Genomic DNA, 114,718 nt, shown 5'->3' with positions numbered 1-114,718 from the left:
ACTTGTGATCGGCTTTCCACTTATTAGGCGTCGCGTTTCTTTTTAACGCTGGCTGATATAAATTTAATGAAACATTGTTTTACTATTAAACCATCTACGCAACTACAGGACACGTCCATGTTTACTTTCCACCAGCAGACCCAGCTCGACGATCTGGGCAACGGCGTTACCCGTCGCATTCTGGCCCATTCGGGCAAAATGATGGCGGTAGAGGTGAACTTTAGCGAAGGCGCGGTTGGCCCGCTGCATAATCACCCTCATGAACAGCTTACCTACGTTTTATCCGGCGAGTTTGAATTTACCATCGGCGATGAAAAACATATCGTTCGCGCCGGGGACACCCTCTATAAAGAGCCAAACATCGTGCACGGCTGCGTCTGCTTAAAAGCAGGCACTCTGCTCGATACCTTTACGCCGGTCCGTGAGGATTTCCTCACAGCATATTAAGTCATTGTAGGCCCGCTAAGCGTAGCGCCACTGGGCGTTACCATGCTGACGCTACAATGCCGGACGGCACTGCGTTTGCCCGGCCTACGGCGAGCGCGGTGCGGTTTGCAGACGATGACCGTATCAATAAATAAAAATGCCCTCCGCCGCGAGGGCGTTTTTATTTCTATCAAATCATTAGCCAGTTAATCATTCATTTATCCAGGCACTTACAGCGCATGCTCATTGGAAATGTCACCTGGCTCACCTTATTGAAACATCGTTTCGACTTTGATCACATTTCCATAATTAATCGAATGACGCAGAAATAAATCGCAATAAGATAAATTAAAACACCGTTTTAAAAAGCAATCATACACCCAGGCAGGTATATATGAATGAAAACAGACTGCTGGGATTGGCCTGGATATCGCCCTATATCATCGGGTTGATCGTCTTTACGGCCTTTCCCTTCGTTTCCTCGTTTTTCCTCAGTTTTACTGAGTATGACTTAATGAGTCCGCCGGTATTTAATGGGATTGAAAACTACCGTTACATGCTGACCGAAGACTCCCTGTTCTGGAAATCGATGGGCGTCACCTTTGCCTACGTATTTTTAACTATCCCGCTGAAGCTCGCCTTCGCGCTGGGGATTGCTTTTGTTCTTAACTTTAAGTTACGCGGCATCGGCTTCTTCCGTACCGCCTACTATATTCCGTCCATTCTGGGCAGCTCCGTTGCCATCGCCGTGCTCTGGCGTGCGCTGTTTGCTATCGACGGCCTGCTGAACAGCTTTATCGGCGTTTTTGGCCTCGATCCGGTGAACTGGCTGGGTGAGCCGTCGCTGGCGCTGATGTCCGTAACCCTGCTGCGCGTCTGGCAGTTCGGTTCCGCGATGGTGATCTTCCTCGCCGCGTTGCAAAACGTACCCCAGTCACAGTATGAAGCGGCAATGATCGACGGCGCATCGAAGTGGCAGATGTTTATGAAAGTGACCGTGCCGCTGATTACGCCAGTGATCTTCTTTAACTTCATTATGCAGACCACCCAGGCGTTCCAGGAGTTTACCGGCCCGTACGTCATTACCGGCGGCGGCCCGACCTACTACACCTATCTCTTCTCGCTCTACATCTACGACACCGCCTTTAAGTATTTCGACATGGGCTACGGTGCGGCGCTGGCGTGGGTCCTGTTCCTGGTGGTGGCTGTCTTCGCCTCCATTGCCTTTAAGTCATCAAAATACTGGGTCTTCTACTCCGCCGATAAGGGAGGCAAAAATGGCTGACGTTCAACAAATTTCCCCGGCAGCGAGCCATGCCGAACGTGAAGTGGCCCGTACGCTGCGTCGCGAGAAGATCAGCGCGTGGATCCGCTACGTCATTTTGCTCTTCGTTGGCCTGCTGATGCTCTACCCGCTGGTGTGGATGTTCTCGGCGGCGTTCAAGCCTAACCACGAGATCTTCACCACCCTGAGCCTGTGGCCAGCACACGCCACCTGGGACGGCTTTATCAACGGCTGGAAAACCGGGACCGAGTATAACTTCGGCCATTACATGCTGAATACCTTCAAGTATGTGATCCCGAAAGTGATCCTGACCATTATCTCCTCCACCATCGTGGCCTACGGCTTCGCCCGCTTCGAGATCCCGTGGAAGAAGTTTTGGTTCGCCACGCTGATCACCACCATGCTGCTGCCAAGCACCGTGCTGCTGATCCCGCAGTACCTGATGTTCCGTGAGATGGGCATGCTGAATAGCTATATGCCGCTCTATCTGCCGCTGGCTTTTGCCACTCAGGGCTTCTTCGTCTTCATGCTGATCCAGTTCCTGCGCGGCGTGCCGCGTGACATGGAAGAGGCGGCGCAGATTGACGGCTGTAACTCCGCCCAGGTGCTCTGGTACGTGGTGGTGCCGATCCTGAAACCGGCAATTATTTCAGTGGCGCTGTTCCAGTTCATGTGGTCAATGAACGACTTTATCGGCCCGCTGATCTACGTCTACAGCGTGGATAAGTATCCGATTGCCCTGGCGCTGAAAATGTCCATCGACGTGACCGAAGGCGCGCCGTGGAATGAAATTCTGGCAATGGCGAGTATCTCCATTCTGCCGTCCATCATTGTCTTCTTCCTGGCTCAACGCTACTTCGTACAGGGCGTGACCAGCAGCGGAATTAAAGGTTAAGAGGGAAATATCATGGCTGAAGTTATTTTCAACAAGCTGGAAAAAGTGTACTCCAACGGCTTTAAAGCGGTACATGGTATCGACCTGAAGATCGCTGACGGGGAGTTTATGGTGATTGTCGGGCCGTCCGGCTGCGCCAAGTCCACGACCCTGCGCATGCTGGCCGGGCTGGAGACCATCAGCGGCGGCGAAGTGCGCATCGGCGAGAAGATCGTCAACAACCTTGCGCCGAAAGAGCGCGGGATTGCGATGGTGTTCCAGAACTACGCCCTCTATCCGCACATGACGGTGCGGGAAAACCTCGCCTTCGGCCTCAAGCTGAGCAAGATGCCGAAGGAGCAGATCGATAAATATGTCGATGAAGCAGCAAAGATCCTTGAGCTGGAGGAGCTGCTGGAGCGTCTGCCGCGCCAGCTCTCCGGCGGCCAGGCCCAGCGCGTGGCGGTAGGCCGGGCGATTGTGAAGAAGCCGGACGTGTTCCTGTTTGATGAACCGCTCTCTAACCTCGATGCCAAGTTGCGCGCCTCCATGCGCATCCGTATTTCGGATCTGCATAAGGAGCTGAAAAAGTCCGGGAAACCGGCCACCACCGTCTACGTGACCCATGACCAGACCGAAGCCATGACGATGGGCGATCGCATCTGCGTGATGAAGCTGGGACATATCATGCAGGTGGATACCCCGGACAATCTCTATCACCACCCAAAAAACATGTTCGTGGCGGGCTTTATCGGCGCACCGGAGATGAACATCAAGCCCGGCAAGCTAGTTGATAAAGCGGGCCGCCTGCATATCACCATTGGCGATGAGAGCCTGCCGCTTAACGCTCGCCAGCAGGAGAAAGTGACCGCGTACCAGAACCAGTCGGTGTTTTACGGCGTGCGCCCGGAGTTCGTCTCCCTCTCTGATGAACCGTTCGCCGAAGGCTGCTGCACCGGCGAGATGGTGCGCACCGAAAACATGGGCCATGAATTCTTTGTCTATCTCAAAGTTGCCGACTATGAGCTGACCGCCCGTATCCCGTCCGATGAAGCTAAACCGATGATTGAAAAGGGCCTTAACCGCAAGGTCTATTTTAAGTTTGACATGGATAAGTGTCATATCTTTGACGCGAAAACTGAACAGAACATCTCTCTCTAACTGGAGTATAAAAATGAAAAAAGTGCTTTTAAGCGCAGCAATCTCCGCCACATTAGGCCTGAGCGCCCTTCCTTCACAGGCGGCGGATAGCGTCGACCTGCGTATGTCCTGGTGGGGCGGCAACGGCCGTCACCAGGTGACGCTGAAGGCGATCGAGGAGTTTCACAAGCAGCATCCGGATATTAACGTCAAATCTGAGTACACCGGCTGGGACGGCCACCTCTCCCGCCTGACCACGCAGATCGCCGGTGGCACCGAGCCTGACGTGATGCAGACCAACTGGAACTGGCTGCCGATCTTCTCTAAAAACGGCGACGGTTTTTACGACCTTAACCAGCTGAAGGACGTGATCGATCTGAGCCAGTTCGATCCGAAAGAGCTGAAGTCGACCACCGTCAACGGCAAGCTGAACGGTATCCCGATCTCCGTGACCGCACGCGTCTTCTACTTCAACGATGAAACCTGGAAAAAAGCGGGCGTTGCATACCCAAAAACCTGGGATGAGCTGAAAGCCGCGGGCAAAACCTTTGAGAGCAAGCTGGGCAAGCAGTACTACCCGGTGGTGCTGGAGCATCAGGACACCCTGGCGCTGCTGAACTCCTACATGATCCAGAAGTACAACATTCCGGCGGTAGACGAGAAGACCAAAAAATTTGCCTACAGCAAAGAGCAGTGGGTGGAGTTTTTCCAGACCTATAAGGATCTCGTCGACAGCCACGTGATGCCGGATACCAAATACTACGCGTCGTTTGGTAAGAGCAACATGTATGAGATGAAGCCGTGGATCGAGGGTGAATGGGGCGGCACCTACATGTGGAACTCCACCATCACCAAGTATTCCGACAACCTGAAGCCACCGGCGAAGCTGGAGCTGGGCAGCTATCCGATGCTGCCGGGCGCAACCGACGCGGGCCTCTTCTTTAAACCGGCGCAGATGCTGTCGATTGGTAAATCGACCAGGCATCCGAAAGAGGCAGCGCAGCTGATTAACTTCCTGCTGAACAGCAAAGAGGGAGCGGAGACGCTGGGCCTCGAGCGCGGCGTACCGCTGAGCAAGGCGGCGGTGGAGACCCTGACCGCAAACGGCACTATCAAAGAGGAGGATCCGTCGGTGGCTGGCCTGCGCCTGGCGCAGTCCCTGCCTGCGAAGCTGACGGTATCGCCCTACTTTGACGACCCGCAGGTGGTGGCCCAGTTTGGTACTTCCCTACAGTACATCGACTACGGTCAGAAAACCGTGGAAGAGACCGCAGCTGACTTCCAGCGCCAGGCTGAACGTATCCTGAAACGCGCGATGCGCTAGGTCTCACAGCTATGCCGGGTGGCGCTCCGCTTACCCGGCCTACAGACCCGTAGGCCCGGCAAGCATCAGCGCCGCCGGGCAAATCCTCATACTCCAATATTACGCAACTTCTCTCCCGCCATCAGCCTGCGTTCAATATGCTCAAGAGTGACGTTTTTCGTCTCAGGGATCAGCCAGAACGTAATACCGACAAACACGATATTCAGCGCGGTATAGAGCCAGAAGGTTCCCGCTGCGCCGATGGCATCAAGCAGGGTCAGAAAGGTCGCGCCGATAATCATGTTCGACACCCAGTTAGTGGTGGTCGAGCAGGTAATGCCGAAGTCGCGGCACTTCAGAGGCTGGATCTCCGAGCAGAGGATCCATACCACCGGCGCGGCGCTCATGGCGTAGCCGGCGATGCAGATCATGGTCATGCCGACAGAGAGCCAGGAGAGGCCGCTGGAGGCGGTGCCGTTATCGAACTGCATCAGGCAGTAGCCCAGCACCAGCGTGCCGAATGCCATCACGCTAAAGCCGATCTTCAGCGCGGGCTTACGTCCGGCCTTATCCACCATAAAGATGGCGATAAAGGTCGCGAACATAAAGGTCAGGCCGACCACCAGGGTGGCGATCATCTGCTGTTCGGTAGTGGTAAACCCGGCCATCTTAAAGATGCGCGGGGCGTAGTACATGATGATGTTCATCCCGGTAAACTGCTGCATCGCCTGCAGCAGCATGCCGAGAAATACCGCCCGGCGCACGTTGCGGTTGGCTTTAAACAGCCCCCACCCGCCCTGCTTGTGCTTCAGGCTTTCGCGGATCTCATTCAGCTCCTCCCGCGCCTTCTCGGAGGTATCGCGCAGCATGCGCAGCACCTCCTCCGCCTCAATATGCCGTCCCTTCTCCGCCAGCCAGCGCGGGCTGTTTGGCAGGAAGATAACCAGCGCGATCAGCACCAGCGCCGGCAGGGCCAGCACACCTAGCATGGCGCGCCAGTTGCCGGAGTAGCTCAGCGCCGTGTCGGAGAGAAAGGCCATCACAATCCCCAGGGTGACCATCAGCTGATACATGCTGATCATCTTGCCGCGCACGTTTTCGCTCGCCATCTCAGAGAGGTAGAGCGGCGCAGTATAAGAGGCGATGCCAACCGCGACGCCGAGGATCACCCTTGAGAAGATCAGCACCTCAACATTGATAGCAAAGGCCGAGCCGAGGGATCCCACCACAAAAAGAATGGCCCCCGCCATCAGGCTGTATTTACGTCCCAGGCGAAACGAGAGCCAGCCGTTGAACAGCGCCCCGATGGCCGCCCCCAGCATCATGCTGCTCACCACCCACTCCTGCAGGCGGCTGCTCAAGGTAAAATGATCGGTAATAAACGGCAGCGCCCCGGCAATCACGCCAATATCCAGACCAAACAGCAGACCGGCCACGGCGGCGGAAATGGAGACAAAAAGATTCATGCGTCGCGTATCCTGCAACGCGCGCGGCACTGACGGTGCGTTATGACTCAATGAACTCATCTTGTGTTGCCTGAAGTAGTAAATCGTCTATTGAAAGTAAGAGAGGGAGGACAAAAGGTGTCAGGGAGTAACGGTCATAGATATGGATAAAACTGCTATGCATATAGTTTATGTGATGGATATTCCACTTTGATAATCACATTTAATATTATCAAATTATTTTAATGTGATGTTTTAGCTAATAAATAATCAAGAAAGCGCCTTTATTTGGCATTTCGATATGGATATTTCGTGATTGCGCATATGGACTTATCTGATTTACGGCGATAAAAAATCCCGCCGCGAGGCAGGATCGTGTAGGTCGGGTAAGCGCAGCGCCACCCGACACTGTTCAATGCCAGGCGTAATTAACGCGCCAGCCAGCCGCCGTCTACCGCCACGGTGTAGCCGTTGATGTAGTCAGAGGCGCTGGAGGCCAGGAACACCACCGGCCCCATCAGATCGCTCGGCAGACCCCAGCGGCCCGCCGGGATGCGGTCGAGGATCTCAGCGCTGCGCTGCTCGTCAGCACGCAGCTGCTGGGTATTGTTGGTTGCCATGTAGCCCGGTGCAATGGCGTTCACGTTGATGTTGTGCTTCGCCCACTCGTTAGCCATCAGGCGGGTAATACCCATCACGCCGCTTTTAGACGCGGTATAGGACGGGACGCGGATGCCACCCTGGAAGGAGAGCATAGAGGCGATGTTGATGATTTTGCCGCCGTTGCCCTGGGCGATAAAGTGCTTCGCCGCGGCCTGGGACATAAAGAACACGCTCTTGATGTTCAGATCCATGACGTCGTCCCAATCTTTTTCGCTGAAGTTGATCGCATCTTCACGACGGATCAGACCCGCGTTGTTCACCAGCACGTCGATATGGCCGAACTCGCTCACCGCACGCTCCAGCAGCGCAGGGATGCCGTCGATCTGACGCAGGTCAGCGGTCAGGCTCAGGAAACGGCGACCCAGGGCGGTAACGCGCTCAATGGTCTCGGTCGGCTCAACGATGTTAATCCCGACGATGTCACAGCCCGCTTCTGCCAGACCCAGCGCCATCCCCTGGCCCAGGCCGGTATCACAGCCAGAGACAACCGCAACTTTACCTTCAAGAGAAAATGCATTCAGAATCATAGTGGTTCCTTAATCTATCTGCGCCTGTTCGCCAGGCATGGTTTGCTTTGCTCTCCGCGACTAGCGCAGATCCTTAACGGCAACATGGTCCATATCATCAAAGACCTGGTTTTCGCCTACCATCCCCCAGATGAAGGTGTAAGCCCGGGTACCCACGCCAGAGTGAATAGACCAGCTGGGTGAGATCACCGCCTGTTCGTTATGCATAATGATGTGGCGCGTCTCTTGCGGCTGTCCCATCATATGGAACACGCAGGCGTCCTCATCCATATTGAAGTAGAAGTAGACCTCCATCCGGCGCTCATGGGTATGGCACGGCATGGTGTTCCACAGGTTGCCTGGCTCGAGCTCGGTCAGGCCCATGCTCAGTTGGCAGGTCTCCAGTACGTCCGGCACGAAGTATTTATTGATGGTGCGGCGGTTGCTGGTGAGCGGATCGCCAAGGGTCACCGGGGCAACGTCTGCCGGGGTCACTTTTTTGGTTGGGTAAGCGGTGTGCGCCGGGGCGCAGTTGTAGTAAAACTTGGCCGGTTTTGCCGGGTCGATGCTGGCAAACACCACCTCTTTGGCCCCTTTACCGACGTAGAGCGCATCGCGATGGCCGATTTCGTAGCACTGGCCGTCAACGGTGATGGTGCCAGGACCGCCGATGTTGATGGTGCCCAGCTCGCGACGCTCAAGGAAGTAGCTCACGCCCAGCTGCTTGCCCACTTCGCCGCCGACGGCAACGGTTTTTGCCACCGGCATAATGCCGCCAACGATAATGCGGTCGATATGGCTGTACACCATCGTGTAAGCGTCGGCCTCGAATACCTGCTCAACTAAAAACTCGTCGCGCAGCCCCTGGGTATCCAGCGTCTTAGCATGTGCGCTGTGGATGCTTTGTCTGACTTCCACATTTACCTCCAGAATCGTTTTTGACCAAACGTCACACAACGGAGCGTCGAAACGCTGTTCCGTTTTGTAGTATGGCGGCCATATTATCCCGGCTAAAACGTGTTTTCAATTGCAAATAAAACAATGTTTCATTTTTTCTGCTATTTCGTTTGAAAATTGCAATTAGGATCACGATTGTTTGGCGTTGACGCCTGCATGCGGAGAGTTCCCATCTTGCACAATTCAGAAAAAGACATTAAATAACAACAACTTATGAAATCTTTGAATTTCTGCTATCTCGTTGATTTTTCTCGTCATAAATCAAAGACGCCTGTTTTTCTCCTACCGACTTCCGCTCTCTACACAACTTTTTTCTTATAAAGTGCGTGACCAATCACACATATTGAAACCATGTTTTGATAATTTAACACCTGGTTTTTAAACTCATAATCCATTCGGGTCATTACGCTAGCCGAAACATCGTGACAGGCCCCCTTAACAAGGAGATTAGTATGGCGAAAGGTATGCGAGTTAAGCTCAACTATGATGTTAGCCGCGATCCGGACACGGGCGCGGAAGTGATCCGCTTAACGCCTCCTGAAGTCACCTGTCATCGTAACTACTTCTATCAGAAATGCTTTTTTAACGATGGCAGCCATCTGATCTTCGCTGGCGAATTTGATGGTCACTGGAACTACTATCTGCTGAACATTGAGCAGGCCGAAGCGGTGCAGCTGACCGAGGGCGCTGGCGATAACACCTTTGGCGGCTTCCTGTCGCCGGACGATAGCGCGCTCTACTACGTTAAAAACGACCGCACCCTGCGGGAAGTGAACCTTAAAACCCTGGCCGAGCGTGAAGTCTACCGCGTGCCGGATGAGTGGGTTGGCTACGGCACCTGGGTAGCAAACAGCGACTGCACTAAACTGGTCGGCATCGAAATTGCCAAAAGCGACTGGACGCCGCTCAACGACTGGAAAATTTTCCATGACTTCTTCCTGAAGGGTCCCCGCTGCCGCCTGCTGCGCGTCGATTTGCAGACCGGCGAAAGCGCCACCATTCACGAAGAGAAACTCTGGCTGGGCCACCCTATCTACCGTCCCTTTGACGACAATACCGTTGCCTTCTGCCACGAGGGCCCGCACGACCTGGTGGATGCCCGCATGTGGCTGGTAAATGAGGACGGCAGCAACATGCGTAAAGTGAAGACCCATGCTGAAGGCGAAAGCTGTACCCATGAGTTCTGGGTGCCGAACGGTTCGGCGCTGGTCTACGTCTCCTACCTGAAGGGAGAGCAGGGCCGCACCGTCTACCGCTTTGATCCGACGACCGGGGTCAACGAAGCGATCATGGCGATGCCCGCCTGCTCGCATCTGATGAGTAACTTTGACGGCACCCTGCTGGTGGGTGACGGTTCAGGCTCGCCGGTCGACGTTAACGATGCAGACGGCTATAGCATCGATAACGATCCCTATATCTACGTATTCGACGTGGCGGAGAAGCGCTACTTCCGCGCGGCGCGTCACGATACCTCCTGGGCCACGGTGGCTAATAGCCGTCAGGTGACCCATCCGCATCCGTCATTTACGCCGGACGACAGCGCGGTTCTGTTTAGCTCCGACAAAGACGGTAAGCCTGCGCTCTATATTGCCCGGCTTCCCGAGCAGCGTGAATGGCTTCAAGCATAATTGAGTGTGTTTAGTAACTGGCCTTGCCCTCCGTATGGAGGGCCTTTTTTTATCTATGTTATTTCACCCACAAATCTATTTCCTTTTCTCTCTATTTATATAAAGAAAAAACCCCGGCCAACTGCTCCGGGGTCTTCTCATGAGGGTTCTTTTAGAAGGTATATGCTACGCCGACACGGAAACGGGTCTGACGCTCGTCGGTATTTTTTACGCCGACGTTACCCACTTCGCCATACGGGGCCCAATTTTTATCCCATTTATAGGCGAGTTTGACGTTATATTCGTTAGAATAGGTTTTGTTATTTTCACGAATAACGTCTTCGGTGCTTTTCGCGTAGACGTAGTTCAGCTCGGTACGCCAGTCACCCATCGCCCAGCCTACCCACGCATCGAATTTATTTACTTTGTTATCAACCACGTCGGAGTCAGGGTTACGGGTATACTCATAGCGGTAGCGACCCGCAATATAGACGCCGCTGTCAAAGCTGTACTGCGCATGCAGATAGGGTTTATAAATAGAGAAGGTGTCTTTACTTTCAATATTAATGCCCGGGTTGAGAGCAAAATTATCTGTCGCTTTCCAGCGCCAGTTCAGGGATTCTTCGTGACCGTTGCCGACCAGCTCGGTTAATGGTTGATCGGCGTTATCGCCGCCGGATTTCCATTTTGCTTCGACGCCAAAGCCCAGGCCGTTATCAAAACGGTGAGAGACCGCGACGCGGTCGGCGTTAGTGCCGTTATCAATATATTCGTGACGCAGATCGACAGTCACAGCCTGCGCAGCAAAAGAGGCACCGATGAGAGACGCAAGGATCAGAGTATTTTTAAACATAGCCACCCTCAAAAATTAAAATGATGTTCCGTTTTTATGGAATTGCATTTTATTTTTTAAATAACTTTATTTTAGTGATCCGGATCGTAATTGGCTGTTTCAAAAAATTAGGAAAGTGAAGACGTGATGAATATCAACAAAGCGGGGATTTTTTGACTATAAATAACGACGAAGATCACAGCAGGAAGATATTAACGAAATAATTACAAATATCTTATGATAATTAAATAATGTTTTTTATCATACACTTAGCAAATTAGGTAACAAATAGTCACATATGTGACTTTATTAAATTCGCATTATACTTTTCTTAAGAATCTGTTTAGGCGCATAAAAAAGCCCGCTCTTAAGCGGGCTTCACTAACGCATCAAACTCAGTTGTTAACTGGGATCACCGCGCCTTTGTACTTGGTACGGATCCAGTCCTGGATCTCTTTCGAGTGCAGCACGTTTACCAGCGCAACGACGTCTTTCTTCTTCTCGTCGCCACGGTGTACGGTGATGATGTTAGCGTACGGGTTGTTCTCGCCGCTCTCTACCGCAATCGGATCTTTCACCGGATCCAGACCGGCGTCGATAGCGTAATTGGCGTTGATTACCACCGCATCGCCTTCGTCGTTGTTATACATCTGCGGCAGCAGGGAGCCCTCTACGTTCGGCAGGAACTCTAGCTTTTTCGGGTTCTCAACGATGTCGCTGATGCGCGCGTTGACTTTATTCACGCCCGGCTTCAGCTTGATCACGCCCTCTTTCTCGAAGATAGAGAGGATACGCCCCTCTTCCGCGACGGCATCACGCATGATGACTTTGCCGCCCTGCGGCAGATCCTTCAGCGACTTGTATTTCTTAGAGTAGATACCGATCGGCTCGATGTGGATCGCACCGGCGCTGACGAAATCATAGGTTTTGTCGCCTTCGTGATCTTTCAGCACGCTGTTCAGGTACGGGATGTGCTGGAAGTAGTTCGCGTCGATGTCGCGGCTGGCCAGGGCGGTGTTCGGCAGGATGTAGTCCTGGAACGGTTTGATCTCAAGGTCGATACCCTGTTTAGCCAGGATAGGTTTAGCCTGCTCGAGGATCTCCGCGTGCGGCACGTTAGACGCGCCAACGGTCAGGGTATCAGCCCAGGAGGCGAAGCTCAGGGCGCTGAGGGTTGCTGCGGCAATCAGTGTCAGTGTCTTTTTCATGATGTTGGTTCCCAAATTGTTGTTGTGTTTAGCGTTTATCTAACAGAGAGGTAATCACGTCGCCGCAGAACTGGATGATGAAGACGATGATCAGAATGGTCACCGTCGCCACCAGCGTGACGTCGTTGTGGTTACGCTGGAATCCTTCCAGATAAGCAAGATTTCCTAAACCGCCCGCGCCGATCACACCAGCCATAGCGCTGTAGCTCACCAGAGCGATCAGCGTAACGGTGATGCCTGACACTAACGCAGGCGACGATTCAGGCAACAGCACCCGAAACACGAGCGTACTGAGGCGCGCACCCATAGAGCGCGTAGCTTCAATGACGCCTTTATCCACTTCTCGCAGCGCAATCTCTACCAGACGGGCATAGAACGGCGCAGCCCCAACGATCAGCGCCGGCAGCGCCGCGTTGGCCCCCAGAATGGTGCCGACAATCGTTTTAGTGAAGGGGATCAGCAGCACGATCAGAATGATGAACGGGATGGAACGGAACACGTTCACCACGATGGAGATCATGCTGTAGAGCGGCTTGTTCTGGAACAGTCCGCCCTTCGCGGTTAAAAACAGCGCCAGCCCGAGCAGGATCCCCAGTACAAAGGTCGCGACGCCGGAGAGCGCCGTCATGTAGAGTGTCTCCTGCGTGGCGGACCAGAGCTGGTCCAGACGCAGATGCGGGAATAGATTCTCAACCATGTTTAATCACCTCGCCGTCAATATCGCTTTTCTGCAGATCTGCGAGGATATTGCCTAGTTGTTCCTGGGTTGCCACCACGTGCACCCAAAGTTGTCCAAAGACGCCATGCGCCGTCTGGGTCATTTTACCGTGCAGGATATTGAACGGCAGACCGTAGCGCAGGGTCAGTTCGCCCACGATCGGCTTATGCGTGCTGTGACCGGTAAAGGTCAGCTTGATCACGCTGCCCGCCAGATCGTTAGCCAGCTCCGGATTAAAGGTCTCCTCTTCCGCATACTGGCTCACCTGGCGCACAAACTGGCGGGTGATCGGCTGCTGCGGACGGGTAAAGACATCCAGTACGTCACCCTCCTCCACGACTTTGCCGTTCTCCATCACCGCTACGCGGTCGCAAATCTTACGTACCACGTGCATCTCATGGGTGATCAGCACGATGGTCAGCTTAAAGCGGCGGTTAATATCCAGCAGCAGATCGAGGATCTGATCGGTGGTCTGCGGGTCGAGCGCCGAGGTCGCTTCGTCACACAGCAGCACGTCCGGGCTATTCGCCAGCGCACGGGCGATGCCGACGCGCTGCTTCTGTCCGCCGCTCAGCTGGGACGGGTAGGCGTGTTCACGCCCGGTCAGGCCAACCAGCTCAACCAGCTCCGCCACCCGGGCGGTAATTTTTGCTTTCGGCACGCCGGCGATCTGCATCGAGAAGGCGATGTTTTCATTTACCGTACGCGACCAGAGCAGGTTAAAGTGCTGGAAGACCATGCTGATCTTCAGCCGCGCCTGACGCAGGCTCTCACCGCGCGCGGCGGAGATATCCTGGCCGTTGATGGTGACGCTACCCTCGGTGGGCTTCTCCAGGCCATTGAGCAGACGGATCAGGGTACTTTTCCCCGCGCCGCTGTAGCCAATGATGCCGTAAATTTGTCCCTGCTCAACCGTCAAGTTCACATTATCCACGGCGGTAATAGGTACCTTTCCGTGGTCAAAAATCTTAGAGATATTCCTCAGGACGATCATTTCGTTGGTGTATCCGTTATGGCGGTTTAGCAGTATGGATGTCTGAATGATGATAAACAGCCGTTATTATCTTTGAAATAACAAAAAATGAATAAGATATAACGTGCAGATCTAAGCGGCTCATACCGTGACCTGGCGTCTATAGGATTAATTCAGCAACCGTTATCGAAAAAGCGCATAAGATTAGCACTGCTTGTTTATCTGCGGTAGCAAAGGTAAAGCCTAACTCGTTGTTTTGTAGGCCGGATAAGCGCAGCGCCATCCGGCATGACAAGTAGACATCTTTCCATCCTGACGGCTAAACAGCACAGATATGCCATTTCGTTCTAGTTAGCAGAGAATCATTCTTTAAAACCTGCTTTTCGCCGCCCTATCCTCCTGCTATCGCATCTCATAACAGGTGACACAACATGTCCGTATTCCACTCTATTACCGACCTTATTGGTCAGACGCCGATCCTGCAGCTACACAAACTGAATACCGGTCCGTGCGAGCTTTTTCTCAAGCTGGAGAACCAGAATCCCGGCGGCTCGATAAAAGATCGCGTGGCGCTGTCGATGATCAACGAGGCCGAGCGCCAGGGCCTGCTCGCGCCCGCCGGCACTATTATTGAAGCCACCGCAGGCAATACCGGTCTCGGGCTGGCGCTGATAGCTGCCCAGAAGGGCTATAAGCTGGTGCTGGTGGTGCCGGATAAGATGAGCCAGGAGAAGATCTATCACCTGCGCGCGCTGGGCGTGGAGGTGCGGCTGACACGCTCCGACGTGACGAAGGGACACCCGGAGTACTATCAGGACTACGCCCGCCGCCTCGCGGAGGAGACGCCGGGTGCTTACTATATCGATCAGTTCTCCAACCCGGCTAACCCGCTGGCGCACGCCACAGGTACCGCCCCGGAATTGTTCGACCAGCTGGCGGGCAGGATTGATGCCGTGGTGGTGGGCGTTGGCTCCGGCGGTACGCTGGGTGGCCTCCGGGCATGGTTTGCCAAACATTCGCCGCACACCGAGTTTGTGCTCGCCGATCCCGTCGGCTCGATTCTGGCGGATCAGGTTGAGACCGGACAGCACGGCGAAGCGGGCTTCTGGCGAGTCGAAGGGATTGGCGAAGACTTTATCCCTCCCCTCGCCCACCTGGAGAACGTCCGTCAGGCCTACCGAGTCACCGATGCGGAGGCCTTTGCCACTGCCCGTCAGCTCTTGCAGACAGAGGGGGTGCTGGCAGGATCCTCCACCGGTACGCTGCTGACCGCCGCCCTGCGCTACTGCCAGGCCCAGACGACGCCGAAGCGGGTGGTGACCTTCGCCTGCGACAGCGGCAACAAGTACCTCTCCCGCATGTTTAACGACGAGTGGCTGCAACAGCAGGGCTTGCAGGATGATGCCCAACCCGCGCCCGCTGCACCTGTTAGTGCCCTGGCGACCCTCAGCGTGCACAGCGGCGCCTTTAACGACCAGCACGGGGCGGTGATGCCGCCTATCTATGCTACCTCCACCTTTGCCCAGCCCGCACCGGGCCAGCACACCGGCTACGAGTACTCCCGCAGCGGCAACCCGACGCGCCATGCTCTGGAGAGCGCCATCGCCGAGCTGGAGAGCGGCACGCGCGGCTACGCCTTTGCTTCCGGCCTGGCGGCGATCTCCACCGTGCTGGAGTTGCTGGATAAAGATAGCCATATCGTCGCCATCGACGACGTCTACGGCGGCACCTACCGGCTGATCGATAACGTGCGCCGCCGTAGCACCGGCCTACAGGTGAGCTGGGTGAAACCGGACGATCTCGCCGGGCTGGAGGCCGCCATCCGTCCGGATACGCGGATGATCTGGGTGGAGACCCCCACCAACCCGCTGCTGAAGCTGGCGGACCTGGCGGCTATCGCCAGGATCGCCCGTCGTCACAACGTGATCAGCGTGGCGGATAACACCTTCGCCTCGCCGCTGATCCACCGTCCGCTGACGCTGGGCTTTGATATCGTGGTGCACTCCGCCACCAAATACCTCAACGGCCACTCCGACGTGGTGGCCGGGCTGGCGGTGGTGGGCGATCGCCCTGAGCTGGCAGAGAAGCTGGGCTACCTGCAAAACGCGGTGGGCGGCGTGCTCGATCCGTTCAGCAGCTTCCTGACCCTGCGCGGGATCCGCACCCTCGCCCTGCGCATCGAGCGCCATAGCAGCAACGCCCTGGCGCTGGCCCGCTGGCTTGAGCAGCAGCCGCAGGTGGAGAAAGTGTGGTTTCCGTGGCTGACGTCCCATCCGCAGTATGCCCTCGCGCGCCAGCAGATGGCCCTGCCCGGGGGCATGATCTCGGTGGTGATTAAAGGCGATGACCAGCGTGCGGCAGAGGTGATTAGCAAACTGAAGCTGTTTACCCTCGCCGAGAGCCTCGGCGGCGTAGAAAGTCTGGTGAGCCAGCCGTTCAGCATGACCCACGCCTCGATCCCGCTGGCGCAGCGCCTGGCGAACGGCATTACGCCACAGCTGATCCGCCTGTCGGTGGGCATTGAGGATGAGCGGGATCTGCTGGCCGATCTGCAGCAGGCTCTGGCCTGATACCGACGCGCGCCGCCAGCGATTGCGACTATGCTTAGAGGCTAAGGGTTTGAGTAAGCCAGTCTGAGTCGCAGGAGCGCGCACCGCTATGCTAGTAAATAGTCTGATCGTCATCTTAAGCGTTATTGCGATGGAGGGCATCGCCGCCTTTACCCACCGCTACATTATGCACGGCTGGGGATGGCGCTGGCATGAGTCACACCATACTCCACGCAAGGGGGTGTTTGAGCTGAACGATCTCTTTGCGGTGGTCTTCGCCGGGGTGGCTATCGCCCTGATCGCCGTGGGCACGGCGGGGGTCTGGCCCCTGCAGTGGATTGGCTGCGGCATGACGATCTACGGTCTGCTCTACTTCCTGGTGCACGACGGTCTGGTGCACCAGCGCTGGCCCTTCCACTGGATCCCACGCCGGGGCTACCTGAAGCGGCTCTACGTTGCCCACCGCCTGCACCATGCGGTGCGCGGCCGGGAGGGCTGCGTCTCCTTCGGCTTTATCTACGCCCGCAAGCCTGCCGACCTGCAGGCGATCCTGCGTAAGCGTCATGGCCGCCCGTCTAAACGGGACGCTGCCAAAGCGCAGCCGGGCGCGGCGCCACCCTCGTCGTCTTCGCACGAATAACCTGCCCCGGCGCCGCCATCAGCATCGCAATCTTTTCACCTTTGCTGGTGTGCTGGCGGCGATCCCAGGCGCTGCCTCCCGCCGCTTTGACTTTGATACCGATCTCCCGGTAGACGCTGCGGGCAGTAGCGATCGCCCAGGCGCAGCGCGGCGGCAGATCGTGCAGCCCGGCCAGCGAGGAGATGTAGTACGGCTCGGCGGCATCAATGAGTCGCTCCGCCACCCGCGCCAGCGCCGCCCGGTTCTCCCGTGCGGCATAGTTTTCCGGGGTCAGGCCGGCATCGCGCAGCCACTCGGCGGGCAGATAGCAGCGGTCAATAGCCGCATCATCAATAATATCCCGGGCGATATTCGTCAGCTGGAACGCCAGCCCCAGATCGCAGGCGCGATCCAGCACCCGCTCATCCCGTACGCCCATGACCCTGGCCATCATCAGGCCCACCACGCCCGCCACGTGATAGCAGTAGCGCAGCGTATCCTCAAAGGTGGCATAGCGGGTCTGCGCCACGTCCATCGCAAAGCCATCGAGATGATCGAGCGCCATGCGGGGCGTAATGCCGTGGGTCAACGCCACCTCCTGAAAAGCGGCAAAGGCGGGATCCTGCATCTCCGCCCCCTCAAACGCTGCCAGGGTCAGCTTGCGCAGCCGGGCCAGACGTTGGGTCGCCTCCTCTTGTGCCGCGGCCTCGCTGGCAAAGCCGTGGGTCTGGTCATCAATAACGTCATCGCAGTGGCGACACCAGGTATAAAGCATCAGCACGCTACGGCGGGTGGCCGGGTCGAAGAGCTTCGCGGCGGTGGCAAAGCTCTTCGAGCCGTTAGCCATCGTCTGCGTGGCATGGTCAAGCAGTGGCGGTTGGCTCATTGCAGATCCTCAATCATCAGGCTCGCGGTCGCTTTCGCCGAGGCCACTACGCCAGGAATGCCCGCCCCGGGATGGGTGCCTGCGCCGACCAGATAGAGGTTGGCAATGTCGCTATCGCGGTTGTGCGGGCGGAACCAGGCGCTCTGGGTTAGCAGCGGCTCGATGGAGAAGGCCGAGCCTAAGTGCGCATCCAGCGTGTCATGGAAGTCCGCCGGGGTAAAGATACGCTGGGTCACCAGCTGGCTGCGCAGGCCAGGCATATAGCGCTCTTCCAGGTAGTCAAAGATGCGGTCGCGCAGCTTAGGTCCCTCCTGCGCCCAGTCCAGCGGCGCGTTGCCGAGATGCGGCACCGGGGCCAGCACGTAGAAGCTGGCGCAGCCGGGAGGGGCGAGCGAGGGATCGGTCACGCAGGGCGAGTGCAGGTAGAGCGAGAAGTCATCCGCCAGCGCGCTGCCGGTAAAGATGTCGTCGATAAGCTCCCGGTAGCGGGGGCCAAAGCAGATAGTATGGTGCGCCAGCTGCGGATGGGGCTGGTTCAGGCCGAAGTAGAGCACAAACAGCGAGTTGCTCATACTCTTACGCGCCAGCGCCGCCGCCCGTTTCTGCCCTACCGGATGGTGGCCGAGCAGCTTTTTATAGGTGTTCACCACGTCAGCGTTCGAGGCCACGGCGTCGGCGTCAAAAGTACGGCCATCTGCCAGACGCACCTGGCTTACGCGGTTATCGGTTACCACCAGCTCTTCGACCCGGGCGTTGAGCACCATCTCCCCGCCCAGATCGGTAAACAGCTTCACCATGCCGTTCACCAGCGCCCCGGTGCCGCCCTCGGGGAACCAGACCCCCCACTCCCGCTCAAGGGCGTGGATCAGGGTGTAGATGGACGAGGTGGTGAAAGGGTTACCGCCCACCAGCAGGGAGTGGAAGGAGAAGGCCTGCCGCAGATGCTCATCTTCAATAAAGCGCGAGACCGACTGGTAGACGCTCTGCCACGCCTGGAGCTTAAGCAGCTGCGGCCCGGCGCGCAGCATGTCGCGAAACGAGAGAAACGGCACGCTGCCGAGGCGCAGATAGCCCTCCTGGAACACCGCCTGGGAGTAAGCGAGGAAGCGCCGGTAGCCCTCGACGTCGCGCGGGTTGAACTGGGTAATCTGCGCCTCAAGCTCGGCGGTGTCATTAGCGTAGTCCAGGGTTTTCCCGCTCTCCCAGCAGAGCCGATAGAAGGGTTTCACCGGTAGCAGCCTGACGTAATCCTCCATCCGCCTACCGGCCAGGGTAAACAGCGCCTCGAGCGCGGTGGGATCGGTGATCACCGTCGGCCCGGCATCAAAGGTAAAGCCCTGGTCATGCCAGACGTAAGCGCGACCGCCGGGCTTGTCCCGCTGCTCCAGCAGCACGGTTGGGATCCCGGCCGCCTGCAGGCGGATCGCCAGCGCCAGGCCACCAAAGCCTGCGCCAATCACAACGGTTTTCTTCATCCTTTTTCTCGCCTGTCAGGAAAATGGTTCAGCGCCGCCCGCCAGGCCTCTCCCAGCGGAACCGGCGGCTTGCCCGTCAAAATGCGGGCCTTATCGATTAGTGAGAGCCGACCGGCGTAAAAGCGCCCCACGGTCGACTCCGGCAGCCCGTAGAAGCGCTGCATTACCCGCCAGCGGTTCTCTTCGCGTCCCGCCAGAAAGAGCATCCGGTTTAGCAGGCGGAAGAACCCCTGCCTGCGCCAGTGGCGTTCGGCAAACTGCCGGGTGAGCTGATAGAGCGGGACGCTGCCCAGACGCGGGCTGTCGGCGATCTCGTCGGCCAGGGCAACCGCCAGCGGCAGCGAGTAGCCGGTGGTGGGGTGAAACAGCCCGGCGCGCATCCCCGCGCGCGGCACGCCTGGCGCATCGGCCCACAGGGCGTGGATATCGCCCGCCAGGGTAATCGGCAGACAGCCGGACTCCTCGCGTTCAAGCTGCGCCAGCGACCACCCCTTGCTGTGAGCATAGTCGGCAATGGTCTGACGCAGGAGATCGCTATCGAGCTGCGGGGCGTTGGCGTAGCGCGTATCCTCAATCAGCAGCGTGTCGGCGGAGAGCGGCAGGGTATAGACAAAGCGGTAGCCCTGCTGCTGCGCCACCGTGGCGTCCATCAGGATCGGTACGGTCAGGCCGTGGGGCTGGCTCAGCCGCCACTGCTGGCCAAGAAAGAGCTGGTAGCCGGTCTGCATCGCCGAACTGGCAGTCACGCCGCGTCCGTCAATCACCGCCCCGGCCAGCAGCGCCTCGCCGCTGGCAAGGCGCACGCTGTTGGGTAACACCTCGCTCACCGGACAGCGGAGCCAGATGTTCTCCCCCAGCGCCTGATGCAGGGCCTCGGCAAAGCTTTCAGAGGTAATGGAGTAGTAGCCGCGCGCAAGCCGACGGCTGAGATGAGGAAACTGCACCTCATAGCCCGGCCAGGCGTGGGCCACCAGCGGCGCCAACCAGGCGTGCTGTTCGGGGGTGAGATCGTCCTCATGGAAGGACCAGGTGTGGTTCCCGCCTGGCTGCTCTCCAGCCTCGATCAGCAGTACGTTGAGCTGCGGGTGGCGCTGGCGCAGACGCCAGGCAATCAAACCGTTGGCCAGCCCGCCGCCAACTAAAATCAGATCCCTCACGATACGCTCTCACTCCCTGTCATGGCCTGTTCAATTAGGGTCGCCGCGCGCGGGGTGCCCCCGGCTTCGTTAAGCTGCTGGCGGGCCATCGCCAGCCGCTGATGCAGGGTCTCGTCCCGCAGCAGCTGGGCAATTTCGTCCGCCAGGGTCTGCTGTCTGGCAAAGCGCGACACCCGGCGACCCAGCCCGTTATAGACCAGCCGGGCAGCCACGGCGGGCTGGTCGAATGAGAGCGGCACGGCCAGCACCGGCGTGGCGGCAGCCAGCGCGTCCAGCACGGTGTTAAGGCCGCCGTGGGTAATAACCAGATCCGCCTCGGCAACGTAGCGCGGCTGGTCGACAAAGTTTGTTACCTCGGTAGCGCCACAGGCGTAGAGCGAGTCGGCCTGAGCGGGCGTCAGACCATCGCAGTGGGCAATGGTCACCTCCGCCCCCACGCTGGCACAGGCCCGGGCGATCTTCCGGAACAGGCGTAGACGGTGTCCTTGCAGGGTGCCCAGCGAGGCAAAGATCCGCGGCGTGCTGCGCGGCGAGCGTTCTATCTGTGGCGGCGGCGGGTAGCGCAGCGCCCCGACGTAGTGAAAACAGTCCGGCAGCGCCCGGCGTGGAAAGTCGAGGGCCGGAACGGACTGGCTGATCTGCGCCAGCGGCGAGAGACACTCGTCGAGGCGCCTGCGCTCCGGCAAACCAAAGCGCTGGGCGTGGCGCAGGATCGTCTGCCCGAGCGGGTACATCAGCGCGTCATAGATGCGTTCGCTGACCTGGAAACGTCGCAGGGCTCTCTTATCCTCGGCGTAGTGAAACGGCATCACCGGCAGCGGCAGGCCTGGCTCGCGGTTGACCGGTAGCGCGCAGGCAACAGAGATAAACGGCAGCCCCAGCGCCTCGGCGACCAGGCTTCCGGCAGGCTCCATCTCATCGACAATCAGCGCGTCCACCGCCAGCTGCTGCAAAATAGCGGGTAGCTGCTGGCAGAGCGTATCGGTCAGGGATGACATGGCCGCAATCAGCCGCAGCAGGTTGCCGTTGCTCTGCTGCTGGACGTTGCGCTGGGCCTGCTGCACGCTGGCGGGAAGCGGATAGAACGCCACCCGCTCCGTTTCCTGCTCTGCCAGCGAGGCGACGTTGCCAGTAAGAAAGGTCATCCGGTGACCGCGCTGGGCCAGCTCCAGCGCCAGGGCATGCAGCGCCACCGCGTGACTGTAGAGCGGCGGTGCCACGATGGCAAAATGGCTCATGGCGTATCCTGCAAATAGCGGATATCCGCCTGCTTTAGATCGTACAGGCTGCTGCTGCCGGTGCAGAAGCAGGCGACCCGTAGCTGCTCAATAATGACGTTGAAGTGATCGACCACCTTCTCCGTAGAGACGCCCGCGCTGCCAAGCACGGCGGCGGCCTGCCCCACCATACAGGCCCCGAGCCGCAGCGCTTTCGCCGCGTCGACGCCGTTTTTAATCCCGCCCGAGGCAATGAGGGGGATCTGCGGCCAGGTCTCGGCGATCGCAACCAGCGCTTCAGCGGTGGGGATCCCCCAGTCGGCAAAGACGTTGGCCACCCTGCGCTGCTGCTCGGTCGCCGCCCGCTCGCCTTCAACGGCGGCCCAGCTGGTGCCGCCCGCGCCTGCGACGTCAATCACGCCAACGCCGACATCCACCAGCTGTCCGGCCACGGCGCGGGAGATCCCTGCTCCCACCTCTTTAACCACCAGCGGAACGGGCAGCTCACGGATCAGGGTTTCAATAGCCGCCAGCCGTCCGCGCCAGTCGCGATCGCCGCCGGGCTGCAAGGCCTCCTGCAGCGGGTTGAGGTGCACAATCAGCGCGTCGGCCTCGATCATCTCCACGGCCCGTCGGGCGTAGTCGATACCTTTTCTGCCGGTCAGCTGCGCCGCGCCCAGGTTCGCCAGCAGCGGCACGTCCGGGGCCAGCTGTCGCAGGGTTTTATCCAGCCCTAAACCCGCGTCGCTCTCAATGGCGACGCGCTGGGAACCCACCCCCATCGCAATCTTCAGCGTCTGCGCCGCCTCGGCGAGGTGACGGTTGATATGGCGCGAGCGCTCAACGCCGCCGGTCATCGAGCTGATCAGCAGCGGGGCCTGCAGTTGACGGTTTAGAAAGGTGGTTTCCAGCGTGATATCGCTAAAATTCAGCTCCGGCAGCGCGCAGTGGGTAAAGCGCCAGTGCTCAAAGCCAGCGCTGGCCTGGGTTACGGCGCGCCGGGGGTCGAGGACGATATCCAGATGATCGTTTTTACGCTGAACAAGGCGCTCGTCCTTCATTCATCACTACTCCTGTAATGTGGTTCCATAATGGGGTGCTGCTTGAACCGAAGGGCGGTATCAGGCGATTTTCATGACCGGTGACCAGTCGGCAAGGTGATGGCCAAACCACAAATGCATAAACTGTCGGATGGCCCCGCCCTGCGGACAGGCAAAGGTGAGGTGTCTATCGGCGGAATCAATGTGCTCACGCAGCTTTTGCCGGGCCGCGTCCGCGCCCAGTCGGTTCACCAGCGTCGATTTCCCCGCGTCCTTGTTGCGATCCTTGCCGGTCGCCGGGTGATCGTCACGCAGATCGTCCAGCAGCTGAAAGGCCTGGCCGAAGTCGAGCGCGAAGGCGTGCAGCGTCTGCCGCGTGCTCTCTGGCGACGCAGCGGCGATGGCGATAATTTGCAGCATCGCGCTGAACAAAATACCGGTTTTTAGGTGATTGGTGCTGAGAATGGCATCAGGCGTGCGGTCCAGAGCCGTATCATTGAGATCGCGAAACTGTCCCAGCACCAGGCCCTGCACGCCCACGGCGGTAGAGAGCTCGTTGACCGCCTGGGCACGCCTCTCCCCCGGCAGATCGCCGGTGGCGGCAATCAGGCCAAAGGCTTTAGAGAGCAGGCCAACGGAGGCAAGAATCGCTACGCTTTCACCAAATTTTTTGTGGGTAGTGGGCTGACCGCGGCGCAGCTCGGCGTTGTCCATGCAGGGCATATCGTCGAGCATGAGTGATGCGGTATGGGTCAGTTCAACGGCGCAGGCGAGGTCGAGCAGCGTCGACATGCTACCCTGATAGCGGAGATCGCGGGCGGCCAGCAGCATCAGCAGCGGACGGATCCGTTTGCCTGGTGCCATTGCCCCTTCGCGCATTGCAATGCTGACGATATCCTGGCTGTCGGTTTCAGGTAACAGGCCAGCCAGGTGCTCATCAATGGATTGTCTCATGACTTCTATTTCGCGATGGGGCGAAACGATCGCTTTACTGCCACTCACCATTGCAAGGTTACCCGCTATATTGTCTTGTAGTGTCACTTAACCGTAGACCGCGCGGGTAGCTCTCGCCAGGTTCTGAAGTAGTTTTACATTAAGCGGAGTATGAGACGCTCAGCCTTTAGATCTGAGCCATACCGCCGTCAACAAACAGCTCTGCACCATTGATAAAGCTGGCCGCGTCGGAGCCGAGAAACGCCACGACTTTGCCTATCTCCTCCGGCTCACCCAGGCGGCCCAGCGGTACCTGCGCGGCAAGCGCGTCAAACAGCCCCTGACGATGCTCATCCGGCACCAGATCGCCGAGGCCTGGCGTACGAACCGGGCCGGGGCTGACCACGTTGACGCGGATACCGCGATCTTTCAGATCCAGCGCCCACGAGCGGGCAAAGTTGCGCACCGCGGCCTTGCTGGCGCTGTAGACGCTGAAGCTGGCAGTGCCCTTAACGGAGGTGGTCGATCCGGTTAAAATCACCGATGCGCCATCCACCAGCAGCGGCAGCGCCTTCTGCACCGTGAACACTACGCCGCGCACGTTGGTACCGAAGATACGGTCAAAATGCTCTTCGCTGATGGCGCCCAGCGGCTGCATATCGCCACCCCCGGCGTTGGCAAACAGAATGTCCAGCCGCCCGGCCTGTTTCGCAATCTGGGCATAGACCGCGTCCAGCTCTGCCAGCTTAGAGGCATCGGCGCGAATGCCGGTCGCCGCCGCGCCGATGGCATCTACCGCTGCGTCAAGCTCAGCCTGGCGACGTCCGGTAATAAATACCTGCGCGCCCTGAGCCGCCAGCACCTGCGCGGTAGCCAGACCAATGCCGCTTGTACCTCCGGTGACCAGCGCAATTTTACCGTCGAGTTGTTTGCTCATCTTCATGTTCCTTCCTGTTTAATAGTGAGTATCGGGATTGCCCGTCACCGCATCGTCAGGGCATGGATGAACTCTACTGCGCATTGGATTGGTGAAAAATAGTGAAAAATAGAAAGGACTATTTATGGTTGTGGATAATCACCGTTGAGGAGCGACGCGTAATCCTGCCGTGAAACGTCGCTAAAGCCACTGATGAACAGTGCCGCACACAGGGTGCGATACGCCGGGTCGCTCACCAGCTGGCGCAGCGCATCGCGCAGTAGGGCTATGCGCGACGGCGGCGTGTTTCTGGCGGTAATCAACGGCAGCCCCGGCGCGGCAGGGCTTGCACCGATAACGGCAAGGTCAGAGATTAAGTGTGGCGCATGTCGCTGGAGCAGAGCGAAGGTGACGCAGTCGATAGCTGCAATATCCGCCCTGCCCTCGCCGATCGCAACCAGCGACTGGCGGTGGCTGCCGCTGAAGATAACGTCCCTAAAGAACGTCCCGTGCGGTGCCAGCGGCGCGACCATCTGCATAAATACGTTGTAGCCAGACTGGGAGTCGGGTGCATTGCAGACCGCGCGGCTGCCGCGAAAATCCGCCAGCGTTTTATCCCTGTCGCGCTGGTGCACCACCAGCAGGCTGCGGTAGCGAATGCCTTCGCAGCCGGGAGCCGAATAGTGAAAGCAGCCCACCGTCTGCACCTCCGGCAGTCGCGTGACCAGCGGATAGCCGCAAGCCTGGCTGAGCAGGAGATCGTCGCTCTGCCAGTGGGTCAGCAGATCCTCCTCCGGCCAGACCGGCGTGACGGCAACGCCCCTTGCCACCAGCAGCGCCTGTACAGCCTGGATCAGCGCCTCGCTATCCGGGCGGTAGAGGTTATACATCGGAAACGCAATCTTACTGCTCATTACCGTTCGTCCTGGTAAAGCCGGGATGGGCATTAACATTCACCGAGCGCCATAGAAAGTGCCGCAGCCACTCGCCGTAGCCGCGTACAAGAAAGCCGCCGTTGCGCTGCTGATAGCTCGCCCGATCGCGCAGATAGACATTGCGTAATGCGTACCAGGGTACGCCCGGCAGATCGTGATGAACAGAATGGTAGTTCAGATTAAGGAACAGCACCCGCCACGGCAGCGAGGCCTCGTTGATCACCGAGCGGGCAAGCGGATCGTCGTCCGCCCGATGCTCCAGAAACGATCGCACCTTCGTCAGCGCCAGCGCCGGATAGCTGACCGCCAGCACAAAGTAGAGGATCGAGAATTCGCAGCGCACCAGCCAGGCAAAGGTTAACGCCAGCAGAACACCGTGCACGATCCACATCGCTATCGCCCGACGATCCAGCTGGCGAAATGAGGTCAGCATCCCGCCCACTAGCTGGATGATATCCAGCGCCGGGGCCAGCAGCAGGCGACCGGGGAAGGTGTTGCGCAGGGCAATCAGCTTGCGCTGCCAGGGCGCATAGCGCCGCCAGCGCCACTCGGGAATGTAGTAGGACTCGGGATCGTCCTCCGGCTGGGTGAGCAGATGAGTACGGTGGTGCGCCAGATGTGCATCCCGATAGAGACCGTAGGGGTACCAGACCGCCAGCGGCATCAGCCCCAGCAGCTGGTTTACCCGTGGGTAGCGTGTAGGGTGACCGTGGATCAGCTCATGCTGGAGCGACATGTACCAGGTGGTGAACCAGATCAGCAGCAGCGTGGCGGGCAGCAGCCCCAGCGTCTGCCAGAACGCCAGCGTCGCAAACCAGCCGCCGTAGATCGCAACAATCAACATCCAGGTCGGCAGCTCGCTGCGCCACAGCCAGGAGCGGGCGCGCTGCCGGACCCAGTCGCGCTGCTGCTCATGCAGCCAGCCAGCGGTACTTTTCGCCATCGTATCCCCTACTCCCCTTGCTCATCAGATAGAGCAAACGATGTGAGAAAACGGCGGTAATGACAAAGAATTTAAATGGCTTAGCTTTTGCGAGGCGCGGCAATAATATAGCGCCCGGTGGTCAACACCGGGCAGAGGAGAAGCGTTATGCGCCTGCGTTGTCCAGGGCGAGGATATCTTCAGGGGTCAGCTGAAGATTGATAGCCTCAACAAAGCCGTCCACGTGCTCAATTTTAGTGGCGCTGGCGATAGGTGCGGTCACGCCGGGGCGGCTAATCAGCCAGGCAAGTGCCACCTGTGCAGGCTTCACGCCGTGCCGCTCAGCAACGCTGTCCAGCGCCTCCAGAATGGCATAGCCGCGCGGGTTAAGATATTTACCGACGCCCTCGCCGCGCTGGCTCTGGCCCAGATCTTTCTCGCTGCGATACTTCCCGGAGAGGAAGCCGGAGGCCAGGCTGTAGTAGGTCACCACGCCAATATTCTCCCGCACTACCAGCTCCTGCAGTTCGCCTTCAAAGCTGTCGCGATCGTAGAGGTTGTACTCCGGCTGTAGCACCTGGTAACGCGGCAGGCCGTTAGCATCGGCGGCCTTAAGTGACGCCTCTAGCTGCGCCGCATTGAGATTGGACGCGCCAATGGCGCGGATCTTGCCGGCTTTCAGCAGCTTCTCATACGCGCCGAGGGTCTCTTCATAGGGCGTGCTGTCATCTGGCCAGTGGGAGAAGTAGAGATCGATATAGTCCGTTTGCAGACGCTTGAGGGAGGCATCTACCGCCTGCTCGATCCAGCGGGCGGAGAGCCCTTTTTTCCCCGGCTCGCCAAGGTCGGAGCCGACTTTGGTAAACAGGGTGATCTTTTCCCGTGCGCCAGGGTGAGCTGCGAACCATTTACCAAGAATCGTTTCCGATTCGCCGCCTTTGTTGCCCGGCGCCCAGGCAGAGTAGACGTCGGCGGTGTCGATAGCGGTCAGGCCGCGCTCCAGCAGCGCATCCAGCAGAGTGAAGCTCTGCTGCTCGTCAACGGTCCAGCCAAAGACGTTACCGCCAAAGACCAGCGGTGGAATGTGCAATCCCGTCGTGCCTAATGAACGTAAAGCCATGCGCAATACTCCTTTTTTGAGTTACGGTATAGGCAATCGTAGACAAAACACGGCGATGCATAAGCAATCTTTCGCGTATGGTTATCAAATGCTGACAATAGCGCACTGAATGCAAACTCAGTAGCGCCGGATGTGAAAACCCTCCTCCGCTTTCGGCTCCACGAAATAGCGGGTAATCAGCTCAAACTGCTCGTCGCTGGCGGCGAAGTTGTGCTCTCCTGCTGCGTTGCGCAGCCGCAGCCGGGCCTTGCAGACTTCATCGCTGACCGGCAGATAATGCAGCAGATGCTGAGCACCTGATTCGTTAACTATCGACATCATCCACTGTCGGCTGGCGAGAGTATTAGCCGGGAAATCAAGCACGACGCTAACGCCCGCGTTAAGCAGCGCGATAGTGTGGGGTTTTATGGCCGACCTGAGTTTTTCAGCGTAGTGGACGTAATCCTGAACGCTGTGCATGGTCTCTTTAAAAAGGTGCCCCAGCCACATATCCTCGCTGAGCACCACGGTGCCAGGATTTTTCGCCAGCTCGCTGGCCAGGGTCGATTTCCCGGAGGCGATTTTGCCGCACAGGATATGCAGGGTAGGGGCTACCGGTAGCGTACTCACTGACGACGTGTTCATGACCGTTCGCCTTGCACGTTGATAGTTGGTTTTCTGCACCATACTCTAATTCTAAGCTGCGGGTACACTACCCTTTTTCAGGGCCGAAAGAGATGCTAAGTTATCAGCTAGCTCTAACACCCGGACCTGCCAATGTAACGACATCTCAATTCTGACAGCTTTCACGATCGTGCGGCATCTGCTGCATGGAGACGCCTGTTTGATTGAGTATGTTAACAATGAATAACCTTTTGATGCGTGGCGGTGGCAGGCGCTGAGCGCCGCGTTTACATCGCTGGCGCTGGTGATGACGATTCTGGTTCGCTATCGTCGCTAAAAAAGGAAAAGGCTACGGGTCGGCTGACCCGTAGCAGAGAGGAAAAAATTACTTCAGGCGGTAGGCAACAACGGCGTCGCCGCCTTTGGTGCCCAGCGAGCCGTGACCGCCAGCGGCAATAACCACGTACTGCTTGTTATCGCTGCCCAGGTAGGTCGCCGGGGTTGCCTGGCCACCTGCTGGCAGCTCGGTCTGCCACAGCAGCTTGCCGGTGTTGATATCGTAGGCGCGGAAGAAGTTATCTGCCGTTGCGCCGTGGAACACTACGTCACCCGCCGTCACCAGCGGACCGCCGTGGGCAACCATCCCCATCGGGAAGCCGATTGGGAAACGCCCCGGCAGGAAGGTAGTGTTGAGGTTTTTGGTGGTACCCACGCGACGCATCCACTCCGTTTTACCGGTGGTCAGATCGACGCCTACCATCCGGCCCCACGGTGGAGCAATACACGGAATACCCAGATCGGAAGAGAGCTGCTGAATGTGGATCGCGTAGGTGCCCTGGAAGTTTTCGTTCCAGTACGGCGAGTTCTCCTTGGTAAACAGGCGCTCTTCTTCTGTCTGCGGGGTACGTTTGATCAGGTTGTATTTATAGGCCAGACGTACCGGCGAGGCGATCAGGATCTGACGCTCCGGATCGATAGCCACCGATCCCCAGTTAAACACGCCGATGTTACCCGGGAAGACAATGGAACCGCCTTCGGTAGCTGGCGTCCACGGGTTACCGTCGTAGCGCAGCGATTTAAAATCGATACGGCAGGCCATCTGATCGAACGGCGTAATCCCCCACATCGCCTTTTCGCTCAGCGGATCGGGAATAAAGTTCAGCGCGGAGACCGGCTGGGTCGGCGAGAAGCGCTCCCCGGTGATGCCGCCTTCGGTCGAGACCTTCTGCTGGTTGATCGGGTAGACAGGCTCCCCGGTCAGACGGTTAAGCACAAACAGGTTGCCAGTTTTGGTCGGCAGGATAACAACCGGCTGCTTTTTGCCCTGGTAGTCGATATCCAGCAGCGACGGCTGGGACGGGTTATCGCGGTCCCACAGGTCGTGCGTCGAGGACTGGAAGCGCCATTTGAACGCGCCGGTGTTGAGATCCAGCGCCACCAGCGTGTCGCGGAACTTCTCGGTGTTGCTCTGCGGATCGCGCTGGGTACCCACTTCATCCGGCGAGGCGTTGCCAAACGGCACGTAGACCAGGCCGTTTTTCAGATCGGCGCTGAGGGTGGCCCAGGCTACAGGGGTATCCTGCGGGAAGGTCTGCCCGGCGGCAATCGGTTGGGTATTTTCAGGATTTGCCGGATCGAAGTTCCAGACCAGACGACCGGTCACGGCGTCAAAGGCGCGGATCACGCCCGACGGGTTACCGGTGTTATAGCCGTTATCCATTACGGAGCCGCCGAGGATCACCAGCTTACCGGCCACCAGCGGAGCGGCGGTCTGCATCAACGCGTGCGGACGAACGGTACCCATGTTGTCATGCAGATCGACAATACCGTTAGTCCCGAAATCGGCGCACGGTTTACCGGTATCGGCATCCAGCGCGATCAGTTTTGCATCGGTAGTGGCGTTGTAGATGCGGCGAGTACAGGCTGCCGGTGCAGCGGTAGTGGCTGCCGGCTGGGCCGAGCTGCTGTTCTGCACGGCTGCGCTGCCGTCATAGTAGCTTACGCCACGGCAGGTCTGGTGCTGCTGGAGGTAGGAGCGATCCTTTTCAGGAACGTATTTCCACTTAAGCGCCCCGGTCTGCGGATCGAGAGCGTGCACTTCGTTGTGCGGCGTACAGAAGTAGAGCGCGTTATTGACCTTCAGCGGCGTCGCCTCGAAGGTGTATTCGGTCGCGTCTTTGCTGTCGCGCAGGTCGCCGGTGTGGTAGGTCCAGGCTACTTCCAGATCGCTGGCGTTATCTTTATTGATCTGGTTGAGCTTAGAGAAACGTAGACCGTTGGTGGTGCCACCGTAAGCGGTCCAGTTATTTTCCGCGACGTCAGCGCTGGAGGCGTTACGTGCAGTAGTAATGGTGCCCTCCTGCGGGTACGGATCGTAGAAGCAGAGGCCGATCACCAGGGCGATCATCACCGCTACGGTACCGCCGAGGAAAGGATGGAAGCGACGCTCCCCTGCGCCATTGGCGCGGAATAGCGGACGAACCACCCACGGCATCGCCAGCCAGAGGCCAATGACGCCAATCAGATCGCCGCGCGGGATCCACTGCCACTTATCAAAGCCGACCTCGTAGATGATCCAGGCCAGAACAATCCACATCAGCACCGCGTAAAGGCTAAGCGCAATGCGTTTGTTCAGGTAGAGCGTTACGGCGGTGGCAATGAGCCCCACGGCCATTACGGCGTAGAATGGCGAGCCGCCGACCAGCAGCAGCTTCGCCCCCATATAGAGCATCGCGAGCCCAATGAGCGCGATGACAATACTTGTTATTTTGTTAAGCATGATTCCCCTGACATAGACAAATGTACAATTGAAACGGCGTTTTACAACAATTTCGAAACAATGTTACAACGATCACAAAAAAAATATAGAGTTAGCATCGTTGCAAATTTGTCGTTTTGTGCGGGGAAAGGGTCAGGTCAGGGGTAAATAGTGGGAGGCATAGCGCCCTCAGGCGTTGCGCGTCAGGCCAAACAGCCAGTCGTTATGCAGTTGGTTCCGCAGCCGATAGCTTTCGTGCAGCTCCTGCTCCAGGGTGAAGCCCACTTTTTCCAGCAGGCTGCGGGAGGCGAGATTACCTGCGGTGACGGTGGCAATAAGACGGTTGATACCGCCTTCGCGGAAGGCGTAGTCGCAGACGGCCCGCAAAGATTCTGTTCCATAGCCCCGCCCCTGTGCGTCGGGGGCAAACAGAAAGCCGACCTCGGCGCAGTCAGTGTCACGATGGATATAACCTGTAACGCCCAGCTTTTTACCCGTGGTCTTTTCAGAAACGACAAGACAGAGCCAATGGGGGCTTTGGGGAGACCAGAGTGGCAGCCTCGATGTGAAAGCGGTGTGTATCTCTTCGTCTGACGGCATATCCGCCACGTAATACATCACCTGCGGGTCCGTCTGTAGCGCGTGGAAAAAAGCCCAATCGCTCTCCTCTATCTGCGTACAGGTCAGTCTGGCGGTATAAATAGTCACCATTTATTATCCGTCTCTTTTATTTAAGTGTAGAAACTTATTAATAAAAACATATCATTAATTTATTTAATAAAAAATACCGTTGGGTGATTATATTACGAAAGTAAAATCGTTTGCTGGTGCAATCGTGCAACACAATTCCCGACCAGGGTGCATAACTATAAGGTTATTTTATTTCGCTTTAAAAAACCGCCGCCTACGATAAGTCATTTCTATTTTATAGCCCGGATCACGGCTATTTTCAGCAAATTCAGAACTGGTATGCATCTTGCCTGTTAAACGGTGACCTTCTATTTAACAGGGAACCTGTGATGCTGAATACCTTACTTTTGCGTAAATGCCGTATCGCCGTTGCCGTTTCTGGGGCGCTGGCGCTGTTCTCCTCTTTTCAGGCCAATGCCACTACGCTGCGGATCGCCATGACCGCCGCAGATATTCCCTTAACCCTCGGACAGCCGGATCAGGGCTTTGAGGGCAACCGTTTTACCGGCATTCCGCTGTATGATGCGCTGGTAGAGTGGGATCTCTCGCAGGGCGAAAAGCCCAGCGGTATCGTCCCGGGCCTGGCCACCGAGTGGCATGTCGACCAGCAGAACCAGAGCCGCTGGATCTTTACTCTGCGTCCAGGCGTGACGTTCCATGACGGCACCGAGGTCAACGCCGACGCCATCGTCTGGAACGTCGACAAGGTGCTGAATAAGAGCGCGCCGCAGTATGCGCCAGGGCAGATCGGCAATACCCTCTCCCGTATGCCAACCCTCGCAGGCGTCGAAAAGATCGATGACCATACCGTCGCTCTCACCACCTCCGAGCCAGATGCGCTGCTGCCTTACAACATCACTAACCTGTTCATCGTCTCGCCGACGGCGTGGCAAAAACTCTATGATGCGGTGCCTGCGGCCACTGGCGATACCGCCGCCCGCAGCAAGCAGGCCTGGGCAGAGTTTGCCGCTCACGCCGTGGGCAGCGGTCCCTTTAAGCTGGAAAAACTGGTGCCGCGCCAGCAGCTAATCCTCGATAAAAACCCCGACTACTGGAATAAAGATCGCATTCCGCGCGTCGACAAAGTGGTGCTGATCCCGCTTCCAGAGGCCAATGCCCGTACCGCGGCCCTGCTTTCGAAGCAGGTCGACTGGATCGAGGCCCCGGCTCCCGACGCGGTGGATCAGATCAAAGCTCAGGGCTTTAAGATCTACGCCAATACCCAACCGCATCTCTGGCCGTGGCAGTTCTCCTTTGCGGAGGGATCGCCGTGGAAAGATATCCGCGTGCGTAAAGCTGCCAACCTCTGTCTCAACCGCGCCGAGCTAAAGAGCTACCTTGGCGGCTACATGACAGAGGCGACCGGCGTGTATGAGGCCGATAGCCCGTGGCGCGGCAAGCCCACTTTCCAGATCAAGTACGATCCTGATACCGCCCGCAAGCTGATGACCGAGGCCGGGTTTAGCGAAAGCAAGCCGCTACACGTCACCGTTGCGACCTCCGCCTCCGGATCCGGACAGATGCAGCCTCTGCCGATGAACGAATACATCCAGCAGAGCCTGAAAAGCTGCTTCTTTAACGTCGATCTTAAAGTCAACGAGTGGAACACCCTGTTTACCAACTGGCGTCTCGGGGCAAAAGATCAGTCCGGCAAAGGGATCGATGCGATTAACGTCAGTGCCGCGGTCAACGATCCCTATTTTGGCATGATCCGTTTCGCCACGGCCAAAGCCTTCCCACCGCTGGCGGTGAACTGGGGCTACTTCTCCACGCCGGAAACAGAGAAGCTGGCAACGGCGGTGAAGCATGCCTTTACTCCGGCCGAGATGGATAAGGCCGCCGGGGAGCTGCACGCTGCGCTGGTGGATCAGGTGCCGTTCCTGTTTGTTGCCCATGACGTCGGACCGCGAGCGATCTCGCCTGCGGTCACCGGCGTTGTACAGCCGCAAAGCTGGTTTATCGACCTTAGTCTGGTAAGCAAAAAAGAGTAATCGTAACGGGGGCAAAAGATGATCAATACGCTGCTATACCGCATCCTGCTGGCCGTACCCACCATGCTGGGGGTGGCGGTGATCTGTTTTATGCTGGTGCAGATTGCGCCGGGGGATCCGCTGGTCTCAGTCATGCCGCCGGATGCTTCAGAAGCCCTGCGCCAGACGCTGCTTCAGGCCTACGGCTTCGATAAGCCGCTGCCGCTGCAGTTCGTGCACTGGCTGTGGCGGGCGCTGCAGGGCGATCTCGGCATGTCGGTGGCTACCGGACGGCCGGTGATTGACGAGGTCATGACGGCAGTCGCTTACTCCCTGCGCCTGGCGCTGCTGGCCACCATTATCGGCTTTGTGCTGGGCAGCCTGTTCGGCTTCGTCGCCGGGTACTTTCGCAACAGCATTATCGATCGCCTGGCGTCGGTGCTGTCGGTCTTCGGCGTCAGCGTTCCCCACTACTGGCTGGGGATGCTGCTGGTCATCGCCTTCAGCGTCAAGCTTGCCCTGCTGCCCGCCACCGGCGGCGGACCAATTGGCGAGGTGGGCTGGCAGTGGGACTGGGCGCATCTGCAATTTATGCTGCTGCCGGCCATTACCCTGTCGGTGATCCCGACCGGCATCATCGCCCGTACCGTGCGTTCACAGGTGGCCGATATTCTCAGCCAGGAGTTTATCGTGGGCCTGCGCGCACGCGGGCTTAACGAGTCGCGCATCTTTCTCCACGTCATGAAAAACGCTGCGCCTACCGCACTGGCGGTGATGGGATTGCAGGTGGGCTACCTGATGGGCGGCTCGATCCTGGTGGAGACGGTCTTCTCCTGGCCCGGCACCGGCCTGCTGCTCAATACCGCCATCTTCCAGCGCGATCTGCCTCTGCTGCAGGGCACCATCTGGGTGCTGGCGCTGTTCTTCGTCCTGCTCAATCTGCTGGTGGATATTCTGCAAACCACCCTCGACCCGCGCATTAAGAGGAGCTGATCATGGTGGATACCGCAACCACGAAAGCTGTACCCGCGTCCCAGGTACTGCCCGTCCGGCAGGGCTACTGGCACGGCGTCTTCCGCCGCCTGCTGCGCGATCCCGGTGGCGTGATTGTCGGAACAATCATTCTGCTGCTGTTGGCCCTGGCGCTGTTTGGCCCCTGGCTGATCGTGAAAGATCCCTACCAGACCTCCATGTTCCTGCGCCTGAAGCCCATCGGCACCGATGGCTTTCCTCTCGGCTCCGACGAGCTAGGGCGGGATATGCTCTCGCGCCTGATCCTCGGCACCCGATTATCGCTGTTTATGGGGATTGTTCCCGTGGTGTTCGCCTTTTTTATCGGCGGTGCGATCGGCATTATCGCTGGCTACGCGGGTGGCAAAACTAACACCCTCATCATGCGTACCGTGGACGTCTTCTACGCTTTTCCGTCGGTGCTGCTGGCGATAGCCCTGTCGGGGGCGATGGGCGCAGGGATCGGTAACGCCCTGCTGTCCCTCACCCTGGTCTTCGTCCCACAGGTGGCGCGTATCGCTGAGAGCGTGACCGCCCAGGTGCGACATATGGACTATGTCGATGCCGCCCGCGCCACCGGAGCCAGCGCCTTCACCATTATCCGGGTGCAGGTGCTGGGCAACGTGCTGGGACCGATCTTTGTCTTCTCCACCGGACTGATCTCGGTCTGCATGATCCTCGCCTCCGGGCTGTCGTTTCTTGGTCTGGGCGTACGCCCGCCGGAGCCGGAGTGGGGGCTGATGCTCAACACGCTGCGCACGGCAATCTACACCCAGCCGTGGGTAGCGGCTCTTCCTGGCCTGATGATCTTTATCACCTCCATTTCGTTCAACATCCTCGCGGACCGCCTGCGTGCGGCAATGGCGATTAAGGAGTAAGCGATGCAACCTTTTGTGAATATCGACGTGGGTGGACCGGCGCAGCCGCTGCTGACGGTCAACAACCTGTTGAAATACTTTCGTTCCGGCGGAGGTAAAAAGCACGACGTGGTGCAGGCGGTAGATAACGTCAGCTTTACGGTGGTCAAAGGCGAAACCCTTGGCGTGGTAGGCGAGTCGGGCTGCGGGAAATCAACCACGGCGCGGCTGCTGATGCAGCTCCTCCAGCAGGACAGCGGAGAGCTGATCTTTGATGGCCTCGCGGTGGGATCGACGCATCTACCGATGAAGGCCTATCGCCGCCAGGTGCAGATGGTATTTCAGGATAGCTATGCCTCTCTCAACCCGCGCATGACGATGGAGGAGAGCATCGCCTTCGGTCAGCGCGTGCACGGTATCAGTGCCAAAGAGGCCAGCGAGTACGCCCGCTATCTGCTCGCTCACGTCGGCCTGGAGCCGGGGCGTTTCGCCCATCGCTATCCGCACGAGCTTTCCGGCGGTCAGCGCCAGCGGGTAAATATCGCCCGCGCTCTGGCGATGAAGCCGCGGCTGGTGATCCTCGATGAGGCGGTATCGGCGCTGGATAAATCGGTTGAGGCTCAGGTTTTGCAGCTGTTACAGGAGCTTAAGCGCACCCTGGAGCTGACCTATGTCTTTATCAGCCACGATCTGCACGTGGTGCGCTGGCTGTCGGATCGCATTCTGGTGATGTATCTCGGCGAGGTGGTCGAGATCGGCCCTGCGGAGCAGCTCTTTACCGCCTCTGCGCACCCCTACACCCGCGCCCTGCTGAGTTCGATGCCGTCGATGGATCCGCATAACCGCACCCTGACGTCACCCTTGAGCGGCGATCCGCCCAGCCCGATCGCCCCTCCGTCCGGCTGCCGGTTCCATACCCGCTGTCCACATGCCAAAGCGGTATGCGCGCAGGTGACACCCACGCTGGCGAGCGTGGGCGACGGCCATCAGAGCGCCTGCCTGATGGCACAACCGGGTTCGCCGTGGCACCAGGCTATCGCCGTTCGGGAGGTGAGCTATGTCGCATGATGCTTATGTCCATATCCGCGATCTGCGGGTCGAGTTTCGCCGCGAGGGGCAGACGATCAATGCGGTTAACGGCGTCTCGTTCGACGTTCTTAAAGGTGAAGTGATGGCGCTGATCGGCGAGTCGGGATCCGGCAAAAGCGTCACCCTGCGCGCGCTGATGCGCCTGCATCCGCCTAAAAATAGCCTGCTCTCTGGCACGATGCGGGTCGGGGATGAAGAGGTGCTGGCTATGAGCCCCTCCCAACTGCGGCGCTATCGCGGCGCACAGTGCGCGATGATCTTCCAGGAGCCGCTGCTGGCCTTCGATCCGGTCTATACCGTCGGGCAGCAGATCGTTGAAGGTCTGCGCCGTCATGAGGGGCTCTCCCGCCAGGCGGCACGAGAGCGAGCGCTGGAGGCGCTACGCCAGGTGCGGATCCCCAGCCCGGAGCGGCGGCTGGATGCCTACCCCCATGAGATGTCCGGTGGCATGCGCCAGCGGGCAATGATCGCTCTCGCCCTGTCGTGCAATCCGCAGCTGCTGCTGGCGGATGAGCCGACCACCGCGCTCGACGCCACGGTGCAGATCCAGATCCTGATCCTGCTGCGCGAACAGCAGAAGCAGCGCGATCTGTCGATCATCTTTGTGACCCACGACATTGGCGCAGCGGTGGAGATCGCCGATCGCGTAGCGGTGATGTACGCCGGACGCATCGTTGAGGAGGCGTCGATGGCAGAGATTCTGCACCATCCGCGCCACCCTTATACCCAGGTTCTGCTCGGCAGCCGCCCAAAAGAGGGGCTGAAAAAAGGCGATGCGCTGCACTGCATTCCTGGCTCTCCGCCGGATCTTGCCCGTCTGCCCGCAGGCTGCGCCTTCGCCGATCGCTGCCCACACGCCCTGCCCAGCTGTGCCCAAAGCCAGCCCGCTACCGAGCAGGTGGCCGAGCGCCATGTGGTGAGCTGCCATCGCTGGCGAGAGCTGTCAGCAAATACCGAAGGCCAGGCGGCTTACGCCTGAACCTGTCAACACCCAGAGGAGCCAACATGCAGGATGATATTCACGCCTTTATGCCCTACCCGGCTTACCCGGTGCCACACGCCACCAGTGGACCGCTGAGCGGTATGACCTTCGCCGTTAAAGATCTGTTTGATGTTGCGGGCTACCCAACCGGGGGCGGCAACCCGCACCTGCTGGCGCTCTCCGGGATCAAGAGCCGCACCGCGCCGGTGGTGCAGCGCCTGCTGAACAGTGGCGCGCGGTTCGTGGGTAAAACCCACACCAGCGAGCTGGCCTACTCCATGAGCGGTCACAACGTCCACTACGGCTGGCCGCGCAACGGGGCCGCGCCGGACCATATCCCCGGCGGATCGTCGTCAGGCTCAGCATCAGCGGTCTCTAACGGCGTGTGCGACTTCGCCCTCGGCACCGATACCGGTGGCTCGGTGCGCACCCCGGCAAGCTACTGCGGCCTGTTCGGCCTGCGCCCAACCCACGGACGCCTCTCCCTTGACGGGTGCCAGCCGCTCTGCGCCACGATGGATACCTGCGGTTTCTTTGCCCGCACCCCGGCGGTCTTTCAGGCTGTGGCGGAGTGCCTGCTGGGCAGCGACAGCCTGGCTATACCCTATGTGAAACTGGCCTGCCACGAGGGATTGTTTTCTCGCCTGCCGCCGCTCAGCCAGCAGGCGCTGCTTCCCGTGCGCCAGCGGCTGGCCCGCCATTTTGGCGACGTCACAAATTTGAATGCGCCGCTGCCGGAAATTGAGGCGACCTATCTCGCCTTCCGTCAGATCCAGGGTTACGAGGCCTGGCAGTCGCAGGGAGAGACCATTGAGCGCTACGGCCTGCAATTAGGGCCGGACGTGCGGGAGCGTTTCTTCTGGGGGAAAGCGGTGACCACGGCGCAGTTTGAAGCCGCCTGCCAGCTGCGGGAGCGCTTTACCGCCTGGTGGGATGAACAGCTTGGCGATGCGGTACTGGTTCTGCCCACCGTGCCGGACGGTGCGCCGCTGCTCACCGCCCAGGCGGATGAGATTGAGGCGGTACGTCGGCTCTCGCACGATATTTTACTGATTTCGGTCATGACCCGGCGTCCGCAGGTCACGCTGCCGGTCACGCAGGTTGGCGGTCTGCCGCTGGGTATTTCTCTTCTCGGGCCACGCGGCAGCGATCGTCTGCTGGTCGATCTGGCCGCTTCATTTATGCAAGGAGACAACCATGAGCAGTGATGTCCTGTTTACTCCGGTGGCAGATACAGCGGCCTGCCGCATTAACGGCGATCGGCTATGGGATTCATTAATGAGCCTGGCGGAGATTGGCGCCACGCCCAAGGGCGGCTGCCGTCGACTGACCTTAACCGATCTCGATCGCCAGGGGCGGGATCTCGTTATCAGCTGGGCGCGCGACGCCGGCTTGAGCGTCACCGTGGATATGATTGGCAACGTCTTTATGCGCCGGGAGGGCCGTAATCCGATGCTGCCTCCGGTGGTTGCCGGAAGTCACATCGACACCCAGCCCACCGGCGGCAAGTTTGATGGTAACTACGGCGTGCTGGCCGCGCTGGAGGTGGTGCGCACCCTCAACGATCTGGAGATAATCACGGAGGCGCCGATTGAGGTAGTGTTCTGGACCAATGAGGAGGGATCGCGCTTCGTACCGGTGATGATGGGATCCGGCGTCTTTGCCGGCGTCTTCCCGCTGGAGGAGATCTACGCCGTACAGGATGCCGAGGGTAAAACCGTAGGTGATGAGCTGGCACGCATCGGCTATATCGGCAGCCAGACGCCGGGGGATCATCCGGTTGGGGCCTACTTTGAGGCGCATATTGAGCAGGGTCCGATCCTGGAAGCGGAAGAGAAGGTGATTGGCGTGGTGCAGGGCGTGCTCGGCATTCGCTGGTACGACTGCGTGGTCACCGGTCAGGAGTCCCACGCCGGACCAACGCCGATGAATCTGCGTCAGGATGCCTTGCAGGTCGCTACCCGCATTATGCAGGAGGTGGTCGCTATTGCCGGGCGCAGCGAGGAGGGACGCGGCACCGTCGGGATGGTGCAGGTCTACCCCAACAGCCGCAACGTGGTGCCGGGAGAAGTGACCTTTTCCGTTGATATGCGTAATCTCAGCGACGCGGCGGTAGACGAGATGGATCGCCAGCTGCGCGACTTTATCGCCCAGGTTCAGCAGGAGAGCGGGATGGCAATCGCGTTGAAAGAGGTGAGCCACTATCCGGCCGCCCCGTTCCACCCTGCCTGCCAGGCCGCCATCGCCGAGGCGGCAGAGCGGCTGGGCTATCCCGCCCGCGAGATCGTCTCTGGCGCCGGACACGATGCGGTCTATATGAGCTACCTTGCCCCTACCGGGATGATCTTCATTCCCTGTAGGGACGGGATCAGCCATAACGAGATCGAGTATGCCTCACCGGAGCACGTCACCGCCGGAGCGAACGTGCTGCTGCAGGTTATGCTGCAGTACGCCCGGGCGGTGTAAGTAAACAGAAGGGGTACAAGGGGCGAAGCGCCCCTTTCATTATGCCGTTGGGCGTTCGTTCCATGAGTCTGTATATTGAACGTTGCCATCCTTATAAAGCCAGGTGATCTTAGCATAACGAAGCTGGACATTTTCCATATGACCAGTACCAGGGCAATCCCTTGTATCATGCATCACTGGCGTGATTGATATTGCTTTGACACCTTCCATCAAGACGTTGAAGTACTCTACCTCTTGTCCGGCATCGTTGATATGGTAGAACTTCAGTTCAGCGCTTCGCAGCGTCTGCCCAGTGGCAACAGCGTTGTAGAGGTAAGGTGAAGAGGAATCAATAGTTTTAGTAAAACTGAATGCGGAATGCTGGCGCGTTCCTGTTAATTTGCCTGTAGCACCATCGGTGGGGATGCTGAGGTTATGAATTAAATCTCTAAGCTCTATGCTCCCCTCACGATTTTTCACATCGGAACCGCCGCGAATCATAGCCCCGCCATCGTCTTTCAAAAATAGGTGAACTGGTTCAGCCATGCTAAAACTCCTTGGTGTTAATCTCTTATACCATTAGCGCTTATATTAATAACGGGCATAACTGCGATCCCGTCTGCATAAAACAAATCCGAGTTAGTGAAGTTGTAAATCTTACCGGTCATTTTTACGTTTACTGTGTTGCCGTAAGCAGTAGCCGTTACGGCATTTGTGTTGGTTTCAAGGAAAGGAGAACGCTCTTTCAGCGCATTTATGATGCCTTTATTTTCCAGGTCTTTATCCAGATAGAAACGATAAATGTCCGCAACAGTAGCGTTTCCCTCATCGTATTTCGTGACGTATAACCAGACGCTGTCTGACAATTTTTGTTTACTAATAAAGACGTCTTGCGGTGGTGTGTTAAAAAAACCGTGATAAGCGGTATAACCGCCAACGAGTAATAACAAGGACGTTGTAAGCATATAATGCAGATTTTTAATAACCGATCTTGCGTGCATACTCTATCCCTTGTCTAATCCAATACTGATCGTGTGGATCGTCACCATACGGTGGCTTTTGATACCAATGCCCCCATCTTTTCCTGGTCGTTTTCGCCATTTCTTGTGCAAATCCAGCGCCCATAAGCAAGATTTCCGCTGGTATACCTGCAGCATAGCCGATTGCTCCATAATGAAAATTACCGAAATTTTCTAACTCTGGGTGGTGCTGCTTATAATCCCAGGGTCCACGGTTTCTGACATGCATATAAAACCATGCATAAGTTAAAGGCGTTGCCATGTCGCGAGACATACCATGAGCACAAGCTATGCGCATGTGAGCTAATATCAATGATATTCCTTGCCGAGGAAGTAAAGGTATAACCGCCATGTTAACCCTTCAATTTATGAGTGTTTAACAATCCTAATCCTGCTAATCAAAAAGAGTAAAGGTTGTTTCCAGAAAATCCCTGATTTTCGGACACTAAAGTCCTTCAGCTTGTTGGTGGTAACACTACGTGGGGAGCGTAATAGCTGCATCGTTGACAGGTCATCACTCAGTAGCGCAGCGAGCCGTTTTCGCTTGATACGAAACTGCGAGTAGGCTTCGCCGGACTAGCGGGCAAACTTCCGCGATCCGGCCACGCACAAAATCACACCCAGCGTGCTGACCAGCATCAGCGGATCGACGGTTTCGTGCAGCAGCGCGGCGGATAAGCCAAGCCCAAAAAACGGCTGTAGCAGTTGCAGCTGTCCTACAGTCGCAATGCCGCCCGTTGCCAGCCCCTTGTACCAGAAGATAAACCCGACAAGCATACTAAACAGCGATACGTAGCCCAGCGCAATCCAGGCTGAGAGAGAGAACGCGCTAAACGATTGTGGCCGTGTGATAAACGAAGCGATCAGCATAAAGGGCAGCGCAACGAGCAGCGCCCAGCTGATGACCTGCCAGCCCCCTAGCTCCCGCGTCAGCTTTGCCCCTTCGGCATAGCCCAGTCCGCAGACAATAATCGCCGCCAACATCAGGAGATCTCCCGTCAACGAAGCAGAGGCATGTTGCGACAGGGCAAAGCCGACCACCAGCAGGCTGCCCAGCACAGAGAAGATCCAGAACGCAGGACGCGGACGCTCGCCGCCGCGCAGCACGCCGAAAATCGCCGTAGTCAGCGGCAGCAGGCCCAGAAAGACAATGGAGTGCGCGGAGGTAACGTGCTGCAACGCCAGCGCCGTCAGCAGCGGAAAGCCAACCACCACGCCCAGCGCAACGATAACCAGCGGCACAAGCTGCGACCGATATGGGCGCTTTTCACGAAAGGTAGCGATCAGCCCGGCAGCCAGAAGACCGGCAATCGAAGCACGCAGGAACGTCAGAAAAAAGGGATCCATAGCGAGGACGGCAACCCGGGTAGCGGGCAGCGAGCCGCTGAAGATAATCACCCCAAGCAGACCGTTGATCCACCCGGAGAGCGATCCCGGTCCCGCCTTATGCACAACTGTATTAACCACCGTTAACCACCCTCTGTCAGCTTGAGTCATGAATAGCGGGATGGTAGTGTGCTTAATCCAGTACAATCAAAAAATTGTCATAGATACATGTCATGAAGGCGCGCTATAAATCGATCGTAGATAATTTTGCTGAGGCTATACGCTCCGGCAAACTTTCAGCCGGAAGCCGCTTGCCGACGCATCGCCAGCTTGCCTTAACTGAACATATCTCGCTGGCAACGGCGACCCGGGTCTATAGCGAGCTCGAAGCGATGGGGCTGGTCAGCGGTGAAACCGGACGCGGCACCTTTGTCAGAGATATCACTCTGCCGCCTGGACACGGCGTGGATCAGCTCGCCGTGGCGCGGGACGTTCTGGATCTGAACTTCAACTACCCCTCCCTACCGGGACAGGGAGAACTCTTGCGCGACGCGCTCAGGCTGATAGCGACGAGTGGCGATATCGAGTCCCACCTTCGCTACCAGCCCCATGCGGGGCGACTGGCGGAGCGAGAGAGTATTGCCCGCCACCTGACCCGCAGCGGTTTTCACCCTGATGCGGAGAACCTGCTTATCGTTAACGGTGCGCAACACGGGTTGGCCGTCACGGCAATGGCTTTGCTTAAACCTGGCGACGTAGTAGCTGTGGATGCGCTGACCTATCCGGGTTTTAAAGCTTTGGCGGCGCTCTGCCATCTTGAGCTGGCTGCCATTCCCTGCACTCGCGAGGGGCCAGATCTTGAGGCGCTGCGCCAGCTCTGTACCCGGCGCCAGGTGCGGGCAATTTACACCATGCCGACACTGCATAATCCCCTTGGCTGGGTGCTGGATCGTCGGCTACGAAAAGCAATTGCCGACATCGCCCGGCAGCATGATCTGCTTATCATTGAAGATGCCGCCTACGCGTATTTGATTCGCTGTCCTCCTCCGCCCCTCGCTTTCTTTGCGCCAGAAAGAACGGTCTATATCACCGGTTTTTCCAAAAACGTCGCCACCGGACTGCGCGTAGGCGTTGCGATCTGCCCTGCTCACTATCGATCTGCGCTGGAACGGGCAATAAGGGCCACGGCCTGGAACACGCCTTCGCTGATGACCACTCTGATATGCAACTGGATCGAGGACGGGACGGTTTCACGGTTCGAGACGCTTAAGAGGCGCGATGCCCGACTGCGCCAGTCTGTAGCAAGAGAGAGCCTGGGTCATCTCCCCTCTATTACGCATCCCGATTCTTATTTTCTCTGGCTGCCGCTGGCGGAAGAGGCCAGAGCCGACCGCGTGGTGAAGGCATTAATGGAAAACCATATTTCAGTATCGACCGCCGAGCCATTCTCGGTTTCAGCGAGCGTGCCGCAGGCCATCCGCATCGCACTGGGCTCGGTGTCTATTGATAACCTGCGCAGCGCGTTGGTAAAGGTGCGGGAGGTGATTGAGTTTGAGCAGTATGGGTTAAGGAAATGATGAAACAACAGCATGAAATTATTTATAGATGGCCAGGACAAAAATAGCATTGAAAAACGCGTGCAGCATCATAGGAAACAGTAGTCCTTTTGTTATTGCCCTTACCCGAATAGCTACGATGGAAAGGATAAACACAGATATATACTGATAGAGAGAAAAGAACTGTGTATGCATCACGCTAAAAAAAAGAGAAGTTATAAGTGCTGGCGCTACCCTGCCCTGTCCTGCGCCAATAGAATCACATAGCGAACATACCACATCAAATAAACATCCTCTGTAAAATATCTCTTCAAAAAATGGTGTCATTATTACAATAAAAACAATACCCGGGATGTCATGATATGAAAATAATAATGTTGGTTCAAAGCTGCGATCTAGAGCTAAAGGCAACATCTGTATAAATAAAAAAATCAAGACAAAAGGTAACGCTTTTTTAAAATTGATTATGCAAAGCTGATTCTTTTGTGGGTAGAAAGCATTGTATGTATACAGGCTAATAAACAATTCTAAAACCATCATAATAATGAACGCCAAATTAGCGCCTATAATTGGAACGGTAATAAATGGCGATAGGGAAATGGCAAGCGCGACTAAAAATAAGATGAATAATGTCAATTGATGTTTTTTATTAGAGGGGCGGAGATCCACTGCTTCGCTGTATGCGGACATACTCTGGCCTTGTGCAAAAAGTGCTTTTGCTATTACTCACACAAAGTGAAGGGAAATGCAAGGGTTTGTAAAGACCTATACGTGCAATTTTAGTGATAACGGTAGTCTGTTTTCCTCCTTCTGACACAACCTGTCAATGGGTCATCCTATCTTTCTGGGCGGGTATACTACTAAAAATAGTAGCCATAAAGACTTTAGTTTCCGGGTTTTTAGCCGTTAACTATTACTGGCAGTCAACTTAAAATACGTTGCACAGCCATGAACTTGTCATTCTAGTGATCCGAAAGATGCGTTTGATAAAGCGATGGGAAAGCGCATCACGCCACGGTTTTAGACTTATAAGAGAAAGAAATGACTACCACAGAAGATTTTAACCGCCTCTATGCGGATGTTGCACGTAACATCCAACAAACACTAACGGATATCGGCGGACTTCATGTTGAAAATAGAGATGGCAAACAGCATCTAAACGCTATGACAGCACAACTGCAAAACCTGCAGGATAGTTTCAATAAGAAATTATTGTATTTAGAAAAATATGCAGAATGGGATAAGTTTACTCTGGCCTTCTTTGGCGAAACAAATGCCGGGAAAAGTACAATTATCGAATCCCTACGCATTTTGTTTGATGAAGAGTCCCGCAGACAAATGCTGCAGAAAAACCAGAACGATCAGGAGGAAGCTGAACAGGAACTGCGCGAAAATTTAGAGCAACTACGCTGCAATTTAGGACATATCTACTCCGATATAGTAGATAAAATTACCGATATCAGCTTCTCTGCAATGCGCCTAACGCAGATTATCGACAATGAAAGCGCCTTGCGCCTGAAAATGGAAGGCGAAGAGAGTAAGGCACGTCTACAACTTGAACATAATGAAAGCCAGTCGCGCCTGCAAATTCTGCAAAAACAAACCCGTAGTAAAACCCGTTTAACGCTCACTATTACAGTTATCGCTAGCCTTGCCATAGGCGCTGGCTCGATGGCCTTGTTCGATATGTTAGCGAGGTAGTAAAAATGAGCGACACACTGTATTTGCAGGATGATCGTGCTGAAAATCGTGCCACCTCCGGGCAAGCTAAACGGGGATCGACCGTCAATATTCAGGAATTGCTGAAAACATGCCTGCCGCGTCTTACACAATCGATTATTAAAACCGAGAGATTAAAAAATACGGCGAAACGGGTAGATGGGCTAATTATTGGTACTGGCGAAGAGGATTTTACCAAAGGAAATACCCGCTATACCTTACATATTGACGATAAAACCTTTCAGCTGGTAGACGTGCCAGGTATTGAGGGGAACGAGTCACACTATGTGCACATGGTAAAGGAAGCCATCGCTGAAGCGCATATGGTAGTTTACGTCAACGGAACCAACAAAAAGCCGGAAACGGCCACTGCCGAGAAAATAAAGTCTTACCTTGAATACGGCACGCAGGTTTATCCGCTGGTAAACGTGCGCGGCTTTGCCGATTCTTATGAGTTCGAAGAAGATCGGCAGGATCTTGCGCAACATAGCGGAGCCAGAGAAGCGTTGAAGCAGACCGTTGGCGTACTTACGCCAGTGCTAGGATCAGACGTACTGCTGCCCGGTGACTGCGTACAGGGATTACTGGCTTTTGCAGCGCTAGCATATGATGACACCACACAAAGTACTACCATTCATCCCTCCCGAGCTCATAATCTCGCAACGTTCCAGAAGAATTACTTTAAGCATTTTGCTACTCGTCAGGAAATGCTTGAGTTCAGCCAGGTTAACGCAATTGCGCGCCTTATTAAAAGTAAGGTTGCCACCTTTCGCGAAGACATTGTCGAAAGTAATAAAGGTAAGGTGCGCGAGTCGCTAAATCACTATTTACTGGTTCTGGAGGAGCAATTAGCCAGCCATCAAACATTCCTGAAAAAGACGGAGCCGGAATTTGAAAAATGTCGTGTGGCATTCAAAAACGCGATTGACGCTTTTGAGCGCCGTATTGTGAACAATCGGCGTAACCGCTGGAACACCTTTTTCAACGAGCTGATGGATAAAAGCGATGATATTGTCGAAGATGATTTTGGCGATAGTGATGCCATCGCCCGGCGTATTAATCTGGAATTTAAATCGCGCCGTGCTCACGTTGAACAGCTGATGCTAGAGGATACCGAGGAGGGCGTTAAGGTATTACAGGAGCAGATGCTTCAGGCTGTTGCCCGCCTGCTGGAAGATATTAAGCACGTTGAATTCCAGCAGCGTGTCAGTTTTGAGCGCAGCGGCAGGCTGAATTTTGACAGCGATATTAAACTTGGCTATGACCTTGGACTAGGCGATTTCAGTTCAATGGCCTTTAAAATCGGCAGCTATGCGATGACTGGAGGCACGATCGGCAGCGCATTTCCGGTAATTGGCACGGCTATAGGTGCTATTGCAGGTGCTTTGGTTGGCGTAGTGATGACCGTCGTCGGATTGTTCACCAGTAAATCCTCAAAGATTCGTAAAGCCAAAGGGAAAGTCCGCGACAGGCTAGAAGACGCAAGGGATAAAACACTCGAGGGGATCGCTGATGAAGCCTGCAGGCTGGTTGCCGCCATCAAAAATGAGCTTCAGGACAGCCTACTTCTTAAAGTAAATGATATGCACATGGCGTTGCAGCGGCCTGTTCCAATTTTTGAAGAACAAATTACGCGAATCACAAAACTAAAAAATCAATTAGAGAAGATGCCTTATGGAACAATTCAAACAGTTCAGTATTGAGAAACAAGCTGCAGTTGACTCACTGCATAAATTGCGAGCCGTACTGGAAGCCCTGGGCGGGATGGAAATTGACGTTGGCGACGATTTGCACAAAATTTCGTCTGCGATTGCTGCTGTCGAGTCTGATGTACTGCGTATCGCTCTGCTGGGAGCATTTTCTGACGGCAAAACCAGTGTAATCGCTGCTTGGCTCGGCAATATCATGGAAGACATGAATATCTCGATGGACGAATCTTCTGATCGACTTAGCATTTACAAGCCGGAAGGGTTACCAGGCCAGTGTGAGATCGTGGATACACCGGGACTGTTTGGTGACAAAGAGCGTGAAATTGATGGTAAACAGGTGATGTATGAAGACCTCACCAAACGCTATATTTCCGAAGCGCACCTGATTTTTTATGTTGTCGATGCCACCAATCCGCTTAAAGAGAGCCATAATGCCATCGCGAAATGGGTACTGCGCGATCTCAATAAACTCTCATCGACTATTTTCATTATTAACAAAATGGATGAAGTCACCGATTTGACCGATCAGGCTCTGTTTGATGATCAAGCGGCAATAAAAAAAGAGAATCTCAAAGGCAAGCTGCAGCGTGCAGCCAACCTTAATGCAGCGGAACTGGAGCAACTCAATATCGTCTGTATTGCTTCTAATCCGAATGGTCGCGGCTTGCCTTTCTGGTTTAATAAACCAGAACACTACGAGAGCCGTTCACGTATTAACGATCTTAAAAACGCAGCTGCTGATATCCTTAAAACCAACGTACCAGAAGTTCTGCTGGCGAAAACCGGCATGGACGTAGTGAAAGATATCGTCAACCAGCGAGTGACACAGGCGCAACAGCAGCTCAGTGAATTGAACACCTTCGTCGAGAAAAATGATGAAGATGCGTTACGTTTCAGAGCGGATATCAACCAGAGCCGTGCAGAAGTGAAGCGACTGGCAGGCGAGTTGTTTGAAGAACTCCGGCTGATGGAAAATCAGCTAATGGGTAAGTTACGTCCCCTGGAACTGGAAGATATTCGTCCCTTTATGGATGATGAACTGGGTTATACCGAAGATGGCGTCGGTTATAAGCTGCATTTACGTATCAAAATGGTTGTCGATCGCTTTTTTGACCAGTCCACTGCCGTTACGCAACGTCTCTCGGACGATATCACCCGCCAGCTGAACTCCAGCGAGAGTTTTTTAAGTAACCTCAGTGAAGGCGCGTTCAAATCTCTCGGCGGAGCCTTTAAGGGCATTTCCAAAATTAGCCCGGCGACGATCAAGACGACCATTTTTGCCGCGCGTGACACTATTGGGCAACTAACGGGTTATGTCTATACCTTTAAACCCTGGCAAGCAACTAAACTGGCTGGCGGTATCGCCAAATGGGCTGGCCCTGCAGGCGCTGCTTTTACCATCGGCTCCGATCTTTGGGATGCTTATAAAGCGCGTGAGCGTGAGCGTGAAATCGAAGAAGCAAAAAACTCGCTTGGTAAGATGATCAAAGATCCCTTTAAAGATATTTATGACGTCCTGAGCTCGGACGAGAAAATGTTTGCGTTCTTTGCCCCACAAATTCAAAACATGGAGAAGGTCATCTCTGATCTAGCAGAGAAAAGTGAAACCATTCGACAGAATCAGCAAAAGCTTGGCTTACTTCAGGAGCAGCTTGCGCTATTGAGCCTGCCTGTTCCGAAACAGTAGCCAGCCTGATTAGGGCACCGCGATATCACCATTTAAAGATGTTACGGTATCGCGGAGTAAAGCAGAAATATCATACTTATAGGGTTTATCAAGGGGGGTTTGAATTAGGTTGAATTCAGGAGAGGTAAAGCTGGAGCGGGCGAAGGGAATCGAACCCTCGTATAGAGCTTGGGAAGCTCTCGTTCTACCATTGAACTACGCCCGCTTTGAGGTGCGTAAGGCATTATAAACCTTACGCACCGTCTGGCAAGGCGGAAGCACGCTAACCGATGATTAATTAATCAGTTAGCACTTCGGCGGGGAGCCCTGCGGCGGCAGATAGCGGATCGGATCGATGGCGGTGGCGCGGTAGCGCAGCTGGAAGTGCAGCTTCACCGAGTCGGTATCAGAGCTGCCCATCGTGGCAATCTTCTGCCCTATTTTTACGCTCTGGCCGTTGTTCACCAGCAGCGTGTCGTTGTGGGCATAGGCGGTGATGTAATCCTCACTGTGCTTAATCATGATGAGGTTGCCGTAGCCGCGCAGCTGGTTGCCGACGTAAACCACCTTCCCTGACCCGGCGGCGTAAATGGGTTGACCGCGTGAGCCTGAAATGTCGATGCCTTTGTTACCGCCGTCGGCGGAGGAGTACGGCAGCACCACGGTGCCGCTTGTCGGCCAACGCCAGCAGCGTTGCCCTACCGGAGGCCAGGAGGCTGGCGGCACGGTGACGACGCGTGAGGAGGCACTGCCGCTGCTCTTACCGGAGGATTTTTTACCGGAACCATTCACTCGAAGCCGCTGGCCGATCTCAATGGTATAGGGCGGTGAGATACCGTTAAGGCGCGCCAGATCCCTGACGCTGGTGCCGGTCAGGCGCGAAATACGCGACAGCGTATCGCCACGTTTAACGACGTAGACATCTTCATCCGACAGCTTGTTCGATGAACAGGCGGCCAGCAGCATGCCCAGCATCAGACAGATAATAAGGCGAAACGGTTTTCTCATCGGGCATCCTGCGCTCAAAACGGATCCTCAGGTAATTGTTATGGGGTTGTTTATGATAGCAGTCATCCGGCAGAGGCCAAATTTCTTCACCGCGATTTACATTTCACCAGGATTGATGCCCGGTGGCGCTACGCTTACCGGGCCTACGATCTGTGCAGTTTTGTAGGCCGGATAAGCGCAGCGCCATCCGGCTTTTTTGCAGGAGTTACTTAACCGGACGCATCGCCGGGAAGAGGATCACGTCGCGGATGGTGTGGCTGTTGGTGAACAGCATCACCATACGGTCGATACCAATCCCCAGCCCCGCCGTCGGCGGCAGGCCGTGCTCCAGCGCGGTCACGTAGTCTTCGTCAAAGAACATTGCTTCGTCGTCACCGGCCGCTTTCGCATCCACCTGGTCCTGGAAACGCTGAGCCTGATCTTCCGCGTCGTTCAGCTCGCTGAAGCCGTTGCCGATCTCACGTCCGCCGATAAAGAACTCAAAGCGGTCGGTGATCTCCGGGTTCTCGTCATTACGGCGCGCCAGCGGCGACACTTCTGCCGGGTATTCGGTGATGAAGGTCGGCTGGATCAGATGCGCTTCTGCCGTCTCTTCGAAGATCTCGGTCACGATACGACCCAGGCCCCAGCTCTTCTCAACCTTGAGGCCAAGGCTTTCAGCAATGGCTTTCGCCGCGTCGAAGTTGTCCAGATCCGCCATGTTGGTCTCCGGACGGTACTTCTTGATCGCCTCGCGCATGGTCAGCTTCTCAAACGGCTTGCCGAAGTCGAAGGTCTCCTCGCCGTAAGGCACCAGAGTGGTGCCCAGAATGTCCTGCGCCAGGGTGCGGAACAGGGACTCGGTCAGCTCGATCAGGTCTTTATAGTCCGCGTACGCCATGTAGAGTTCCATCATGGTGAACTCAGGGTTATGGCGCACGGAGATGCCTTCGTTACGGAAGTTACGGTTGATCTCGAACACGCGGTCAAAACCACCCACCACCAGACGCTTGAGGTACAGCTCCGGCGCAATACGCAGGTACATGTCCAGGTCCAGGGCATTGTGATGGGTGATGAACGGACGCGCGGAGGCACCGCCAGGGATCACCTGCATCATCGGAGTTTCCACTTCCATAAAGTCGCGGCTGACCATGAACTGGCGAATACCGGCCATGATCTGCGAGCGGATCTTGAAGGTCTTGCGGGACTCATCGTTGGAGATGAGATCCAGGTAGCGCTGGCGGTAGCGGGCTTCCTGATCCTGCAGGCCGTGGAACTTGTCCGGCAGCGGGCGCAGGGCTTTGGTCAGCAGGCGCAGCTCGGTGCAGTGGATGGAGAGCTCGCCGGTCTTGGTTTTGAACAGCCTGCCTTTCGCGCCGAGGATATCGCCCAGGTCCCACTTCTTGAACTGCTCGTTGTAGATGCCTTCCGGCAGGTCGTCGCGGGAGACGTAGAGCTGAATCCGGCCGCCGACGTCCTGCAGGGTGACGAACGACGCCTTGCCCATGATACGGCGGGTCATCATCCGGCCGGCCACGCTCACTTCCACGTTCAGCGCTTCCAGCTCGTCGTTCTCTTTGCCATCAAACTCGGCGTGCAGCGCATCGGAGGTGCGGTCGCGACGGAAGTCGTTCGGGAAGGCAACGCCCTGCTCACGCAGCTGCGCCAGCTTCTCGCGGCGGGTTTTTAGTTCGTTATTAAGATCGACCGCCGCGTCAGCGCCCTGTGCTTGTTGTTCAGACATGTTGGTTCCTCATAGCCCTGCTTTCAAACTTGCTTCAATAAACTGGTCAAGACTGCCGTCCAGCACCGCCTGCGTGTTACGGGTTTCAACCCCGGTGCGCAGATCTTTGATACGAGAGTCGTCCAGTACGTAAGAACGGATCTGGCTGCCCCAGCCGATATCGGATTTGTTATCTTCCATCGCCTGCTTCTCAGCATTTTTCTTCTGCATCTCCAGCTCATAAAGCTTCGCTTTCATCTGCTTCATGGCCTGGTCTTTGTTCTTATGCTGGGAACGGTCGTTCTGGCACTGGGTCACTAACCCGGTCGGAATGTGGGTAATACGCACCGCCGATTCCGTACGGTTAACGTGCTGACCGCCCGCGCCGGAGGCACGGTAAACGTCGATACGCAGATCCGCCGGGTTGATTTCGATATCGATATCGTCTTCTACTTCCGGATAGACAAACGCCGAGCTGAAGGAGGTGTGACGACGGCCGCCAGAGTCGAACGGACTCTTACGCACCAGGCGGTGTACGCCGGTTTCGGTACGCAGCCAGCCGTAGGCGTAATCGCCAATGATTTTGATGGTTACCGATTTCAGGCCAGCAACTTCACCTTCGGACTCTTCGATAATCTCGGTTTTAAAGCCGCGTGCTTCGGCCCAGCGCAGATACATACGTGTCAGCATGCTGGCCCAGTCCTGCGCTTCCGTCCCGCCGGAGCCCGCCTGGATATCCAGGTAGCAGTCAGCGCTGTCGTATTCGCCAGAGAACATGCGGCGGAACTCAAGCTGCGACAGCTTCTCTTCCAGCCCGTCAAGCTCGGCGACGGCCTCGTTAAAGGTCTCTTCGTCGTCCGCTTCCACGGCCAGCTCCAGCAGCCCAGAGACATCTTCCAGGCCCTGGCGCATCTGATCCAGCGTGTCGACGATGGCTTCCAGAGAGGAGCGCTCTTTGCCCAGCGCCTGGGCGCGTTCGGGCTCGTTCCAGACGTCCGGCTGTTCCAGCTCGGCGTTTACTTCTTCAAGACGCTCTTTCTTGGCATCGTAGTCAAAGATACCCCCTAAGAACGTCTGAGCGCTCTGTGAGGTCCTGAATGCGGTTTTTTACAGGATTGATTTCAAACATGGCTGTATTCTTTTCTGCGCTTGTCAAAATGCGGTTATAAGGGCGGGATCTTAGCGGATTCGCGCCCTTTTTTACAGTGAAAGTGATGCTAAATCGGCCAGATATCATCGATGATCAGCTGCACGCTGCGATTACCTCGGAACTCGTTAACATCAAGTTTATAGGCAAGGCTCACTTCACGCACGCCGTTGTCAGGCCAGATAGTGGTATCGACGTTAAACGCAATGCCGTCCAGCAGCGGGCCACCGCCAACCGGTTCAACCATGACCTTTAGATGACGCTCGCCGACAATACGCTGCTGCAACAGGCGAAAACGCCCATCAAACAGCGGCTCCGGGAACATCTGCCCCCACGGCCCGGCGTCGCGCAGCATCTCTGCCACCTCCAGCGTCATTTCGACGGGAGAAAGCGGACCGTCGGAGACCACCTCGCCCTGTAACAGGGCGGGATCCAGCCACTCGGTAACCAGGTCGCCAAAGCGCTGCTGGAACTCCTCAAAGCGCGCCGCCTCCAGCGACAGCCCCGCGGCCATCGCGTGGCCACCGAACTTCAGCATCATGCCTGGATAGAGCGTGTCGAGACGCTCAAGGGCATCGCGCATATGCAGGCCTTGAATCGAGCGGCCGGAGCCTTTCAGCAGGCCATCCCCCGCGGGCGCAAAGGCTATCACCGGGCGGTGGAAGCGCTCTTTAATGCGCGAGGCGAGAATACCCACTACGCCCTGATGCCACTCAGGATGATACATCGCCAGCCCGCCGGGCAGCGTCTCGCTGCTGCGCTCCAGCTTCTCGCACAGCGCCAGTGCTTCGGCCTGCATCCCCTGCTCTATCTCTTTACGCGTCTGGTTGAGCGCGTCCAGCTCGCTGGCCAACACGCGAGCTTCGCCAACGTTGTCGCAGAGCAGCAGTGCCACGCCAACCGACATATCGTCGAGCCGTCCGGCGGCGTTAAGCCGGGGGCCGAGGGCAAAACCAAGATCGCTGGCCGCCAGCTTCTGTGCATCGCGGTTGGCGATCTCCAGCAGCGCCTTAATGCCTGGACGGCACTTGCCCGCCCGAATGCGGCTCAGACCCTGCCAGGTCAAAATGCGATTGTTGGCATCTAGCGGCACTACGTCGGCCACCGTGCCAAGGGCAACGAGATCCAGCAGCTCAGCCAGGTTAGGCTCGGCCAGGCCACGAGCTGCAAACCAGCCCTGGTCGCGCAGATGGGCGCGCAGGGCCAGCATCAGGTAGAACGCGACCCCTACCCCCGCCAGCGACTTCGACGGGAAGGTGCAGTCGCGCAGGTTCGGGTTCACGATCGCCTCGGCGGCTGGCAGCGTCTCGCCCGGCAGGTGGTGATCGGTCACCAACACCGGGATCCCCAGCTCATGGGCACGATCGACGCCAGCATGGGAGGAGATACCGTTATCCACGGTCAGGATCATCTGCGCGCCGCGGGCATGGGCCTGATCGACCACTTCCGGGCTTAGCCCGTAGCCGTCGTCAAAACGGTTCGGTACAAGACAGGTCACGTTTCCGCAACCCAGCGCACGCAGGGCCAGCACGCTCAGGGCGGTGCTGGTGGCGCCGTCGGCATCAAAGTCGCCGACCACGACAATGCGCAGCTCCTCCTGCAGGGCGCGATAGAGCAGCGCTACGGCTTTATCAATGCCGCTGAGCTGCTGCCATGAGAGCATCCCTTTGACGCTGCGCTCCAGCTCCCCGGCCGAACGCACACCGCGGCTGGCATATAAGCGCCGCAGCAGCGGGGGCAGGTTCGCTGGCAGATCCGCCGCCTCATCCACTGTTCGGCGGCGAAGTTGTCTCTGATGTTTCACGAAAATTATTTACCGCTCATAGATTTCTGCTGGTCGAGGAATGCCTTCAGCTCCTGCGGGCCCTGGTAGCCCGGCACGACGTAGCCGTTGCTCAGGACGATCGCCGGGGTGCCGCTGACGCCGAACTGCACGCCCAGCGCATAGTGGTTAGCAATGTCGATATCGCAGCTGGCTGGCTGCACGCCTTTGCCGTTCATCGCGTTGTCGAAGGCCTTATTGCGATCTTTCGCGCACCAGACCGACTTCATATCTTTTGCCGCATCGCTCTGGATACCCTGACGCGGGAAGGCCAGGTAGCGCACGGTGATGCCCAGCGCGTTGTAGTCCGCCATCTCTTCATGCAGTTTATGACAGTAGCCACAGGTGATATCGGTAAACACGGTAATGACGTGCTTCTCCTGCGCGGCTTTGTAGACGATCATCTCTTTTTCCAGCGCGTTGAGATGGGTCATCAGCAGCTGGTTAGTGACGTTGACCGGCTGCGCGCCGCTGACGTCATACATCGGCCCCTGAATAATATGCTTACCGTCGTCGGTGACGTACAGCACGCCGCTGTTGGTCAGCACGGTTTTCATACCGCTCACCGGCGCAGGCTGGATCTCGGTGCTCTGCACGCCCAGCTTCGCCAGCGACTGTTTGATTGCTGCGTCATCAGCGTGGGCCATCCCGGAGAGCGTTGCCGCCAGCAGGGTAAACATCATTAAACTCTTTTTCATAACCATCCTTAACTGTTCAGCATCATGCCCGGGGGTGATGCTGTTGATGAAGTTGTCGCAGGCGTTCCGTAGCCACATGGGTGTAGATCTGCGTCGTGGAGAGATCGCTGTGTCCAAGCAGCATCTGCACCACACGCAGGTCAGCGCCGTGGTTTAGCAGATGCGTGGCAAAGGCGTGGCGCAATACGTGCGGCGAAAGCTTTTCACTGTCGATGCCCGCCAGCAGAGCATAATGCTTAATCCGGTGCCAGAAGGTCTGCCGGGTCATCTGCTGAGCACGCTGGCTGGGAAAGAGCGTATCGATTGAGGTTCCGTTCAGCAACCACGGCCGCCCATGCTCAAGATAGTTCTCCAGCCAGTAGACCGCCTCTTCCCCCAACGGTACCAGACGCTCTTTGTTACCTTTACCGATGACCCGCACCACGCCCTGACGCAGGCTGATGTCGCTCATGGTCAGCCCCACCAGCTCCGAGACGCGCAGGCCGGTGGCATAGAGTACCTCCAGCATCGCTTTATCGCGCAGCTCCAGGGGCTGATCCACCAGCGGAGCCTGCAGCAGGCGTTCAACCTGGGCCTCGCTGAGATCTTTTGGCAGCCGCTGCGGCAGCTTAGGCGACGCCAGCAGCGCGCTGGGATCGTCCGGACGCAGCTTCTCCCGGTACAGATGCTGAAAGAGTCGCCGTATGGCGCTCAGCAGGCGCGCGGAGCTGGTGGCTTTATACCCGCCTTCAATACGCTCCGCCAGCAGCGCCTGGAGATCGTCGCTTTGCGCGCTCTGTAACGAGAGGCCGCGATGGTGCAGCCACTCAACCATCATGCTGAGGTCACGGCGGTAGGCGCTCAGCGTATTCTCCGCCAGATTACGCTCCAGCCAGAGCGCATCAAGAAACTGTTCTATGCGTGCGAGATCCTGATCCATTTGAGCCTCTTGTGGTCTGCGGCGCTCCATTATGCCTGATTGCTCATCGATTCTGGTACACTGTACGCAAAGCCCCATCAGGAATTGAGACGTTTACGCTATGAACATTGGTCTTTTCTATGGTTCCAGTACCTGCTATACCGAAATGGCGGCGGAGAAAATCCGCGACGTTATCGGCCCGGAACTGGTCACGCTGCACAACCTGAAAGACGACGCTGTCTCCTTAATGGAGCAGTACGATGTCCTGATCCTCGGCATTCCCACCTGGGATTTTGGCGAGCTTCAGGAGGACTGGGAAGCCGTTTGGGACCAGCTCGATGGCCTGAATCTCGACGGTAAAATCATTGCGCTGTACGGCATGGGCGATCAGCTTGGCTACGGCGAGTGGTTCCTTGACGCGCTCGGCATGCTGCATGACAAGCTGGCCGCCAAAGCCGTCACCTTTGTTGGCTACTGGCCGACGGAAGGCTATGAGTTTACCAGCCCTAAGCCGGTGATTGCCGACGGTCAGCTCTTCGTTGGTCTGGCGCTGGATGAAACCAACCAGTACGATCAGAGCGAAGAGCGCATCCAGAGCTGGTGCGAACAGATCCTCAGCGAAATGGCCGAGCAGTTCGCCTAAGCTTTGTCAGCGCTCCCCTGTTGCCGGCTGCTGTAGCAGCATCCGGCGCAGGTCGCGCCACTCGCGCTCATCCATACTGTCCGCCGCCAGCCAAAGGTGATGAACGCGTCCGCCCTGCCCTTTACGCAGGCGCAGCATCATGCCGCTGGTTAGCATCCAGGGCGTGCCGATAATATCCCAATCCACCCCTTGCCAACGCAGCCGGGAATCCATCAGCAGCTTGATTTCACCGTGGCAGGCGTTGATGCGCCGCTGGCTGCGTACGCAGTCAAAAACCACCAGCGACAGCAGCATGAGCCACAGCGGCGTATAGCGTAGCGGCCAGGGAGCCAGCAGGATCAGCGCCGCCACCAGGCCGTGAAGCAGAAGAGAGAGCCACTGGGCGCGCCACGAGACGCGTAGATCAGATTGCCACAGGACCACGTTCCCGATTCCGTGTCTGAATTAACTGCACCATTCTCTGCAACTCCGTGTCGGCAGGTTCACCGTGATTCATTAACCAGTTAAACAGATCTGGATCGTCACTTTCCAGCAGGCGAACAAAGAGACGTTTATCGTCATCGCTCAGCGTATCGTACTCGTGTTCAAAAAAAGGCATGATGGAGATATCCAGCTCGCGCATTCCCCGGCGGCATGCCCAATGGATGCGGGCTCTATTATTTATATCCATGTCTTCTCCCTGCATTACGATATAGAAGTATCGATAGTGCAGACAGTGTATCGTGTTTTTTGTTCATCCTTTACTGGAAAGTTGATAATTAGGAAGGGTGCTTCCAACATAAAAGGTCCCGGACGTGCGTTTTGCATTTTATTGCGTAGCGCTACGCATCCTGACGAAATGAGCACAAATCGTATGCTTTTACCGCTTGCATTGGTCGGCGGCTCTTTTACCATTAAGCATCTAACAGCGTTAAGCAAACCAGGACACTATTATGGCCTTTACTCCTTTTCCTCCGCGCCAGCCTTCCGCCTCTGCGCGTCTGCCGCTGACGCTTATGACACTTGATGACTGGGCGCTGGCAACCCTGACCGGCGCAGATAGCGAAAAGTATCTGCAGGGCCAGGTCACCGCTGACGTCGCCGCCCTGACCGAGCACCAGCATCTGCTGGCGGCACACTGCGATGCCAAAGGCAAAATGTGGAGCAACCTGCGGCTGTTTCGCCGCGACGGCGGCTTTGCCTTAATCGAGCGCCGCAGCATTCGCGATGCTCAGCTGACCGAGTTAAAAAAATATGCGGTCTTCTCTAAGGTCACCATCGCCCCGGATGACGAGCACGTGCTGCTGGGCGTGGCCGGTTTTCAGGCCCGCGCCGCGCTGGCGAATCTGTTTACCACGCTGCCCGACGCTGACAAGCAGGTCGTACAGGAGGGAGCAACCTCTATTCTGTGGTTCGAGCACCCGGCAGAGCGTTTCCTGCTGGTCACCGACGTGGCTACGGCGGAGCGGATTAGCGAGAAGCTACGCGGCGAAGCGCAGCTGAACAACAGCCAGCAGTGGCTGGCGCTGAACATTGAAGCGGGCCTGCCGGTGATCGACGCCGCCAACAGCGCCCAGTTCATTCCTCAGGCGACCAACCTGCAGGCGCTCGGTGGCATCAGCTTTAAAAAAGGGTGCTACACCGGCCAGGAGATGGTCGCCCGAGCGAAGTTCCGCGGTGCCAACAAGCGCGCCCTGTGGTATCTGGCGGGTAAAGCGAGCCGCCTGCCGGAGCCGGGGGAAGATCTTGAGCTGAAGATGGGTGAAAACTGGCGCCGCACCGGCACTATTCTCGCTGCGGTCCAGCTTGAAGATGGCCGCCTGCTGGTACAGGCAGTGATGAACAATGATATGGAGCCGGACAGCGTCTTCCGTGTGCGTGACGATGCTAATACGCTCAGCATTGAGCCGCTGCCCTATTCGCTTGAGGAAGCTTAAGGGCTGATTGCCCGGCGGCGCAAGCTGGCCGGGCCTACAAGGCCGTAGGCCGGGTCAGGCGAAGCCGCCACCCGGCGTGACAGTTAAGCCTATCCAACATAGAAGTAGATGGCGAGGAAGTGGCACAGGCTGCCCCCCAGCACAAAGCCGTGCCAGATCGCGTGGTTGTAGGGAATGCGCCTGCAAACGTAGAAGATCACTCCCAGCGAGTAGACGATGCCCCCCGCGGCCAGCAATATGAGCCCGCCCGCAGATAGCCTGACGGCCAGCTCATAGATGACCACCAGCGACAGCCAGCCCATCGCCAGGTAGGTCACCAGCGAGAGCACCTTAAAACGGTGGGCAATGGTCAATTTGAACAGGATCCCAAGCAGCGCCAGCCCCCAGATGACAATCATCAGGCCACGCGCCAGCGGCGAATCCAGCCCCACCAGTAAAAAAGGCGTATAGGTACCCGCTATCAGCAAATAGATAGCACAGTGGTCAAATTTCTTCAGCCACGGCTTTGCGCGCGGATGGGGAATAGCGTGATAGAGCGTGGAGGCCAGAAACAGCAGGATCATGCTGCCGCCGTAAAGGCTGTAGCTGGTAATGGCCAGTGGGCTGGCATGATTATCCATCGCCTGCATCAGTAAGAGCACCAGTCCTACCACACCGAATATCAGCCCAATACCGTGACTAATGCTGTTGGCTATCTCCTCAGCCAGTGAATATCCCTGTTTTTTTAATGGTTTATCAACCATAGCTTACTCCAGAAAACAGAGGCTTGCGCCGGGTCACTCAGTAGCCGATAGCTGCCTGAATGATAACCACCCTAGAGTAACTGAGAATGATTCCAGTGCACACCTGTTAGCTAAAATAAATAATCCCGTCCAGAAGTGTAGCTAATTCACGCTTCGTTCGGGCTACAGATGTTTCTCTTTTTTGGTAACAACCCGCTGCGCCGCCGTTTCCCGTTTCGGGCAAAATGTGGCAGCATAGAGAGGTGCCGCACCGTGTAGATAACCGTCTGAAAAAGGAAGCCTCGTGACCCTGTTTAACCACTCCGCTGTTGCCAGCCTCAACAACCTTGAGATGATGGTCTACAACGTGGTCATTAAAAATCGTGACAAGGTCATGTACATGACCATTCGCGAGCTGGCCGATGCGGCAGGCGTCTCCACCACTACCGTTCTTCGCTTCTGCCGTAAGCTGGAGTGCGAAGGCTACTCAGAGTTCCGCGTGCGCTTTAAATTATATTTAGCACAGAGCGAACCGCAGCCCGCTAATTTTGGCGCCAGCGAAATTATTAGCTTTTTTAAAAGTGTTAATAATGATGAATTCGATCGCCTGCTGGATCAGGCAACCGATATTATTTTAGCTTCCGAGCGTATTATATTTGTCGGCGTCGGCACGTCCGGCTCGCTGGCGAAATATGGCGCACGCTTCTTTTCCAACGTGGGTAAATTCAGCAACCACGTTGACGATCCCTATTTTCCTGTTACTAACGACATGGCAAAAAATGCGCTGGCAATTGTCCTCTCCGTCTCCGGCGAGACAGAGGAGATCCTGCGCTTCGCCAGCCAGTTCAGCCTGCATCACTGTAAGGTGATGTCGATAACCAGCCACGAGCACTCGGCGCTGGCTAAGCTGGCAGATTTTAATCTCTCCTGGCATATTCCCCAGACGCGCATTTCAGGGGGCTACGATCTGACGACTCAAATTCCCGTGATCTATATTCTTGAAACTCTGGGCCGCAAGCTGGCGAAAAAATTAGCCTAAAAAAACAGGCTGTTTTTTCTCTGTAACATATTACCGAAGCGGCAACGTGTTATATCGTGACTTTCGATTGGGCTTTGCTAGACTCGGCGTAAACCTATTTTCTGTCGGTTACAGCGGGATAAATAAGCATGAAAAAGATCACCTTACCAAAAGACTTTTTATGGGGCGGCGCGGTTGCTGCGCATCAGGTTGAAGGCGGCTGGAACAAAGGCGGCAAAGGCCCGAGCATCTGCGACGTGCTGACCGGCGGCGCGCACGGCGTACCGCGTGAGATCACCCAGGAAGTTGTGCCCGGCAAATACTATCCGAATCACGAGGCCGTTGAGTTCTACAGCCACTACAAAGAAGACATCAAGCTGTTTGCCGAGATGGGCTTTAAGTGTTTCCGTACCTCTATCGCCTGGACCCGTATCTTCCCCAACGGCGATGAGCAGACGCCGAATGAAGAGGGTCTGAAGTTCTATGACGATATGTTCGATGAGCTGCTGAAATATAACATCGAGCCGGTGATCACCCTCTCCCACTTCGAGATGCCCCTGCATCTGGTGCAGGCCTACGGCGGCTGGACTAACCGTAAAGTAGTGGATTTCTTTGTGCGCTTCGCCGAAGTGGTCTTCGAGCGCTATAAGAGCAAGGTCAAATACTGGATGACCTTCAACGAGATCAACAACCAGCGTAACTGGCGCGCGCCGCTGTTTGGCTACTGCTGCTCCGGCGTGGTCTATACCGAGCATGAAAACCCGGAAGAGACCATGTATCAGGTGCTGCACCACCAGTTCGTTGCCAGCGCGCTGGCGGTGAAGGCTGCGCGGGAGATCAACCCAGAGATGCAGGTTGGCTGCATGCTGGCGATGGTGCCGCTCTATCCCTTCTCCTGTAAGCCGGAAGACGTGATGTATGCCCAGGAATCAATGCGCGAGCGCTGGGTCTTTACCGACGTGCAGCTGCGCGGCTACTACCCTTCCTACGTCCTGAACGAGTGGGAACGCCGCGGCTTCGATATCAAAATGGAAGCCAACGACGAGCAGATCCTGCGTGAGGGCACCTGCGCCTACCTCGGCTTCAGCTACTACATGACCAACGCGGTGAAAGCGGAAGGCGGCAGCGGTGACGCCATCTCTGGCTTCGAAGGCAGCGTGCCGAACCCGCACGTGAAAGCCTCCGACTGGGGCTGGCAGATTGACCCGGTTGGCCTGCGCTATGCCCTGTGCGAGCTGTACGAGCGCTACCAGAAGCCGCTGTTTATCGTGGAAAACGGCTTCGGCGCGTACGATAAAGTGGAAGAGGATGGCAGCATCAATGACGACTACCGCATTGATTACCTGCGCGCCCACGTGGAAGAGATGATCAAAGCCGTGACCTACGACGGCGTCGATCTGATGGGCTACACCCCGTGGGGCTGCATCGACTGCGTATCGTTCACCACTGGCCAGTACAGCAAACGCTATGGCTTCATCTATGTGAACAAGCACGATGACGGCACCGGCGACATGTCTCGCTCCCGTAAGAAGAGCTTTAACTGGTACAAAGAGGTGATCGCCAGCAACGGTGAGAATCTGTAACGCCGTATTGCCGGGCGGCGCTGCGCTTGCACCGGCCTACGAACCCTGTAGGCCCGATAAGCGTAGCGCCACCGGGCGTTATTTGCCGCCCGCCATCTCAATAAAACTCCCCGTCACGTACGACGCCTTCTCGCTCAGCAGCCAGACTATTGCCTGCGCCACCTCTTCCGGCTGACCGCCACGCTGCATCGGCAGCACTGACTTAACGCGATCCACCCGCCCAGGCTCACCGCCGTCGGCATGCATCTCGGTATAGATAAACCCCGGCCGCACGCCGTTGACGCGAATGCCCTGCGCCGCGACCTCCAGCGACAGCCCGGTAGTCAGCGTATCTACCGCACCCTTCGAGGCAGCATAGTCCACGTATTCACCAGGTGCGCCCAGCCGCGCCGCCGCTGAAGAGACGTTGACGATGGCCCCACCCGTGCCGCCGTGCCGGTGCGACATCCGCTTTACCGCCTCGCGACAGCAGAGAAAATAGCCCGTCACGTTGGTCGCCAGCACGCGGTTAATACGTTCGCCGGTGAGGTTTTCCACCGTGCTCTGGGTAAACAGAATGCCCGCGTTATTGACCAACGCGGTCAGCGGCTCGTTCTCCTCATCAAGGCGGGTAAACATCGCCAGCACCTGTGCTTCATCGCTGATATCAGCCTGCACCGCAAACGCTCTGCCGCCCGCAGCAACGATGGTGTTCACCACTTCGGTTGCTGCATCCACATTGTGATGATAGTTAACTGCCACGCTGTAGCCTTCACGTGCCAGCTCCAGCGCCGTGGCCCTGCCAATTCCCCGGCTTGCGCCGGTTACCAGTGCAATTGCCATTCGTCATTCTCCAGATAGAAAAAAGCCGGGCGGCGCTTACGCTTGCCCGGCCTACAATATGGCACAAAATATTACTGATATTCGCTCATCGGCACGCAGGAGCAGAACAGGTTGCGGTCGCCATAGACGTCATCAAGACGCTTCACGGTCGGCCAGTACTTGTTCGCAGATCCCGCCGGGAAGACCGCCAGCTCGCGGCTGTAGCCGTGGCTCCACTCCGCCACCAGCTCGTGCTGGGTATGCGGGGCGTTGACCAGCGGGTTATCCTCCAGCGTCCATTCGCCATCCTGAACACGATCGATCTCCATGCGGATAGCCAGCATCGCGTCAATAAAGCGGTCCAGCTCGGCTTTGCTCTCGGACTCCGTCGGCTCTACCATCAGGGTACCCGCTACCGGGAAGGACATAGTTGGCGCGTGGAAACCGTAGTCAATCAGACGCTTGGCGATATCCAGCTCGCTAATGCCGCTCTGCTCTTTCAGCGGACGAATGTCCAGAATGCACTCGTGCGCCACGCGGCCATCGCGGCCGGTATAGAGCACCGGGAAGGCAGACTGCAGGCGGGTAGCAATGTAGTTGGCGTTGAGAATGGCCACCTGGCTGGCTTTTTTCAGCCCTTCCGCGCCCATCATGCGGATATACATCCAGCTGATCGGCAGAATAGAGGCGCTGCCGAACGGAGCGGCAGAGACCGCGCCCTGACGGGTCAGCATCCCTTCAATCTGTACCACGCTGTGGCCCGGTACGAACGGTGCCAGGTGCGCTTTCACGCCGATAGGCCCCATGCCCGGACCGCCGCCGCCGTGTGGAATGCAGAAGGTTTTATGCAGGTTGAGGTGCGATACATCCGCGCCGATAAAGCCTGGGGAGGTGATCCCCACCTGGGCGTTCATATTCGCGCCGTCGAGGTAGACCTGGCCGCCATACTGGTGCACGATTTCGCACACCTCACGGATCGTCTCTTCATAAACTCCGTGGGTAGACGGGTAGGTCACCATGATACAGGAGAGGCTATCCCCTGCCTGCTCGGCTTTGGCACGCAGATCGGCCAGATCGATGTTACCGTTTTTATCACAGGCGACCACAACCACCTGCATGCCCGCCATCTGCGCCGATGCGGGGTTGGTGCCGTGGGCGGAGCTGGGGATCAGGCAGATATCGCGGTGACCGTCGTTGCGGCTCTCATGATAGTGGCGGATTGCCAGCAGGCCTGCGTACTCACCCTGCGCGCCAGAGTTCGGCTGCATGCAGAGGGCGTCATAGCCGGTCAGCTTCACCAGCCAGTCAGAGAGCTGGTTGATCATCTGATGATACCCTTCCGCCTGGTCTGCCGGGCAGAACGGGTGCAGCTCGGCGAACTCCGGCCAGGTGATGGGGATCATCTCTGCGGCGGCGTTCAGCTTCATGGTGCAGGAGCCGAGCGGGATCATCGCCTGGTTCAGGGCCAGATCCTTACGCTCCAGCGAGTGCATGTAGCGCATCATCTCGGTTTCGCTGTGGTAGCGATTGAATACCGGGTGGCTTAGGATCGCGTCATCACGCAGCATGCCCGGCTGGATCGCGCGGCTGTCATGGGCCACTTCTTTATCCAGGGCGTCGATATTCAGGCCATGACCGTCGCCGATAACCACGTCGAACAGCGTGACTACGTCTTCGCGGGTGGTGGTTTCGTCGAGGGTGATGCCCACGGCATTATGGATGTCGCTACGCAGGTTGATCTCTGCTGCTTCGGCACGCGCCAGCACCGCCGCTTTATCAGCAACTTCCACGCAGAGGGTGTCAAAGAAGTGCGCGTGGCGCAGCTTAAGCCCTTTCTGCTGCAGGCCGGTGGCCAGGATATCGGCCAGGCGATGGATACGGCCTGCAATACGCTTTAGCCCTACCGGGCCGTGGTAGACGGCGTAGAGGCTGGCGATATTCGCCAGCAGCACCTGCGAGGTACAGATGTTGGAGTTCGCTTTCTCGCGGCGGATATGCTGCTCGCGGGTCTGCATCGCCATGCGCAGCGCGGTGTTACCGGCAGCATCTTTCGATACGCCGATAATACGGCCTGGCATGGAGCGTTTGAATTCATCTTTGGCGGCAAAGAAGGCCGCGTGCGGGCCGCCGTAGCCCATCGGCACGCCGAAGCGCTGCGCGGAGCCGAAGACAATATCCGCGCCCTGCTTGCCCGGCGCACTGAGCAGCACCAGCGCCATAAAGTCTGCCGCAACGCTCACCACGACCTTGCGCGCTTTCAGCTCGCCAATCAGCGCGCTGTAGTCATGCACTTCACCGGTGGTGCCCACCTGCTGGAGCAACACGCCGAAGAGATCCTGATGATCCAGCGCCTTGTCGGCATCGTCGACCACGATCTCAAAACCAAAAGTTTCCGCGCGGGTACGCACGACGTCCAGGGTCTGCGGATGCACGTCGGCGGCGACAAAGAAGCGGTTCGCTCCTTTCAGCTTGCTGACGCGTTTCGCCATCGCCATCGCTTCCGCGCCTGCCGTCGCTTCGTCAAGCAGCGATGCGGAGGCGATATCGAGACCGGTCAGATCCAGAGTGACCTGCTGGAAGTTGAGCAGCGCTTCAAGGCGGCCCTGGGAAACTTCCGGCTGGTAAGGGGTATAGGCGGTGTACCAGCCTGGGTTTTCCAGCATATTACGCAGGATCACCGGTGGCAGCTGCACGGCGGTGTAGCCCATGCCGATGTAAGACTTAAAGCGCTTGTTACGCGCGGCGATAGCTTTCAGCTCCGCCAGCGCGGCAAACTCCGTAGTCGCTTCGCCAATCTGCGGCGGCGTTGCCAGCTGAATGTCCTGCGGGACAATCTGACCAATCAGGGCGTTGAGTGAATCTGCGCCAACGGTTTTCAGCATCTCTTGCTGCTGAGCAGCATCCGGCCCGATATGGCGATCGATAAAAGCGTCGCGGTGTTCAAGCTGGCTTAAAGTCTGGGTCATGAGCGATGGTTCCTGAAACGTGCGGTGAATCGTGGTTGTCTTAACCTGAATGCCCGGTTGCGCTGACGCTTACCGGGCCTGGAGGCTTTACTCGTCTTCTAATAGAGATTCATAGGCAGTTGCATCTAATAGCGCTTCAACTTCTGCTTCGTCGCTGGCTTTGATCTTAAAGATCCAGCCGCCGGCATACGGCTCGCTGTTGACCAGCTCCGGGTTGTCGCTGAGCGCATCGTTAACTGCCACAATCTCGCCGCTCACCGGCGCATAGATGTCAGAGGCCGCCTTAACGGATTCTGCAACGGCACAGTCATCGCCCGCGCTGACGGTAGCGCCCACGTCCGGCAGGTCAACAAACACCATATCGCCCAGCAGCTCCTGCGCATGTTCGGTAATGCCAACGGTATAGGAGCCGTCAGCCTCTTTACGCAGCCACTCGTGTTCTTTGCTATATTTCAGGTCGCCAGGTACATTGCTCATTAACATTTCTCCACGATAGATTAGGTTACGCGACGGCTTTGCCAGCGCGTACAAAAACAGGTTTCGTTACCTTCACCGGCATTTCACGGTTGCGGATCTGCACGATAGCCGTGTCGCCAATCCCGGCCGGTACGCGGGCCAGCGCGATGCTGTAGCCCAGCGTCGGTGAGAAGGTGCCGCTGGTGATAATGCCTTCCTGCGAGTTGCCACTGGCGTCGGTGAAACGCACCGGCAGTTCGTTACGCAGGACGCCTTTTTCGGTCATAATCAGACCAACCAGCTGTTCGGTACCTCTTTCACGCTGTACTTCCAGCGCTTCGCGACCAATAAAGTCACGGTCAGCAGGCTCCCAGGCGATGGTCCAGCCCATATTCGCCGCCAGCGGCGAAACGCCTTCGTCCATCTCCTGCCCATAGAGGTTCATACCCGCTTCCAGACGCAGCGTATCGCGCGCGCCCAGGCCGCAGGGCTTTACGCCCGCGCCAATCAGCGCCTGCCAGAAATCCGCCGCCTGCTCACTCGGCAGCGCAATCTCATAGCCCGCCTCGCCGGTGTAGCCGGTGGTAGCGATAAACCAGCCGTCAGACTCCACGCCAAAGAAGGGCTTCATGCCTGCCACGGCCTGACGCTGGGCATCGGTAAACAGACCTGCCGCTTTCGCCTGGGCGTTCGGCCCCTGAATGGCAATCAGCGCCAGATCGTCACGCACGGTAATGTCGATATCAAAGGGAGCCGCGTGCTGGGTGATCCAGGCGAGATCTTTTTCACGAGTGGCAGAGTTCACCACCAGGCGGAAATGATCTTCGGTAAAGAAGTAGACGATCAGGTCATCAATGACGCCGCCGGAGGCGTTGAGCATGCCGCTGTAGAGCGCTTTGCCCGGCTGGGTCAACTTAGCCACGTCGTTGGCCAGCAGATGGCGGAGAAATGCCCGACAGCGACTGCCGCGCAGGTCGACGATGGTCATATGCGAGACGTCAAACATACCGGCATCGGTACGCACCGCGTGGTGCTCATCGATCTGCGAGCCGTAGTGCAGCGGCATCATCCAGCCGTGGAAATCCACCATGCGTGCGCCGCACAGCGTATGTTGTTCGTATAAAGGGGTTTGCTGAGCCATCTTTTCCTCATTGAATAAGCAGGGCCAGGATAAATAAGGCGAAGTCGTAAGCAGGTAGCCTCGTTTCCAGACGGCGACGCAAACGTTACCTTTTGCCTGAACTTATCATCGAACAGCGGGTATAACCATAAGCAAAAATGTTCCATCACATTAGCTTATGACCTAAAAAACCAAAGCGAGCGGCAGGATATTACACTGCTAATATGCCTGGGTTTGCGATAAACATCATAAAACAGACGATGCATGCCCGATAAGACAGGGTATTACACGGCAAAGCGCGCAGATTTCCAGAGCGGAAAAAATAGAGGGATGAGAAAAAGTAATCCGAAATTGGGGGTGAAATTAGAATATTTCAAATGAGGGGGTACATCCCCTCCCCAGGGGTGGGGAGAGAAAGTGTGATCGGGTTAACGTAACCACTCTGGCAGATCGTTCAGGCCCATCGCCTGGCGAATAAGCTGTGGCTTAACCCCCGGCAGCGTGTCGGCCAGCTTCAGGCCAAGATCGCGCAGCAGCTTTTTCGCCGGGTGCGTACCGGAAAACAGCTCGCGAAAACCCTGCATACTCGCCAGCATCACTCCAGCGCTGTGTTTGCGGCTGCGCTCATAGCGACGCAGATAGAGGTGCTGGCCGATATCTTTGCCTGCGCCGTGCAGGCGTTTCAGCTCGTTGACCAGCTCGGCGGCATCCATAAAGCCCAGGTTTACCCCCTGCCCCGCCAGCGGATGGATGGTATGCGCTGCATCGCCCACCAGCGCCAGACGGTGCGCGGCAAACTGGCGTGCGTAGCGGCCCGTCAGCGGAAACACCAGTCGCTCGCTCTCAACGTGGCAAAGGCCGAGGCGGTTGTCGAACGCCATATCCAGCGCCTGGTTGAAGGCCTCCTCTGTCGCCTCCTGCATCCTTGCGGCCTCCAGCGGCGGCAGCGACCAGACAATAGAGCAGAGGTGCGAATCGCTCAGCGGCAGGAAGGCAAGGATACCGTCGCCGTGGAAGACCTGACGCGCCACCGCCTCGTGGGGCTCATCGGTGCGGATAGTAGCGACCAGCGCATGATGACGGTAGTCCCAGGAGGTAAGTGCAATATCGGCTTTGTCGCGCAGCCAGGAGTTAGCTCCGTCCGCGCCCACGACCAGCCGTGCTGTCAGCATGCCGCCATCTTTCAGCGTCAAAAAGGCTTCGTTTTCGCCCCAGGCGACCTGCTGTACGCCAGCGGGTGCCATGAGCGTGACGTCCTGACACTGCTGCGCTTTCTGCCACAGCGCCTGGTGGATCACATCGTTCTCAATAATATGGCCCAGGTGGCTATAGCCCATGCTGCGATCGTCAAAGGCGATGCGTCCAAAGCTGTCTTTGTCCCACACCTCCATACCGTGATAGCAGCTGGCGCGGCTCGCCACGATGGATGACCAGACGCCAAGGCGGGTCAGCAACTTTTCACTGGCGGCGTTGATGGCCGAGACGCGGAGCGCAGGCGGCGCGCTCTCCGCCAGCGGCTGAGGCAGGTTTTGCTCCAGCACCGCTACGCGCAGGCCGCTCCCCTGTAATCCACAGGCTACCGCCAGACCAACCATACCGCCGCCGACAATTGCTACATCTACATTCTGCAAAATTCACTCCCAAAACTACTGCCTGGTAAAGCAGGCCGGCCTATCGGGCGACCCAGCCTAGCGTTCGCTGCGCCAGCACGTCGCGTGCTGGAGTAAAAAGTTCCATTGCCATCAGTCCGGCGTTGCGACCCGCAACCAGCGGCGACCAGCGGTTAGCAAACAGCTGCACCAGTCCGTCGGTAACGCCAATTGTCGCCTCTTTGTCACTCTGGCGGCGCTGCTGATAGCCGTGTAGCACGGACCAGGATCCGATGTCGCTGTTCTCTGCCCGCGCATCAGCCAGCGTCTCGGCCAGGCTCATCACATCGCGCATACCGAGGTTGAACCCCTGCCCGGCGATGGGATGCAGCGTCTGCGCGGCGTTGCCCACCAGCACCACGCGGTGCGATACCGGCGATGAAGCGGTGGTTAACGCCAGCGGATAGACATTGCGGGTGCCCGTGTGGACAATGCGCCCAAGCCGCCAGCCGAACGCGCTTTGCAACTCGTGGCAGAAGCGTTCATCGGACCAGGCCATCACCTCATCGCGCTTCTCCAGTGGATGACACCAGACCAGCGAGTAGCGCCCCTGCGACATAGGCAGCAACGCCAGTGGGCCGTGCTCGGTGAAGCGCTCGAAGGCTCTCCCCTGGCCGGCAACCGAGGTAGTGACGTTGGCGATCGCCGCCACCTGATGATATGGCGTCTGCTGCCAGCCGATGCCGCACTGCGCTGCCAGCGCCGAGCGCGAGCCGTCCGCCGCCACCAGCAGGCTTCCCTGCAGCGTTTTACCGCTCTCCAGGGTCACGCTGACGCCCTCCTCGCTGCGGGTGAAACCGCTGACCCGGTCAGGACAGTGCAGCGTGACGCCAGGCGCGCGGCGTAACAGCGAAAAGAGCCGCTGCCCCACCTCGTGCAGCTCCACGACGTGTCCGAGGGCATCAACGCGGTAGTCCTGCGCCTCCAGCGTCACAAAGCCCGCATGGCCGCGATCGCTCACGTGAACGGTGGTGATGGGGGTGGCGCACGAAGCAATATGCTGCCAGATACCGATCCGCGCCAGATGCTGGCAGGTGCCCTCAGCCAGCGCGATAGCGCGGGCATCAAAACCAGGATGTGTCTGCTCTTCCGGAGCGGTGGCTTCGATAAGATGCACCGGCAGCGTGCCGTGCGTCAGGCGCGAGATAGCCAGCGCAAGCGTAGCGCCGGTCATCCCGCCGCCAACGATAATTACGCTCATGAATGCTTCGCCGCCGCCATCAGCGCCTCGATCTCATCGGCTTTCTTCACTACGCTGGCAGTCAGGTTCTCGTTGCCGTTTTCGGTGATAAGGATGTCATCCTCGATACGAATACCAATGCCACGGTACTGAGGTGGCACGTCGGCATCCGGGGCGATATAGAGACCCGGTTCAACGGTCAGCACCATGCCCGGCTCAAGGGTGCGCGAGCGGTCAGCCCCGTAAACGCCGACGTCGTGAACGTCCAGCCCCAACCAGTGGCTCAGGCCGTGCATAAAGAAAGCGCGGTGGGCATTATCGGTGATCAGCTGGTCAACGTCGCCTTTCAGGATATCGAGCTTCACTAGCCCGGTAACCATGATGCGCACCACTTCGCCGGTCACCTCCTGAATAGAGGTGCCCGGACGGAACAGGGTTAACGCGGCGTCGAGCGAGGCCAGCACGATGTCATAGATCTCGCGCTGCGCCGGGGTAAATTTGCCGTTAATCGGGAAGGTGCGGGTGATATCCCCCGCGTAGCCCTGATACTCGCACCCGGCGTCGATCAGCACCAGCTCACCGTCGCGCAGCTCGCTTTCGTTCTCGGTGTAGTGCAGGATGCAGCCGTTTTCACCGCCGCCGACGATGGTATTGTACGACGCAAAGCGTGCGCCGTGGCGGTTGAACTCGTGGAGGATCTCGCCTTCGAGCTGGTATTCGAACATGCCCGGACGGCAGGTCTGCATCGCCCGGGTATGGGCCAGCGCGCTGATCTCCCCCGCGCGGCGCAGAATATCCATCTCTTCCGGGGATTTAAACAGGCGCATCTCATGGACAATGGGACGCCAGTCGGTAACAGAAGCCGGTGCGGTAAGATTCTGCCGGGATCCTTTACGCAGCTTATCCAGCGCGGTGAAGAGGATCCCATCCGCATAGCGATATTCGCCCTGCGCGTGGTAAACCACGTCGAGACCGTTAAGCAGCTGGTAGAGTTGCTCGTCGATTTCACTGAACGCCAGCGCCCGATCCACGCCTAACTTCTCCGGCGCGGCCTCCTGGCCCAGCCGACGGCCAAACCAGATCTCTGCGGTTTTATCCCGCAGGCGGTTAAACAGTACGCTGTGATTGTGGGTGTCATCGCTCTTGATCAGCACCAGCACCGCCTCAGGCTCGTTAAAGCCGGTGAAGTACCAGAAGTCGCTGTTTTGACGGTAGGGATATTCACTGTCGGCGCTGCGGGTCGCCTCCGGCGCGGAGAAGATCAGCGCCGCGCTGGCCGGGGCCATCTGTGCGAGTAGCGCCTGGCGGCGGCGAAGAAACTCAGACTGGGTCATGACACCTCCTTTTTAGCATTCAGTACGACGCTTAATGTAGCGTTGGCTTACGCACTTCCGGTGCGGTCGGCTGTGGGCGGGTAAACGTATCGTGGCAGAGCAGCGCCGCCACGCGGACGTACTCCACGATCTCTTCGAGCGACATCTCCAGCTCTTCCTGGTCTTCGTCCTCGTCGTACCCCAGCTGCGCGATGTTGCGCAGATCGTCGATGGCTTCGCCGGTATCGCCGGTGACCTTATCGAGCTTTGGCTGCGTGACGCCCAGCCCCAGCAGGAAGTGGTTTACCCAACCCGCCATCGCGTCGGCGCGGTCAAATACGCTGACCTCATCACCGTCCGGCAGGAAGAGCTGGAACTGGAAGCCATCGTCTTCCAGCGCGTCGCTGGTGGCGGCGTGCATCTTGCGCAGCGCCTCGGCCAGCTCGTGGCCAAACGCCAGACCTTCGTTAGTGAGATCGTGCAGCAGCGGTTGCCACGAGCTGTCGTTATTGCCGCCGCAAAGCATCCCGCCGATCAGACCGTGCATCTCGGCGGGCGTTAAGCCAACACCCTGTTGGTTGAGTAACTGGTTCAATTCATTGTAACCAGGCATTTCGTTCTGTATTGACATGCGCATTCGTCGTCGTTGGGAGAAAGATTCATGGTATGCTACCACTTTGGACCCTGGTGATATAGCCGTCAGCTTTCGCCAAACATGCGTTTGCGACCTTTACGTATAGGTTTCTTTTTACGGCTATGTTAAGAGAATAGGCTAAGAGTTCAGGTTATGAGAATCTGCTTGAATCCTCTAACCAGGGTAGCTATAGTGTCGCCCCTTCGCAGCCATGACTCGGTTGCCAAGGTAGAGCGCAGTCAAACAGCAGGAAGGTGTCATGTCTGCACAACCCGTCGATATCCAAATTTTTGGCCGTTCACTGCGCGTGAACTGTCCGCCTGAACAGCGGGACGCTCTTAATCAGGCTGCAGATGATCTCAATCAGCGGTTGCAAGATCTGAAAGTACGCACTAGAGTCACAAATACTGAGCAGCTCGTTTTCATCGCCGCGTTGAACATTAGCTACGAACTGGCTCAGGAAAAGGCAAAAACCCGCGACTACGCATCCAGCATGGAGCAGCGTATTCGACTGTTACAGCAGACCATCGAACAGGCATTGCTTGATCAGGGTCGCATAAACGAAAGACCGGGGCCTAAGTTTGAATAACACTTCAAGGTCGACTATGGTAGAGTGACCGTGAAGAAAAAATTTCTCTGAGATGTTCGCAAGCGGGCCAGTCCCCTGAGCCGATATTTCATACCACAAGAATGTGGCGCTCCATGGTTGGTGAGCATGCTCGGTTCGTCCGAGAAGCCTTAAAACTATGACGACATATTCACCTTGAACCAAGGGTTCAAGGGTTACAGCCTGCGGCGGCATCTCGGAGATTCCCCTTCCTCTACCTGATACCATGACATCACTCGCGCTACCCGTTTCATCCCGACAGCTCATTCGCCAGCAAATCCGCCAGCGTCGCCGTGCGCTAAGCAGCGACGAGCAGCGTAACTACGCCCAGCAGGCCGCTAACCGCATGATGGCATTCCCGCCGATGGTGCTGGCCCATACCGTGGCGCTGTTTCTCTCCTTTGACGGCGAGCTTGATACCCGTCCGCTGATCGAGCAGCTCTGGCGCAGCGGCAAACGCGTCTGTCTGCCGGTTTTGCACCCCTTCAGCCCCGGCAATCTGCTGTTTCTGCACTACCATCCTGAGAGCGAACTGGTGGTGAATCATCTGAAAATTTATGAGCCCAGGCTCGACCTGCGCGACGTCACGCCGCTTGATAAGCTGGATGTGTTAGTCACGCCGCTGGTGGCCTTTGATAATCAGGGGCAACGGCTGGGAATGGGAGGCGGTTTTTACGATCGCACGCTGCAGAAGTGGCAGCAGCACGGCTTTACGCCGGTAGGCTACGCCCATGATTGCCAGCAGGTCGATGCCCTGCCGGTAGAAGAGTGGGATATCCCCTTGCCTGCGGTGGTGACCCCTTCGCAGACGTGGCAGTGGTAGGCCCGGCAGGCACGCCGGGCACAACGGATCAGTAGAGCAGGCGCGCGCGGATGGTACCCGCAATGCCCTTCATGCTCTGCAGCGCTTTCTGCGCCACCTCTTCTTCCGCTTCGATATCGATCACCACGTAGCCCATCTGCGGCGTCGTTTGCAGATACTGGGCAGCAATGTTGACCCCCTGCTCGGCAAAGATCTGGTTGATGGCGGTCAGCACGCCAGGGCGGTTCTCATGAATATGCAGCAGACGACGGCCGCCGTGCAGCGGCAGGGATACTTCCGGGAAGTTCACGGCAGAGAGCGTAGAGCCGTTGTCTGAATATTTCGCCAGCTTGCCCGCCACTTCGAGGCCGATGTTCTCCTGCGCTTCCTGCGTAGAGCCGCCGATGTGCGGGGTCAGAATGACGTTGTCGAACTCACAGAGCGGAGACTCAAACGGATCGCTGTTGGTCGCCGGCTCGGTCGGGAAGACGTCGATAGCCGCGCCCGCCAGGTGCTTGTTACGCAGCGCGTCGCACAGGGCCGGGATATCGACAACCGTGCCGCGTGCGGCGTTGATCAGCAGCGAGCCGGGCTTCATCAGGGCCAGCTCTTCGACGCCGATCATGTTCTTTGTTGAGGCGTTTTCCGGCACGTGCAGGCTCACCACATCGCTCATGTTCAGCAGGTCAGAGAGGTGCTGAACCTGGGTCGCATTGCCCAGCGGCAGCTTGCTTTCGATATCGTAGAAGAAGACGTTCATCCCCAGCGACTCCGCCAGAATGCCCAGCTGGGTGCCGATATGGCCGTAGCCGATAATACCGAGCTTCTTGCCACGCGCTTCATAGGAGCCCGCGGCAAGCTTGTTCCAGACGCCGCGATGCGCCTTGGCGTTCGCTTCCGGAATGCCGCGCATCAGCAGCAGCAGCTCGCCGATCACCAGCTCCGCCACCGAGCGGGTGTTGGAGAACGGGGCGTTGAATACCGGTACGCCGCGTTTGGCGGCCGCGTTGAGGTCAACCTGGTTGGTGCCGATGCAGAAGCAGCCGACGGCGACCAGCTTCTCTGCGGCAGCAAAAATCTCTTCCGTCAGATGGGTACGGGAACGCAGGCCGATGAAATGGGCATCACGGATCGACTCTTTCAGCTGGGCGCTGTCCAGCGCACCCTTGTGATATTCGATATTGGTGTAACCCGCCGCACGAAGGCTATCCAGCGCTTTCTGGTGTACGCCTTCGACCAGCAGAAACTTAATTTTGTCTTTTTCCAGTGATACTTTTGCCATTTCCCCGACCCTGTTATTTTCTAAATCAATGTGTGTTCGCTTTAGCCAACATATCAAAAAAAACTATTGCGGCAATATGAACGTTTGCGTCGGCGGTATGAAGAAAAGTCACGCAGCGAAGTTTGGCAGAGGAAAATGCTGGCAGATTGGCGAAACGGCGGCAGGATCGCCAGCGGCTGGCTGAAAACGTGACACAAGTCACCAAATTCAGCCAGGGAAAATTTTTTTCAACGGCAAGAGCGGCTTGCCGTCAGATCATTTTACGATAGTTTTCACCCCGTCGGCGGTGCCAATCAGCGCCACATCCGCGCCACGGTTGGCGAACAGCCCGACGGTCACTACGCCTGGAATGCCGTTGATCGCATTTTCCAGCGCCACAGGATCGATAATCTCCAGGCCGTGCACGTCGAGAATCACGTTACCGTTGTCGGTCACTACGCCCTGGCGGTATTCCGGACGGCCGCCCAGCTTCACCAGCTGGCGGGCAACGGCGCTGCGGGCCATAGGAATAACTTCTACCGGCAGCGGGAAGTTGCCCAGTATGGCGACCTCTTTTGACGAATCGGCAATACAGATAAACTTATCCGCCACGGAGGCGATGATTTTTTCGCGAGTCAGCGCCGCGCCGCCGCCTTTGATCATCTGCATCTGGCCGTTGATCTCATCCGCACCGTCCACGTAAATTCCAAGACGATCGACTTCGTTGAGATCGAACACGGTGATACCAAGGGATTTCAGCTTCTCGGTGGAGGCGTCAGAGCTGGAGACCGCCCCTTCAATCTGCCCTTTCATCGTGCCCAGCGCATCGATAAAGTGCGCCGCCGTTGAACCGGTGCCAACCCCAACAATGGTGCCTGGCTCAACGTAGTTTAGCGCCGCCCAGCCTACTGCTTTTTTTAGTTCATCCTGCGTCATGATCGTTTGCCTGTGGTGTGGAGACTCAGCGCGCATTATAAGGCATCGATCGTTAAAATGTCCCTGTGATCCATGTCACAACTCTAAGTGAAAACCGCAGGCGTGCATTTCGTCTGTATCGAACGAAAATTTATGTCATAGTGCTGTTAATCACACTTTGGAGCATCTCTTAGCAATGAAACGTCCGGACTACAGAACACTACAGGCGCTTGATGCGGTCATTCGTGAACGCGGGTTCGAGCGTGCCGCGCAAAAACTGTGTATTACCCAGTCCGCCGTCTCACAACGTATCAAACAGCTGGAAAATATGTTCGGCCAGCCGCTGCTGGTTCGCACCGTGCCGCCGCGTCCGACCGAGCAGGGCCAGAAGCTGCTGGCGCTGCTGCGTCAGGTTGAGCTGTTAGAAGATGAGTGGCTGGGGGATGAGCAGACCGGCTCGACGCCGCTGCTGCTCTCCCTGGCGGTCAACGCCGACAGCCTGGCGACCTGGCTGCTGCCCGCGCTGGCGCCGGTGCTGGTCGACTCACCGATCCGCCTGAATCTGCAGGTGGAAGATGAGACCCGGACCCAGGAGCGTCTGCGCCGGGGTGAAGTGGTCGGGGCAGTCAGTATCCAGTCCCAGGCGCTGCCAAGCTGCCTGGTGGATCGGCTCGGCGCCCTCGACTATCTGTTTGTGGGCTCAAAAGCTTTTGCCGAACGCTACTTCCCCAACGGCGTTACCCGCTCGGCGCTGCTGAAGGCGCCGGCGGTGGCGTTTGACCATCTCGACGACATGCATCAGGCCTTTTTGCAGCAGAACTTCGATCTGCCGCCGGGCAGCGTACCGTGCCATATTGTTAACTCGTCCGAAGCCTTTGTGCAGCTGGCGCGTCAGGGGACGACCTGCTGCATGATCCCGCATCTGCAGATCGAGCGTGAGCTGGACAGCGGCGAGCTGATTGACCTGACCCCGGGCCTGTTCCAGCGCCGGATGCTCTTCTGGCACCGCTTCGCGCCGGAGAGCCGCATGATGCGCAACGTCACCGAAGCGCTGCTGGCCCACGGTCGCCGTGTGCTGCGTCAGGATTAACGTCTCCCTCCCCTGCGCGCGTTGCAGGGGCATCTTGTCTTCCTCGCGTTAAAATCTTTGCAACCGCCCGCAAAAATTCACAAATCAGACGATAAAAAATGACGTCCGCCACGCTCTTTTTTGCTGGCGACAGGGAATAAAAAAAAGCTCAGCATATTTGTAAATCATCAGACAACTCAGGGCCTTAACGATGCCCTGCGGTGTTGTTTTGCAAAAATTCTGAGGGCTGTGGAATGGCTAACAGGCTGGATTGGGAGAAGCTGGCAAACAGAGAGTTAAGCCGGCGGGAACAGACGGTTGAGGCGCTGGTGTGCCATACCGCTGAAGGTATTGATGTGAAACCGCTCTATACCGAGGAGGACTTGCAGGGTCTGGAGGTTACTGGCTCGCTCCCCGGCCTGGCGCCCTTCGTGCGCGGTCCTCGCGCCACCATGTATACCGCCCAGCCCTGGACCATCCGCCAGTACGCGGGCTTTTCCACCGCCAGGGAGTCTAATGCCTTCTACCGCCGCAACCTGGCGGCCGGGCAGAAAGGTCTCTCCGTGGCATTTGATCTCGCCACCCATCGCGGCTACGACTCCGATAACCCACGCGTGGCGGGCGACGTGGGGAAAGCCGGTGTGGCCATTGATACCGTGGAAGATATGAAGGTGCTGTTCGACCAGATCCCGCTGGATAAGATGTCGGTCTCGATGACCATGAACGGCGCGGTGCTGCCTGTCATGGCGTTCTATATTGTCGCCGCCGAGGAGCAGGGCGTTAACCCCGCGCAGCTTACCGGCACCATTCAGAACGATATCTTAAAAGAGTACCTCTGCCGCAATACCTATATCTATCCGCCTAAACCCTCCATGCGCATCATCTCCGATATCATCGCCTGGTGCTCGCAGCATATGCCGCGCTTTAACACCATCAGCATCAGCGGCTACCACATGGGAGAGGCGGGCGCGAACTGCGTTCAGCAGGTGGCGTTTACCCTTGCCGACGGGATTGAGTATATCCGCGCGGCGCTGGCCGCCGGGTTGAAAATCGATGAGTTCGCCCCCCGGCTGTCGTTTTTCTTTGGCATTGGCATGGATCTGTTTATGCACGTCGCCATGCTGCGTGCAGCCCGCTACCTGTGGAGTGAAGCGGTGAGCGCCTTTGGCGCCAAAGATGCCAAATCACTGGCGCTGCGCACGCACTGCCAAACATCCGGCTGGAGCCTGACCGAGCAGGATCCCTATAACAACATTATCCGCACCACCATTGAAGCGCTCGGCGCGACCCTCGGCGGCACCCAGTCTCTGCACACCAACGCCTTTGACGAAGCGCTCGGCCTGCCAACGGACTTCTCCGCGCGCATCGCCCGCAATACGCAGATCGTCCTGCAGGAGGAGTCGGGGATATGCCGCACCGTCGATCCGCTGGCAGGCTCCTACTATGTCGAATCCCTGACCGACCGGATCGTCAAGGAGGCCCGGGCGATTATGCAGCAGGTCGACGAGGTAGGCGGGATGGCTCGAGCCATTGAAATCGGCCTGCCGAAACGGATGATTGAAGAGGCCGCTGCGCGGGAGCAGTCACTGATCGATCAGGGGAAACGGGTGATTGTCGGCGTCAATAAATACCGGCTCGATAAAGAGGCGGAAACCCCGGTGCTGGATATCGATAACGTGAAGGTGCGCAACGAGCAGATAGCGCAGCTCAATCAGATCCGCGCCACGCGCGACGGCGCAGCGGTGCAGGCTGCGCTCAACGCTCTGCATCAGGCGGCGCTGCATGACGGCAACCTGCTCGATGCCGCCATTGTGGCCGCCCGGGCGCGGGCTACGCTGGGCGAAATCTCCGACGCGCTGGAGGCCGCTTTTGACCGTTACCTGGTGCCGAGCCAGTGCGTGACCGGCGTTATTGCGCAAAGCTATCACCAGAGCGAAAAAGAGGCCGCCGACTTTGACGCCATCCTCGCGCAAACGGCGCTATTTTACGAAGAGCATGGCCGTCGCCCGCGCATCCTGATTGCCAAAATGGGTCAGGATGGTCATGACCGGGGGGCCAAGGTGATCGCCAGCGCCTACTCGGATCTGGGCTTTGATGTCGATCTTAGTCCCATGTTCTCTACGCCTGATGAGATTGCCCGCCTGGCGGTGGAGAACGACGTCCACGTTATCGGTGCCTCCTCACTGGCGGCAGGCCATAAAACGCTGATCCCAGAGCTGATTGACGCGCTAAAAGCCTTTGGGCGGGAGGATATTTGTGTTGTGGCGGGTGGGGTCATCCCGCCGCAGGATTACGCTTTCCTCTTCGAACGCGGCGTAGCGGCCATCTATGGCCCCGGCACGCCGATGCTGACCAGCGTACGCGACGTGCTCGCTAAAATTGGCCGCCAGCATGATTAACGACGCAACGCTGACAAGCTACGTAGCGCGGATCAGGCTTGGCGATCGCGTGGCGCTGGCGCAGGCGATGACGCTGCTGGAGAGCAGCCATGCGCGTCATCAGGCGCTCAGCGCCAAGCTGCTCGATACCCTCATGCCCGATACGGGCAACGCCCTTCGTCTTGGCATTACCGGTACGCCAGGGGCAGGCAAGAGCACCTTTCTCGACGCTTTCGGCATGCTGCTGGTTGGCGAAGGCCATCGCGTTGCGGTCATTGCCGTCGATCCCAGCAGCCCGGTAAGCGGCGGCAGTATTCTGGGGGATAAAACCCGCATGAGCGCCCTCTCCCGCTCCAGCGACGCTTTTATCCGCCCGGTTCCCTCCGGCGGCTACGCGGGTGGTACCAGCCAGCGCGCCCGCGAACTGATCTTGCTGGCGGAGGCCGCAGGTTACGACGTGGTGATGGTAGAAACCGTCGGCGTCGGCCAGTCCGAAACGGAGGTGGCCAACATGGTGGACTGCTTTATCTCGCTACAGATAGCAGGCGGCGGCGATGAGCTACAGGGGATCAAGAAGGGCATCATGGAGATGGCCGATCTTATCGTTATCAACAAAGATGACGGCGATAACCGGCAAAACGTTGCTGCGACCCGGCAGATGTACCAGAGCGCGCTGCATATTCTCCGGCGGAAGTATCCTCAGTGGCAACCGCAGGTGCTGAGCTGTAGCGCTCAGGAGAAGCGCGGCATTGACGCTGTGTGGCAGAGCATCAACGCCTTTTACGCCACGCTCTCACACAGCGGTGAGCTGGCCGCCCTGCGTCAGAGGCAGGCCATCGCGTGGCTGCATCAGCAAAGTGAAGATGCGCTCCTGCGCCTGGTGTTTACCCAGCCTGACTTCGTCGATGCTTACCAGCAGACAGAGCAGGCCGTTGCGCAAAACCTGCTCTCCCCCCGGGCTGGCATGGCGCGGATCCAGCAGTTTATGCAACGCCGTTTTCATATTTAAGGGAATATAACTATGTCGTATCAGTATGTGAATGTCCTGATCGCCAACCGCGTGGGCATCATTGAATTTAACTATGCACGCAAGCTCAACGCGCTGAGCAAGGTCTTTATCGACGATCTGCTCCAGGCGCTGCACGATCTTAACAATGCCGACATCCGCTGCGTGATCCTGCGCGCGCCCGCAGGATCAAAAGTCTTCTCCGCCGGACATGATATTCATGAGCTGCCTGCCGGGCGACGCGATCCGCTCTCCTACGACGATCCGCTGCGGCAGATCGCCCGTACAATCCAAAAGTATCCCAAACCGGTGATCTCTATGGTCGAGGGCAGCGTGTGGGGCGGTGCGTTTGAGATGATCATGAGCTCCGACATTATTGTCGCCGCCAGCACCTCAACCTTCTCCATGACGCCGGTCAATCTTGGCGTCCCCTACAACCTGGTGGGGATCCATAACCTGACGCGGGATGCCGGTTTCCACATCGTTAAAGAGCTGATCTTCACCGCCTCGCCAATCACTGCCCAGCGTGCGCTGGCGGTGGGCATTCTCAACCATGTGGTCGACGCCGCAGAGCTGGAGGATTTCACCCTGCAGTTGGCGCACACTATCTCCGAGAAGGCTCCGCTGGCTATCGCAGTGATCAAAGAGGAGCTTCGCGTGCTCGGTGAAGCGCACACCATGAACTCAGACGAGTTTGAACGTATCCAGGGCATGCGGCGCGAAGTGTATGACAGCCACGACTACCAGGAGGGGATGAACGCCTTTCTGGAAAAACGTAAACCGGTATTTATTGGCCGTTAAACAGAGCGGGATAAGGAGCGGCATATGCAATCTGCTTTCCCAAGGATGAGCGCTGACGAGGCGGCGGAATTTATTCATCACGATGATATGGTAGCCTTCAGCGGTTTTACCCCTGCCGGCTCACCGAAAGCGCTGCCCATTGCCATTGCCCAGCGAGCCGTCAATTTCCATCAACGGCAGCAGGCATTCCAGATCCGCCTGCTAACCGGGGCATCAATCGGGGCCGATGCCGACGACGCGCTGGCCGACGCCGACGCGGTGGCCTGGCGTGCACCCTACCAGACCGCACCGGCTCTGCGGGAGAAGATCAACCGGGGCCAGGTGAACTTCGTCGATCTGCATTTGAGCGAAGTGGCGCAGATGGTTAACTACGGCTTTTTCGGGCCGATCGATGTGGCGGTGATCGAAGCCAGCCGGGTGGCAGATGACGGCCGCATCTGGCTTACCAGCGGTATTGGTAACGCGCCTACCTGGCTACATAACGCCAGGCGAGTCATTATTGAACTCAATCGCTACCACTCCCCACGTGTGGCAGAGCTGGCGGATATTGTGATGCCGGGTCTGCCGCCACGGCGCAACAGCGTACCGATTTTTCATACGCTGGATCGCATTGGCACGCAGTATGTGCAGATCGACCCGGCAAAGATTGTCGCCATTGTCGAGACCGAACTGCCCGATGCTGGCAACGCGCTGGAAAGGGCGAATCCGGTAAGTCAGCAGATCGCCGATAACGTCGTAGCCTTCCTGTTAAACGAGATGGCGCTTGGCCGCCTGCCGCCGGAGTTTTTACCGCTGCAAAGCGGCGTGGGCAACATCAACAATGCGGTGATGGCACGGTTGGGGGAAAACAGCGATATCCCACCGTTTATGATGTACTCCGAAGTCCTGCAGGAGTCGGTGGTGCATCTGCTGGAGAGCGGAAAGATCGCCGGCGCGAGCGCCTCCAGCCTGACGGTTTCCCGCGCCTCGCTGGAGAAGATTTACGACAATATGGACTTCTTCGCCAGCCGTATTGTGCTGCGCCCGCAGGAGATCTCGAATAATCCGGAGATCATTCGTCGTCTGGGGGTAATCGCACTAAACGTTGGGTTAGAGTTTGATATCTACGGCCACGCTAACTCGACCCACGTTGCTGGCGTCACCTTGATGAACGGTATCGGCGGCAGCGCCGACTTCGAACGTAACGCGTATCTGTCGATCTTTATGGCGCCCTCCACCGCTAAAGCGGGAAAGATCTCCACCATTGTGCCGATGTGTAGCCATGTCGATCACAGCGAACACAGCGTCAAAGTCATTGTGACCGAGCAGGGCGTCGCCGATTTGCGCGGGCTATCACCGCTGCAGCGGGCGCAGGCCATTATTGATAACTGCGCGCACCCGCTCTATCGCGACTGTCTACACCGCTACCTTAGTAATGCACCGGGGGGGCATCTACGTCACGATCTGGAACACGCCTTCGATCTGCATAGAAATTTGATTGCCTGCGGATCGATGCTTGGCGAGAGTTAGCCTCCCTCGCGATCGTCGGCGATGCGCTGGATCATCGTCGACGTTGCGCGATGATGCCTGAGGGAGTAGAGGTACTCGCGCATATACATCGGTTGATGTGGCGCATCGAAATACTTTAGCGTCGCAGGGTTAACCAGCCGCCATGCAAAGTGCGGGATCACCGTCAGAAACTGACCACGCTCTACCGCGCTGATTTTTGCCATAAAACTATATGGCCGATAGATAATGGTGGGATGGATACCGCAGGGGTGCATGTAACCATCCAGCAGGGATTCAAAATTCGCCCGGTTTTGAAAGCGCATTTGCAGCCAGGGCAATTCGCTCAGCAGCTCTGCCGGCTGCCGCTCCTCATACTGTCGCGATACCAGAAAGCCCAGCCGCAGCGGAGCGAGTTCATTGACCGCTAAATTCTCCAGGTTAACCAGGCGCTGGGATACCTGTTGAGGGGAGATAATAAAATCGAGCCGACGATCGAGCAGATCGTCAATCACCGCATTTTCACTGAACTCAAAGGGCTGCACGGTGATGCCGTCGTATTTATCGCTCAGGCTGATAAGTTGGTCAAAGATGATCGTTGGGTAGGTATTGTCGATCCCCAGTACGATATTTCTCTTACTGGCTGCCCGATGGCCGATCTCATTATCGATTGCCGCCAGCCGCTGATAGATTGGAAACAGCTTCTGATAAAGCTCCTGCCCGGCTTTGTTAAGGCTGATGCTGTTATCTTTGCGGTTAAACAGCGCATAGCCTATCTGCGCTTCCAGCGCGGCGATACTTTTACCAAACGGCGAGGCGGTCATGTGGATCTTCGCTGCCGCCTTCACAATGCTGTTGGTCTGCGCCAGTAGTATAAAGTTGCGCATCTTTTTTGAGATAAAAATGTCCATCGCTTCCTCCCTTTAGCCAAGGCTATATTCCCCCGCCAGGCAAAAATAGAGATCGCAACGGTCACAATTTTACAGATGTACACATAAAGCAGAATGTGGCTCCGCTAATGCGGAGCCAAAAGAGAGGTTACTGCGCGGCAGGTGCAGATTGTGCAGGTGCTGGCTGGGCAGGCTGAGAAGCATTGCCCGCCTGCGGTTGCAGTTCAAACACCACGTCAACCTGATCGTCAAACTGGATCGTTGGTTGTTCGTAGGTCTCCTGAGCCGATGCCGTTGCTGCGTCCGCCTTCATCATCCGCACCATTGGGGTCGGCTGATAGTTAGAGACGTGGTAGCGCACGCTGTATACTGGACCCAGCGTGGCTTTAAAGCCCGCTGCAAGCTGCCCGGCCTGACGCACCGCGTCATCGATTGCCGCTTTACGCGCCTTGTCTTTATAGGCTTCCGGTTGCGCAACGCCCAGCGTAACCGCACGGATCTCATTCAGCCCTGCCTTCAGCGCGCCATCCAGCAGCGAGTTAAGCTTATCCAGCTCGCGCAGCGTTACCTCTACCGTACGCACCGCCCGGTAACCTTTCAAAATGCTTTTGCCATTCTGGTAGTCATAGTCCGGTTGGGTACGCAGGTTAGCGGAGTTGATGTCCTTCTTCGCTACGCCGTTCTGCTCAAGGAAGCTCAGGTATTGCGCAACGCGATCGTCGGCCTGCTTCTTCGCCGATGCGGCATCTTTTGCTGCAACATTCACTTCAATCGCCAGAGTGGCGATATCCGGCACGGCATCAACGCTCGCCGTACCTGAGGTGACAATATGCGGGCCGTTTGGCAGCTCATTTGCCTGAACCGACAGCGCACCTAATCCAACTAATGCCGCAAGGGCCATCACTTTGAACTTCACCGTAGCTTCTCCTTGTCTGAATATTCGCCGCGGACGCGGACGTTTGGCTGCAAGCTTAACGTTTCCGGCCCGGTTGTCCATCGGACTTAACCTGATAACGCTGCTCTACAGCACCTGCAAATGATGAATACCTTCCTTCGCCAGCTGAAACGCAATAAACCACATGATCACGCCGACGACAACGTTAATAATACGTTGCGCCTTAGCGGTACGCAGCCGTGGCGCAAGCCAGGCTGCCAACAGCGCCAGGCCAAAAAACCAGATAAACGAGGCGCTGATCGTCCCGAGCGCAAACCAGCGCTTCGGCTCTGCCGCCAGCTGCCCACCCAGACTACCGAGCACCACAAAGGTGTCGAGATAGACATGAGGGTTGAGCCAGGTCACGGCCAGCATGGTCACGATAATTCGCCAGCGTCCCTGTTTTAACACTTCCGCATTAGCCAGCTCAAGCTGCTGGCTAAACGCCGTTTTCAATGCACCAAAGCCGTACCAGAGCAGAAACGCTACGCCGCCCCAGGTGACCAGCGCCATGAGCCACGGCGACTGCATCAGCACCGCGCTGCCTCCAAAAATCCCGGCACAAATCAGAATAAGATCGCTGAGAGCGCACAGCCCGGCTACCATCAGCGGATATTGACGGCGAATGCCTTGATTCATTACAAACGCGTTTTGCGGACCCAGCGGCAAAATCATCGCCGCACCTAAAGCAAGCCCTTGAAAATAATAACTTAACACTGTAACTGCCTCTACCCGATCGTTAATGGTGGAGACTATACCGTGCGCTTATTATAAGCGGAAATTTAAAATTCTAATCAGTAATCAGCAATGCTAATAAGAAGCAGGGCCAGCAATGCTGGCCCTGAGAAGATTACTGCTGCTCGGCTTGAATCGCTTTTTCGCGCTTGAGATGCACGTCCATCTGCGGATAGGGGAAGCCAATACCGTGGGCATCGAAGGTCTTCTTGATGCGCTCCAGCACGTCCCAGTAGACCGCTTGCAGATCGCCGCTGTTGCTCCAGGTACGGATCACAAAGTTGACCGAAGACGCGCCCAACTCGTTCATGCGTACGGTCATCTCGCGATCCTTAAGGATGCGATCGTCAGACTCGATAATCTCGGTCAGCAGCTTTCTTACCAGATCGATATCCGCATCGTAGTCGACGCCGATGATGAACTCGTTACGGCGCACCGGCTCGCGGGAGAAGTTAATGATGTTGCCGGCAATAATCTTGCCGTTAGGGATCACAATGTAGCGGCCATCGGCTGAACGCATGGTAGTAGAGAAGATCTGCACATGCTGAACGGTACCCGCTACGCCACCTAAATCCACATACTCACCGGCACGGAACGGACGGAAGGTGACCAGCAGCACGCCTGCGGCAAGGTTGGAGAGCGAGCCCTGAAGCGCAAGGCCAATGGCCAGACCCGCGGCGCCCAGCACAGCAATGACCGATGCGGTCTGCACCCCTACCCGTCCGAGCGCGGCGATCAGGGTAAAGGCAATAATGCCATAGCGCACCAGCGCAGAGAGAAAATCAGCTACCGTGGCATCAATATGGCGAGCCACCATCAGCCGGTTGATACCGTTAGAAATGACCCGGGCAATGACCATCCCGATAATGAGGATGACAATCGCAGCAACGATGTTGACGGCATAGCTCAGCAGCAGCGCCTGGTTGCGCACCAGCCAGCCGCCGGCGTTATTTATGCTACCCAGCACATTAAGATCTTCCATTCACTGTTCCTTATGCTTACCTAAACGGATTGAAACTCACGTAAAACGTGAAGCGGGTCAGCAAAGCGTAAACAAAAAACGACACCTATGCCAAACCCTAACCGCAACGGTCGCACAAAACACCCGCAATATCGGCAATTTTTCAGACTGTGTTTATCGATACGGGCAAAAAAAATGGCCCCCCGTAGGGAGCCACTCTCTTTTACACGCTTTAAATTACAGAACGTCGATTGCGTTCAGCTCTTTAAATGCCTGCTCCAGACGCGTCACCATGCTGGCCTGTGCGGCACGCAGCCATACGCGCGGATCGTAGTATTTCTTGTTCGGCTGATCTTCACCTTTCGGGTTGCCCAGCTGAGACTGCAGGTAAGCTTCGTTCTCTTTGTAATACTTCAGGATACCTTCCCAGTTAGCCCACTGAGTATCGGTATCGATGTTCATTTTGATTACGCCGTAGCTTACGGAATCTTTGATCTCCTGAGCGGAAGAGCCGGAACCGCCGTGGAACACGAAGTTCAGGCTGTTGTGCGGCAGGTTATGTTTCTTAGAAACATACTCCTGAGAGTCGCGCAGGATGGTCGGGGTCAGCTTAACGTTACCCGGTTTGTACACGCCGTGTACGTTACCGAAGGAAGCGGCGATGGTGAAGCGCGGGCTGATCGCGTTCAGCTTGGTGTACGCGTAGTCAACGTCTTCTGGCTGGGTGTAGAGTGCAGATGCGTCCATATGGCTGTTGTCCACGCCATCTTCTTCACCGCCGGTGCAGCCCAGTTCAATCTCCAGAGTCATGCCCAGCTTGGACATACGCTCCAGGTATTTAGAGCAGATCTCGATGTTCTCTTCCAGTGACTCTTCAGAGAGGTCAATCATGTGGGAGGAGAACAGCGGTTTACCGGTAGCGGCAAAGTGCTTTTCACCTGCATCCAGCAGACCGTCGATCCACGGCAGCAGTTTCTTCGCGCAGTGGTCAGTGTGCAGGATCACCGGCACGCCGTAGTGCTCAGCCATCTGGTGAACGTGATGGGCACCAGAGATAGCACCCAGGATAGCGGCCTGCTGGCCTTCGCCTTTAAAGCCTTTACCGGCGATAAATGCAGCACCACCGTTAGAGAACTGAACGATAACCGGCGCTTTTACCTTCGCTGCGGTTTCCAGAACGGCGTTGATAGAGTCGGTACCCACGCAGTTAACGGCTGGCAGAGCAAAGTTGTTCTCTTTAGCTACCTGGAATACTTTCTGAACGTCATCACCGGTGATCACGCCTGGTTTTACGAAATCAAAAATTTTAGACATGTTGTAAATCCTGTATTTACAGAAAACGGGTCTGAAATCAGGCGGAGCGAGCCGCCTGCTCAGGCATTACTTCTTAGCGCGCTCTTCGAGCATCGCTACGGCTGGCAGCACTTTGCCTTCCACGAATTCAAGGAACGCGCCGCCACCGGTGGAGATGTAGGAAATTTTGTCAGCGATGCCGAACAGGTCGATCGCCGCCAGGGTATCACCGCCACCTGCGATAGAGAACGCTTCGCTGTCAGCGATAGCGTTAGCCACGATCTCAGTACCTTTACGGAAGTTCGGGAACTCAAAAACGCCTACCGGGCCGTTCCACAGAATAGTTTTGGCGTTTTTCAGGATTTCAGCCAGTTTCTCAGCGGAAACATCGCCCAGATCCAGAATCTGCTCTTCATCTTTGATGTCGTTAACAGATTTCAGGGTCGCGGTCGCGGTTTCGGAGAATTCAGTGGCAACGCGGACATCGGTCGGGACCGGAATATCGCAGGTCTGCAGCAGGCGTTTCGCTTCGTCCACCAGGTCGGCTTCGTACAGGGATTTGCCCACGTTGTGGCCCTGAGCGGCAACGAAGGTGTTGGCGATGCCGCCACCGACGATCAGCTGGTCAGCGATTTTTGACAGGGAGTCAAGCACGGTCAGCTTGGTGGAGACTTTAGAGCCGCCAACGATAGCCACCATCGGGCGAGCCGGCTCTTTCAGCGCTTTACCCAGCGCCTCAAGTTCGTCTGCCAGCAGCGGGCCTGCGCACGCAACATCAGCAAACTTGCCCACGCCGTGGGTAGAAGCCTGCGCGCGGTGAGCGGTACCGAATGCATCCATCACGAAGACGTCGCACAGGGCGGCATATTTTTTCGCCAGGGTTTCGTCGTCTTTCTTCTCGCCTTTGTTGAAGCGAACGTTTTCCAGCACGACCAGCTCACCTTCAGCGACTTCCACGCCGTCCAGGTACTCTTTCACCAGACGTACCGGGTTGGAGAGTTTATCTTTCAGGTAGTTAACAACCGGCAGCAGAGAGAATTCTTCGTTGTACTCGCCTTCGGTCGGACGACCCAGGTGAGAGGTGACCATCACTTTTGCACCCTGTTTCAGGGCCAGTTCGATAGTCGGCAGGGAGGCACGAATACGCGCATCGCTAGTTACTTTACCATCTTTAACCGGTACGTTCAGATCCGCACGGATAAAAACGCGTTTACCAGCTAGATCCAGATCGGTCATCTTAATTACAGACATGGTGAATCCTCTCGTTGATTCTTAAAGTTTTGCAGACGCAAGAAACGTCCTACCTAAAACCTTTAGCGGCCATCGCTAACGTCGTGTCGAGCATTCGGTTAGCGAAACCCCATTCGTTATCACACCAGACCAGCGTTTTGATCAGATGTGCACCGCTGACCCGCGTCTGTGTGCCATCAACAATGGCGCTGTGCGGATCGTGGTTAAAATCAGTTGAGACCAACGGTAATTCCGTATAGTCAACTATACCATGAAATGCTTCCTGTGACGCCTTTTGCAGCAAGTGGTTGACTTGGTAGGCATTTACCGGACTGTTTACCGTTACGCTGAGGTCGATTGCCGTCACATTGATTGTCGGTACGCGTACGGCAATGGCTTCAAATTTATCGTTAAATTTAGGAAAGAAGCGCGTAATACCTGCCGCAAGCTTGGTATCCACCGGAATGATTGACTGGCTAGCCGCGCGCGTGCGTCGCAGGTCCGGGTGATAAGCGTCGATCACCTGCTGATCGTGCATCGCCGAGTGGATGGTGGTGACCGTACCCGACTCAATGCCAAAAGCGTCATCAAGCAGCTTGATTACCGGAATGATGCAGTTGGTGGTACAGGAGGCGTTAGAGACAAGGCGGTCGTCCGGACGCAGATCGTCCTGATTGACGCCAAAGACCACGGTGGCATCGAGATCGCTGCTGCCCGGATGGGAAAAGAGGACCTTCTTCGCACCGGCGGCCAGATGCGCCTCGCCGTGCTGACGATTGCCGTAGACGCCGGTGCAGTCCAGCACGACATCGACCGCCAGCTCGCGCCAGGGCAGCGCCTCGATAGTGGGCTCGTGCAGAAGACGGATCGCGTCATGGCCGACAAACAGCTGTCCGCCCTCGTGATGAACACGCTGGCTAAAGCGGCCGTGGCTGGTGTCATACTTCAACAGATGCGCAATGCCTGCGTCGTCCGCCAGCTCGTTGATGGCCACTACGGCGATCTCCGCCCGGCGTCCGGATTCATACAAAGCACGAACCACGTTACGCCCGATGCGACCGAAGCCATTTATCGCAATGCGTAGGGTCATAAGTCTCCTGCAAAGCTATCCCTGAGTCGATGGCTGACAGAGTAATGCAGCGGCATAGTCAGGGAAACCTCGCCTGTCACAAACTGTGACTAAATGGTTAAATGTCGAACAGAATTTCGACTGAAACGCTTCAGCTAGAGTAAGCGAAACGCGGAATAAAGGGAATGTGTCGCCGTGGCGTTAAGCCAGTTATCTGATCTGCATCACACTTTATCGCAAACCTGCGGCAGAATTATTCCATTGCCAGGATCCGTATTCCTTTATACGCAAATCTGCCATCGGCCGCGGCCTTTTCCTGATATACATCATTAAACCCGATCGCTGTCGCTCTTATCATCGTTGCCACTTCGGCGTTAACGAGGCCTATGATCATGACCCCCGGCATTCCTCAATCCGGCGCACGCTTCTATGCTCTGCGTCTGCTCCCCGGCGACGAGCTGCTCGCTGCCCTGCGTGCGTTTACCCAGCGTCACGCCCTGCAGGCCGCCTGGATTGCCGGCTGCACCGGCAGCCTGACGGACGTTGCGCTGCGCTTCGCCGCGCGCGATGAGACGACATATTTAAGTGGCACCTTTGAGGTCATCTCTCTTGGCGGCACGCTGGAGCGGGCAGGTGAGCATCTGCACCTCAGCGTGGCCGATGAGCATGGCGCAATGACCGGCGGGCACGTGATGCCTGGCTGTACCGTACGCACCACGCTTGAAGTGGTGATTGGCGAGCTGACCACGCTTGCTTTTAGCCGCCAGCCCTGCCCCGTTTCCGGCTATGACGAGCTGGTCATTAACCCGCGCTAATTTTCCTAACCCAACGAGGTCGCTATGGCACGTCGCCAACTCGCCAGCCAGACGCTGGCACTGATTGTTATCTCCATCGCCATCAATATGATTGGAGGCCAGCTGATTAGCCTGCTAAAGCTGCCAATTTTCCTCGACTCCATCGGCACGCTGATTAGCGCCGTACTGCTGGGGCCGTTTATCGGTATGCTTACCGGCCTGCTGACCAACCTGCTCTGGGGACTGCTCACCGATCCGATTGCCGCTGCCTTTGCCCCGGTGGCGATGGTGATTGGGCTGGTGGCCGGCTGGCTGGCACGGTTGGGCTGGTTCCGCACTCTGCCGAAGGTGATCGTCAGCGGCGTCATCATTACGCTCGCGGTCACGGTGGTGGCCGTACCGATCCGCACCGCGCTGTTCGGCGGCGTGACCGGCAGCGGAGCCGATCTCTTTGTCGCCTGGATGCACTCGATGGGCCAGGATCTCCTTGAGTCAGTCGCGATTACCGTTCTGGGGGCCAACCTGGTGGATAAGATCCTCACGGCGATCGTGGTCTGGCTCCTGCTGCGCCAGCTGCCCTTACGTACCACGCGCCACTTCCCCACTATGGCCGCCGTACGTTAGATGCACCCCTTTACATCGCTTACGCTGTGGGGCCTCGCCGCATTCTCTACGCTGCTGATACCCGCAGGTACACCGCTCACCGCCTGGAGCGCAGCCGCCTTTGCCAGCCTGCTGATTTTTCGCGCCACCCGCAGGCGGGCGCGCTATGTCGGCTGGCTAATGCTCTCCCTGGGAGCGGGACTCTGGCTGGTGCATGGCGGCTGGCTGGCTGAATGGCTTAGCGGCCAGCCCCGCAACCCTCAGCGCTGGATGCAGGCCATTACGCTATGGCTGCGTATTCTGGCAATCGTCTCGACCGCCCAGCTCTGGATGCACTGTGTGCCGGTACCACAGTTTATTCGTGCCCTGTTTGCCAGCCGCCTGCCGCCGGGCCTCGCCTACCTGCTTTCTGGACCGCTATTGATCGTCGAGCAGCTTAAGCACCGTTTAGGCAGTATTCATGAAGCCCAGCGAGCTCGGGGCGTGCCGCTGGATGGGCGCTGGTATCAGCGGCTGCGGGCGATCCCGGCCCTGGTGCTGCCCCTGACGCAGGGCGCGCTTAACGATCTCGCCGTACGCGGCGCGGCGCTGGATATGCGGGCCTTTCGCCTGCATCGTACCCGCACCACGCTATGGGCACCGAAGGACAGCGCATTTCAACGCGCCGTACGCTACGGCATGGTAGCGCTGATCGTCGCGGAGGCAGGCGTATGGCTATGGTTACGTTAGAGAACTTCGCCTATCAGCCGTTGCACGCCAGCGCGTCCCCGCAGAGGACGTTCAATTTTCATTACCCTTTCCCCGGCGTAGTGGCGATTATCGGCGGCAACGGCAGCGGGAAAAGCACCCTGGCGCAGCTGATGGCGGGCTGGTACCCGGATTTTCTTCCCGGCACCGTTAGCGGCTCCGGCAGCCTGCTTGGGCAGCCCATCGGCACGCTTTCCCTCGCGGCGCAGGCGCAGACCATTCAGCTGGTGCAGCAGTCGCCCTATCTCCAGCTCTCGGGCTGCACCTTCAGCGTGGAGGAGGAGATAGCCTTCGGGCCGGAAAACCTCTGTCTGAACGAGGAGACGATCCTTGCCCGCATTGACGCAGCGTTGACCCTGACCGACTGCCAGCCGCTGCGCCACCGTCACCCGGCGACGCTCTCCGGTGGCGAGACGCAACGCGTGGTGATTGCCTGCGCGCTGGCAATGCAGCCCAAAATTCTGCTGCTGGATGAGGCCTTCAGCCGCCTGACGCCTCAGGCCACGCAGCAGATGCTCGAACGCCTCGCCGCCTGGGCCACGGCGCAGCAGGCGCTAATCGTGCTATTTGAGCGCAGGCTGGAGCCGGTGCGCCATCTCTGCCAGCAGGCCTGGCAGCTCACGACGGAGGGGTTGAAGCCGCTATGCTAAGAGTAGAAAACGTCGATTTTCGCTGGCCGAAGGCGGAACAGCGCTGTCTACACGAACTGTCGCTACACCTGAGGCCAGGCGAGTTTGTGGCGTTGATTGGCGATAACGGCGCGGGGAAATCGACGCTGCTGCGCATTATGGCCGGGCTGCTTGCCCCTGATGCGGGAAGCGTCACTGTGCAGAGCCATGCGCTGTCGCGCCTTAAGGCACAGGAGCGTGCAAAGCTTATCGGCGTGCTGTTTCAGGAGGCGGAAAATCAGATCGTGCAGAGCGAGGTCTTCGCCGAAGTGGCGTATGGCCTGCGGTTGCAGAAGCTGCCCAAGAATGAGATCCAACGAAGAGTCGAAGAGGCGCTAACGCTGTGCCAGCTTGAGGAGGTAGCCGAGGCGCATCCGCTCGATCTCCACGTTGCCCAGCGCCGAATGGTCGCTGTGGCAAGCCTGGAGGCGCTGTCGCCGCCGCTGCTGCTGCTTGATGAACCCAGCCGCGATTTTGACGATCGCTGGCTGGGTATATTTGAAAGCTGGCTGGCACGTTGCCGCCAGCGTGGCACCACGGTGCTCGCCATCAGCCATGACTACGCTTTTATCCGCCGCAACTTTCCGCGGATCGTTCGTCTGGCCGACGGCCGTATTGCCGAAGACAACGTTAGCCTGTTGTAAACCGTAGGCCCGCTAAGCGCAGCGCCAGCGGGCGTTTTGCCGGGCGGCACTGCGTTTGCCCGGCCTGGGTCTGACTTACAGCAGCGCTTTCGCCTTGGCTACCACGTTTTCCACGGTGAAGCCGAACTCTTCGAACAGCTGCTCTGCCGGGGCAGATTCACCGAAGGTGGTCATCCCGACGATAGCGCCGTTCAGGCCGGTGTACTTGAACCAGAAGTCGGCGATACCCGCTTCGATGGCCACGCGTGCCGTGACCGCTTTCGGCAGCACGGACTCGCGGTACGCCGCATCCTGCTTGTCGAACGCATCAGTAGACGGCATAGAAACTACACGCGCCTTCACGCCTTCGGCAGTCAGCTGCTCCCATGCGGCAACAGCCAGCTCTACTTCAGAACCGGTGGCGATGAAAATCAGCTGCGGCTGACCGTCGCTGTCCTTCAGCACATAGCCGCCGCGGGCGATGTCCGCCAGCTGCTGCTCGGTACGCGCCTGCTGAGCCAGGTTCTGGCGAGAGAGGATCAGCGCGGTCGGGCCGTCCTGACGCTCAACGCCATACTTCCACGCTACCGCGGATTCAACCTGGTCACACGGACGCCAGGTGCTCATGTTCGGGGTCAGGCGCAGGGAAGCCACCTGCTCTACCGGCTGGTGGGTCGGGCCATCTTCGCCCAGACCGATAGAGTCATGGGTGTAGACCAGTACCTGACGCTGCTTCATCAGCGCAGCCATACGCACCGCGTTACGGGCATATTCTACAAACATCAGGAAGGTGGAGGTGTACGGCAGGAAACCACCGTGCAGGGCGATGCCGTTGGCGATGGCGGTCATGCCGAACTCGCGCACGCCGTAGTGGATGTAGTTCCCGGCTGCATCTTCGTTGATGGCTTTAGAGCCAGACCAGATGGTCAGGTTAGACGGAGCCAGGTCAGCGGAGCCGCCGAGGAATTCTGGCAGCAGCGGGCCGAAGGCTTCGATAGCATTCTGAGACGCTTTACGGCTGGCGATTTTGGCCGGGTTCGCCTGCAGCTTAGCAATGAACTCATTCGCTTTCGCATCGAAGTCAGCCGGCATCTCACCGCTCATACGGCGGGTGAACTCGGCCGCGTCCTGCGGGAAGGCGTTGGCGTAGGCAGCGAACTTCTCGTTCCAGGCGTTCTCTTTCGCCGTGCCCACTTCTTTCGCATCCCACTGGGCGTAGATGTCAGATGGGATAACAAACGGCTCGTGTTTCCAGCCCAGCTGTTCGCGGGTCAGAACGATTTCCGCGTCGCCCAGCGGCGCGCCGTGAGAGTCATGAGTGCCGGCTTTGTTCGGAGAGCCGAAGCCGATCACGGTTTTGCACATCAGCAGGGACGGTTTGTCGGTAACGGACTGGGCTTCCTCAACCGCGCGCTTAATCGCGTCGGCGTCGTGACCGTCCACGCCGCGCACCACATGCCAGCCGTAGGCTTCGAAGCGGGCTGCGGTATCATCGGTAAACCAGCCTTCAACGTGGCCGTCGATGGAGATACCGTTGTCGTCATAGAACGCCACCAGCTTGCCGAGCTTCAGGGTGCCTGCCAGAGAGCACACTTCGTGAGAGATGCCTTCCATCATGCAGCCGTCGCCCATGAACGCATAGGTGAAGTGATCAACGATATCGTGGCCAGGACGGTTGAACTGTGCGGCCAGGGTCTTCTCGGCAATCGCCATGCCCACGGCGTTGGCAATGCCCTGCCCCAGCGGACCGGTGGTGGTCTCAACGCCGGCGGTGTATCCCACTTCCGGGTGGCCAGGCGTTTTGGAGTGCAGCTGACGGAAGTTTTTCAGCTCTTCGATCGGCAGGTCGTAGCCGGAGAGGTGCAGCAGGCTATAGATCAGCATTGAGCCGTGGCCGTTGGAGAGCACAAAACGGTCGCGGTTGGCCCAGGCCGGGTTGGCCGGGTTGTGGTTCAGGAAATCACGCCACAGGACTTCGGCGATGTCTGCCATACCCATCGGGGCACCCGGGTGACCGGATTTGGCTTTCTGTACCGCGTCCATGCTCAGCGCACGAATAGCATTGGCAAGCTCTTTACGTGAGGACATTTTGACTCCAGATCGGACTGTTAAAGGCCATGCCCGTAGCGACTTGACTACAGCGCAATATGGGCTACGCCGGAAAAAAGTGTCAACAATGTAACCCAAGCGGCTAGCCATGTACATGGACCATCCTTTTGCCACTTCAGAAATCTCTGGAAGCCGCTCGCAGGTTGCGCAAACACTCGCCCACGGCTTGTCATTTTCTTTATACTCAGGGAAGGTTCCCGCCTCCCTGCGCCGGGAAGACCATTAAAATTATCAATATATTGATGCGGAAGATAACCAATGAAAATTCGGCAAGCATTGCTCGCTCTGGGTGTGGCAGCGGCGTTAACCGGCTGTCAGAACATGGATTCAAACGGTTTATTAAGCTCGGGCGCTGAGGCATTCCAGGCCTACTCACTTTCGGATGCTCAGGTAAAAGCGCTAAGCGACGAATCCTGTAAAGAGCTGGACAGCAAAGCCACGCTTGCGCCTGCCAACAGCCCCTATCGCCAGCGACTGGATAAGATCGCCTCTGCGCTGGGCGACAACATCAACGGCCAGCCGGTGAACTACAACGTCTACATCACCAAAGACGTTAACGCCTTTGCAATGGCCAACGGCTGCATCCGCGTCTACAGCGGGCTGATGGATATGATGAATGACAACGAGGTCGAAGCAGTTATCGGTCACGAAATGGGCCACGTTGCGCTCGGCCACGTGAAGCGCGGTATGCAGGTTGCGTTGGGTACCAACGCCGTACGCGTTGCCGCCGCCTCAGCGGGTGGCGTGGTGGGTAGCCTCTCTCAATCGCAGCTCGGCGATCTTGGCGAGAAGCTGGTAAACGCCCAGTTCTCCCAGCGTCAGGAGGCAGAAGCGGATGACTACTCCTACGATCTGCTGCGCAAGCGCGGCATCAATCCGTCAGGCTTAGCCACCAGCTTCGAGAAGCTGGCTCAGCAGGAAGCGGGTCGTCAAAGCTCAATGTTTGACGATCACCCGGCCTCCGAGGCCCGCGCGCAGCATATCCGCGAGCGCATGGAAGCGGACGGGCTTAAGTAACCCTATCACATGGCGCCGGGTGGCGGCTTCGCCTGACCCGGCCTACATGGTTTATGCTTCTTTCTTAGCGGCCTGAATATAGAGCATCTCCAGCGCCAGGGTCGCTGCGGCCAGTGCGGTGATGTCCGACTGGTCGTACGCCGGGGCGACTTCCACCAGATCCATCCCCACGATATTCAGATCTTTCAGGCCGCGCACCAGCTTAATCGCGCGATCGGAGGTCAGACCGCCAATGACTGGCGTACCGGTCCCTGGCGCAAAAGCCGGATCCAGGCAGTCAATATCAAAGGTCAGATAGACCGGCATATCGCCGACGATCTGCTTCACCTGAGCGATGATGTCATCAACGCTACGATCGTTCACCTGGCAGGCGTCCAGCACCGTAAAGCCGTTGTCTTTATCGAACTCGGTACGGATCCCGATCTGCACCGAGTGGTGCGGATCGATCAGGCCTTCCTTCGGCGCGGTATAGAACATGGTGCCGTGATCGAACTCGCAGCCGTTGGAGTAGGTGTCGGTGTGAGCATCGAAGTGCACCAGCGCCATCTTGCCGAAGTGCTTGGCGTGCGCGCGCAGCAGCGGCAGCGTGACAAAGTGGTCCCCGCCAAAGGAGAGCATACGCTTACCGGCCGCCAGCAGACGCTCGGCGTGGGCCTGCAGCTTCTCGCTCATCTCACGGGCGTCGCCAAAGGCGTAGACCAGGTCACCGCAGTCCACCACGTTCAGGCGCTCGCGCATGTCGAAGTTCCACGGGAAGCGGCAGTGCTCCCACGCCAGGTTGGTAGAGATCTGACGGATAGCGCCCGGGCCCTGACGGCTACCGGAGCGTCCGGACGTCGCCATATCAAACGGCACACCGGTAATAACCCAGTCAGCATCGCTGTCGTACGGCTGGAAGTTCAGCGGCAGGCGTAAAAAACCAAATGCGTTAGATACCAGAGAGTTATCGTATTGATGACCTAAGGTGCTCATGGCTATGACCTCTTTTTCGTCGATAAAAAAACCCCTCCGCGTCGTTAGCCCGACGAGGAAGGGTTTGAATGGGGTGACTGCTTGTCTGAAGCGGATTATCGCCGTTAATCTGTACGGGTTCAAGTAAGTCCAAAATAATCTGCCCATTACCCCTGCGTTTACGGCTGTATCGACGATTATAGTCCACGCAGACGGGTAATGAGCGGCCCGGCCTCCTCTATCAGCGTTTGCCTCGACGGTTGGCAGAGGCACTCCAGCGAGACGGCGTGGTCATAGCCAGCGCGTTTTAACGCCCGGTAGATATCATCCACCGGAAGATGTCCATACCCTGGAAACGCGCGGTTGGAGTCGGCGAAGTGGACGTGCCTGAGGCGCGATCCCAGGGTAGCAATCGCCTCAGTAAAGTCGCGATCTTCTATGTTGGCGTGGAAAATGTCCCACAGCACGCCAACGTTTTCCGGCGCATCGCTGAGGGTTAAAAATACCATCATATCCTCTGCGCTGTGCAGGTGGGCCATTTCGTACCGGTTAAGCGCTTCTATTATCAGCGTTACCCCACACCGTCTGGCCTGCTCAACGCAGGGCTGCATCGCCTCGGCCAGCTCATGCATATACTGCGTTTTGCTTAAGGTACGATCCGTCGCCCGCAGCGAGCCAATGGTGACGTGGCTCGACAGCTGGGCGGCAACATCAATATGCTCAGAGAGGCGCTGCCGGGTGCGCTCAACAATCGCCCTGCCGCTGGAGAGCAGCGACAGACCATCAAGCTTGCGGGCCTGGCCGGTCGCGATGGTTGTACAGCCCAGTCCGTAGTGATCCAGACGCTGTTTCAGCCTCGCCACATCTATCTCTTCGTAATCATTAATACAGAGTTCGGCGGCGTCGAAACCGCTCTGCGCCAGCCATGCCAGCCCCTGTTCAAGCTCGTTCGCCGTAAAAGGCGAGAAGAGCGTGTCATACCGGCATGTTAGCGTTGCGCTAAACCTGATCATACGTTCACCCCGATAGCGTGACCGGAACGTGGGGTTCCGGTCCGGTATGTTATTTCACAGCCTTACTTAAAATACGTCCGGCATTGCGCGAGAACTGCGCCGCCGCCTCCTTTACCGTCAGCTTACCGTGGTCAATATTCTCAATGGTGTTACGCCACAGCTCTACAAATTTCGGGTTATCAAAATAGGGCGAGGTGGGAATGGCATGGGGCAGCGCCAGAGACGATTTAATTCCCGCTACGGTGATATTGTCCTCCTGAATAACACCCTCCTCACTCAGCTGCTGATAAGCTTTTTTGCTTAGCGGCGTCCCGCGCTCCAGCCCCATCGCCTTAACGCCTTGCGGATCGTTCATCAGGAAGTCGATCAGCTTCGCAGCCTCCGCCGGGTGCTTCGTCGATTTACCGATGCTGAACATCATCGTCGGTTTAAAAAACAGTCCGGCATCTTTGGCCCCCGGCAGCATAAAGAACGGCCCCAGCTCCAGCTTGTCGTAAGGCGCGGTCAGGTTGTTTTCATACATGACGGCGTTGGTATTCCACATATAGACGCCGCCCCACTTGCCCTGGATCCAGGGCTTCATTTCCCAGGTATTGGTTTTGCCGTACGAGGTCAGCACCCGCATGGAGGGGAAGACGTGGTTATCTACCAGATCCTTATAGATCTGGAAGAAGGCCTCCCACTGCTGCGGGGTGTAGGTGAATTTTCCCGTGCTCTCGTCGATGGCCGGGATGTTGTACTTCTGCACCATCCACGACTGCACCAGCGTCAGCGACTCCATGTAGTCGAGAACCAGCGGATATTTCTCTTTATCTTTTGCCTCGAACGCTTTTCCGGCCGCCATCAGCTCCGTCCAGCTCTGCGGATAGCTGACGCCCATCTCTTCCCATAGCTTTTTGTTGTAGTAGAAGCTGCGGGCGGTCACCGCCACCGGCAGGCCGTTCAGCTTGCCGTCTACCGTGGTGCTGCTGAGCGACTGCGGATCGTACTGCTGAAGATCGAGCACCGCTTTCTGCTTATAAAGATCGTAAAAACCGTTGCCGTCCTTTGAGAAGAGCGGTAGCCAGTTCCAGTTGGTCTGGATCACATCCGGCTCGTTTCCTCCGGCGATCTGCACCGTCAGGCGGGACAGGTAGCCTTCCCAACCGGCGTACTCCGCTTTCACCTTGATATCGGGATACGTCTCTTCAAACAGTTTTATGGCCTCCAGCGTGGCCTGGTGGCGGCTATTACCGCCCCACCATGAGATACGGATCTCCGCGGCCTGGGCAGCCGTCAGACAGGCGCACGCCAGCAAAAACGACGCGGCAACGGGGGCGATAAGCTTATGCATGGGAAGCTCCTTGTTTAAGCGTGGATCTGGCGTAAAACGTCTTCAGGGATTTCCGCCAGGTAGAGCGCTGGCTTGCCGTCTTTATCGGTGCTGAACAGAACCGCTTTCTCGTCGGGGGTAAACGACGGATGCGGATGCGTCACCTGGCGGTCGCCGTCCAATACCTGCCATGACGAGCCGTGGCGGGCAATTTTGTGAGCCTGCTTATTTTTTAAATCAAAGAGCCAGAGCCAGGGATCGCTGGTGTCGCCGTAGCCCGCGTTATCAGCGATATCAATGGGCACCCCGGAGCCGTCCCCGACCGCCAGCGATCCGCTGTCGTTGCTCATGACGTGCGAGCAGGGCGGCATCGCCATCAGGCGCTCATCTTTACCGGTCTCGCCGTCGATGCGGCAGAGATAGCGCACGGGACTGTTTTTGACATAGGTGACATACATCAGGGCTGAGCCATCCGGCACCCAGAACTCATGGGTATAGCTCTCTCCCGGCGCGGGCTCCCGGGCCTTGCGGATGTTGCTGCCATCCTCATTCATCAGCCACATGCGGGCATCGACGCGATCGAGCGGCCCCTCGTGGCAGAAGGCCACGGTGTTATCATCGAACGGCCGGTAGATGGGATGCCCGAGCCACTGGTTCTCCTCCAGCAGCGTCTCTCGCTCCCCGCTGCGCAGATCGATGCGGATCACCCGGCAGCGCGGTGCTTCAGCATAGAACTCCTGAAAGACGGTCCAGTCGCTGATGGGCCGCCAGCTGTCACGATGGATCTCTACCCCAACCAGCTTGTCGCAGGCGGAGTTCGCCACCCAGGTACCGTACCCTACCCACTCATCGGGAACGCGGTATACCGCCTCTTCCTGAAGCGTCTCCAGGGTGACGCGCATTAAATTACGCTCGCCTTTAACGTAATAGAGATAATTTTCATCGGGAGATAAAAAGCCGCCAAAAGTATTATCCCCTGCCCCTTCGGTTATTTGCGTGGCAATGCCAGTAGCCAGGTCGAGTAAATAGTAATTACGATGGGTATCAAATTCACCGGCAAAAATAAGTTTTTTGCCGCCGTCAATAAAACACTTTTGATAAAAGTAGTTGCGGTGGCAAATAACATCCGTTGGCGTAAAACGAGTTACCTTTGCACCGGTGTCTTCATCAATATAGCGCTCGTAGTTCAGTTGCAGCGTTGTACCTTTAGCCATACCTTCCTCTCATTGATACGCAATCAGCCTGGCCGCCTTCGAGCAGGCTCACACTTTCCGTTCTATCCAGGTCATGATGTTTGACCTTTCACCGCGTCGCCTCTAGCATTCCCGCTCAACGTTGGCTGCGGGACAGGCGTAATGACAACAGCGAAGCCTTATCTGTTAATGGAAATTAACTCCCCTGAAATATGGCGCTGGTCCTGTTTAGAGAAAACCGTAGATATGGCGCTACGCTATGGCTTTCAGGGTCTCATTATTCATCAGCAGTCATTATTAGCCCGTCTGGCCGCGCCGTCGCCGCGCTGTCATAGCGCCGAGTTAATTAACCTGACGCTGGCCCAGGAAAACGCCCTTATTTATCTGCAAAAAGTCGGGGAGTATTTGCAGCGGCGCGGTTTACAGTTTTGGTTGCAGGGTGAAGCAACCCCTGACAGCCATGAATTAAAGGCAAAGTTCCCGGAGTTCTTTCTCTCTGAAAATAGCGCCAGCGAGTTTATTGACTATTTCTTTCAGCACAGCATTCCGCAGATCCTTGCCGCGCTGCCTGGCGTACGCGGCCTGCGTCTCTCGCTATCGACTCCCGACGTCAGCAGTGAGCGCTGGAAAACGTCATTAAAAATCTTGTACCAAGGCATCCGCCAGCTGGGGCGTCAGCTGATCCTGCGCGACTATCAGGACAAAAGCTGGCCCCGGCAGATGCTGCGCGTCGCGCTGGAGGCGCTCCCTGATGATGTCCGCGCCTCTATTAAGGCGACCGAACTTGATTACCGCCCGGGCTTTGCCAACAACCCCAACCTGCTTAACATCCATAGCAACCGAAAGTGGCTTGAGCTGGATCTCTGGGGCCCGGAGTATGGCTGGACCCTGTTGCCCTGCTATCTGCTGGAAGAGATCCAGCAGCGCCTCGCCTGGCTGAGCCAGCACGCCGACAGCGCGCCCGAGGCCATTACCGTACGCATTGACTGGGAGTGGCTACCCGATCTGGCGCTATCCGATTCGCTCAATGAGCTTAATCTGTTCGGACTGTCCCGCCTGGTGAATGAGCCGGATCTCTCTCCCCGCCAGATTGTGAGCCACTGGCTGCAGCAGCGTGCTTTGACATCTGTCTCTTCCCACGATCTCAGCGCGATTGGCGATATTATCGCTGCCAGCCATGAGTGGAGCTGTAAGACACCGACTCTGCTAGGTCGCGTCTTGCAGAGCCACAGTCGCCCTCCAACGGATTTTGCCCATGCCCTGCACCTGCTTCATCTCGATACCCGCAGCGCCAACTGGACGCAGTCCTTTCAGCCTCTGATGCCCAGCGACGATCCCGACCTGGGATATCAGCAGCGGCAGCTGATTGAGCTGGAGACACAGCGCAGCCGCTTTCTTGCCGACTACATGTACAGCCGCTCGCTTAAGCTGCTGCCCGACTGCCCGCTGGCGGATGAAACCCGACAGGCGATGAGTGGCAGCGTTGTCCGGGCGCTGAAGTACACTCAAATCTACAGCGCGTTTACCCAGGCGCTCACGCTCAAGCTCTGGCTGCGTAAATATGGTGAGCAGGCAGATATCCGCTCTCAGCTTAATGCCGCTCTGCAAGCGTTCAGCCGGCAGAACCGGGAGCTTGCGGCGTGGTTTGAGCAGCATGGCGCACAGCACCCGCTTGCCTTCGAAACGCTGCTCAACCCGCAGCGCATCGCTACTTTAATTACCAGCCTGCAGCACGATTAAGCGATGGTCTAAGCATGGCGGTACCACAGCGGGAAGTAAATTGTCGGGGCTGGCAGAAAGAGGCCCGTAAGCCGGAGAACGCGAGAAAAAGCGAAGGCGATCACGACCCGGTAAGATTTCAGGTGATACTGCTCACACTCTGATATCAGGGTTTTGTGATCTTAAAGAGAAAAAAAACAGGAGATGCCCGGCAGCGCAATGGCCGCCGGGCGAACACGATTACTCGTCTTCGAGGTAGGTATAGCCGTAAAGCCCGGCTTCGAACTCTTCGAGGAACTGCTGCTGCAGCGCGTCGTCCAGCCCGGTCTGCTTCACCTGATCGCGGAAATGGGTCAGCAGCGTGTTCGGATCCAGCTGCACGTACTCCAGCATATCCGCTACCGTATCCCCTTCGTCGGAGAGCTCCACCTCAACGCTGCCGTCCGGGAAGACAAAGACGTCAACCGCTTCGGTATCGCCAAACAGGTTGTGCATGTTGCCGAGGATCTCCTGGTACGCGCCCACCATAAAGAAGCCCAGCAGCGGCGGGTTGTCAGGATCGTACTCCGGCATCGGCATCGTCGTCGCGATCCCATCGCCGTCCACGTAGTGATCGATGGCGCCGTCGGAGTCGCAGGTGATGTCCAGCAGCACCGCACGACGCTCCGGGATCTGATCCAGCCCTTCCAGCGGCAGCACCGGGAAGAGCTGATCGATACCCCACGCATCCGGCATCGACTGGAACAGCGAGAAGTTGACGTACATTTTGTCCGCCATCCGCTCCTGCAGCTCATCGATAATCGGACGGTGCGCGCGGTTGCTCGGATCCAGCTGCTTCTGCACCTCGTGACACATGTTCAGGTAGAGCTGCTCTGCCCACGCGCGCTCCTGCAGGCTGAACGCGCCGGAGGAGTAGCCGATATGGATATCGTGCAGATCCATCTGGCTGTCGTGCAGCCACTCGCGCAGCGAGCGCCGGGTACCCGGCTCGTGCATCTCCTGCCAGGTCTCCCACATGCTTTGCAGGGCGCGTGGCGCATTCTCAGCAGGCGGCGTCGCTTCGGTATATTCGTTGCGCTCCACGCCGATAATGTTCGATACCAGCACGGTATGGTGCGCGGTCACGGCGCGGCCGGACTCGGTGATCACCGTCGGGTGCGGCAGGCCGTGCTCTTCGCAGGCGTCGCCAATGGCCCAGATGATATTGTTGGCATACTCGTTCAGGCCGTAGTTGACCGAGCAGTCAGACTGAGAGCGTGTGCCCTCGTAGTCCACGCCCAGGCCGCCGCCCACGTCAAAGCACTCGATATTCACGCCCAGCTTGTGCAGCTCAACGTAGAAACGGGCCGATTCACGCACGCCGGTGGCGATATCGCGAATGTTGGCCATCTGCGAACCGAGGTGGAAGTGCAGAAGCTGGATGCTGTCGAGGCGTCCGCGCTCGCGGAGGATCTCCACCAGCTGCAGCACCTGCGTTGCCGCCAGGCCGAATTTTGATTTTTCGCCGCCGGAGGACTGCCACTTGCCGGAGCCCTGGGACGCCAGACGCGCACGCACGCCGAGACGCGGCACGACGTTCAGACGCTCTGCCTCTTCCAGCACGATGGCGACTTCAGACATCTTCTCGATAACCAGATAGACCTTGTGGCCCATCTTTTCACCGATCAGCGCCAGGCGAATATACTCCCGGTCTTTATAGCCGTTACAGACGATGACGCTGCGGGTCATGCCCGCGTGCGCCAGGACCGCCATCAGCTCAGCCTTCGAACCGGCCTCCAGCCCCAGCGGCTCGCCGGAGTGGATCAGGGATTCAATGACGCGGCGGTGCTGGTTAACCTTGATCGGGTAGACCAGAAAGTAGTTGCCGTTATAGCCGTAGGACTCCCGGGCACGCTTGAACGCAGCGTTAATGGAGCGCAGACGGTGCTGCAGGATCTGCGGAAAGCAGAACAGCGCAGGCAGACGTTGCCCCTGGGCCTCGCGGGCCTTTACCAGCTGAGCGAGGTCAACGCGCGCTTCCGGTACGTCAGGATCGGGGCAGACGGTAATGTGGCCCAGTTCGTTGACGTCGTAGTAGTTATTGCCCCACCAGGCAATATTGTATGTGCGCAGCATTTTACTGGCTTCCTGGGAGCTCATCGCTACCTCCTGCATGGAACGTAGTACACCCTGTTCGCCCGCTGACGAAGGCGAAACCGAAGAGATGTCGTCAGACATAGCGAACCTCAAATTGTATTAGTAAGTGTAAAACAGTTGACTACTATCGCGATTAGGAATGGCGATAACAACCCATAAACAGCCCGGTTATCCAGCGTATTATGCTGAAGCGTGGGCCGTGCGACCGGTTTCTGGTTCATATCATTGTAAAACACGTATCCGAACTCTGTATGACAAGGTTCGGCGAAACCACGAGAAAACTCCTGAATTAACAAGAGCGCCCTTGTTCAGTTGTCACCAGGCGTAACCGGCCCTGGAGTCCTGAGAAGCGCCGAAATGGGTATAACATCGGCAGGTTTGCAGAGTAGATTTGCGGGTAGCGGGAAATGCGTGCACGCCAGAACGGCGCGGCAGATTTAGCGGTAAACAACGGTTCATTATTGGGTATCACCTCCACACCAACCAGCTGGTTGGCGACAAGTCCAGGCACAAAGACACTGTTTAACCCGGCTGGAAGTGGCGACACGGTGTTGTTACCGTGCGCTTTTATACCCCTGGCTGTGGCCAGGCATACAAGCCGCGTGCGGCGTTTTATACCGATAACCGGGTTAAAAAGCAAAATAAAAAAGCCCGTTTTGCCGTGCGGGTAGAGAAAGTTACATCCTGAATTTCACTCATAGTGCGATGAATATCAAAAAATGCTGGAAACGGGGTCAAGAAGTGACCTAAAATAGCCGTCCAGATGTTAATCCATCCATACCGATTAACCCTCAGACCTCCTGTGCCCTCTACCTGCACGCCTGGTTAAGGCCTATACAGGCACTGCGTCTGAGCTAACAAAATTTCCCCCAGGGTGAAGAGAACATGGCAAAACACCTTTTTACGTCCGAGTCAGTTTCCGAAGGGCATCCTGACAAAATTGCTGACCAGATCTCCGATGCGGTGCTGGATGCAATCCTTGAGCAGGATCCGAAAGCACGCGTGGCGTGTGAAACCTACGTTAAAACCGGCATGGTTTTAGTCGGCGGTGAGATCACCACCAGCGCATGGGTCGATATCGAAGAGATCACCCGTAACACCGTGCGTGAAATTGGCTATGTCCATTCGGATATGGGCTTTGACGCGAACTCCTGTGCGGTACTCAGCGCTATCGGTAAACAGTCTCCGGATATCAACCAGGGTGTTGACCGTGCCGATCCGCTGGAGCAGGGTGCGGGCGACCAGGGCCTGATGTTTGGCTATGCCACTAACGAAACCGACGTGCTGATGCCGGCGCCGATCACCTACGCCCACCGTCTGGTGCAGCGCCAGGCTGAAGTGCGTAAAAACGGTACCCTGCCGTGGCTGCGCCCGGACGCAAAAAGTCAGGTAACCTTCCAGTACGACGCAGGCAAGATCGTCGGTATCGACGCGGTGGTGCTCTCTACCCAGCACGCTGAAGATATCGACCAGAAATCCCTGCAGGAAGGGGTGATGGAAGAGATCATCAAGCCGATCCTGCCAGCAGAGTGGCTGAACAGCTCGACCAAATTCTTTATCAACCCGACCGGCCGCTTTGTTATCGGTGGCCCAATGGGCGACTGCGGCCTGACCGGCCGTAAAATCATTGTTGATACCTACGGCGGCATGGCCCGTCACGGCGGCGGTGCCTTCTCCGGTAAAGACCCATCCAAGGTTGACCGCTCTGCGGCCTATGCGGCGCGCTACGTAGCGAAAAACATCGTTGCTGCTGGCCTGGCCGACCGCTGTGAAATTCAGGTCTCCTACGCCATCGGCGTGGCCGAGCCGACCTCTATCATGGTGGAAACCTTCGGTACCGAGAAGATCGCGACTGAGCAGCTGACGCTGCTGGTCCGCGAGTTCTTCGACCTGCGTCCGTATGGCCTGATCCAGATGCTGGATCTGCTGCACCCAATCTACAAAGAGACTGCCGCTTACGGTCACTTTGGTCGCGAACACTTCCCGTGGGAAAAGACCGACAAAGCGGATGTACTGCGCGAAGCCGCTGGCCTGAAATAAGCCAGACGCGCCTCCTCTCCTCCAGGCCAGCCTCGCGCTGGCCTTTTTTATACCCCTTTATTGATAACGATTACACGCACTCATCGCGGGTCCATTTAGCCAATTTAGGCAAAATGCTGTTCGCGGCGTGTTTGTTACATAATATTTCGGTATAGTCTGACTCCCTTTACACAAGATTACGCTACTATTCATTAACTCTATGATTTGTCTTGTTACTTTCTGGTGACAATCTCTGAGCCTGGTGTAACCGATTACACTGATGTGATTAGGTTCACATCTTTTTACGCAGCTCTAACCTAACCTTTATACCGTTAAAATTGATAACCCAACTGGAGGGCAGTATGCCTGACAATAAAAAATCGGGGCGCTCGAACAAGGCAATGACGTTCTTTGTCTGTTTTCTCGCCGCGCTGGCCGGACTGCTTTTCGGCCTTGATATCGGCGTTATTGCGGGCGCGCTGCCCTTTATCGCTGACGAATTCCAGATTAGTTCACATACGCAGGAGTGGGTAGTTAGCTCCATGATGTTTGGTGCCGCCGTCGGTGCCGTCGGCAGCGGCTGGCTCTCCTTCAAGCTGGGCCGTAAAAAGAGCCTGATGATTGGCGCGATCCTGTTTGTCATCGGCTCGCTCTTCTCTGCGGCTGCGCCCAACGTTGAAGTGCTGATCCTCTCCCGCGTGCTGCTGGGTCTGGCGGTCGGCGTGGCCTCCTACACCGCACCGCTCTACCTCTCCGAGATTGCGCCGGAGAAGATCCGCGGCAGTATGATTTCGATGTACCAGCTGATGATCACCATCGGTATCCTGGGTGCCTACCTCTCCGATACCGCCTTTAGCTATAGCGGTGCCTGGCGCTGGATGCTCGGCGTGATCATCATTCCGGCGATCCTGCTGCTGATTGGCGTCTTCTTCCTGCCGGACAGCCCACGCTGGTTTGCCGCGAAACGTCGCTTCCACGATGCCGAGCGCGTGCTGCTGCGTCTGCGCGACACCAGCGCCGAAGCCAAGCACGAGCTGGATGAGATCCGTGAAAGCCTGCAGGTGAAGCAGAGCGGCTGGGCGCTGTTTAAAGAGAACAGCAACTTCCGTCGCGCGGTGTTCCTTGGCGTGCTGTTGCAGGTGATGCAGCAGTTCACCGGGATGAACGTCATCATGTACTATGCGCCGAAAATCTTTGAGCTGGCGGGGTACACCAATACCACCGAGCAGATGTGGGGGACGGTTATCGTTGGTCTGACTAACGTGCTGGCGACCTTTATCGCTATCGGACTGGTTGACCGCTGGGGCCGTAAGCCAACGCTGGTGCTGGGCTTCCTGGTCATGGCTGCCGGTATGGGTATTCTGGGCACCATGATGCACATCGGCATTCACTCGCCGTCGGCGCAGTACTTTGCCGTCGCCATGCTGCTGATGTTTATCGTGGGCTTTGCGATGAGCGCCGGTCCGCTGATCTGGGTACTGTGTTCTGAAATCCAGCCGCTGAAGGGGCGCGATTTCGGTATCACCTGCTCTACCGCGACCAACTGGATCGCCAACATGATTGTCGGTGCGACCTTCCTGACCATGCTCAACTCTCTGGGCAACGCCAACACCTTCTGGGTCTATGGTGGGCTGAACGTGCTGTTCATTGTCCTGACCCTGTGGCTGGTGCCAGAAACCAAGCATGTCTCACTGGAGCACATTGAACGTAACTTGATGAAAGGTCGGAAACTGCGCGAGATTGGCGCAAGCAACTAACCTGCTAAGCCTCCTCCCGCCCGGGAGGAGGCTTTTTTACTTAACCTGCCGTTAGCTTCCCCGATACGTTGAGTAGCCATACGGGCTGAGCAGTAAAGGCACGTGATAGTGCTGATCCGGTTTGCTGATGTGGAATTCAACCGGGATCTCCGGGAAAAAACTCTCCTGCTTTTTGCTGTCAAACCAGGGTTTGGTTTTAAACGTCACGCGATAATCACCCGGTTTTGCTTCCTGCTCTGGCCATAGCGCTTTAATGCGGCCATCTTTATCCGTGAAGCCACTGTTTAGCTGCTGCCACCCGCTATTGCTTTTCTGCTCCAGCACTACCTCAACGTTCTCGGCTGGTTTTCCAGTTTGCTGATCGAGAATATGCACGCTCAGAATATTGTTGGCAGCTGCCATTGCGAGCGGGGAGGCGGAAATAATAGCGAGCATCGCTGCGCTCAGGATGTACTTTTTCATCTGTTGCTCCGTGTTCAAGTAGGTACCTGAAATGTATATGACCCGAGCGGCGTTAACCTGACATTAGGATTACATTTTCGTCATCATTGATGATATTTCCCCACCTCACCCACCGCTTATGACATAGTGAATCCATGAAGATCCTACTTATTGAAGATAATCAAAAAACCAGCGACTGGGTCAGTCAGGGACTTACCGAGGCGGGCTATGTTGTGGATACGATGAGCGACGGCAGAGACGGTTTACGTCTTGCCCTGCATGAACCCTACTCCCTGGTTATTTTGGATATTATGCTGCCGGGGCTGGATGGCTGGCAGGTCTTGAAAGCGCTAAGAACGGCGCATCAGACGCCGGTTATCTGCCTCACCGCCCGTGATGCCGTCGAAGACAGAGTGAAAGGGCTGGAACTGGGCGCCAATGATTATCTGGTTAAGCCCTTCTCCTTTGCAGAGCTGCTAGCAAGGGTGCGCGCCCAGCTCAGAAATAACCCCGTTGCCCATACGCACCTGAAATCCAACGGGCTGGAGATGGACTCCGTTAAGCAGAGCGTCTCTCGGGATGGGAAAACAATCGTGTTAACCCGCAAGGAGTTCCTCCTGCTATGGCTGCTGGTTTCACGGGCCGGTGAAATTATTCCCAGAGCGGTCATTGCCAGCGAGGTGTGGGGGATCAATTTTGACAGTGAGACCAACACGGTGGATGTCGCCATTCGTCGCCTGCGGGCAAAGGTTGACGATCCTTTCGAGACGAAATTGATCGGCACCGTCAGAGGCATGGGCTATAGATTCGGGACAGAGGAAAACAGTGAAACCTGAGTTATCAATGACGTTCCGTCTGACGTTATCATTTGTGTTGATAATGGCATTAGCCTGCACCGGCGTCAGCTGGACCCTATACCGGGCGCTAAACCACGAATTAACGTGGCGAGATGATATCACCCTGATTAATCGTGCTGAGCAGATCAGACAGCTGCTAGCGGATGGCGCACAGGCAGGGAATCTCCCGCTCTATTTTAACCGGATGATGGATACGCATCAGGATATTCTGCTCATCCACTCGCCGGACGCACCGACCATTTCCGTCAACCATACGGGAGTAAATCCCTCGCTGCTGGATGCCTTACCCACGTTGAAAAAACCTGCGTTGACGACTATCGCTAAACGCGATATTGCCGGTACCGAGCTGTCTGCGGTACGGATCGCCGCCGTCAGCTATAACCAGCCCGTGACCATTACCGTCGCCAGGCTGGCATCAGAGCGACAATATATGCTTGAACAGTATCGCGATAACAGCATCGTGATTTGCATCATCGCTATTCTGATCTGTTCTGCGCTAAGTCCGCTATTAATCAGGCATGGCCTGAAAGCCATTCATGCCCTGAGCCGATTAACGGCGAATATAGACAGCCGCGGCCTTAGCCAGCCTTTAGATGAGCAAACCCTTCCCGCTGAGCTGAAACCGCTGGGCAGCGCGTTAAATATCATGCGCCAGAAGCTGGCCGAGGATTTTACCCGGCTCAATCAGTTTGCTGACGATCTGGCACATGAATTACGGACGCCGGTTAATATCCTGCTTGGCCATAACCAGGTGGTCCTGAGTAAAGCGCGCGCTATTGATGAATACCAGCAGGCGTTGGCGAACAATATCGAAGAGCTTGAAGGCCTTTCTCGCCTGACGGAAAACATCCTTTTCCTCGCCCGCGCTGAGCATAATAATATTCTGCTCAAGAAAGAGACGGTCATCCTCGCTGATATGCTCGGTAATCTTATTGATTTCCTGGAGTATGAGGCGGATGAAAAAAATATCACCTTTGTTACCGTATGCGAGGGCACGCTTCAGGCCGATCGGATATTACTTCAGCGCGTACTGTTAAACCTGCTCAGTAACGCTGTCAGGTACTCCCCGAAAAGTGCCGTTATCCGGATCAATGCAGAGAGCAAAAACAGCGAACACATCGTTGAAGTGATCAATCCGGGCAGCGAACTGGATGCGCCGGACAAGCTATTTAACCGTTTCTGGCGAGGTGATAATGCCCGCCACTCATCCGGTTACGGTCTGGGGTTATCGATGGTGAAAGCGATTATGGAGTTACATTCCGGCTCGGCAGACTACCGCTTTGCCGACGGAGAACATATTTTCTCCCTGCGTTTTCCTGCCTGAGCGCTGGGTGCTGTTGCAGCCGCTTTTTTTAGCGATTATCCTCTGCCGTTATGAAAACGCCACGAATTCCCATCGCCCTCCAGCAGGCCGTTATGCGCAGCCTGCGGGACAAGCTTGCCCAGGCCAACCGCCACCTTGAATGTCACTATCCAGAGCCCACGCTGGTCTATCAGCAGCGCGGCGCGGCGGCGGGTACGGCCTGGCTTGCCAGCTATGAGATCCGGCTGAATCCGGTGCTGCTGCTGGAGAACCAGCAGGCGTTTATTGACGAGGTTGTCCCGCACGAGCTGGCCCATCTGCTGGTGTGGAAACACTTTGGCCGCGTTGCGCCGCACGGCAAAGAGTGGAAGTGGATGATGGAGAGCGTGCTCGGCGTTCCCGCCCGCCGCACCCACCAGTTTGAGCTGGCCTCGGTACGGCGCAACACCTGGCCCTACCGCTGCGCCTGCCAGCAGCATCAGCTGACCGTGCGTCGCCATAACCGCATCCTGCGCGGCGAAGCGGTCTACCGCTGCGTGCGCTGCGGCGAGCCGCTGGTAGCCGAACCGGCATAAGCTTGAACAATCAAACGCTTTTGTGAACTGACTGATTGCATCTGAGAACCGCATTCGCTAGGGTGCGACGATATTATGCAATGGAGTTTGTCATGTTCCGCCCTCACCTTCTTACCCTTACCCTACTGGCAGCGAGCCTCTCCCACAGCGCGCTGGCCGAGGGCATTCACAGTTTCGCCCAGGCCAAGGCGGCAGGCGTGAAGATCAACGCCGATGCGCCGGGAGACTTCTACTGCGGCTGCACCATTATCTGGCAGGGGAAAAAAGGCGTCGTCGATCTCGCCTCCTGCGGCTATAAGGTGCGTAAAAATGCCAATCGGGCCAGCCGCATCGAGTGGGAGCACGTCGTGCCCGCCTGGCAGTTCGGCCACCAGCGCCAGTGCTGGCAGGACGGCGGACGTAAAAACTGTGCAAAAGATCCCGTCTACCGCCAGATGGAGAGCGACATGCACAACCTGCAGCCCGCCGTTGGCGAGGTCAACGGCGATCGCGGCAACTTCTTGTACAGCCAGTGGAACGGCGGCGAAGGGCAGTACGGCCAGTGCGACATGAAGGTCGACTTCAAAGAGAAGCTAGCCGAACCGCCTGCCCGCGCCCGCGGTGCCATCGCCCGCATCTACTTCTATATGCGCGATCGCTACTCGCTGTCGCTCTCTCGCCAGCAGACGCAGCTGTTCGAGGCGTGGAACAAGATCTATCCCGTCACGCCCTGGGAGTGCGAACGCGACAGGCGTATCACTAAAGTTCAGGGCAACCCCAACCCCTATGTGCAGCGCGCTTGTCAGGGGTGAAAGAGCTACCTACACTAGCGGCATCTTGTTAACCGTGCGGCAGCCTTGCCGCACTCTCTATCCCGGACGATGTTTTCATGCGCAAGCCCCGCATTTATCACCCTGAACTTCTTACCGTTGGCCAGCAGGTTGCGCTAAGCGACGATGCGGCCAACCACGTCGGTCGCGTACTGCGCATGGGCGCAGGCCAGGCCTTGCAGCTCTTTGACGGCAGCAACCAGCTTTTTGAGGCGGAGATCCTGCGCGCCGATAAGAAGAGCGTGGTGGTGAGCCTGATCTCCGGTGAGATCGACGATCGGGAGTCGCCGCTGCATATTCATCTCGGCCAGGTGATGTCCCGGGGCGAAAAGATGGAATTTACCATCCAGAAATCGATCGAACTGGGGGTAAGCCTCATTACGCCACTTTTTTCTGAGCGCTGCGGGGTTAAACTGGATCCTGAACGCCTGAATAAGAAGATCCAGCAGTGGCAGAAGATCGCTATTGCTGCCTGTGAGCAGTGCGGTCGCAACCGGATCCCGGAGATACGTCCGGCAATGGATCTGGAGGCCTGGTGCGCCGAGCCTGATGAGGGGCTGAAGCTGAACCTGCACCCGCGCGCCAGCGCCAGCATCAATACGCTGCCGCTGCCGGTTGAGCGCGTGCGGCTGCTGATTGGCCCGGAAGGCGGCCTGACGGCGAATGAGATCGCCATGACCGCAGAGTACCAGTTTACTGATATTCTGTTAGGACCACGCGTTTTGCGCACTGAAACCACCGCGCTCACCGCCATTACCGCACTCCAGGTGCGTTTCGGTGATTTGGGGTAAGACTGGCTACAGGTTTAAACGGAGAAAGCGAATGATTAAGCTCGGCATTGTGATGGATCCCATCGCAAGCATTAACATCAAAAAAGACTCCAGCTTTGCCATGCTGCTGGAAGCGCAGCGTCGCGGCTATGAGCTGCACTATATGGAGATGGCGGATCTCTATCTGATTAACGGCCAGGCTCGCGCCCGCACGCGCACCCTGAGCGTGGAGCAGAACTACGACCAGTGGTATACGTTCAACGGCGAGCAGGATATTGAGCTGGCCGATCTTGACGTGGTGCTGATGCGTAAGGATCCGCCGTTTGATACTGAATTTGTCTACGCCACCTATATTCTGGAGCGCGCGGAAGAGAAAGGTACGCTGATCGTCAACAAGCCTCAGAGCCTGCGCGACTGCAACGAGAAGCTGTTCACCGCCTGGTTCCCGGAGCTGACGCCGGAGACGCTGGTGACCCGCAACAAGGCGCAGCTTAAGGCGTTCTGGCAGAAGCACAGCGATATCATCCTGAAACCGCTGGACGGCATGGGCGGCGCGTCGATCTTCCGCGTGAAAGAGGGCGATCCGAACCTCGGGGTAATTACCGAAACGCTGACCGAACACGGCAGCCGTTACTGCATGGCGCAGAACTACCTGCCCGCGATCAAAGACGGTGATAAGCGCGTGCTGGTTGTCGATGGCGAACCCGTTCCCTACTGCCTGGCGCGTATTCCGCAGGGTGGCGAAACCCGTGGTAACCTGGCCGCCGGAGGGCGTGGTGAGCCGCGTCCATTAACCGACAGCGACTGGGATATCGCCCGCCGCGTCGCGCCTACCCTGAAGGCCAAAGGGCTGATCTTTGTGGGTCTGGATATCATCGGTGACCGCCTGACCGAGATTAACGTCACCAGCCCGACCTGTATCCGTGAAATCGAAGCGGAGTTCCCGGTCTCCATTACCGGTATGCTGATGGACGCGATTGAAAAGCGTCTCGGCAACTAAATTCAGCACGCCCGTAACGGCCTGTTTGCAGGTGAAGGACCCGGATTTGCGATCCGCAGGGATAGCAAAGCGGGTGCTTTCACCGCATACTGGGTACTTGTCGCTTTTTGACCAGGAACAGAACCTCTGACATTGACTGCTCCCCACCTTAAAGGGCAAGGATTCCCACTTCACGGAGCCGGACCTGAGCCACTTTATGCGGGTCAGGATTTACAGGCTCTCCGTGGGCTAACACTGCCAGCCCGGCAGCTTTGATATTACGGGCCGCATTAACGTCGCGATCATGGTCTGCCCCGCATTCAGGGCAGTGCCATTTACGCACATCAAGAGGCATTTTTTGCATGGTGAAGCCGCAGCAGCTACAGAGTTTTGAGGACGGGAAAAAGGGGTCGATTGTGACTACGCTACGCCCGGCCCATTCGCCTTTGTACTGTAGCTGGCGCACAAATTCGCCCCAGCCTGCGTCTGCTATCGCTTTGGACAG

General features: G+C 57.3%; 105 protein-coding genes, 1 tRNA gene, 1 other RNA gene and 1 pseudogene (1 of these 108 running past the window's edge). 47 read left to right on the top strand and 61 right to left on the bottom strand.

Annotated features, from left to right (window positions below; translation table 11 throughout):
- Window positions 1–117 precede the first annotated feature (117 nt).
- The 5 genes from RTX96_RS13945 to RTX96_RS13925 all read left to right on the top strand — a co-directional run bounded on the left by RTX96_RS13945 (window position 118) and on the right by RTX96_RS13925 (window position 5,049).
- Entirely contained in the window at window positions 118–447 is a 330-nt protein-coding gene (locus RTX96_RS13945; RefSeq protein WP_103818357.1) for a cupin domain-containing protein, read from the top strand.
- Window positions 448–820: 373 nt separating this feature from the next.
- Entirely contained in the window at window positions 821–1,711 is an 891-nt protein-coding gene (locus tag RTX96_RS13940) for a carbohydrate ABC transporter permease (RefSeq protein ID WP_042387955.1), read from the top strand.
- Window positions 1,704–2,606 (top strand): carbohydrate ABC transporter permease, encoded by a 903-nt coding sequence (locus RTX96_RS13935; protein ID WP_103818358.1) that lies wholly within the window; start codon window positions 1,704–1,706, stop codon window positions 2,604–2,606. Before RTX96_RS13940 ends, RTX96_RS13935 begins: the two co-directional genes overlap by 8 nt.
- Before the next feature lie 12 nt (window positions 2,607–2,618).
- A complete protein-coding gene (locus RTX96_RS13930; protein WP_312671395.1) occupies window positions 2,619–3,746 on the top strand; it encodes an ABC transporter ATP-binding protein in 1,128 nt (375 codons plus the stop codon).
- Between the two features lie 13 nt (window positions 3,747–3,759).
- Window positions 3,760–5,049: an ABC transporter substrate-binding protein gene (locus RTX96_RS13925; RefSeq protein WP_312671394.1), complete on the top strand. Its 1,290-nt coding sequence runs from the start codon at window positions 3,760–3,762 to the stop codon at window positions 5,047–5,049.
- Window positions 5,050–5,135: 86 nt separating this feature from the next.
- On the opposite strand, the gene RTX96_RS13920 is transcribed toward RTX96_RS13925, so the two are convergent.
- From RTX96_RS13920 to kduI, 3 genes are all read right to left on the bottom strand, one after another.
- On the bottom strand, window positions 5,136–6,554 hold the full coding sequence (locus RTX96_RS13920; RefSeq protein ID WP_103818361.1) for a sugar porter family MFS transporter: 1,419 nt from the start codon (window positions 6,552–6,554) through the stop codon (window positions 5,136–5,138).
- A gap of 347 nt (window positions 6,555–6,901) precedes the next feature.
- On the bottom strand, window positions 6,902–7,663 hold the full coding sequence (kduD, locus tag RTX96_RS13915; RefSeq protein ID WP_042387961.1) for a 2-dehydro-3-deoxy-D-gluconate 5-dehydrogenase KduD: 762 nt from the start codon (window positions 7,661–7,663) through the stop codon (window positions 6,902–6,904).
- A 60-nt stretch (window positions 7,664–7,723) separates the two neighbouring features.
- Window positions 7,724–8,560, bottom strand: coding sequence for a 5-dehydro-4-deoxy-D-glucuronate isomerase (kduI, locus tag RTX96_RS13910; RefSeq protein ID WP_103818362.1), 837 nt, complete (start codon window positions 8,558–8,560; stop codon window positions 7,724–7,726).
- 491 nt (window positions 8,561–9,051) lie between these two features.
- Between kduI and RTX96_RS13905 the strand changes: the two genes are divergently transcribed.
- Complete coding sequence (locus tag RTX96_RS13905) at window positions 9,052–10,227, top strand: oligogalacturonate lyase family protein (protein WP_103818363.1); 1,176 nt, start codon at window positions 9,052–9,054, stop codon at window positions 10,225–10,227.
- Between the two features lie 151 nt (window positions 10,228–10,378).
- Here RTX96_RS13905 and RTX96_RS13900 read toward each other — a convergent pair whose 3' ends face one another.
- The 4 genes from RTX96_RS13900 to RTX96_RS13885 form a co-directional block, all read right to left on the bottom strand.
- A complete protein-coding gene (locus RTX96_RS13900; RefSeq protein ID WP_103818364.1) occupies window positions 10,379–11,059 on the bottom strand; it encodes an oligogalacturonate-specific porin KdgM family protein in 681 nt (226 codons plus the stop codon).
- A 374-nt stretch (window positions 11,060–11,433) separates the two neighbouring features.
- On the bottom strand, window positions 11,434–12,246 hold the full coding sequence (locus RTX96_RS13895; RefSeq protein ID WP_103818365.1) for a MetQ/NlpA family ABC transporter substrate-binding protein: 813 nt from the start codon (window positions 12,244–12,246) through the stop codon (window positions 11,434–11,436).
- A gap of 28 nt (window positions 12,247–12,274) precedes the next feature.
- Entirely contained in the window at window positions 12,275–12,943 is a 669-nt protein-coding gene (locus RTX96_RS13890; protein ID WP_312671393.1) for a methionine ABC transporter permease, read from the bottom strand.
- Window positions 12,936–13,958 carry a methionine ABC transporter ATP-binding protein gene (locus RTX96_RS13885; RefSeq protein ID WP_103818367.1) on the bottom strand — a complete coding sequence of 341 codons (1,023 nt, stop codon included), beginning with the start codon at window positions 13,956–13,958 and terminating at the stop codon, window positions 12,936–12,938. Before RTX96_RS13885 ends, RTX96_RS13890 begins: the two co-directional genes overlap by 8 nt.
- Before the next feature lie 410 nt (window positions 13,959–14,368).
- On the opposite strand from RTX96_RS13885, the pseudogene RTX96_RS13880 reads away from it, so the two are divergent.
- From RTX96_RS13880 to RTX96_RS13870, 3 genes and pseudogenes are all read left to right on the top strand, one after another.
- Window positions 14,369–15,385: pseudogene (locus tag RTX96_RS13880) on the top strand (PLP-dependent cysteine synthase family protein); the annotation flags it as partial.
- The gene (locus tag RTX96_RS13875; protein ID WP_409418568.1) at window positions 15,374–16,507 is read left to right on the top strand and encodes a trans-sulfuration enzyme family protein; all 1,134 of its coding nucleotides are present in this window, start codon (window positions 15,374–15,376) and stop codon (window positions 16,505–16,507) included. The pseudogene RTX96_RS13880 and the gene RTX96_RS13875, both read left to right, overlap by 12 nt.
- An 88-nt stretch (window positions 16,508–16,595) precedes the next feature.
- On the top strand, window positions 16,596–17,126 hold the full coding sequence (locus RTX96_RS13870; protein ID WP_312671392.1) for a sterol desaturase family protein: 531 nt from the start codon (window positions 16,596–16,598) through the stop codon (window positions 17,124–17,126).
- Here the strand turns inward: RTX96_RS13870 and crtB are convergent.
- The 13 genes from crtB to RTX96_RS13805 all read right to left on the bottom strand — a co-directional run bounded on the left by crtB (window position 17,062) and on the right by RTX96_RS13805 (window position 31,778).
- Entirely contained in the window at window positions 17,062–17,991 is a 930-nt protein-coding gene (crtB, locus tag RTX96_RS13865; RefSeq protein WP_312671391.1) for a 15-cis-phytoene synthase CrtB, read from the bottom strand. The genes RTX96_RS13870 and crtB overlap by 65 nt on opposite strands.
- Complete coding sequence (locus tag RTX96_RS13860) at window positions 17,988–19,466, bottom strand: phytoene desaturase (protein ID WP_312671390.1); 1,479 nt, start codon at window positions 19,464–19,466, stop codon at window positions 17,988–17,990. Before RTX96_RS13860 ends, crtB begins: the two co-directional genes overlap by 4 nt.
- The gene (gene crtY / locus RTX96_RS13855) at window positions 19,463–20,623 is read right to left on the bottom strand and encodes a lycopene beta-cyclase CrtY (RefSeq protein ID WP_409418567.1); all 1,161 of its coding nucleotides are present in this window, start codon (window positions 20,621–20,623) and stop codon (window positions 19,463–19,465) included. Before crtY ends, RTX96_RS13860 begins: the two co-directional genes overlap by 4 nt.
- Window positions 20,620–21,861, bottom strand: a complete 1,242-nt coding sequence (locus RTX96_RS13850; protein ID WP_312671389.1) for a glycosyltransferase — start codon at window positions 21,859–21,861, stop codon at window positions 20,620–20,622. Before RTX96_RS13850 ends, crtY begins: the two co-directional genes overlap by 4 nt.
- Window positions 21,858–22,901 (bottom strand): type 2 isopentenyl-diphosphate Delta-isomerase, encoded by a 1,044-nt coding sequence (fni, locus tag RTX96_RS13845; RefSeq protein WP_312671388.1) that lies wholly within the window; start codon window positions 22,899–22,901, stop codon window positions 21,858–21,860. Before fni ends, RTX96_RS13850 begins: the two co-directional genes overlap by 4 nt.
- Window positions 22,902–22,961: 60 nt before the next feature.
- On the bottom strand, window positions 22,962–23,834 hold the full coding sequence (locus RTX96_RS13840) for a polyprenyl synthetase family protein (RefSeq protein ID WP_286140664.1): 873 nt from the start codon (window positions 23,832–23,834) through the stop codon (window positions 22,962–22,964).
- Between the two features lie 166 nt (window positions 23,835–24,000).
- Window positions 24,001–24,750 (bottom strand): glucose 1-dehydrogenase, encoded by a 750-nt coding sequence (locus RTX96_RS13835; protein WP_103818783.1) that lies wholly within the window; start codon window positions 24,748–24,750, stop codon window positions 24,001–24,003.
- Between the two features lie 122 nt (window positions 24,751–24,872).
- Entirely contained in the window at window positions 24,873–25,643 is a 771-nt protein-coding gene (locus RTX96_RS13830) for a PhnD/SsuA/transferrin family substrate-binding protein (RefSeq protein WP_312671387.1), read from the bottom strand.
- The gene (locus RTX96_RS13825; RefSeq protein ID WP_312671386.1) at window positions 25,633–26,607 is read right to left on the bottom strand and encodes a fatty acid desaturase; all 975 of its coding nucleotides are present in this window, start codon (window positions 26,605–26,607) and stop codon (window positions 25,633–25,635) included. Before RTX96_RS13825 ends, RTX96_RS13830 begins: the two co-directional genes overlap by 11 nt.
- Before the next feature lie 145 nt (window positions 26,608–26,752).
- Complete coding sequence (locus RTX96_RS13820; protein ID WP_312671385.1) at window positions 26,753–27,706, bottom strand: aldo/keto reductase; 954 nt, start codon at window positions 27,704–27,706, stop codon at window positions 26,753–26,755.
- 117 nt (window positions 27,707–27,823) lie between these two features.
- The gene (locus RTX96_RS13815; protein ID WP_312671384.1) at window positions 27,824–28,330 is read right to left on the bottom strand and encodes an ATP-binding protein; all 507 of its coding nucleotides are present in this window, start codon (window positions 28,328–28,330) and stop codon (window positions 27,824–27,826) included.
- Between the two features lie 364 nt (window positions 28,331–28,694).
- A complete protein-coding gene (locus tag RTX96_RS13810; protein ID WP_103818379.1) occupies window positions 28,695–31,088 on the bottom strand; it encodes a membrane-bound PQQ-dependent dehydrogenase, glucose/quinate/shikimate family in 2,394 nt (797 codons plus the stop codon).
- Window positions 31,089–31,256: 168 nt separating this feature from the next.
- Window positions 31,257–31,778: a GNAT family N-acetyltransferase gene (locus RTX96_RS13805; protein ID WP_312671383.1), complete on the bottom strand. Its 522-nt coding sequence runs from the start codon at window positions 31,776–31,778 to the stop codon at window positions 31,257–31,259.
- A 308-nt stretch (window positions 31,779–32,086) separates the two neighbouring features.
- On the opposite strand from RTX96_RS13805, the gene RTX96_RS13800 reads away from it, so the two are divergent.
- The 7 genes from RTX96_RS13800 to RTX96_RS13770 are packed head-to-tail and all read left to right on the top strand — an operon-like array spanning window position 32,087 to window position 40,132.
- Window positions 32,087–33,748, top strand: a complete 1,662-nt coding sequence (locus RTX96_RS13800; protein ID WP_312671382.1) for an ABC transporter substrate-binding protein — start codon at window positions 32,087–32,089, stop codon at window positions 33,746–33,748.
- Between the two features lie 18 nt (window positions 33,749–33,766).
- Window positions 33,767–34,720 carry an ABC transporter permease gene (locus RTX96_RS13795; RefSeq protein WP_103818385.1) on the top strand — a complete coding sequence of 318 codons (954 nt, stop codon included), beginning with the start codon at window positions 33,767–33,769 and terminating at the stop codon, window positions 34,718–34,720.
- A 2-nt stretch (window positions 34,721–34,722) separates the two neighbouring features.
- Window positions 34,723–35,616: an ABC transporter permease gene (locus RTX96_RS13790; RefSeq protein WP_312671381.1), complete on the top strand. Its 894-nt coding sequence runs from the start codon at window positions 34,723–34,725 to the stop codon at window positions 35,614–35,616.
- 3 nt (window positions 35,617–35,619) lie between these two features.
- Window positions 35,620–36,663, top strand: a complete 1,044-nt coding sequence (locus RTX96_RS13785) for an ABC transporter ATP-binding protein (RefSeq protein WP_103818387.1) — start codon at window positions 35,620–35,622, stop codon at window positions 36,661–36,663.
- The gene (locus RTX96_RS13780) at window positions 36,653–37,663 is read left to right on the top strand and encodes an ABC transporter ATP-binding protein (protein WP_312671380.1); all 1,011 of its coding nucleotides are present in this window, start codon (window positions 36,653–36,655) and stop codon (window positions 37,661–37,663) included. Before RTX96_RS13785 ends, RTX96_RS13780 begins: the two co-directional genes overlap by 11 nt.
- Window positions 37,664–37,689: 26 nt before the next feature.
- Window positions 37,690–38,874 carry an amidase gene (locus RTX96_RS13775; RefSeq protein WP_312671379.1) on the top strand — a complete coding sequence of 395 codons (1,185 nt, stop codon included), beginning with the start codon at window positions 37,690–37,692 and terminating at the stop codon, window positions 38,872–38,874.
- Entirely contained in the window at window positions 38,864–40,132 is a 1,269-nt protein-coding gene (locus RTX96_RS13770; RefSeq protein WP_103818390.1) for a Zn-dependent hydrolase, read from the top strand. Before RTX96_RS13775 ends, RTX96_RS13770 begins: the two co-directional genes overlap by 11 nt.
- Before the next feature lie 39 nt (window positions 40,133–40,171).
- Here RTX96_RS13770 and RTX96_RS13765 read toward each other — a convergent pair whose 3' ends face one another.
- From RTX96_RS13765 to RTX96_RS13750, 4 genes are all read right to left on the bottom strand, one after another.
- Window positions 40,172–40,657: a type VI secretion system tube protein TssD gene (locus RTX96_RS13765; RefSeq protein WP_312671378.1), complete on the bottom strand. Its 486-nt coding sequence runs from the start codon at window positions 40,655–40,657 to the stop codon at window positions 40,172–40,174.
- A gap of 17 nt (window positions 40,658–40,674) precedes the next feature.
- Window positions 40,675–41,112, bottom strand: coding sequence for a hypothetical protein (locus tag RTX96_RS13760; RefSeq protein WP_312671377.1), 438 nt, complete (start codon window positions 41,110–41,112; stop codon window positions 40,675–40,677).
- Entirely contained in the window at window positions 41,090–41,392 is a 303-nt protein-coding gene (locus tag RTX96_RS13755; protein WP_312671376.1) for a polymorphic toxin type 44 domain-containing protein, read from the bottom strand. The genes RTX96_RS13760 and RTX96_RS13755 overlap by 23 nt, the downstream gene beginning before the upstream one ends.
- Before the next feature lie 314 nt (window positions 41,393–41,706).
- A complete protein-coding gene (locus tag RTX96_RS13750; RefSeq protein ID WP_409418566.1) occupies window positions 41,707–42,627 on the bottom strand; it encodes a DMT family transporter in 921 nt (306 codons plus the stop codon).
- Between the two features lie 62 nt (window positions 42,628–42,689).
- Here RTX96_RS13750 and RTX96_RS13745 point away from each other — a divergent pair, with 62 nt between their 5' ends.
- Window positions 42,690–44,033, top strand: coding sequence for a PLP-dependent aminotransferase family protein (locus RTX96_RS13745; RefSeq protein WP_312671374.1), 1,344 nt, complete (start codon window positions 42,690–42,692; stop codon window positions 44,031–44,033).
- 18 nt (window positions 44,034–44,051) lie between these two features.
- Here the strand turns inward: RTX96_RS13745 and RTX96_RS13740 are convergent, their stop codons facing one another.
- On the bottom strand, window positions 44,052–44,702 hold the full coding sequence (locus tag RTX96_RS13740) for a CPBP family intramembrane glutamic endopeptidase (RefSeq protein WP_312671373.1): 651 nt from the start codon (window positions 44,700–44,702) through the stop codon (window positions 44,052–44,054).
- Window positions 44,703–45,053: 351 nt separating this feature from the next.
- Here RTX96_RS13740 and RTX96_RS13735 point away from each other — a divergent pair, with 351 nt between their 5' ends.
- The 3 genes from RTX96_RS13735 to RTX96_RS13725 are packed head-to-tail and all read left to right on the top strand — an operon-like array spanning window position 45,054 to window position 49,127.
- Window positions 45,054–45,713, top strand: coding sequence for a hypothetical protein (locus RTX96_RS13735; protein WP_103818394.1), 660 nt, complete (start codon window positions 45,054–45,056; stop codon window positions 45,711–45,713).
- Between the two features lie 5 nt (window positions 45,714–45,718).
- Window positions 45,719–47,434 (top strand): YtxH domain-containing protein, encoded by a 1,716-nt coding sequence (locus RTX96_RS13730; protein ID WP_312671372.1) that lies wholly within the window; start codon window positions 45,719–45,721, stop codon window positions 47,432–47,434.
- On the top strand, window positions 47,406–49,127 hold the full coding sequence (locus RTX96_RS13725) for a LeoA/HP0731 family dynamin-like GTPase (protein WP_103818395.1): 1,722 nt from the start codon (window positions 47,406–47,408) through the stop codon (window positions 49,125–49,127). Before RTX96_RS13730 ends, RTX96_RS13725 begins: the two co-directional genes overlap by 29 nt.
- Window positions 49,128–49,258: 131 nt before the next feature.
- Here RTX96_RS13725 and RTX96_RS13720 read toward each other — a convergent pair.
- The 7 genes from RTX96_RS13720 to xerD all read right to left on the bottom strand — a co-directional run bounded on the left by RTX96_RS13720 (window position 49,259) and on the right by xerD (window position 56,402).
- Window positions 49,259–49,332: transfer RNA gene (locus RTX96_RS13720), tRNA-Gly, on the bottom strand.
- Window positions 49,333–49,412: 80 nt separating this feature from the next.
- The gene (gene actS, locus RTX96_RS13715) at window positions 49,413–50,114 is read right to left on the bottom strand and encodes an amidase activator ActS (protein WP_312671371.1); all 702 of its coding nucleotides are present in this window, start codon (window positions 50,112–50,114) and stop codon (window positions 49,413–49,415) included.
- A 205-nt stretch (window positions 50,115–50,319) separates the two neighbouring features.
- A complete protein-coding gene (lysS, locus tag RTX96_RS13710; RefSeq protein ID WP_312671370.1) occupies window positions 50,320–51,837 on the bottom strand; it encodes a lysine--tRNA ligase in 1,518 nt (505 codons plus the stop codon).
- Window positions 51,838–51,846: 9 nt separating this feature from the next.
- Window positions 51,847–52,945, bottom strand: a protein-coding gene (prfB, locus tag RTX96_RS13705; protein ID WP_103818406.1) for a peptide chain release factor 2 whose coding sequence is annotated in 2 segments (ribosomal slippage) — window positions 51,847–52,869 and window positions 52,871–52,945 — 1,098 coding nt in all. Because the reading frame shifts where the segments join, the coding sequence is not laid out codon by codon here.
- An 88-nt stretch (window positions 52,946–53,033) separates the two neighbouring features.
- Window positions 53,034–54,767: a single-stranded-DNA-specific exonuclease RecJ gene (gene recJ, locus RTX96_RS13700; RefSeq protein ID WP_103818407.1), complete on the bottom strand. Its 1,734-nt coding sequence runs from the start codon at window positions 54,765–54,767 to the stop codon at window positions 53,034–53,036.
- A gap of 5 nt (window positions 54,768–54,772) precedes the next feature.
- Window positions 54,773–55,483 (bottom strand): bifunctional protein-disulfide isomerase/oxidoreductase DsbC, encoded by a 711-nt coding sequence (gene dsbC, locus RTX96_RS13695; protein WP_312671369.1) that lies wholly within the window; start codon window positions 55,481–55,483, stop codon window positions 54,773–54,775.
- Between the two features lie 22 nt (window positions 55,484–55,505).
- Window positions 55,506–56,402: a site-specific tyrosine recombinase XerD gene (gene xerD / locus RTX96_RS13690; protein WP_103818409.1), complete on the bottom strand. Its 897-nt coding sequence runs from the start codon at window positions 56,400–56,402 to the stop codon at window positions 55,506–55,508.
- Between the two features lie 100 nt (window positions 56,403–56,502).
- On the opposite strand from xerD, the gene fldB reads away from it, so the two are divergent.
- Window positions 56,503–57,024 (top strand): flavodoxin FldB, encoded by a 522-nt coding sequence (gene fldB, locus RTX96_RS13685; protein ID WP_042388029.1) that lies wholly within the window; start codon window positions 56,503–56,505, stop codon window positions 57,022–57,024.
- Between the two features lie 6 nt (window positions 57,025–57,030).
- Here the strand turns inward: fldB and RTX96_RS13680 are convergent, their stop codons facing one another.
- Entirely contained in the window at window positions 57,031–57,447 is a 417-nt protein-coding gene (locus RTX96_RS13680) for a protein YgfX (protein ID WP_103818410.1), read from the bottom strand.
- Window positions 57,428–57,694, bottom strand: a complete 267-nt coding sequence (gene sdhE / locus RTX96_RS13675; protein WP_103818411.1) for an FAD assembly factor SdhE — start codon at window positions 57,692–57,694, stop codon at window positions 57,428–57,430. Before sdhE ends, RTX96_RS13680 begins: the two co-directional genes overlap by 20 nt.
- A 262-nt stretch (window positions 57,695–57,956) precedes the next feature.
- Between sdhE and ygfZ the strand changes: the two genes are divergently transcribed.
- Entirely contained in the window at window positions 57,957–58,940 is a 984-nt protein-coding gene (ygfZ, locus tag RTX96_RS13670) for a tRNA-modifying protein YgfZ (protein ID WP_312671368.1), read from the top strand.
- An 89-nt stretch (window positions 58,941–59,029) separates the two neighbouring features.
- Here ygfZ and trhA read toward each other — a convergent pair whose 3' ends face one another.
- Complete coding sequence (gene trhA / locus RTX96_RS13665; RefSeq protein WP_312671367.1) at window positions 59,030–59,683, bottom strand: PAQR family membrane homeostasis protein TrhA; 654 nt, start codon at window positions 59,681–59,683, stop codon at window positions 59,030–59,032.
- Between the two features lie 289 nt (window positions 59,684–59,972).
- Between trhA and RTX96_RS13660 the strand changes: the two genes are divergently transcribed.
- The gene (locus RTX96_RS13660) at window positions 59,973–60,701 is read left to right on the top strand and encodes a MurR/RpiR family transcriptional regulator (RefSeq protein ID WP_042388603.1); all 729 of its coding nucleotides are present in this window, start codon (window positions 59,973–59,975) and stop codon (window positions 60,699–60,701) included.
- A 128-nt stretch (window positions 60,702–60,829) separates the two neighbouring features.
- The gene (locus tag RTX96_RS13655) at window positions 60,830–62,263 is read left to right on the top strand and encodes a 6-phospho-beta-glucosidase (RefSeq protein WP_042388039.1); all 1,434 of its coding nucleotides are present in this window, start codon (window positions 60,830–60,832) and stop codon (window positions 62,261–62,263) included.
- A gap of 78 nt (window positions 62,264–62,341) precedes the next feature.
- On the opposite strand, the gene RTX96_RS13650 is transcribed toward RTX96_RS13655, so the two are convergent.
- The 8 genes from RTX96_RS13650 to RTX96_RS13615 all read right to left on the bottom strand — a co-directional run bounded on the left by RTX96_RS13650 (window position 62,342) and on the right by RTX96_RS13615 (window position 72,379).
- Window positions 62,342–63,085, bottom strand: coding sequence for an SDR family oxidoreductase (locus tag RTX96_RS13650; protein WP_312671366.1), 744 nt, complete (start codon window positions 63,083–63,085; stop codon window positions 62,342–62,344).
- A 71-nt stretch (window positions 63,086–63,156) separates the two neighbouring features.
- Window positions 63,157–66,030, bottom strand: coding sequence for an aminomethyl-transferring glycine dehydrogenase (gcvP, locus tag RTX96_RS13645; RefSeq protein ID WP_312671365.1), 2,874 nt, complete (start codon window positions 66,028–66,030; stop codon window positions 63,157–63,159).
- 87 nt (window positions 66,031–66,117) lie between these two features.
- Window positions 66,118–66,507: a glycine cleavage system protein GcvH gene (gene gcvH / locus RTX96_RS13640; RefSeq protein ID WP_042388045.1), complete on the bottom strand. Its 390-nt coding sequence runs from the start codon at window positions 66,505–66,507 to the stop codon at window positions 66,118–66,120.
- A 25-nt stretch (window positions 66,508–66,532) separates the two neighbouring features.
- Window positions 66,533–67,627 (bottom strand): glycine cleavage system aminomethyltransferase GcvT, encoded by a 1,095-nt coding sequence (gene gcvT / locus RTX96_RS13635; RefSeq protein WP_312671364.1) that lies wholly within the window; start codon window positions 67,625–67,627, stop codon window positions 66,533–66,535.
- A gap of 407 nt (window positions 67,628–68,034) precedes the next feature.
- On the bottom strand, window positions 68,035–69,237 hold the full coding sequence (gene ubiI, locus RTX96_RS13630; RefSeq protein ID WP_312671363.1) for an FAD-dependent 2-octaprenylphenol hydroxylase: 1,203 nt from the start codon (window positions 69,235–69,237) through the stop codon (window positions 68,035–68,037).
- Between the two features lie 40 nt (window positions 69,238–69,277).
- Window positions 69,278–70,456 (bottom strand): 2-octaprenyl-6-methoxyphenyl hydroxylase, encoded by a 1,179-nt coding sequence (ubiH, locus tag RTX96_RS13625; protein ID WP_312671362.1) that lies wholly within the window; start codon window positions 70,454–70,456, stop codon window positions 69,278–69,280.
- Window positions 70,453–71,769, bottom strand: a complete 1,317-nt coding sequence (pepP, locus tag RTX96_RS13620) for a Xaa-Pro aminopeptidase (protein ID WP_103818420.1) — start codon at window positions 71,767–71,769, stop codon at window positions 70,453–70,455. The genes ubiH and pepP overlap by 4 nt, the downstream gene beginning before the upstream one ends.
- Window positions 71,770–71,800: 31 nt before the next feature.
- The gene (locus RTX96_RS13615) at window positions 71,801–72,379 is read right to left on the bottom strand and encodes a YecA family protein (RefSeq protein ID WP_141092904.1); all 579 of its coding nucleotides are present in this window, start codon (window positions 72,377–72,379) and stop codon (window positions 71,801–71,803) included.
- A gap of 262 nt (window positions 72,380–72,641) precedes the next feature.
- On the opposite strand from RTX96_RS13615, the gene zapA reads away from it, so the two are divergent.
- The 3 genes from zapA (at window position 72,642) to RTX96_RS13600 (ending at window position 73,812) form a co-directional block, all read left to right on the top strand.
- Window positions 72,642–72,971, top strand: coding sequence for a cell division protein ZapA (gene zapA / locus RTX96_RS13610; RefSeq protein ID WP_103818422.1), 330 nt, complete (start codon window positions 72,642–72,644; stop codon window positions 72,969–72,971).
- A 41-nt stretch (window positions 72,972–73,012) separates the two neighbouring features.
- Window positions 73,013–73,196, top strand: a non-coding RNA gene (ssrS, locus tag RTX96_RS13605) — 6S RNA.
- Window positions 73,197–73,215: 19 nt separating this feature from the next.
- Window positions 73,216–73,812, top strand: a complete 597-nt coding sequence (locus tag RTX96_RS13600) for a 5-formyltetrahydrofolate cyclo-ligase (protein WP_312671361.1) — start codon at window positions 73,216–73,218, stop codon at window positions 73,810–73,812.
- 28 nt (window positions 73,813–73,840) lie between these two features.
- Here the strand turns inward: RTX96_RS13600 and serA are convergent, their stop codons facing one another.
- Together serA and rpiA are read right to left on the bottom strand one after the other, a co-directional pair.
- Entirely contained in the window at window positions 73,841–75,073 is a 1,233-nt protein-coding gene (gene serA, locus RTX96_RS13595) for a phosphoglycerate dehydrogenase (protein ID WP_103818424.1), read from the bottom strand.
- Between the two features lie 255 nt (window positions 75,074–75,328).
- Window positions 75,329–75,988: a ribose-5-phosphate isomerase RpiA gene (gene rpiA / locus RTX96_RS13590; protein WP_312671360.1), complete on the bottom strand. Its 660-nt coding sequence runs from the start codon at window positions 75,986–75,988 to the stop codon at window positions 75,329–75,331.
- A gap of 175 nt (window positions 75,989–76,163) precedes the next feature.
- Here rpiA and argP point away from each other — a divergent pair, with 175 nt between their 5' ends.
- The 5 genes from argP to RTX96_RS13565 all read left to right on the top strand — a co-directional run bounded on the left by argP (window position 76,164) and on the right by RTX96_RS13565 (window position 82,730).
- Window positions 76,164–77,057 (top strand): DNA-binding transcriptional regulator ArgP, encoded by an 894-nt coding sequence (gene argP / locus RTX96_RS13585; protein WP_103818426.1) that lies wholly within the window; start codon window positions 76,164–76,166, stop codon window positions 77,055–77,057.
- Window positions 77,058–77,290: 233 nt separating this feature from the next.
- Window positions 77,291–79,435, top strand: a complete 2,145-nt coding sequence (gene scpA, locus RTX96_RS13580) for a methylmalonyl-CoA mutase (RefSeq protein ID WP_312671359.1) — start codon at window positions 77,291–77,293, stop codon at window positions 79,433–79,435.
- On the top strand, window positions 79,428–80,423 hold the full coding sequence (gene meaB / locus RTX96_RS13575; protein WP_312671358.1) for a methylmalonyl Co-A mutase-associated GTPase MeaB: 996 nt from the start codon (window positions 79,428–79,430) through the stop codon (window positions 80,421–80,423). The genes scpA and meaB overlap by 8 nt, the downstream gene beginning before the upstream one ends.
- Before the next feature lie 12 nt (window positions 80,424–80,435).
- A complete protein-coding gene (gene scpB / locus RTX96_RS13570; RefSeq protein ID WP_103818429.1) occupies window positions 80,436–81,221 on the top strand; it encodes a methylmalonyl-CoA decarboxylase in 786 nt (261 codons plus the stop codon).
- 24 nt (window positions 81,222–81,245) lie between these two features.
- Window positions 81,246–82,730: a succinate CoA transferase gene (locus RTX96_RS13565; protein ID WP_312671357.1), complete on the top strand. Its 1,485-nt coding sequence runs from the start codon at window positions 81,246–81,248 to the stop codon at window positions 82,728–82,730.
- Here the strand turns inward: RTX96_RS13565 and srsR are convergent.
- The 7 genes from srsR to epd all read right to left on the bottom strand — a co-directional run bounded on the left by srsR (window position 82,727) and on the right by epd (window position 89,839).
- Window positions 82,727–83,617 carry a LysR family transcriptional regulator SrsR gene (gene srsR, locus RTX96_RS13560; RefSeq protein WP_312671356.1) on the bottom strand — a complete coding sequence of 297 codons (891 nt, stop codon included), beginning with the start codon at window positions 83,615–83,617 and terminating at the stop codon, window positions 82,727–82,729. The genes RTX96_RS13565 and srsR overlap by 4 nt on opposite strands.
- A gap of 127 nt (window positions 83,618–83,744) precedes the next feature.
- Window positions 83,745–84,512, bottom strand: coding sequence for an oxidative stress defense protein (locus RTX96_RS13555; RefSeq protein WP_312671355.1), 768 nt, complete (start codon window positions 84,510–84,512; stop codon window positions 83,745–83,747).
- Between the two features lie 105 nt (window positions 84,513–84,617).
- Window positions 84,618–85,247 (bottom strand): arginine exporter ArgO, encoded by a 630-nt coding sequence (argO, locus tag RTX96_RS13550; protein WP_103818433.1) that lies wholly within the window; start codon window positions 85,245–85,247, stop codon window positions 84,618–84,620.
- A 133-nt stretch (window positions 85,248–85,380) separates the two neighbouring features.
- On the bottom strand, window positions 85,381–86,247 hold the full coding sequence (locus RTX96_RS13545) for a small-conductance mechanosensitive channel MscS (RefSeq protein WP_103818434.1): 867 nt from the start codon (window positions 86,245–86,247) through the stop codon (window positions 85,381–85,383).
- Window positions 86,248–86,463: 216 nt separating this feature from the next.
- Entirely contained in the window at window positions 86,464–87,540 is a 1,077-nt protein-coding gene (gene fbaA, locus RTX96_RS13540; RefSeq protein ID WP_103818435.1) for a class II fructose-bisphosphate aldolase, read from the bottom strand.
- Window positions 87,541–87,606: 66 nt separating this feature from the next.
- Window positions 87,607–88,770, bottom strand: coding sequence for a phosphoglycerate kinase (pgk, locus tag RTX96_RS13535; RefSeq protein ID WP_103818436.1), 1,164 nt, complete (start codon window positions 88,768–88,770; stop codon window positions 87,607–87,609).
- A 49-nt stretch (window positions 88,771–88,819) separates the two neighbouring features.
- Entirely contained in the window at window positions 88,820–89,839 is a 1,020-nt protein-coding gene (epd, locus tag RTX96_RS13530) for an erythrose-4-phosphate dehydrogenase (protein WP_312671354.1), read from the bottom strand.
- Window positions 89,840–90,210: 371 nt separating this feature from the next.
- Here epd and RTX96_RS13525 point away from each other — a divergent pair, with 371 nt between their 5' ends.
- From RTX96_RS13525 to RTX96_RS13505, 5 genes are read left to right on the top strand one after another with little or no spacing between them, the layout of a single operon-like run.
- Entirely contained in the window at window positions 90,211–90,633 is a 423-nt protein-coding gene (locus tag RTX96_RS13525) for a PPC domain-containing DNA-binding protein (RefSeq protein WP_103818438.1), read from the top strand.
- Between the two features lie 24 nt (window positions 90,634–90,657).
- Window positions 90,658–91,236 carry an ECF transporter S component gene (locus RTX96_RS13520; RefSeq protein WP_312671353.1) on the top strand — a complete coding sequence of 193 codons (579 nt, stop codon included), beginning with the start codon at window positions 90,658–90,660 and terminating at the stop codon, window positions 91,234–91,236.
- A complete protein-coding gene (locus tag RTX96_RS13515; RefSeq protein ID WP_312671352.1) occupies window positions 91,237–91,944 on the top strand; it encodes an energy-coupling factor transporter transmembrane component T in 708 nt (235 codons plus the stop codon).
- A complete protein-coding gene (locus RTX96_RS13510) occupies window positions 91,932–92,612 on the top strand; it encodes an ATP-binding cassette domain-containing protein (protein ID WP_312671351.1) in 681 nt (226 codons plus the stop codon). The genes RTX96_RS13515 and RTX96_RS13510 overlap by 13 nt, the downstream gene beginning before the upstream one ends.
- Window positions 92,606–93,274 carry an ATP-binding cassette domain-containing protein gene (locus RTX96_RS13505; protein ID WP_312671350.1) on the top strand — a complete coding sequence of 223 codons (669 nt, stop codon included), beginning with the start codon at window positions 92,606–92,608 and terminating at the stop codon, window positions 93,272–93,274. The genes RTX96_RS13510 and RTX96_RS13505 overlap by 7 nt, the downstream gene beginning before the upstream one ends.
- Before the next feature lie 75 nt (window positions 93,275–93,349).
- On the opposite strand, the gene tkt is transcribed toward RTX96_RS13505, so the two are convergent.
- Window positions 93,350–95,341, bottom strand: a complete 1,992-nt coding sequence (gene tkt / locus RTX96_RS13500; protein WP_103818443.1) for a transketolase — start codon at window positions 95,339–95,341, stop codon at window positions 93,350–93,352.
- Between the two features lie 279 nt (window positions 95,342–95,620).
- Here tkt and RTX96_RS13495 point away from each other — a divergent pair, with 279 nt between their 5' ends.
- Window positions 95,621–96,379, top strand: a complete 759-nt coding sequence (locus RTX96_RS13495) for a M48 family metallopeptidase (protein WP_103818444.1) — start codon at window positions 95,621–95,623, stop codon at window positions 96,377–96,379.
- Window positions 96,380–96,430: 51 nt separating this feature from the next.
- On the opposite strand, the gene speB is transcribed toward RTX96_RS13495, so the two are convergent.
- The 4 genes from speB to RTX96_RS13475 all read right to left on the bottom strand — a co-directional run bounded on the left by speB (window position 96,431) and on the right by RTX96_RS13475 (window position 100,869).
- Window positions 96,431–97,351, bottom strand: coding sequence for an agmatinase (speB, locus tag RTX96_RS13490; RefSeq protein WP_103818445.1), 921 nt, complete (start codon window positions 97,349–97,351; stop codon window positions 96,431–96,433).
- Window positions 97,352–97,527: 176 nt separating this feature from the next.
- Complete coding sequence (locus RTX96_RS13485) at window positions 97,528–98,343, bottom strand: sugar phosphate isomerase/epimerase family protein (RefSeq protein WP_312671349.1); 816 nt, start codon at window positions 98,341–98,343, stop codon at window positions 97,528–97,530.
- Window positions 98,344–98,392: 49 nt separating this feature from the next.
- Window positions 98,393–99,676: an ABC transporter substrate-binding protein gene (locus RTX96_RS13480; protein ID WP_103818447.1), complete on the bottom strand. Its 1,284-nt coding sequence runs from the start codon at window positions 99,674–99,676 to the stop codon at window positions 98,393–98,395.
- 14 nt (window positions 99,677–99,690) lie between these two features.
- Entirely contained in the window at window positions 99,691–100,869 is a 1,179-nt protein-coding gene (locus RTX96_RS13475) for an oligogalacturonate lyase family protein (protein WP_312671348.1), read from the bottom strand.
- A 141-nt stretch (window positions 100,870–101,010) separates the two neighbouring features.
- Here RTX96_RS13475 and RTX96_RS13470 point away from each other — a divergent pair, with 141 nt between their 5' ends.
- Window positions 101,011–102,588, top strand: a complete 1,578-nt coding sequence (locus RTX96_RS13470) for a hypothetical protein (protein WP_312671347.1) — start codon at window positions 101,011–101,013, stop codon at window positions 102,586–102,588.
- Window positions 102,589–102,807: 219 nt separating this feature from the next.
- On the opposite strand, the gene speA is transcribed toward RTX96_RS13470, so the two are convergent.
- On the bottom strand, window positions 102,808–104,784 hold the full coding sequence (gene speA, locus RTX96_RS13465; RefSeq protein ID WP_103818450.1) for a biosynthetic arginine decarboxylase: 1,977 nt from the start codon (window positions 104,782–104,784) through the stop codon (window positions 102,808–102,810).
- An 8-nt stretch (window positions 104,785–104,792) separates the two neighbouring features.
- Window positions 104,793–104,924 carry an acid stress response protein YqgB gene (yqgB, locus tag RTX96_RS13460; RefSeq protein ID WP_131405990.1) on the bottom strand — a complete coding sequence of 44 codons (132 nt, stop codon included), beginning with the start codon at window positions 104,922–104,924 and terminating at the stop codon, window positions 104,793–104,795.
- A gap of 664 nt (window positions 104,925–105,588) precedes the next feature.
- Here yqgB and metK point away from each other — a divergent pair.
- Together metK and galP are read left to right on the top strand one after the other, a co-directional pair.
- On the top strand, window positions 105,589–106,743 hold the full coding sequence (metK, locus tag RTX96_RS13455) for a methionine adenosyltransferase (RefSeq protein WP_103818452.1): 1,155 nt from the start codon (window positions 105,589–105,591) through the stop codon (window positions 106,741–106,743).
- A 341-nt stretch (window positions 106,744–107,084) separates the two neighbouring features.
- Entirely contained in the window at window positions 107,085–108,479 is a 1,395-nt protein-coding gene (gene galP / locus RTX96_RS13450) for a galactose/proton symporter (RefSeq protein WP_103818453.1), read from the top strand.
- Window positions 108,480–108,530: 51 nt separating this feature from the next.
- Here galP and hiuH read toward each other — a convergent pair whose 3' ends face one another.
- Window positions 108,531–108,941: a hydroxyisourate hydrolase gene (hiuH, locus tag RTX96_RS13445; protein ID WP_312671346.1), complete on the bottom strand. Its 411-nt coding sequence runs from the start codon at window positions 108,939–108,941 to the stop codon at window positions 108,531–108,533.
- Window positions 108,942–109,075: 134 nt separating this feature from the next.
- On the opposite strand from hiuH, the gene hprR reads away from it, so the two are divergent.
- The 6 genes from hprR to gshB all read left to right on the top strand — a co-directional run bounded on the left by hprR (window position 109,076) and on the right by gshB (window position 114,234).
- Window positions 109,076–109,756: a response regulator transcription factor HprR gene (hprR, locus tag RTX96_RS13440; RefSeq protein ID WP_312671345.1), complete on the top strand. Its 681-nt coding sequence runs from the start codon at window positions 109,076–109,078 to the stop codon at window positions 109,754–109,756.
- Between the two features lie 7 nt (window positions 109,757–109,763).
- Window positions 109,764–111,101: a heavy metal sensor histidine kinase gene (locus tag RTX96_RS13435; protein ID WP_312671407.1), complete on the top strand. Its 1,338-nt coding sequence runs from the start codon at window positions 109,764–109,766 to the stop codon at window positions 111,099–111,101.
- A gap of 50 nt (window positions 111,102–111,151) precedes the next feature.
- Window positions 111,152–111,655: a SprT family zinc-dependent metalloprotease gene (locus RTX96_RS13430; RefSeq protein ID WP_312671344.1), complete on the top strand. Its 504-nt coding sequence runs from the start codon at window positions 111,152–111,154 to the stop codon at window positions 111,653–111,655.
- Window positions 111,656–111,747: 92 nt separating this feature from the next.
- Window positions 111,748–112,446, top strand: a complete 699-nt coding sequence (endA, locus tag RTX96_RS13425) for a deoxyribonuclease I (RefSeq protein ID WP_103818458.1) — start codon at window positions 111,748–111,750, stop codon at window positions 112,444–112,446.
- 77 nt (window positions 112,447–112,523) lie between these two features.
- Window positions 112,524–113,255 carry a 16S rRNA (uracil(1498)-N(3))-methyltransferase gene (gene rsmE, locus RTX96_RS13420; protein ID WP_103818459.1) on the top strand — a complete coding sequence of 244 codons (732 nt, stop codon included), beginning with the start codon at window positions 112,524–112,526 and terminating at the stop codon, window positions 113,253–113,255.
- Between the two features lie 31 nt (window positions 113,256–113,286).
- Window positions 113,287–114,234 carry a glutathione synthase gene (gene gshB / locus RTX96_RS13415; protein WP_312671343.1) on the top strand — a complete coding sequence of 316 codons (948 nt, stop codon included), beginning with the start codon at window positions 113,287–113,289 and terminating at the stop codon, window positions 114,232–114,234.
- A gap of 148 nt (window positions 114,235–114,382) precedes the next feature.
- Here the strand turns inward: gshB and RTX96_RS13410 are convergent, their stop codons facing one another.
- Window positions 114,383–114,718, bottom strand: the 3' portion of a protein-coding gene (locus RTX96_RS13410; protein ID WP_312671342.1) for a transposase. Its footprint extends 831 nt past the window's final position; only the last 336 of its 1,167 coding nucleotides appear in the window; its start codon lies beyond the right edge, outside the window; its stop codon occupies window positions 114,383–114,385.

It is taken from the genome of Pseudescherichia sp., from assembly GCF_032052675.1.
GTDB lineage: Bacteria > Pseudomonadota > Gammaproteobacteria > Enterobacterales > Enterobacteriaceae > Pseudescherichia.
The sequence above is the reverse complement of the archived record's forward strand: the minus strand, read 5'-3'. Positions and strand labels throughout refer to the sequence as shown.

Excerpts from the sequence above, each read along its gene's own strand:
- RTX96_RS13945 (WP_103818357.1), top strand. The coding sequence starts at position 118 with ATGTTTACTTTCCACCAGCAGACCCAGCTCGACGATCTGGGCAACGGC.
- RTX96_RS13940 (WP_042387955.1), top strand. The coding sequence starts at position 821 with ATGAATGAAAACAGACTGCTGGGATTGGCCTGGATATCGCCCTATATC.
- RTX96_RS13935 (WP_103818358.1), top strand. The coding sequence starts at position 1,704 with ATGGCTGACGTTCAACAAATTTCCCCGGCAGCGAGCCATGCCGAACGT.
- RTX96_RS13930 (WP_312671395.1), top strand. The coding sequence starts at position 2,619 with ATGGCTGAAGTTATTTTCAACAAGCTGGAAAAAGTGTACTCCAACGGC.
- RTX96_RS13925 (WP_312671394.1), top strand. The coding sequence starts at position 3,760 with ATGAAAAAAGTGCTTTTAAGCGCAGCAATCTCCGCCACATTAGGCCTG.
- RTX96_RS13920 (WP_103818361.1), bottom strand. The coding sequence starts at position 6,554 with ATGAGTTCATTGAGTCATAACGCACCGTCAGTGCCGCGCGCGTTGCAG.
- kduD (WP_042387961.1), bottom strand. The coding sequence starts at position 7,663 with ATGATTCTGAATGCATTTTCTCTTGAAGGTAAAGTTGCGGTTGTCTCT.
- RTX96_RS13905 (WP_103818363.1), top strand. The coding sequence starts at position 9,052 with ATGGCGAAAGGTATGCGAGTTAAGCTCAACTATGATGTTAGCCGCGAT.
- RTX96_RS13900 (WP_103818364.1), bottom strand. The coding sequence starts at position 11,059 with ATGTTTAAAAATACTCTGATCCTTGCGTCTCTCATCGGTGCCTCTTTT.
- RTX96_RS13895 (WP_103818365.1), bottom strand. The coding sequence starts at position 12,246 with ATGAAAAAGACACTGACACTGATTGCCGCAGCAACCCTCAGCGCCCTG.
- RTX96_RS13890 (WP_312671393.1), bottom strand. The coding sequence starts at position 12,943 with ATGGTTGAGAATCTATTCCCGCATCTGCGTCTGGACCAGCTCTGGTCC.
- RTX96_RS13885 (WP_103818367.1), bottom strand. The coding sequence starts at position 13,958 with ATGATCGTCCTGAGGAATATCTCTAAGATTTTTGACCACGGAAAGGTA.
- RTX96_RS13870 (WP_312671392.1), top strand. The coding sequence starts at position 16,596 with ATGCTAGTAAATAGTCTGATCGTCATCTTAAGCGTTATTGCGATGGAG.
- crtB (WP_312671391.1), bottom strand. The coding sequence starts at position 17,991 with ATGAGCCAACCGCCACTGCTTGACCATGCCACGCAGACGATGGCTAAC.
- RTX96_RS13860 (WP_312671390.1), bottom strand. The coding sequence starts at position 19,466 with ATGAAGAAAACCGTTGTGATTGGCGCAGGCTTTGGTGGCCTGGCGCTG.
- RTX96_RS13850 (WP_312671389.1), bottom strand. The coding sequence starts at position 21,861 with ATGAGCCATTTTGCCATCGTGGCACCGCCGCTCTACAGTCACGCGGTG.
- fni (WP_312671388.1), bottom strand. The coding sequence starts at position 22,901 with ATGAAGGACGAGCGCCTTGTTCAGCGTAAAAACGATCATCTGGATATC.
- RTX96_RS13840 (WP_286140664.1), bottom strand. The coding sequence starts at position 23,834 with ATGAGACAATCCATTGATGAGCACCTGGCTGGCCTGTTACCTGAAACC.
- RTX96_RS13835 (WP_103818783.1), bottom strand. The coding sequence starts at position 24,750 with ATGAGCAAACAACTCGACGGTAAAATTGCGCTGGTCACCGGAGGTACA.
- RTX96_RS13830 (WP_312671387.1), bottom strand. The coding sequence starts at position 25,643 with ATGAGCAGTAAGATTGCGTTTCCGATGTATAACCTCTACCGCCCGGAT.
- RTX96_RS13825 (WP_312671386.1), bottom strand. The coding sequence starts at position 26,607 with ATGGCGAAAAGTACCGCTGGCTGGCTGCATGAGCAGCAGCGCGACTGG.
- RTX96_RS13820 (WP_312671385.1), bottom strand. The coding sequence starts at position 27,706 with ATGGCTTTACGTTCATTAGGCACGACGGGATTGCACATTCCACCGCTG.
- RTX96_RS13815 (WP_312671384.1), bottom strand. The coding sequence starts at position 28,330 with ATGAACACGTCGTCAGTGAGTACGCTACCGGTAGCCCCTACCCTGCAT.
- RTX96_RS13810 (WP_103818379.1), bottom strand. The coding sequence starts at position 31,088 with ATGCTTAACAAAATAACAAGTATTGTCATCGCGCTCATTGGGCTCGCG.
- RTX96_RS13805 (WP_312671383.1), bottom strand. The coding sequence starts at position 31,778 with ATGGTGACTATTTATACCGCCAGACTGACCTGTACGCAGATAGAGGAG.
- RTX96_RS13800 (WP_312671382.1), top strand. The coding sequence starts at position 32,087 with ATGCTGAATACCTTACTTTTGCGTAAATGCCGTATCGCCGTTGCCGTT.
- RTX96_RS13795 (WP_103818385.1), top strand. The coding sequence starts at position 33,767 with ATGATCAATACGCTGCTATACCGCATCCTGCTGGCCGTACCCACCATG.
- RTX96_RS13790 (WP_312671381.1), top strand. The coding sequence starts at position 34,723 with ATGGTGGATACCGCAACCACGAAAGCTGTACCCGCGTCCCAGGTACTG.
- RTX96_RS13785 (WP_103818387.1), top strand. The coding sequence starts at position 35,620 with ATGCAACCTTTTGTGAATATCGACGTGGGTGGACCGGCGCAGCCGCTG.
- RTX96_RS13780 (WP_312671380.1), top strand. The coding sequence starts at position 36,653 with ATGTCGCATGATGCTTATGTCCATATCCGCGATCTGCGGGTCGAGTTT.
- RTX96_RS13775 (WP_312671379.1), top strand. The coding sequence starts at position 37,690 with ATGCAGGATGATATTCACGCCTTTATGCCCTACCCGGCTTACCCGGTG.
- RTX96_RS13770 (WP_103818390.1), top strand. The coding sequence starts at position 38,864 with ATGAGCAGTGATGTCCTGTTTACTCCGGTGGCAGATACAGCGGCCTGC.
- RTX96_RS13765 (WP_312671378.1), bottom strand. The coding sequence starts at position 40,657 with ATGGCTGAACCAGTTCACCTATTTTTGAAAGACGATGGCGGGGCTATG.
- RTX96_RS13760 (WP_312671377.1), bottom strand. The coding sequence starts at position 41,112 with ATGCACGCAAGATCGGTTATTAAAAATCTGCATTATATGCTTACAACG.
- RTX96_RS13755 (WP_312671376.1), bottom strand. The coding sequence starts at position 41,392 with ATGGCAACGCCTTTAACTTATGCATGGTTTTATATGCATGTCAGAAAC.
- RTX96_RS13750 (WP_409418566.1), bottom strand. The coding sequence starts at position 42,627 with ATGACTCAAGCTGACAGAGGGTGGTTAACGGTGGTTAATACAGTTGTG.
- RTX96_RS13745 (WP_312671374.1), top strand. The coding sequence starts at position 42,690 with ATGAAGGCGCGCTATAAATCGATCGTAGATAATTTTGCTGAGGCTATA.
- RTX96_RS13740 (WP_312671373.1), bottom strand. The coding sequence starts at position 44,702 with ATGTCCGCATACAGCGAAGCAGTGGATCTCCGCCCCTCTAATAAAAAA.
- RTX96_RS13735 (WP_103818394.1), top strand. The coding sequence starts at position 45,054 with ATGACTACCACAGAAGATTTTAACCGCCTCTATGCGGATGTTGCACGT.
- RTX96_RS13730 (WP_312671372.1), top strand. The coding sequence starts at position 45,719 with ATGAGCGACACACTGTATTTGCAGGATGATCGTGCTGAAAATCGTGCC.
- RTX96_RS13725 (WP_103818395.1), top strand. The coding sequence starts at position 47,406 with ATGGAACAATTCAAACAGTTCAGTATTGAGAAACAAGCTGCAGTTGAC.
- actS (WP_312671371.1), bottom strand. The coding sequence starts at position 50,114 with ATGAGAAAACCGTTTCGCCTTATTATCTGTCTGATGCTGGGCATGCTG.
- lysS (WP_312671370.1), bottom strand. The coding sequence starts at position 51,837 with ATGTCTGAACAACAAGCACAGGGCGCTGACGCGGCGGTCGATCTTAAT.
- dsbC (WP_312671369.1), bottom strand. The coding sequence starts at position 55,483 with ATGAAAAAGAGTTTAATGATGTTTACCCTGCTGGCGGCAACGCTCTCC.
- xerD (WP_103818409.1), bottom strand. The coding sequence starts at position 56,402 with ATGGATCAGGATCTCGCACGCATAGAACAGTTTCTTGATGCGCTCTGG.
- fldB (WP_042388029.1), top strand. The coding sequence starts at position 56,503 with ATGAACATTGGTCTTTTCTATGGTTCCAGTACCTGCTATACCGAAATG.
- sdhE (WP_103818411.1), bottom strand. The coding sequence starts at position 57,694 with ATGGATATAAATAATAGAGCCCGCATCCATTGGGCATGCCGCCGGGGA.
- ygfZ (WP_312671368.1), top strand. The coding sequence starts at position 57,957 with ATGGCCTTTACTCCTTTTCCTCCGCGCCAGCCTTCCGCCTCTGCGCGT.
- trhA (WP_312671367.1), bottom strand. The coding sequence starts at position 59,683 with ATGGTTGATAAACCATTAAAAAAACAGGGATATTCACTGGCTGAGGAG.
- RTX96_RS13655 (WP_042388039.1), top strand. The coding sequence starts at position 60,830 with ATGAAAAAGATCACCTTACCAAAAGACTTTTTATGGGGCGGCGCGGTT.
- RTX96_RS13650 (WP_312671366.1), bottom strand. The coding sequence starts at position 63,085 with ATGGCAATTGCACTGGTAACCGGCGCAAGCCGGGGAATTGGCAGGGCC.
- gcvP (WP_312671365.1), bottom strand. The coding sequence starts at position 66,030 with ATGACCCAGACTTTAAGCCAGCTTGAACACCGCGACGCTTTTATCGAT.
- gcvH (WP_042388045.1), bottom strand. The coding sequence starts at position 66,507 with ATGAGCAATGTACCTGGCGACCTGAAATATAGCAAAGAACACGAGTGG.
- gcvT (WP_312671364.1), bottom strand. The coding sequence starts at position 67,627 with ATGGCTCAGCAAACCCCTTTATACGAACAACATACGCTGTGCGGCGCA.
- ubiH (WP_312671362.1), bottom strand. The coding sequence starts at position 70,456 with ATGAGCGTAATTATCGTTGGCGGCGGGATGACCGGCGCTACGCTTGCG.
- pepP (WP_103818420.1), bottom strand. The coding sequence starts at position 71,769 with ATGACCCAGTCTGAGTTTCTTCGCCGCCGCCAGGCGCTACTCGCACAG.
- RTX96_RS13615 (WP_141092904.1), bottom strand. The coding sequence starts at position 72,379 with ATGTCAATACAGAACGAAATGCCTGGTTACAATGAATTGAACCAGTTA.
- zapA (WP_103818422.1), top strand. The coding sequence starts at position 72,642 with ATGTCTGCACAACCCGTCGATATCCAAATTTTTGGCCGTTCACTGCGC.
- RTX96_RS13600 (WP_312671361.1), top strand. The coding sequence starts at position 73,216 with ATGACATCACTCGCGCTACCCGTTTCATCCCGACAGCTCATTCGCCAG.
- serA (WP_103818424.1), bottom strand. The coding sequence starts at position 75,073 with ATGGCAAAAGTATCACTGGAAAAAGACAAAATTAAGTTTCTGCTGGTC.
- rpiA (WP_312671360.1), bottom strand. The coding sequence starts at position 75,988 with ATGACGCAGGATGAACTAAAAAAAGCAGTAGGCTGGGCGGCGCTAAAC.
- argP (WP_103818426.1), top strand. The coding sequence starts at position 76,164 with ATGAAACGTCCGGACTACAGAACACTACAGGCGCTTGATGCGGTCATT.
- scpA (WP_312671359.1), top strand. The coding sequence starts at position 77,291 with ATGGCTAACAGGCTGGATTGGGAGAAGCTGGCAAACAGAGAGTTAAGC.
- meaB (WP_312671358.1), top strand. The coding sequence starts at position 79,428 with ATGATTAACGACGCAACGCTGACAAGCTACGTAGCGCGGATCAGGCTT.
- scpB (WP_103818429.1), top strand. The coding sequence starts at position 80,436 with ATGTCGTATCAGTATGTGAATGTCCTGATCGCCAACCGCGTGGGCATC.
- RTX96_RS13565 (WP_312671357.1), top strand. The coding sequence starts at position 81,246 with ATGCAATCTGCTTTCCCAAGGATGAGCGCTGACGAGGCGGCGGAATTT.
- srsR (WP_312671356.1), bottom strand. The coding sequence starts at position 83,617 with ATGGACATTTTTATCTCAAAAAAGATGCGCAACTTTATACTACTGGCG.
- RTX96_RS13545 (WP_103818434.1), bottom strand. The coding sequence starts at position 86,247 with ATGGAAGATCTTAATGTGCTGGGTAGCATAAATAACGCCGGCGGCTGG.
- fbaA (WP_103818435.1), bottom strand. The coding sequence starts at position 87,540 with ATGTCTAAAATTTTTGATTTCGTAAAACCAGGCGTGATCACCGGTGAT.
- pgk (WP_103818436.1), bottom strand. The coding sequence starts at position 88,770 with ATGTCTGTAATTAAGATGACCGATCTGGATCTAGCTGGTAAACGCGTT.
- epd (WP_312671354.1), bottom strand. The coding sequence starts at position 89,839 with ATGACCCTACGCATTGCGATAAATGGCTTCGGTCGCATCGGGCGTAAC.
- RTX96_RS13525 (WP_103818438.1), top strand. The coding sequence starts at position 90,211 with ATGACCCCCGGCATTCCTCAATCCGGCGCACGCTTCTATGCTCTGCGT.
- RTX96_RS13520 (WP_312671353.1), top strand. The coding sequence starts at position 90,658 with ATGGCACGTCGCCAACTCGCCAGCCAGACGCTGGCACTGATTGTTATC.
- RTX96_RS13515 (WP_312671352.1), top strand. The coding sequence starts at position 91,237 with ATGCACCCCTTTACATCGCTTACGCTGTGGGGCCTCGCCGCATTCTCT.
- RTX96_RS13510 (WP_312671351.1), top strand. The coding sequence starts at position 91,932 with ATGGTTACGTTAGAGAACTTCGCCTATCAGCCGTTGCACGCCAGCGCG.
- RTX96_RS13505 (WP_312671350.1), top strand. The coding sequence starts at position 92,606 with ATGCTAAGAGTAGAAAACGTCGATTTTCGCTGGCCGAAGGCGGAACAG.
- tkt (WP_103818443.1), bottom strand. The coding sequence starts at position 95,341 with ATGTCCTCACGTAAAGAGCTTGCCAATGCTATTCGTGCGCTGAGCATG.
- RTX96_RS13495 (WP_103818444.1), top strand. The coding sequence starts at position 95,621 with ATGAAAATTCGGCAAGCATTGCTCGCTCTGGGTGTGGCAGCGGCGTTA.
- speB (WP_103818445.1), bottom strand. The coding sequence starts at position 97,351 with ATGAGCACCTTAGGTCATCAATACGATAACTCTCTGGTATCTAACGCA.
- RTX96_RS13485 (WP_312671349.1), bottom strand. The coding sequence starts at position 98,343 with ATGATCAGGTTTAGCGCAACGCTAACATGCCGGTATGACACGCTCTTC.
- RTX96_RS13480 (WP_103818447.1), bottom strand. The coding sequence starts at position 99,676 with ATGCATAAGCTTATCGCCCCCGTTGCCGCGTCGTTTTTGCTGGCGTGC.
- RTX96_RS13475 (WP_312671348.1), bottom strand. The coding sequence starts at position 100,869 with ATGGCTAAAGGTACAACGCTGCAACTGAACTACGAGCGCTATATTGAT.
- RTX96_RS13470 (WP_312671347.1), top strand. The coding sequence starts at position 101,011 with ATGACAACAGCGAAGCCTTATCTGTTAATGGAAATTAACTCCCCTGAA.
- speA (WP_103818450.1), bottom strand. The coding sequence starts at position 104,784 with ATGTCTGACGACATCTCTTCGGTTTCGCCTTCGTCAGCGGGCGAACAG.
- yqgB (WP_131405990.1), bottom strand. The coding sequence starts at position 104,924 with ATGAACCAGAAACCGGTCGCACGGCCCACGCTTCAGCATAATACGCTG.
- metK (WP_103818452.1), top strand. The coding sequence starts at position 105,589 with ATGGCAAAACACCTTTTTACGTCCGAGTCAGTTTCCGAAGGGCATCCT.
- galP (WP_103818453.1), top strand. The coding sequence starts at position 107,085 with ATGCCTGACAATAAAAAATCGGGGCGCTCGAACAAGGCAATGACGTTC.
- hiuH (WP_312671346.1), bottom strand. The coding sequence starts at position 108,941 with ATGAAAAAGTACATCCTGAGCGCAGCGATGCTCGCTATTATTTCCGCC.
- hprR (WP_312671345.1), top strand. The coding sequence starts at position 109,076 with ATGAAGATCCTACTTATTGAAGATAATCAAAAAACCAGCGACTGGGTC.
- RTX96_RS13435 (WP_312671407.1), top strand. The coding sequence starts at position 109,764 with ATGACGTTCCGTCTGACGTTATCATTTGTGTTGATAATGGCATTAGCC.
- RTX96_RS13430 (WP_312671344.1), top strand. The coding sequence starts at position 111,152 with ATGAAAACGCCACGAATTCCCATCGCCCTCCAGCAGGCCGTTATGCGC.
- endA (WP_103818458.1), top strand. The coding sequence starts at position 111,748 with ATGTTCCGCCCTCACCTTCTTACCCTTACCCTACTGGCAGCGAGCCTC.
- rsmE (WP_103818459.1), top strand. The coding sequence starts at position 112,524 with ATGCGCAAGCCCCGCATTTATCACCCTGAACTTCTTACCGTTGGCCAG.
- gshB (WP_312671343.1), top strand. The coding sequence starts at position 113,287 with ATGATTAAGCTCGGCATTGTGATGGATCCCATCGCAAGCATTAACATC.